Annotated in this window: 94 protein-coding genes and 4 tRNA genes (2 of these 98 cut by a window edge); 59 read left to right on the top strand and 39 right to left on the bottom strand. The window is 35.3% G+C overall.

The window, feature by feature from the left end; genetic code table 11:
- Nucleotides 1-955 carry the 5' portion of a sensor histidine kinase gene (locus CYAN10605_RS04265; RefSeq protein WP_015218713.1) on the bottom strand. It extends 401 nt beyond the left edge of the window, so only the first 955 of its 1,356 coding nucleotides appear in the window; it begins with the start codon at nt 953-955; its stop codon lies off the left edge, out of view.
- 304 nt (nt 956-1,259) lie between these two features.
- Here CYAN10605_RS04265 and CYAN10605_RS04260 point away from each other — a divergent pair, with 304 nt between their 5' ends.
- From CYAN10605_RS04260 to CYAN10605_RS04230, 7 genes are all read left to right on the top strand, one after another.
- Nucleotides 1,260-2,546: an RNA-guided endonuclease InsQ/TnpB family protein gene (locus CYAN10605_RS04260; RefSeq protein ID WP_015218712.1), complete on the top strand. Its 1,287-nt coding sequence runs from the start codon at nt 1,260-1,262 to the stop codon at nt 2,544-2,546.
- 107 nt (nt 2,547-2,653) lie between these two features.
- Nucleotides 2,654-4,354 carry a helicase HerA domain-containing protein gene (locus tag CYAN10605_RS04255; protein WP_015218711.1) on the top strand — a complete coding sequence of 567 codons (1,701 nt, stop codon included), beginning with the start codon at nt 2,654-2,656 and terminating at the stop codon, nt 4,352-4,354.
- A gap of 86 nt (nt 4,355-4,440) precedes the next feature.
- A complete protein-coding gene (gene ispE, locus CYAN10605_RS04250) occupies nt 4,441-5,385 on the top strand; it encodes a 4-(cytidine 5'-diphospho)-2-C-methyl-D-erythritol kinase (protein WP_015218710.1) in 945 nt (314 codons plus the stop codon).
- 135 nt (nt 5,386-5,520) lie between these two features.
- Nucleotides 5,521-5,832, top strand: coding sequence for a nucleotidyltransferase family protein (locus tag CYAN10605_RS04245; protein ID WP_015218709.1), 312 nt, complete (start codon nt 5,521-5,523; stop codon nt 5,830-5,832).
- Nucleotides 5,833-5,925: 93 nt separating this feature from the next.
- Nucleotides 5,926-7,848, top strand: a complete 1,923-nt coding sequence (dnaG, locus tag CYAN10605_RS04240; RefSeq protein WP_015218708.1) for a DNA primase — start codon at nt 5,926-5,928, stop codon at nt 7,846-7,848.
- 194 nt (nt 7,849-8,042) lie between these two features.
- A complete protein-coding gene (locus CYAN10605_RS04235; RefSeq protein ID WP_015218707.1) occupies nt 8,043-8,351 on the top strand; it encodes a DUF6679 family protein in 309 nt (102 codons plus the stop codon).
- A gap of 69 nt (nt 8,352-8,420) precedes the next feature.
- Nucleotides 8,421-9,056: a ribonuclease H-like domain-containing protein gene (locus CYAN10605_RS04230; RefSeq protein WP_015218706.1), complete on the top strand. Its 636-nt coding sequence runs from the start codon at nt 8,421-8,423 to the stop codon at nt 9,054-9,056.
- A 197-nt stretch (nt 9,057-9,253) separates the two neighbouring features.
- Here CYAN10605_RS04230 and CYAN10605_RS04225 read toward each other — a convergent pair whose 3' ends face one another.
- On the bottom strand, nt 9,254-11,659 hold the full coding sequence (locus CYAN10605_RS04225; protein WP_015218705.1) for a phosphoketolase family protein: 2,406 nt from the start codon (nt 11,657-11,659) through the stop codon (nt 9,254-9,256).
- Nucleotides 11,660-12,352: 693 nt separating this feature from the next.
- On the opposite strand from CYAN10605_RS04225, the gene CYAN10605_RS04220 reads away from it, so the two are divergent.
- Nucleotides 12,353-14,122, top strand: a complete 1,770-nt coding sequence (locus CYAN10605_RS04220) for a two-component system response regulator (protein WP_015218704.1) — start codon at nt 12,353-12,355, stop codon at nt 14,120-14,122.
- A 101-nt stretch (nt 14,123-14,223) separates the two neighbouring features.
- On the opposite strand, the gene CYAN10605_RS04215 is transcribed toward CYAN10605_RS04220, so the two are convergent.
- From CYAN10605_RS04215 to CYAN10605_RS04200, 4 genes are all read right to left on the bottom strand, one after another.
- Complete coding sequence (locus CYAN10605_RS04215; protein ID WP_015218703.1) at nt 14,224-16,782, bottom strand: glycosyltransferase family 39 protein; 2,559 nt, start codon at nt 16,780-16,782, stop codon at nt 14,224-14,226.
- Nucleotides 16,783-16,932: 150 nt separating this feature from the next.
- Complete coding sequence (locus CYAN10605_RS04210; protein ID WP_015218702.1) at nt 16,933-18,270, bottom strand: GTP-binding protein; 1,338 nt, start codon at nt 18,268-18,270, stop codon at nt 16,933-16,935.
- Between the two features lie 168 nt (nt 18,271-18,438).
- Entirely contained in the window at nt 18,439-18,651 is a 213-nt protein-coding gene (gene psb35 / locus CYAN10605_RS04205) for a photosystem II assembly protein Psb35 (RefSeq protein WP_015218701.1), read from the bottom strand.
- A 172-nt stretch (nt 18,652-18,823) separates the two neighbouring features.
- Complete coding sequence (locus CYAN10605_RS04200) at nt 18,824-19,825, bottom strand: LysR family transcriptional regulator (RefSeq protein ID WP_015218700.1); 1,002 nt, start codon at nt 19,823-19,825, stop codon at nt 18,824-18,826.
- Nucleotides 19,826-20,081: 256 nt separating this feature from the next.
- Between CYAN10605_RS04200 and CYAN10605_RS04195 the strand changes: the two genes are divergently transcribed.
- The 3 genes from CYAN10605_RS04195 (at nt 20,082) to coaD (ending at nt 22,298) form a co-directional block, all read left to right on the top strand.
- Complete coding sequence (locus CYAN10605_RS04195; protein ID WP_041922418.1) at nt 20,082-20,780, top strand: NnrU family protein; 699 nt, start codon at nt 20,082-20,084, stop codon at nt 20,778-20,780.
- A gap of 157 nt (nt 20,781-20,937) precedes the next feature.
- Entirely contained in the window at nt 20,938-21,276 is a 339-nt protein-coding gene (locus CYAN10605_RS04190) for a thioredoxin family protein (protein WP_015218698.1), read from the top strand.
- A 545-nt stretch (nt 21,277-21,821) separates the two neighbouring features.
- Complete coding sequence (coaD, locus tag CYAN10605_RS04185) at nt 21,822-22,298, top strand: pantetheine-phosphate adenylyltransferase (protein WP_015218697.1); 477 nt, start codon at nt 21,822-21,824, stop codon at nt 22,296-22,298.
- A gap of 29 nt (nt 22,299-22,327) precedes the next feature.
- Here coaD and CYAN10605_RS04180 read toward each other — a convergent pair whose 3' ends face one another.
- From CYAN10605_RS04180 to prfC, 3 genes are all read right to left on the bottom strand, one after another.
- Nucleotides 22,328-28,867, bottom strand: coding sequence for an Hpt domain-containing protein (locus CYAN10605_RS04180; RefSeq protein ID WP_015218696.1), 6,540 nt, complete (start codon nt 28,865-28,867; stop codon nt 22,328-22,330).
- Between the two features lie 312 nt (nt 28,868-29,179).
- Nucleotides 29,180-30,250 carry a photosystem II q(b) protein gene (gene psbA, locus CYAN10605_RS04175; protein ID WP_015218695.1) on the bottom strand — a complete coding sequence of 357 codons (1,071 nt, stop codon included), beginning with the start codon at nt 30,248-30,250 and terminating at the stop codon, nt 29,180-29,182.
- A 144-nt stretch (nt 30,251-30,394) separates the two neighbouring features.
- Nucleotides 30,395-31,999, bottom strand: coding sequence for a peptide chain release factor 3 (gene prfC / locus CYAN10605_RS04170; RefSeq protein ID WP_015218694.1), 1,605 nt, complete (start codon nt 31,997-31,999; stop codon nt 30,395-30,397).
- A gap of 154 nt (nt 32,000-32,153) precedes the next feature.
- Between prfC and CYAN10605_RS04165 the strand changes: the two genes are divergently transcribed.
- Nucleotides 32,154-32,399 (top strand): four helix bundle protein, encoded by a 246-nt coding sequence (locus CYAN10605_RS04165; RefSeq protein ID WP_015218693.1) that lies wholly within the window; start codon nt 32,154-32,156, stop codon nt 32,397-32,399.
- A gap of 206 nt (nt 32,400-32,605) precedes the next feature.
- On the opposite strand, the gene galE is transcribed toward CYAN10605_RS04165, so the two are convergent.
- Nucleotides 32,606-33,586, bottom strand: coding sequence for a UDP-glucose 4-epimerase GalE (gene galE, locus CYAN10605_RS04160; RefSeq protein WP_015218692.1), 981 nt, complete (start codon nt 33,584-33,586; stop codon nt 32,606-32,608).
- Nucleotides 33,587-34,009: 423 nt separating this feature from the next.
- Here galE and CYAN10605_RS04155 point away from each other — a divergent pair, with 423 nt between their 5' ends.
- From CYAN10605_RS04155 to ccmN, 5 genes are all read left to right on the top strand, one after another.
- Nucleotides 34,010-34,321, top strand: a complete 312-nt coding sequence (locus CYAN10605_RS04155; protein WP_015218691.1) for a carbon dioxide-concentrating mechanism protein CcmK — start codon at nt 34,010-34,012, stop codon at nt 34,319-34,321.
- A 119-nt stretch (nt 34,322-34,440) separates the two neighbouring features.
- Complete coding sequence (locus CYAN10605_RS04150; protein ID WP_015218690.1) at nt 34,441-34,779, top strand: carbon dioxide-concentrating mechanism protein CcmK; 339 nt, start codon at nt 34,441-34,443, stop codon at nt 34,777-34,779.
- Between the two features lie 18 nt (nt 34,780-34,797).
- Nucleotides 34,798-35,106: a beta-carboxysome shell vertex protein CcmL gene (ccmL, locus tag CYAN10605_RS04145; protein WP_015218689.1), complete on the top strand. Its 309-nt coding sequence runs from the start codon at nt 34,798-34,800 to the stop codon at nt 35,104-35,106.
- A 136-nt stretch (nt 35,107-35,242) separates the two neighbouring features.
- On the top strand, nt 35,243-37,276 hold the full coding sequence (gene ccmM / locus CYAN10605_RS04140) for a beta-carboxysome scaffolding protein CcmM (protein ID WP_502685839.1): 2,034 nt from the start codon (nt 35,243-35,245) through the stop codon (nt 37,274-37,276).
- A gap of 128 nt (nt 37,277-37,404) precedes the next feature.
- Nucleotides 37,405-38,091, top strand: coding sequence for a beta-carboxysome scaffolding protein CcmN (gene ccmN, locus CYAN10605_RS17745; protein ID WP_015218687.1), 687 nt, complete (start codon nt 37,405-37,407; stop codon nt 38,089-38,091).
- 58 nt (nt 38,092-38,149) lie between these two features.
- Here the strand turns inward: ccmN and CYAN10605_RS04130 are convergent, their stop codons facing one another.
- The 5 genes from CYAN10605_RS04130 to CYAN10605_RS04110 form a co-directional block, all read right to left on the bottom strand.
- On the bottom strand, nt 38,150-38,734 hold the full coding sequence (locus tag CYAN10605_RS04130) for a phycobiliprotein lyase (protein ID WP_015218686.1): 585 nt from the start codon (nt 38,732-38,734) through the stop codon (nt 38,150-38,152).
- Between the two features lie 51 nt (nt 38,735-38,785).
- On the bottom strand, nt 38,786-39,880 hold the full coding sequence (locus CYAN10605_RS04125; protein ID WP_015218685.1) for a tetratricopeptide repeat protein: 1,095 nt from the start codon (nt 39,878-39,880) through the stop codon (nt 38,786-38,788).
- A 1,114-nt stretch (nt 39,881-40,994) separates the two neighbouring features.
- Nucleotides 40,995-43,814 (bottom strand): preprotein translocase subunit SecA, encoded by a 2,820-nt coding sequence (secA, locus tag CYAN10605_RS04120; RefSeq protein ID WP_015218684.1) that lies wholly within the window; start codon nt 43,812-43,814, stop codon nt 40,995-40,997.
- A 166-nt stretch (nt 43,815-43,980) separates the two neighbouring features.
- Nucleotides 43,981-44,322 (bottom strand): type II toxin-antitoxin system PemK/MazF family toxin, encoded by a 342-nt coding sequence (locus CYAN10605_RS04115; protein WP_015218683.1) that lies wholly within the window; start codon nt 44,320-44,322, stop codon nt 43,981-43,983.
- Entirely contained in the window at nt 44,306-44,491 is a 186-nt protein-coding gene (locus CYAN10605_RS04110) for a hypothetical protein (RefSeq protein ID WP_015218682.1), read from the bottom strand. Before CYAN10605_RS04110 ends, CYAN10605_RS04115 begins: the two co-directional genes overlap by 17 nt.
- 132 nt (nt 44,492-44,623) lie before the next feature.
- Between CYAN10605_RS04110 and CYAN10605_RS04105 the strand changes: the two genes are divergently transcribed.
- The 3 genes from CYAN10605_RS04105 to CYAN10605_RS04100 all read left to right on the top strand — a co-directional run bounded on the left by CYAN10605_RS04105 (nt 44,624) and on the right by CYAN10605_RS04100 (nt 46,381).
- A complete protein-coding gene (locus CYAN10605_RS04105; protein WP_041922417.1) occupies nt 44,624-44,842 on the top strand; it encodes a hypothetical protein in 219 nt (72 codons plus the stop codon).
- Between the two features lie 49 nt (nt 44,843-44,891).
- Complete coding sequence (locus CYAN10605_RS18080) at nt 44,892-45,092, top strand: Txe/YoeB family addiction module toxin (RefSeq protein WP_306302778.1); 201 nt, start codon at nt 44,892-44,894, stop codon at nt 45,090-45,092.
- A gap of 152 nt (nt 45,093-45,244) precedes the next feature.
- Nucleotides 45,245-46,381: an esterase-like activity of phytase family protein gene (locus CYAN10605_RS04100; RefSeq protein WP_015218680.1), complete on the top strand. Its 1,137-nt coding sequence runs from the start codon at nt 45,245-45,247 to the stop codon at nt 46,379-46,381.
- A gap of 355 nt (nt 46,382-46,736) precedes the next feature.
- On the opposite strand, the gene CYAN10605_RS04095 is transcribed toward CYAN10605_RS04100, so the two are convergent.
- The 3 genes from CYAN10605_RS04095 to CYAN10605_RS04085 all read right to left on the bottom strand — a co-directional run bounded on the left by CYAN10605_RS04095 (nt 46,737) and on the right by CYAN10605_RS04085 (nt 49,685).
- Nucleotides 46,737-47,294 carry a cobaltochelatase subunit CobN gene (locus CYAN10605_RS04095; protein ID WP_015218679.1) on the bottom strand — a complete coding sequence of 186 codons (558 nt, stop codon included), beginning with the start codon at nt 47,292-47,294 and terminating at the stop codon, nt 46,737-46,739.
- A 205-nt stretch (nt 47,295-47,499) separates the two neighbouring features.
- Nucleotides 47,500-48,783, bottom strand: coding sequence for a serine hydrolase (locus CYAN10605_RS04090; protein WP_015218678.1), 1,284 nt, complete (start codon nt 48,781-48,783; stop codon nt 47,500-47,502).
- A gap of 272 nt (nt 48,784-49,055) precedes the next feature.
- Nucleotides 49,056-49,685, bottom strand: coding sequence for a tetratricopeptide repeat protein (locus tag CYAN10605_RS04085; protein WP_015218677.1), 630 nt, complete (start codon nt 49,683-49,685; stop codon nt 49,056-49,058).
- Between the two features lie 237 nt (nt 49,686-49,922).
- Here CYAN10605_RS04085 and murC point away from each other — a divergent pair, with 237 nt between their 5' ends.
- From murC to CYAN10605_RS04070, 3 genes are all read left to right on the top strand, one after another.
- Entirely contained in the window at nt 49,923-51,350 is a 1,428-nt protein-coding gene (gene murC / locus CYAN10605_RS04080) for a UDP-N-acetylmuramate--L-alanine ligase (RefSeq protein WP_015218676.1), read from the top strand.
- Nucleotides 51,351-51,716: 366 nt separating this feature from the next.
- Nucleotides 51,717-52,649: a UDP-N-acetylmuramate dehydrogenase gene (gene murB, locus CYAN10605_RS04075; RefSeq protein ID WP_015218675.1), complete on the top strand. Its 933-nt coding sequence runs from the start codon at nt 51,717-51,719 to the stop codon at nt 52,647-52,649.
- Nucleotides 52,650-52,982: 333 nt separating this feature from the next.
- Nucleotides 52,983-53,414 (top strand): hypothetical protein, encoded by a 432-nt coding sequence (locus tag CYAN10605_RS04070; RefSeq protein ID WP_015218674.1) that lies wholly within the window; start codon nt 52,983-52,985, stop codon nt 53,412-53,414.
- A 76-nt stretch (nt 53,415-53,490) separates the two neighbouring features.
- Here CYAN10605_RS04070 and CYAN10605_RS04065 read toward each other — a convergent pair whose 3' ends face one another.
- Nucleotides 53,491-54,519: a hypothetical protein gene (locus CYAN10605_RS04065; protein ID WP_015218673.1), complete on the bottom strand. Its 1,029-nt coding sequence runs from the start codon at nt 54,517-54,519 to the stop codon at nt 53,491-53,493.
- 487 nt (nt 54,520-55,006) lie between these two features.
- On the opposite strand from CYAN10605_RS04065, the gene CYAN10605_RS04060 reads away from it, so the two are divergent.
- The 3 genes from CYAN10605_RS04060 to CYAN10605_RS04050 all read left to right on the top strand — a co-directional run bounded on the left by CYAN10605_RS04060 (nt 55,007) and on the right by CYAN10605_RS04050 (nt 61,172).
- Nucleotides 55,007-56,734 carry a M61 family metallopeptidase gene (locus tag CYAN10605_RS04060; RefSeq protein WP_015218672.1) on the top strand — a complete coding sequence of 576 codons (1,728 nt, stop codon included), beginning with the start codon at nt 55,007-55,009 and terminating at the stop codon, nt 56,732-56,734.
- Nucleotides 56,735-57,131: 397 nt separating this feature from the next.
- Nucleotides 57,132-59,690: a DNA gyrase subunit A gene (gene gyrA / locus CYAN10605_RS04055; protein ID WP_015218671.1), complete on the top strand. Its 2,559-nt coding sequence runs from the start codon at nt 57,132-57,134 to the stop codon at nt 59,688-59,690.
- Nucleotides 59,691-59,969: 279 nt separating this feature from the next.
- Entirely contained in the window at nt 59,970-61,172 is a 1,203-nt protein-coding gene (locus tag CYAN10605_RS04050; protein ID WP_015218670.1) for a glutathione S-transferase family protein, read from the top strand.
- A gap of 39 nt (nt 61,173-61,211) precedes the next feature.
- On the opposite strand, the gene CYAN10605_RS04045 is transcribed toward CYAN10605_RS04050, so the two are convergent.
- Nucleotides 61,212-61,877 (bottom strand): histidine phosphatase family protein, encoded by a 666-nt coding sequence (locus CYAN10605_RS04045; RefSeq protein WP_015218669.1) that lies wholly within the window; start codon nt 61,875-61,877, stop codon nt 61,212-61,214.
- A gap of 201 nt (nt 61,878-62,078) precedes the next feature.
- Here CYAN10605_RS04045 and CYAN10605_RS04040 point away from each other — a divergent pair, with 201 nt between their 5' ends.
- Both CYAN10605_RS04040 and CYAN10605_RS04035 read left to right on the top strand, forming a co-directional pair.
- On the top strand, nt 62,079-62,444 hold the full coding sequence (locus CYAN10605_RS04040) for a hypothetical protein (RefSeq protein WP_015218668.1): 366 nt from the start codon (nt 62,079-62,081) through the stop codon (nt 62,442-62,444).
- Between the two features lie 211 nt (nt 62,445-62,655).
- Nucleotides 62,656-62,728: transfer RNA gene (locus CYAN10605_RS04035), tRNA-Thr, on the top strand.
- Nucleotides 62,729-62,757: 29 nt separating this feature from the next.
- Here CYAN10605_RS04035 and CYAN10605_RS04030 read toward each other — a convergent pair.
- From CYAN10605_RS04030 to CYAN10605_RS17740, 3 genes are all read right to left on the bottom strand, one after another.
- Nucleotides 62,758-64,293 (bottom strand): mercuric reductase, encoded by a 1,536-nt coding sequence (locus tag CYAN10605_RS04030; protein WP_015218667.1) that lies wholly within the window; start codon nt 64,291-64,293, stop codon nt 62,758-62,760.
- Nucleotides 64,294-64,472: 179 nt separating this feature from the next.
- The gene (locus tag CYAN10605_RS04025; protein ID WP_150108927.1) at nt 64,473-65,186 is read right to left on the bottom strand and encodes a TVP38/TMEM64 family protein; all 714 of its coding nucleotides are present in this window, start codon (nt 65,184-65,186) and stop codon (nt 64,473-64,475) included.
- 211 nt (nt 65,187-65,397) lie between these two features.
- Nucleotides 65,398-65,865, bottom strand: a complete 468-nt coding sequence (locus CYAN10605_RS17740) for a DEP domain-containing protein (RefSeq protein ID WP_015218665.1) — start codon at nt 65,863-65,865, stop codon at nt 65,398-65,400.
- A gap of 155 nt (nt 65,866-66,020) precedes the next feature.
- Here CYAN10605_RS17740 and hypE point away from each other — a divergent pair, with 155 nt between their 5' ends.
- Nucleotides 66,021-67,067 (top strand): hydrogenase expression/formation protein HypE, encoded by a 1,047-nt coding sequence (gene hypE / locus CYAN10605_RS04015; RefSeq protein WP_015218664.1) that lies wholly within the window; start codon nt 66,021-66,023, stop codon nt 67,065-67,067.
- On the opposite strand, the gene CYAN10605_RS04010 is transcribed toward hypE, so the two are convergent.
- From CYAN10605_RS04010 to acpP, 3 genes are all read right to left on the bottom strand, one after another.
- Nucleotides 67,024-67,470 carry a DUF3750 domain-containing protein gene (locus CYAN10605_RS04010; RefSeq protein ID WP_015218663.1) on the bottom strand — a complete coding sequence of 149 codons (447 nt, stop codon included), beginning with the start codon at nt 67,468-67,470 and terminating at the stop codon, nt 67,024-67,026. The genes hypE and CYAN10605_RS04010 overlap by 44 nt on opposite strands.
- A 166-nt stretch (nt 67,471-67,636) precedes the next feature.
- Entirely contained in the window at nt 67,637-68,887 is a 1,251-nt protein-coding gene (gene fabF / locus CYAN10605_RS04005) for a beta-ketoacyl-ACP synthase II (protein ID WP_015218662.1), read from the bottom strand.
- Between the two features lie 325 nt (nt 68,888-69,212).
- On the bottom strand, nt 69,213-69,461 hold the full coding sequence (gene acpP / locus CYAN10605_RS04000) for an acyl carrier protein (protein WP_015218661.1): 249 nt from the start codon (nt 69,459-69,461) through the stop codon (nt 69,213-69,215).
- A gap of 675 nt (nt 69,462-70,136) precedes the next feature.
- Here acpP and zwf point away from each other — a divergent pair.
- The 3 genes from zwf to CYAN10605_RS03985 all read left to right on the top strand — a co-directional run bounded on the left by zwf (nt 70,137) and on the right by CYAN10605_RS03985 (nt 73,299).
- The gene (zwf, locus tag CYAN10605_RS03995) at nt 70,137-71,666 is read left to right on the top strand and encodes a glucose-6-phosphate dehydrogenase (protein WP_015218660.1); all 1,530 of its coding nucleotides are present in this window, start codon (nt 70,137-70,139) and stop codon (nt 71,664-71,666) included.
- Between the two features lie 106 nt (nt 71,667-71,772).
- Nucleotides 71,773-73,122 (top strand): glucose-6-phosphate dehydrogenase assembly protein OpcA, encoded by a 1,350-nt coding sequence (opcA, locus tag CYAN10605_RS03990; protein WP_015218659.1) that lies wholly within the window; start codon nt 71,773-71,775, stop codon nt 73,120-73,122.
- Between the two features lie 103 nt (nt 73,123-73,225).
- Nucleotides 73,226-73,299, top strand: a tRNA-Met gene (locus CYAN10605_RS03985).
- 40 nt (nt 73,300-73,339) lie between these two features.
- Here the strand turns inward: CYAN10605_RS03985 and psaK are convergent.
- Nucleotides 73,340-73,612 carry a photosystem I reaction center subunit PsaK gene (psaK, locus tag CYAN10605_RS03980; protein WP_015218658.1) on the bottom strand — a complete coding sequence of 91 codons (273 nt, stop codon included), beginning with the start codon at nt 73,610-73,612 and terminating at the stop codon, nt 73,340-73,342.
- A 156-nt stretch (nt 73,613-73,768) separates the two neighbouring features.
- On the opposite strand from psaK, the gene CYAN10605_RS03975 reads away from it, so the two are divergent.
- From CYAN10605_RS03975 to CYAN10605_RS03960, 4 genes are all read left to right on the top strand, one after another.
- Nucleotides 73,769-74,422, top strand: a complete 654-nt coding sequence (locus CYAN10605_RS03975; protein WP_015218657.1) for a phosphoribosylanthranilate isomerase — start codon at nt 73,769-73,771, stop codon at nt 74,420-74,422.
- A 408-nt stretch (nt 74,423-74,830) separates the two neighbouring features.
- The gene (locus tag CYAN10605_RS03970) at nt 74,831-77,395 is read left to right on the top strand and encodes an EAL domain-containing protein (protein WP_015218656.1); all 2,565 of its coding nucleotides are present in this window, start codon (nt 74,831-74,833) and stop codon (nt 77,393-77,395) included.
- Nucleotides 77,396-77,411: 16 nt separating this feature from the next.
- Nucleotides 77,412-80,111 carry a hybrid sensor histidine kinase/response regulator gene (locus tag CYAN10605_RS03965; RefSeq protein WP_015218655.1) on the top strand — a complete coding sequence of 900 codons (2,700 nt, stop codon included), beginning with the start codon at nt 77,412-77,414 and terminating at the stop codon, nt 80,109-80,111.
- Between the two features lie 368 nt (nt 80,112-80,479).
- Complete coding sequence (locus CYAN10605_RS03960) at nt 80,480-81,832, top strand: diguanylate cyclase domain-containing protein (protein ID WP_015218654.1); 1,353 nt, start codon at nt 80,480-80,482, stop codon at nt 81,830-81,832.
- Between the two features lie 137 nt (nt 81,833-81,969).
- Here CYAN10605_RS03960 and lpxC read toward each other — a convergent pair whose 3' ends face one another.
- From lpxC to CYAN10605_RS03945, 3 genes are all read right to left on the bottom strand, one after another.
- The gene (lpxC, locus tag CYAN10605_RS03955) at nt 81,970-82,773 is read right to left on the bottom strand and encodes a UDP-3-O-acyl-N-acetylglucosamine deacetylase (protein WP_015218653.1); all 804 of its coding nucleotides are present in this window, start codon (nt 82,771-82,773) and stop codon (nt 81,970-81,972) included.
- Between the two features lie 80 nt (nt 82,774-82,853).
- Nucleotides 82,854-83,927 carry an ADP-ribosylglycohydrolase family protein gene (locus CYAN10605_RS03950; RefSeq protein ID WP_015218652.1) on the bottom strand — a complete coding sequence of 358 codons (1,074 nt, stop codon included), beginning with the start codon at nt 83,925-83,927 and terminating at the stop codon, nt 82,854-82,856.
- Nucleotides 83,928-83,964: 37 nt separating this feature from the next.
- The gene (locus tag CYAN10605_RS03945) at nt 83,965-84,903 is read right to left on the bottom strand and encodes a hypothetical protein (RefSeq protein WP_015218651.1); all 939 of its coding nucleotides are present in this window, start codon (nt 84,901-84,903) and stop codon (nt 83,965-83,967) included.
- Nucleotides 84,904-85,513: 610 nt separating this feature from the next.
- Between CYAN10605_RS03945 and CYAN10605_RS03940 the strand changes: the two genes are divergently transcribed.
- The 3 genes from CYAN10605_RS03940 (at nt 85,514) to ctpA (ending at nt 89,637) form a co-directional block, all read left to right on the top strand.
- On the top strand, nt 85,514-87,697 hold the full coding sequence (locus CYAN10605_RS03940) for a lytic transglycosylase domain-containing protein (protein ID WP_015218650.1): 2,184 nt from the start codon (nt 85,514-85,516) through the stop codon (nt 87,695-87,697).
- Between the two features lie 108 nt (nt 87,698-87,805).
- Nucleotides 87,806-88,357: a DUF3124 domain-containing protein gene (locus CYAN10605_RS03935; protein WP_015218649.1), complete on the top strand. Its 552-nt coding sequence runs from the start codon at nt 87,806-87,808 to the stop codon at nt 88,355-88,357.
- A gap of 32 nt (nt 88,358-88,389) precedes the next feature.
- The gene (gene ctpA / locus CYAN10605_RS03930; RefSeq protein ID WP_041922662.1) at nt 88,390-89,637 is read left to right on the top strand and encodes a carboxyl-terminal processing protease CtpA; all 1,248 of its coding nucleotides are present in this window, start codon (nt 88,390-88,392) and stop codon (nt 89,635-89,637) included.
- Between the two features lie 172 nt (nt 89,638-89,809).
- On the opposite strand, the gene CYAN10605_RS03925 is transcribed toward ctpA, so the two are convergent.
- The gene (locus CYAN10605_RS03925) at nt 89,810-90,043 is read right to left on the bottom strand and encodes a DUF7219 family protein (RefSeq protein ID WP_015218647.1); all 234 of its coding nucleotides are present in this window, start codon (nt 90,041-90,043) and stop codon (nt 89,810-89,812) included.
- A gap of 148 nt (nt 90,044-90,191) precedes the next feature.
- On the opposite strand from CYAN10605_RS03925, the gene CYAN10605_RS03920 reads away from it, so the two are divergent.
- Nucleotides 90,192-90,392: a hypothetical protein gene (locus CYAN10605_RS03920; protein WP_041922415.1), complete on the top strand. Its 201-nt coding sequence runs from the start codon at nt 90,192-90,194 to the stop codon at nt 90,390-90,392.
- 15 nt (nt 90,393-90,407) lie between these two features.
- Nucleotides 90,408-90,596, top strand: a complete 189-nt coding sequence (locus CYAN10605_RS03915; RefSeq protein ID WP_015218645.1) for an NAD(P)H dehydrogenase subunit NdhS — start codon at nt 90,408-90,410, stop codon at nt 90,594-90,596.
- 203 nt (nt 90,597-90,799) lie between these two features.
- Here the strand turns inward: CYAN10605_RS03915 and CYAN10605_RS03910 are convergent, their stop codons facing one another.
- Nucleotides 90,800-92,467: an RluA family pseudouridine synthase gene (locus tag CYAN10605_RS03910; RefSeq protein WP_015218644.1), complete on the bottom strand. Its 1,668-nt coding sequence runs from the start codon at nt 92,465-92,467 to the stop codon at nt 90,800-90,802.
- Nucleotides 92,468-92,867: 400 nt separating this feature from the next.
- Here CYAN10605_RS03910 and CYAN10605_RS03905 point away from each other — a divergent pair, with 400 nt between their 5' ends.
- Nucleotides 92,868-94,094 carry an RNA-guided endonuclease InsQ/TnpB family protein gene (locus tag CYAN10605_RS03905; protein WP_015218643.1) on the top strand — a complete coding sequence of 409 codons (1,227 nt, stop codon included), beginning with the start codon at nt 92,868-92,870 and terminating at the stop codon, nt 94,092-94,094.
- 83 nt (nt 94,095-94,177) lie between these two features.
- On the opposite strand, the gene CYAN10605_RS03900 is transcribed toward CYAN10605_RS03905, so the two are convergent.
- Nucleotides 94,178-94,534, bottom strand: coding sequence for a hypothetical protein (locus CYAN10605_RS03900; RefSeq protein WP_015218642.1), 357 nt, complete (start codon nt 94,532-94,534; stop codon nt 94,178-94,180).
- Nucleotides 94,531-95,124 carry a sigma-70 family RNA polymerase sigma factor gene (locus CYAN10605_RS03895; RefSeq protein WP_015218641.1) on the bottom strand — a complete coding sequence of 198 codons (594 nt, stop codon included), beginning with the start codon at nt 95,122-95,124 and terminating at the stop codon, nt 94,531-94,533. Before CYAN10605_RS03895 ends, CYAN10605_RS03900 begins: the two co-directional genes overlap by 4 nt.
- A gap of 138 nt (nt 95,125-95,262) precedes the next feature.
- Between CYAN10605_RS03895 and ftsY the strand changes: the two genes are divergently transcribed.
- Complete coding sequence (gene ftsY / locus CYAN10605_RS03890) at nt 95,263-96,642, top strand: signal recognition particle-docking protein FtsY (protein WP_015218640.1); 1,380 nt, start codon at nt 95,263-95,265, stop codon at nt 96,640-96,642.
- A 63-nt stretch (nt 96,643-96,705) separates the two neighbouring features.
- A complete protein-coding gene (locus tag CYAN10605_RS03885) occupies nt 96,706-97,149 on the top strand; it encodes an Rrf2 family transcriptional regulator (protein WP_015218639.1) in 444 nt (147 codons plus the stop codon).
- A gap of 70 nt (nt 97,150-97,219) precedes the next feature.
- Here CYAN10605_RS03885 and CYAN10605_RS03880 read toward each other — a convergent pair whose 3' ends face one another.
- Nucleotides 97,220-97,627, bottom strand: coding sequence for a type II toxin-antitoxin system VapC family toxin (locus tag CYAN10605_RS03880; protein WP_015218638.1), 408 nt, complete (start codon nt 97,625-97,627; stop codon nt 97,220-97,222).
- The gene (locus tag CYAN10605_RS03875; RefSeq protein ID WP_015218637.1) at nt 97,624-97,875 is read right to left on the bottom strand and encodes a hypothetical protein; all 252 of its coding nucleotides are present in this window, start codon (nt 97,873-97,875) and stop codon (nt 97,624-97,626) included. The genes CYAN10605_RS03880 and CYAN10605_RS03875 overlap by 4 nt, the downstream gene beginning before the upstream one ends.
- A 298-nt stretch (nt 97,876-98,173) precedes the next feature.
- Here CYAN10605_RS03875 and CYAN10605_RS03870 point away from each other — a divergent pair, with 298 nt between their 5' ends.
- From CYAN10605_RS03870 to CYAN10605_RS03825, 10 genes are all read left to right on the top strand, one after another.
- A complete protein-coding gene (locus tag CYAN10605_RS03870; RefSeq protein ID WP_015218636.1) occupies nt 98,174-98,605 on the top strand; it encodes an ATP synthase subunit I in 432 nt (143 codons plus the stop codon).
- 50 nt (nt 98,606-98,655) lie between these two features.
- Nucleotides 98,656-99,411, top strand: a complete 756-nt coding sequence (gene atpB / locus CYAN10605_RS03865; RefSeq protein WP_015218635.1) for a F0F1 ATP synthase subunit A — start codon at nt 98,656-98,658, stop codon at nt 99,409-99,411.
- A gap of 232 nt (nt 99,412-99,643) precedes the next feature.
- Entirely contained in the window at nt 99,644-99,889 is a 246-nt protein-coding gene (gene atpE, locus CYAN10605_RS03860) for an ATP synthase F0 subunit C (RefSeq protein ID WP_015218634.1), read from the top strand.
- Nucleotides 99,890-100,088: 199 nt separating this feature from the next.
- Nucleotides 100,089-100,568, top strand: a complete 480-nt coding sequence (locus CYAN10605_RS03855) for a F0F1 ATP synthase subunit B' (RefSeq protein WP_015218633.1) — start codon at nt 100,089-100,091, stop codon at nt 100,566-100,568.
- A gap of 115 nt (nt 100,569-100,683) precedes the next feature.
- Nucleotides 100,684-101,208, top strand: coding sequence for a F0F1 ATP synthase subunit B (locus CYAN10605_RS03850; protein ID WP_015218632.1), 525 nt, complete (start codon nt 100,684-100,686; stop codon nt 101,206-101,208).
- A 6-nt stretch (nt 101,209-101,214) separates the two neighbouring features.
- The gene (gene atpH, locus CYAN10605_RS03845) at nt 101,215-101,769 is read left to right on the top strand and encodes an ATP synthase F1 subunit delta (RefSeq protein ID WP_015218631.1); all 555 of its coding nucleotides are present in this window, start codon (nt 101,215-101,217) and stop codon (nt 101,767-101,769) included.
- A 173-nt stretch (nt 101,770-101,942) separates the two neighbouring features.
- The gene (gene atpA, locus CYAN10605_RS03840) at nt 101,943-103,454 is read left to right on the top strand and encodes a F0F1 ATP synthase subunit alpha (protein WP_015218630.1); all 1,512 of its coding nucleotides are present in this window, start codon (nt 101,943-101,945) and stop codon (nt 103,452-103,454) included.
- Nucleotides 103,455-103,626: 172 nt separating this feature from the next.
- A complete protein-coding gene (locus CYAN10605_RS03835) occupies nt 103,627-104,574 on the top strand; it encodes a F0F1 ATP synthase subunit gamma (RefSeq protein ID WP_015218629.1) in 948 nt (315 codons plus the stop codon).
- 126 nt (nt 104,575-104,700) lie between these two features.
- Nucleotides 104,701-104,771 (top strand) — tRNA-Gly (locus CYAN10605_RS03830).
- A gap of 364 nt (nt 104,772-105,135) precedes the next feature.
- The gene (locus CYAN10605_RS03825) at nt 105,136-106,998 is read left to right on the top strand and encodes a PP2C family protein-serine/threonine phosphatase (protein ID WP_015218628.1); all 1,863 of its coding nucleotides are present in this window, start codon (nt 105,136-105,138) and stop codon (nt 106,996-106,998) included.
- Between the two features lie 172 nt (nt 106,999-107,170).
- Here CYAN10605_RS03825 and CYAN10605_RS03820 read toward each other — a convergent pair whose 3' ends face one another.
- Nucleotides 107,171-108,001: a CPBP family intramembrane glutamic endopeptidase gene (locus CYAN10605_RS03820; RefSeq protein ID WP_015218627.1), complete on the bottom strand. Its 831-nt coding sequence runs from the start codon at nt 107,999-108,001 to the stop codon at nt 107,171-107,173.
- A gap of 99 nt (nt 108,002-108,100) precedes the next feature.
- Nucleotides 108,101-108,478 carry an AbrB family transcriptional regulator gene (locus CYAN10605_RS03815; protein ID WP_015218626.1) on the bottom strand — a complete coding sequence of 126 codons (378 nt, stop codon included), beginning with the start codon at nt 108,476-108,478 and terminating at the stop codon, nt 108,101-108,103.
- A 323-nt stretch (nt 108,479-108,801) separates the two neighbouring features.
- Between CYAN10605_RS03815 and CYAN10605_RS03810 the strand changes: the two genes are divergently transcribed.
- Complete coding sequence (locus tag CYAN10605_RS03810; RefSeq protein WP_041922658.1) at nt 108,802-109,785, top strand: succinate dehydrogenase/fumarate reductase iron-sulfur subunit; 984 nt, start codon at nt 108,802-108,804, stop codon at nt 109,783-109,785.
- Between the two features lie 501 nt (nt 109,786-110,286).
- On the opposite strand, the gene CYAN10605_RS03805 is transcribed toward CYAN10605_RS03810, so the two are convergent.
- Nucleotides 110,287-111,741, bottom strand: coding sequence for a hypothetical protein (locus CYAN10605_RS03805; RefSeq protein WP_015218624.1), 1,455 nt, complete (start codon nt 111,739-111,741; stop codon nt 110,287-110,289).
- A 51-nt stretch (nt 111,742-111,792) separates the two neighbouring features.
- Between CYAN10605_RS03805 and CYAN10605_RS03800 the strand changes: the two genes are divergently transcribed.
- The 4 genes from CYAN10605_RS03800 to glmM all read left to right on the top strand — a co-directional run.
- Nucleotides 111,793-113,745, top strand: coding sequence for a glycogen-branching protein (locus tag CYAN10605_RS03800; protein WP_015218623.1), 1,953 nt, complete (start codon nt 111,793-111,795; stop codon nt 113,743-113,745).
- A 252-nt stretch (nt 113,746-113,997) separates the two neighbouring features.
- Nucleotides 113,998-114,522: a GNAT family N-acetyltransferase gene (locus CYAN10605_RS03795; protein ID WP_015218622.1), complete on the top strand. Its 525-nt coding sequence runs from the start codon at nt 113,998-114,000 to the stop codon at nt 114,520-114,522.
- A 52-nt stretch (nt 114,523-114,574) separates the two neighbouring features.
- Nucleotides 114,575-114,648, top strand: a tRNA-Pro gene (locus CYAN10605_RS03790).
- Nucleotides 114,649-114,786: 138 nt separating this feature from the next.
- Nucleotides 114,787-115,343, top strand: the beginning of a protein-coding gene (gene glmM / locus CYAN10605_RS03785) for a phosphoglucosamine mutase (protein WP_015218621.1). 865 nt of this gene lie beyond the right edge of the window; 557 of the gene's 1,422 nt are visible here — the first part of the coding sequence; the start codon lies at nt 114,787-114,789; its stop codon lies off the right edge, out of view.

The following is a 115,343-nucleotide window of genomic DNA, read 5'->3' as shown; positions in this document are numbered from 1 at the left end:
CTAAATTAATTTGCTTATAATGCAATTCTTGAGAGAAAAAATTGTACAATTCTCCTAATAATGGTTGTAGATAAATTTTTTGTGACTCAACATCAATGTTATTGCTTTCTAATGTTTGTAGTGCTAATAAATTATTAACTAAATTAATTTCCTTTTCACATTCATCAGCTAATATATCTAAATAACGGATACTTTGTTCATTTTTATTAAGCAATTTCAGCATTTTTATCCCCATTTTCATGTTAGCTAAGGGGGTTTTTAAGGCATCACTTAAACTAGCAATAAATTCATCTTTTATCTTATTAACTCTCCTTAGCTCATCCACGTAATTGCGTAATTTTTGACCTAATTTTGCTTGAACTTCCAAACTTACTTGTAACTGAGAAGTCCTTTCATTTACAAGGGACTGAACTTTTAAAAAAGCCTGTTCATTAACAATGGAATTAGTAATTTTTTTTGCCATCCATTTTGCTAATTCTATTTCAGCATTACTCCAGCGTTTTTCTTTATTATTTTGAATAATATATAAACCTAAAATTAGGGGCTTATTAATATTATTACTGATTCTTTTTTTGAACAAAGGAACTATCACTAAAGATTTAGTTAAATCTAGGAAAAAAACTTTTTCAATATCTTCTAAAATCCCTAGTTTTTCTAACTGTTTTTTACTACTTATTTTGATAATTTCAGGTGCTTTTTTCCAAGCGTAAGTAGTTAGAGGGGAATCTAATAAATCATAGATTAACTCACTTTTTTCTTTACCATTATGCCCAGAGGAATTATATTGATATAAAATCTCTACTTTGGTTGAACCCAGAATTTCTGTTATATTTTTTAGAGATACGTGATTATATTTAAACTTCAGAACTAAAATGCGATCGAATTTCAGTATTTCTGCTGTTTCTGCAATATCGGGTTCAAAAATACCATCCATTTTGAGAATAAAAAAATTCACAGCTAGGGTTAATTATACTGGTAACGCCATAGATTAGGTTTTTTCCTGAACAATATTACTTTAACTTAATGTCAATGTCGAAAGAAATCCCACGCTTAGTTTTCCATCGCAAAAAAAATAATCAAACAAGCGATGGGACGGGGCTTTTAAAGAGCGGAAATAGTTCCGCTCACTGCCCCTCATGAATTTCGACCAGTAAATAAAATCGACCGTAGGGAGTCCACACTCTACTCTTTTTTTTGCTCACACTTGCAGTTACCACTTTTTTTTATTATGGTAGATAAAATGAGGTATATAAAAGGCAGTGTTAACTCTAAACTACACCTATAGAATATATCCTGATGGCAAACAGTCTGCTCAATTGGGAAATTGGTTAGAGACTTGTCGTTGTACATACAATTATGCTCTGCAAGAGTTGAAAGATTGGATAAAGTCTCGCAAAACTCCTGTGGATAGATGTAGTTTGGAGTCGGAATATATCATGCCTGCAAACTATCCTTTTCCTTCATATCACCAACAGCAGAATAATTTGCCCAAAGCGAAAAAAATATTTCCACGACTAAAAGAAGTACCTTCCCAAGTATTACAAACAACCATTAGACGTTTACACGATGGATGGGATTTCTTTCAAAAGCGTGGCTACGGTTTTCCACGGTTCAAGAAATACGGGCAAATGAAATCTTTGCTGTTTCCACAGTTCAAAACAAATCCCATCACGGGGTGGCAAATAAAGCTACCAAAATTAGGGGATGTTGTCATAAACTTACATCGTCCTATTCCCGAAGGATTTGTCGTAAAACAGGTACGAGTGATCAAAAAGGCAAAAGGATGGTATGCAGTAATCGTCTTACAATCAGATATATCGATACCCGATCAAGTGCCTCATGGTCATTGTATAGGTGTCGATGTAGGATTATTGAGTTACATGTCAACTTCTGATGGTTTTGTCGAACCTCGTCCAAAATTCTTGAAAGAGCTATACAGACGGCTGAAAGTGCTTCAACATAGGCTTTCAAAGAAACAGAAAAGGTCGAAGAATTACGAAAAACTAAGGAAGCAAATAGAAGCTCTCCATAACCATATTGCATTCAAACGGAAAGATTATCAATTCAAGCTATGTCACAAGTTATGCGATATGGCAGATTCTATCTTCTTAGAAGACTGTGATTTCCGCATTATGGCAAAGGGTATGTTAAGCAAACATACCTTAGACGCTAGTTTTGGGCAATTTCGTTCGATACTAAAGTATGTAGGCAAAAGACGAGGGGTTTTTGTTGATGAAGTAGATCATCGTGGTACATCTCAAACTTGTCCTAATTGTCGTACAGAAGTAAGGAAAGAATTGTCTGAGCGTTGGCATTCTTGCTCTGAATGCAATTATAAATGTGATAGAGATATAGCCTCAGCACAGGAAATTTGCAATAGAGGTATAGAAAAATATAGTACCCAAGGACTTTGGGGGAAAGAAATTGGCTATCAAGTCGGGCTGTCGGGGGCTATGTGCCTAGATAAGTGGCGTAGCGATGGAAGCCTGCGTCGGCGCAAGACGCAAGGGAAAGTCCACCAAGAGAGGATAGCAAATTCTCAGTAGCAATATTGAGAAGCCCACGCTTACACGAAGTGAAGCGATGGGAGTAGTCACATAATACTAAATAACTTGTACAATGGTATTATTTTAATCTTAAGATTGATGTAAACATGACCAATAATCAACCACAAGCATTAGGATCAGTCATTCAAGGTTCATTAAGTGAAGGATTAGAAGTGAGACTCCATCCCGATGTTTCTGTGGAAGATATGCGTGTAGGTAAGTTTTTAGTAGTACAAGGGACTCGATCGCGCTTTTTTTGTTTATTAACCGATGTCTCTTTAGGCACATCTAACCCCCGAATCTTTACCCATCCGCCTGATCATAATGATAGCTTTTGGATGGATATTTTAGCAGGTAGCGACACCTACGGCACGATTGAAATTGCCCCCATGTTAATGTTAACCCTCACTGACACAGAAAAAGAGTTAGTTAACTATGACAATATTCCTCAATTAGAAGGCATAGAAACCAATCTGCAACTATTACCCGTCAAAACCATCCCTAGTCACTTCAGTCAAGTATATGAATCCACGGAAAGAGACTTCCGTTGCGTCTTTGGGTGGGAAAATGACCCCTACAAATGTAACTTTTCCATCGGACAACCTTTAGATATGGATGTACCTGTCTGTATGGATTTATCTCGTTTTGTGGAAAGAAGTAACGGTATTTTCGGAAAATCTGGCACAGGTAAATCATTTCTCACTCGTTTATTGATTTCTGGGGTTATTCGTAAAGAAGCCGCCGTTAACTTGATGTTTGATATGCACTCAGAATATGGTTGGGAAGCCGTCAGCGAAGCGAAACAAGCCGTTACCGTCAAAGGTTTAAAACAACTTTTCCCTAACCGTGTAGAAATCTATACCCTCGATGCAGAATCAACCCGTCGGCGCGGTGTCACCAATGCCCATGAATTGTATTTAAGTTATAGTCAAATTGAGATTGAAGATTTACGACTTATTGCCAGAGAGTTAGGTTTGTCAGAAGCTAGTCTCGACAACGCTAACATTTTAGCATCAGAATTTGGCAAAGATTGGATTTATCAGCTAATAAACATGACAAATGAAGATATTTCCATCTTTTGCAACGAAAAACAAGGGCATCAAGGCTCAATCATGGCATTACAACGAAAATTAAAACGTCTTGAAGATTTAAAATATATGAAGTCGGCTTGTCCCCATAACTATATCAAAGAAATTCTCTCTTTATTGGATGGCGGTAAAAATGTAGTGATAGAGTTTGGCTCTCAAGGAAGTATGCTTTCTTATATGCTAGTTACCAATATGATTACCCGTCGTATCCATACCGAATATGTGAAAAAAGCCGAAAAATTCCTCCAGTCAAAAAATGTTCTCGATCGCCCTCGTCAATTAGTGATTACCATAGAAGAAGCTCACCGTTTTCTCGATTCCAAAATAGTTCATCAAACCATCTTCGGTACGATCGCCCGTGAAATGCGTAAGTATTTTGTCACCTTACTAATTGTGGATCAACGCCCATCAGGGATTGACAACGAAGTAATGTCACAGGTAGGCACAAGAATAACTTGCTTACTTAACGATGAGAAAGATATTGATGCTATTTTTACAGGAGTATCTGGTGCGAGTGGTTTAAGATCAGTATTAGCCAAATTAGATTCAAAACAACAAGCCTTAGTATTAGGTCACGCTGTGCCTATGCCTGTAGTTGTGCGTACCCGTCCCTATGATGGTACTTTTTACGAAGAAATAGGGGATAATGATTGGCAAAATAAGAGTGATGAAGAAGTGTTTAAAGAAGCTAAATCCGCCCTTTCAGACTTAGGTTTTTAAGACAATGTTGCTTATGAACAACTCTCACCATTAAACTAAATGGACAAATTAACTTATTCTTACCCTCTATTTTTGATTAAAACTGTATGCAATCCTATTCTCTTTTTGCCCCTGCTAAAATTAATCTCCATTTGGAAATTATAGGCGATCGCACTGACGGTTATCATGAATTAGTGATGATCATGCAAAGCGTTAATTTAGGAGATATAATTCACTTAAGAGCCAATGGCACCGACGAAATTCGCCTCTTTTGTCAAAATCCTCAAGTGCCTTTAGATGATACTAATTTAGCTTATAAAGCAGTGCGTTTAGTACAAGAAAAATACCCTACCCTCAGTCGTAACTATGGCGGAATAGACATCACCATCGAGAAAAATATCCCCGTTGCGGCAGGATTAGCAGGAGGCTCAAGTAATGCTGCGGCTGTCTTAGTCGGGCTTAACCTTATGTGGAATTTAGGCTTAACTCAACCAGAATTAAAAGATTTAGGGGCTTTATTAGGTTCTGATGTACCCTTTTGTATTTCAGGAGGAACTGCGATCGCTACTGGTAGAGGAGAACAAATTGAGCCATTACCCGATTTAAAAAATTTGTGGGTAATCCTCGCAAAATATAGTAATATCAGCGTTTCCACAGGATGGGCATACAATACTTATCGAGAACTATTTAACCATGAATACATCTCCAATCCCCAAGAAGTAAAACAACGCACCCACGAAATCCATAGCGGTAACTTAGTCAAAGCTATCAGTAAAAATGATTACAAGCAAATTGGAGCTTTACTGTACAATGACCTTGAAAAAGTCGTTTTACCGGAATATAGTGCCGTAAATGAACTTATAGAGGCATTTAAAAGCAAAAACGTATTAGGAGCGATGATGTCTGGTTCAGGACCCACAGTATTTGCATTGTGCGACAAAAAAGAGGAAGCCGAAACAATCATGGAAGAAGTAAAAGAAAGTATAAATGATCCCAACCTAGATTGTTGGTTAACCCAAGTTTGTCCCCATGGTATCATGGTTAATCAATAGTAGTCATGAGTTAAAATAAAGATCAGAATTTCCCCCCTCCCCTCCGTGAAACAGGCATCTTGCCTGTATTTTGCTCAAAATGTATCCCAAGCAGATGTGTAACTAAAGTCATCAAAGAGTTTTATCAACCATCAAATGTCCTTGACATCTTTATTAAAAGAGAAACGAGCAGAAATAATAGCAATCGCCGCAAAGCATGGGGCTTTTAATGTGCGTGTTTTCGGCTCAGTGGCAACGGGTAAAGAGAAAGAAAATAGTGACATAGATTTTTTGATTGACTATGACCCACACAAGGTTACATCTTGGTTTCCGGGAGGATTATTAATGGATTTACAAGATTTATTGGGGTGTAAAGTAGATATTGTTACCGAAGATGGAATTAGTCATTTAATTAGGGAGCGTATTTTAAAAGAAGCAAAACCGTTGGCAAAAATACAATTTTTATAAATTAACAGTTTTTATTTTACCTGACACCTGAAACCTGCAACCTGACACCTTTTCCTAACCAATAATTTATATAATCACAGTAAAATAGCCATTATGGAAATAGGAAATTTTCGCTTACATCCAGATACCATCGCAGAGGTTAAAGAAAGAGTTGATTTAGTGGAAATTGTCTCGGATTATGTAGTGATTCAGAAAAAAGGCAGACAATATACAGGATTATGCCCTTTTCATGATGAGAAAACCCCCAGCTTTACCGTTAATCCCACCAAGCAATTATATTACTGTTTTGGTTGCGGGGCAGGAGGAGGGGCGATTAAATTCTTAATGGAAATTGGGAAACAGTCTTTTAAGGATGTTATTTTAAATTTGGCTCAAAGGTATCAAATACCCGTTAAAACGTTGGGGGCTGAGGAGCAAAAAGAGATTCAAAAACAGATTTCTTTACAAGAGCAATTATATGAAATTTTAGCGGTAGCAAATTATTTTTATCAACATAGTTTACAGCAAGAGGAAGGAAAATTTGCCTTAGACTATTTGCTTAATCAAAGGGGTTTAAGCAAAGAAAATATTGAGGAATATAAACTAGGATATGCCCCCAGTGGCTGGAATACTTTATACAATTATTTAGTAGAAATTAAAAACTATCCTTTATTATTAGTAGAACAGGCAGGATTAATTAGAAAAAAATCCAAAGGAGATGGTTATATTGACTATTTTCGAGATCGTCTTACTATTCCCATTCAAGATAATCAAGGTAGAATCATCGCTTTCGGGGCGAGAAGTTTAGATGGAAGTGAGCCGAAATATTTAAACTCTCCTGAAACAGATTTATTTTCTAAAAGTAAAACTTTATTTGGCATTAATTACGCCCAATCAGAAATTATTAAACAAGATAAAGTAATCGTCGTTGAAGGTTATTTTGATGCCATTGCTTTACAACTAGCAGGAATTAAAAATGTGGTGGCGGTATTGGGGACTGCGTTAACAGAAAAACATATTAAACAATTATCTCGCTATACTCAATCCAAGGAAATCATTGTTAATTTTGATGCAGATAAAGCAGGAGTTAAAGCGACGGAAAGGGCAATAAAAGAAGTAGAAAGTTTAGTTTATGCAGGACAAATTAAGTTAAAAATTCTAACGATTCCTGAAGGTAAAGATGCAGATGAGTTTTTAAAATCTGATGAAAATAGTATTAATAAATATCAGGAATTAATTAGCAAAGCTCCTTTATGGTTAGATTGGCAAATTGAGCAATTAATTGAGGGTTATAATTTAACTAAAAGTGATGATTATGAAATTGTTTTTAGTGCTTTATCTCGACTATTAAATAAAATTAGTAATCAGGCGACTAGGGATCATTATTTATCTTCTTGTGCAGAAATTTTAAGTAGTAAGAGAAGTAATTTAATTGGTCTAAATAGTGAGGATTTTAAAAGAATATATCAGAGTCTTAAGCAATCTTTAAAGCAGTTTAATAATGGATTTAATCGCAAAAAATATTATAAGTCTTTAGGAAAATCTTTTCAAAATCAGCAAACATCTGAGGCTGAATTTTTGTTACTGTTAGTTTATATTCACTGTCCTAGTTATCGAGAGCAAATTCTTGATTTATTAGAGGAAAAAGATTTGGTTTTTAGCTTGGCTCATCATCGTTTTTTATGGCAAAAAATTCACAAAGTGCCTGTTAGTCAAGTTATGGAAAAAAATACTAATTATTTATTACTAACTCTCCAAGAGACTATTATTGACAATAGCGAATTTAATCAATTATTAATTCCTTTATTTCATATTCAAGAAAATAAACAACCTATTTTATCTGATCCTTCTCATTATATCCAAGCAGCGATCGCATCTTTAGAAACTATTAATTTAGAAAAATATAAACAATATTGCCAACAAAAATATAGTGAATTTAGCCAAGAAAATAATTATGAAAAAATGGACTTTTATCAACAAGAAATAATCAACGCAATTAATGAATTAGAAAGATTAAAGTCTTTAAGAAAAGATTAATACTAGAGACAAGAACAATGATTGTTAAATTTACTCTGCCACTTCATCAAAAACTATTGCCTATCAGCTAAAATTAGTTACAATAGAAAGGATCTAAACAAAATATATCTACAAAAAGAATTCACCTTGACAATTTTTAGCCTTACAATTATCCTAAAATCCATTTTCAACTTTAGTAATTTAAGGAGAAGTCTATGTTAGACCGCAAGATCTATCAAATTTACAAAGAAGGTTGTGATGTCTCTATTTTCTTGCGGGATCAACAACGTTGGATTGAAGATGCACGTATCATCGGCATAGAAGGTGACATCGTGACCATCCGTTATGAAATGGACGAAGATTACGAAAATAGCTCGTGGGAAGAATTTGTCCGTTTAGATAGTATTGGTGCAGTCAGTCGTAAACTAGCATCTGTTCCCCGGGGCTATACGGATTTATTAGTTTCTGATGAGTGTCCTGAAGCGGAACAAATTTACCCTCGTCATCAGGATCAAGACCTCTAATTTTTAATTTACCAGTTTTGTGTAGTCTTAATTTTTTCCAGTATTTAGTTGTATTAATCACAATTAAGAATGTCTTTAAATCAATTTCAGGTGTGTGAAGGGGATTTATCTCCCGAAATCTTCCGTCAATATTCAGAATCTGACTGTTTGGCAATGGATACAGAAACCATGGGCTTAATCCCTCAGCGCGATCGCCTCTGTTTAGTACAAGTGTGCGATCGCAATGGTTTAGTTACAGCCATTCGCATTGCCAAAGGACAAACAGAAGCCCCTTTATTACAAAAACTCTTAGAAAATCCTGACATCACGAAAATTTTCCACTATGCCCGTTTCGATGTTGCTCAATTTAAGCACACTTTTGGAGTAGAAACGAATTCTATTTTCTGCACTAAAATCGCCAGTAAAATTGCCCGTACTTATACTCAAAGTCACGGTTTAAAAAGTTTAGTACAAGAATTAGAAGGAGTTGAGTTAGACAAAAAAGCCCAAAGTTCTGATTGGGGTAATGTCAACAGCCTTACATCCGAACAATTGAGCTATGCCGCCAATGACGTGCGTTATCTTATCCCCGTGAAAGATAAATTAATTACAATGTTACAACGGGAAGACCGTTGGTCATTAACTCGAAGATGCTTTGAGGCTATTTCCCTTTTTGTTGACTTGGATTTAATGTATTACAATAATGTTTTTGAACATCAATCCTGAAGAATCTTAATGGGGTAATGAGCAATAAATAGGAGTCAGAAGTTGGTATTGGGGTATTGGGATGGTAGGGGTTGAATATATTCAACCCTTACGGGAGGTTAATTAAACGCTTTTGCCCTCCCCCCTCGAGAGGGGGGATAAAGGGGGGTTTGTTTTAAGGGGAGACACAGAGAGGTTTCCCTATTGCCTTGTCTTAATCAATAAGGCCATTTCCAGTTAGTCATCTCAGGTTTGTCGATACCATGGGTATGAGCATAGTTTAAATGATCGATAATTTCATTTTTCATTCTTTCTTTTAAATATGCCGCCCGAGAACCAAGTTTAGGAACACGATCAATTACATCAATCACTAAATTGAAGCGATCGATCTGGTTTTGGATAGCTAGTTCTAAAGGAGTGTTAATGTTACCTTGTTCTTTATATCCTCTTACATGGAGGCGATCGCTCTCTCTGACATGACGGTAGGCTAATTTATGAATTAACCAAGGATAACCGTGGAAGTTGAAAATAATGGGTTTATCTTCTGTGAACAGAGTTGCAAAGTCAATTTTTGATAAACCGTGAGGATGTTCACTATCGTCTTGAAGTTTGAATAAGTCCACTACGTTGATAAAACGAACTTTGAGTTCAGGACATTCTTTTCTTAAAATAGCCGTTGCCGCTAAAGATTCCATCGTGGGAACATCTCCACAACAAGCCATGATGACATCGGGTTCATCCGCAGAAGTGCCTTGATCATCATTACTAGCCCATTCCCAAATACCGATTCCTTTGGTACAGTGTTTTACGGCTTCTTCAATGTTGAGATACTGCAAATGTTTTTGTTTATCGGCAATAATGACATTGACATAATCTTTACTGCGTAAACAATGATCTGTCACACTGAGTAAACAGTTAGCATCGGGGGGGAAATAAACCCTTACCACGTCTGCACTTTTGTTGGTGACTAAATCCACATACCCGGGGTCTTGGTGAGAGAAACCATTATGGTCTTGGCGCCAAACAGTGGAAGAAAGTAAAATATTAAGGGATGATACAGGGGCTCTCCAAGGTACTTTATTTTTGCATATGTCTAACCATTTAGCGTGTTGGTTAAACATGGAGTCCACCACATGGGCAAAGGCTTCGTAGGTGTGGAATAAGCCATGGCGACCTGTTAAAAGATAGGTTTCTAGCCATCCTTGCAGGGTATGTTCACTTAACATTTCCATAACACGACCATCGGGAGATAATTCGCCGCCGTCTTCATCTTCAGGTAGATAGTCCGCCATCCAAACTTTTTTTGATACCTCATAAATAGGATTTAGGCGGTTAGAAGCGGTTTCATCAGGACCAAATACTCGGAAGGTGGTCATGTTTTTTGCCATCACATCCCGTAAAAAGTTCCCCATCACTTTGGTGTTTTCCACCTCTATTTTGCCCGGTTCAATAACATCGATGACATATTTGGGATCTTTAAAATCAGGTAAGTTTAAATCTTTGCGTAATAAACCACCATTTGCTACAGGATTGGCACTCATACGGCGATCGCCTTTTGGAGCTAATTCTTGCAGTTCGGGGATTAAAGTACCATTTTCATCGAATAATTCTTCTGGTTTATAGCTTTTCATCCATTGTTCTAACATCTGTAAATGTTCAGGATTACTGTGCATACTCCCCATGGGTACTTGGTGCGATCGCCAAAAACCCTCTACCTTGCGACCATCAACAGTTTTAGGACCAGTCCAACCTTTAGGAGAACGAAAAACAATCATCGGCCATCTGGGACGTTTTGGTACTCCCGTGCGTCTAGCTTCCTCTTGAATAAGCCTAATTTTACCAACACATTCTTCTAACACCTCCGCCATTTTTTGGTGCATTATCATGGGATCATCCCCTTCAACAAAATAGGGTTCATAACCATAACCGACAAATAATGCCTTTAACTCCTCATGGGAAATGCGAGAGAGAATAGTGGGGTTAGCAATTTTGTAACCATTAAGATGTAAGATAGGCAACACCGCACCATCACGAATAGGATTAATAAACTTATTAGAGTGCCAAGCCGTTGCTAAAGGACCTGTTTCTGATTCACCATCCCCCACCATCACCACAGAAATTAAGTCAGGATTATCTAAAACCGCACCGTAAGCATGGGAAACCGAATAACCTAATTCTCCTCCTTCATGAATTGACCCCGGAGTCTCTGGGGTGACGTGACTACCGATATGTCCGGGGAAAGAAAACTGTTTAAAAAACTTGTGCATTCCCGCTTCATCTTGGGTTTTGTCCGTGTAAATTTCCGAATAAGTACCCTCAAGATAAACGGGAGCAAGGATACCGGGTGCACCGTGTCCAGGTCCTGCTAAGTAAACCATATTTAGATCATATTTGTTGATTAAACGGTTTAAATGTACATAAACAAAACTTAACCCCGGACTAGAACCCCAGTGACCCAATAAACGATTTTTTACGTGTTCAGGTTTGAGAGTTTCTTTAAGTAAAGGATTATCTTGTAGATAAATCATCCCAACGGCTAAATAATTACAGGCGCGCCAATAAGCATCTATTTTTTTTAACTCTTCTGTACTTAATGTTACAGACTTTTCTATTGATTGAATCATTAATTTCTCTACTTTTTTTTAAATTGCCTTTATTTTATCTAATTTTAATTTTTGTCTATTCATTTTTCCTTAAGAAAATCTTTTATTTTTCTTAAAATAAAGTTAAGATGTAACTATGTTAATACTTGAAGACATTTGCCTTAAAACCGTAGTCAATATTATTGAAGATGATGTTATTTGAGGAGATGATGGTAGCGTAAAATTTTAATAAATAAAAATATATCTAACTTCCTTAAGTTATTATATAATATATTCTTGCTTCCAGTGCTTATTCATAAAGATTATCGTTAAAAATTCTTTGGGTAATAATTTTCACATCAATTAAAATATCTTTTGGTAATAATTAATTATGCAATATTTTTGATGTAAATAAAAATTAAATAATCAAGATTATAAAAAAATTTTATGTTATTTATATTGCTAAATATTAATTTTAAATGTCATTAAATATCTTGTTAAAATATTAGTTAATTGTAAGTTTAAATTTATTTTTGATGTGGTGCTTTTTGATATATGAAAAGTATACAGTAATCAGTTTAGTTAATTATCGGTGACATTATTTATTCATTACAATAATTAATAATTAATTTCATGATAAAATAAAACATAGGTAATATGAAAAAAAAATACATACCTACAAATAAAGTAACTTCAAAAAAGAAGTAAACAGGATTAAAATGGGAGAATTATGTGGTGTCTTTTAATCAGAAAAATAATACCCAAAAGATATTAATAGTAGATGATCAGCCTGAAAACATACATATCTTGATGGAAATATTGGGAAAATTTTACAAAATTATTGCGGCAACTAATGGGCAAAAAGCGATCGAACTTGCACAAAAGCATCCTCAACCAGATTTAATTCTCCTCGATGTAATGATGCCAGATATTGATGGTTATGAGGTTTGCCAACAGCTTAAAAAGAACTTTAGAACAAAGGATATTCCCATTATTTTTGTGACTGCTTTAGGTGAAATTGACGATGAAATGAAAGGTTTAGAAATTGGAGCGGTGGATTATTTAATTAAGCCGATTAATCCCTACATTGTAAAGGCAAGAGTTAAAAATCATTTAACCATTCGTACTCTTTATCAAAAATTACAAAGGGCCAACTCTATTTTAGAAGAAAAGGTGAAAGAGCGTACCGCCCAACTAGAAAAAATGATCATGGTAGATAGTTTGACTGGTTTACCTAGTAAGGTTGCTTTAGTTGAAGAAATTAAAAGCATCATGGGTACTAATTCTCTTTTTGCTCTAATTCAATTAGATTTTAGTCGTTTTAGTCTTATTAATAGTTCTTTAGGTCACGAAATAGGCGATCGCTTCTTACAAACAATCGCATTACACATTCAGAAATGTTTGAGAGAAAAAGATTTTATTGCCAGAATGGGAGCAGATAATTTTTATTTACTCTTAAGAGAAAGGGAGAATAAGGAGGAAATAATTAAATTTACAGAGTCTATTTTAAACAGCTTTAGAAATTCATTTAAGGTGAATGAATATGAGATATTTGTTAATTGTAATTTAGGGATTGTTTTTTCTGATAAAAATTATAAACAAGAATTAGAATTGTTAAGAGACGTTGATACAGCGTTACATAAAGCCAAGCAAAAAGGACAGAATAAATATTATATTTTCGATAATAGCATTAGAGAAATAGCACAAAAAAGACTACAGTTGGAGTTAGATTTAAGAAAGGCGATTAAAGAAGAACAATTTACGGTTTTTTATCAACCGATAATCGATTTATCAAAAGAAAAAACCTATGGTTTTGAAGCCTTAATTCGTTGGCAACATCCTACTAGGGGTATGATTTCTCCTTTTGAATTTATACCTTGTTTAGAAGAATCTGGTTTAATTACTACGGTGGGATTATGGGTATTTGAAAAAGCCTGTCAACAGCAAGTTATTTGGCAGGAAAATTTTTCCCATCCTCTTTATATTAGTATTAATTTATCTCCCTATCAATTTTCTCATCATTCTTTACTCAATGATATAGATAATATTATTGAAAAAACAGGTATAAATCCAGAGTGTATAAAAATAGAAATTACCGAGAGTGCATTAATAGAAAATATAGAAAAAGCTATCTATATTCTCAATGATTTTAAAGCGAGAAAAATAAAAATTAGTTTAGATGATTTCGGTACAGGTTATTCTTCTTTAAGTTATTTACATACCATTCCTGTGGATTATTTAAAAATCGATCGCAGTTTTATTCGTAATAGTAATAATAATCAAAAAAATGCGGATTTAGTAGAAATAATTATTCTCTTAGCCCACAAATTAAAAATGAAAGTAATAGCCGAAGGTTGTGAAACAAAAGAAGATTTAGAAAAACTAAAAAACTTAAATTGCGAATATTCTCAAGGTTATTTTTTCTCCAAACCAATACCCGCCCAAGAAACTATCCCATTTTTAACGAAAACTTATCGGACTCTCGAAGGTTATAACTCAATCTAAGTAAAGATAGGCAATAGGCAACGGGCAACGGGCAAGAGTTTTCAGTAATATCAAATTGTAATCTTTGTCAGTCTAAAAAATAGAAGTGATTTACAAACATATTAAGAAACAATGTTTTGGTAAATTTGCCATGCTTTTAATAGATTGCCCTGCATCAAAGCACTAATTCCTTCTAGGTATTGAAACTCTTTTACCTCTGGTTGCAATTCTAAAGCAGGTTTTAAGGCTTTTTCTCCTTCTTCTCCTCGCCAATCGTAGAGATACAAGAAACTTAAATAAGCATGGTTAAAGGCATTATCCGGATTTATTGTAACTAATTCCTGAGCAGATGCGATCGCACCTTCAACATCTTGTTGTAACACTTGAGCAAGGAGAAGGGTATAAAGATAATTAATATTTTCCTCTTGTTGAAGTCGATATTCCATTGCCTTTTGTGCAACCTTCAGATAATCTTGAGTAGGATCATACTGATTAATTCTACCAACTTGAGCAAAAATAGGATCTAAACCTTCAATACCTTGAGATAAATTGGGGGCAAATATCCTTAATTGACTGATTAAATCTAACTCTCTATCAGTAGTAATAGAAGGAGAATTTTGAGCAACTGTAACTACTATCTTAGGTAAAGAAAGATGATAACTTTCTCCATTTTTTTTGTCTAAATAAGTCGCTTTTAAAATATAGTCTCCGTCAGGCATATTATTAGGCACAAACATTGCCGTATTTTCTGTGATTAAAAAATCTTTACTGCTATCAAAATTATCAATATTTAAAGAGTGTAAATTACCCATTGCTAAAGCATGATCATGAGTCCATTTTTGTTGAGGATTAGTCACCGATTGCCAGTCTAAAATGAGAATTCCTTTAACTAAATTATTCCATGAGCCAGACCATTGATAACTAACGGGAATCTTTACACCTTGTTTAAATATTGGAGGGATATTTATTTCTACTAAATTAAGTTTGCTATTATGCGTATTAAGAGGTTTTACTTCATTGTTTGGTAACTTTTTATAGTATAATTTTAATTGACTATCATCAGGTAAAGACCAATTTTTTACTAAAGTAAATTGACCATTATTTTCTACTTGATTAACAATTATTGTTTGAGAATCTGGAATTGAACCCTGATAACCAGTTTTAGTTAAAAACCAATCCATCGAATTAATATCTTGAGGGATAAATTTTTCATTTGTGCCTACTTGTCTGCCAAATACTTTAAAACGAGGAATTGAACCATAAAAGGAAATATTATGTTGGTTAATTTCAGGGGTAGAAGGTAAAACTCCTATATTTGCCCTTAAATAAGGAGTTGTTTCTATAGCGGTAGGAATAATTTCAGGGGTTGCCCATGGCTCTTCGATATAGGGAAAATTTTGCATTTTAGGACTAAGTTTTGCCGTTAACCAATTACCTCCTAAAGGGAAATAATTAAATATCATTAAGATAACAGAAATAAAAACTAAAACTATTTTTATAATCTTTTTTCCTTTGCCTTGATAGCTATAAATTAGAGCGGAAATAATTAGAGCTAATACTGGTATTAAAGGTAATATATAACGAATATCTTTATTCATATTTAATGAGGATAATAGATAGCCACTAATTAGATATACTCCTAACCATATAGTTACTTTAATAGTTTCTTTTTGATGACGTTGATTCTGATAAAAATTGCTTGCTAAAAATAACCAGATATTTTTATATTTAGAGGATTTTAAGCTAAAATATTTAACAACTAAATAAACTAGACCGAATAAAGCAAATAATGTAACTACCCATGACAGTAAATAAGGTAAAATTTCCCCGTAAAAAGTCCATGCTTTAAGGGTATTTAAAGGAGGATCTCCTTCAATGATAGCAGAGTCTATAGTTGCCCTTTTTCCTGAAGTAAAAATTAATAACCAATTGGTACGATACCAAGGGTAAAAAGTAATAATTGCACAGATAAAACTAATAAGTAATTGAGCGATTTTTTGCCACTGGCGAGGAAAAATAAGATTGAAAAAACTATAGATAATCGGTATAAAAAGAAAGAAAGCAAAAGTTTGTTTTAATAATACCCCCAAGCCGAAAGAAATTCCTGATAAAATACTAAGCCACCAAGAGTATTTACCATGACTAAAATACCAATAACTAAAACAAGTAAAACTAAAAATAATGATGACTGTGAGAGGAAAATCTAAGAGAAATTCAAGACGATAATAGTATAAACTAGGGATTAACTGGATTAAAATACAGGCAAATAGAGCTATTTTGTCGTTAAAAAATAATCTTCCTAATAAAAATAAAGAGATTAATAAAATTAAATTAAACAGTGATAAAACAAGATTTCCATGATCTACACTTCCCCCTAAAATCATAAAAAAAGGAGAAGTAATAATATACATTAAAGGTGGTACTTTATTCGAGAGTAGCCAAAATTCTCGCCACCATGCACCATCAAACCATCGAGGATTTCTTAACGCATCCTGATAAACTGTCACCCCATTTAAGTATTCAGACGGATCCCATGCAGGTATGGTATTATCTAAACTGAACCAAATGCGATCGCATCCAAAACTAAAAAGCCAAATTAACAATAAAGAAATAATAACTTGATTCCGAGTCAGACTACTATTCTTGTTTCCCTTTAGCTTTACTCTTGTGGTTAACGCCATGAAAATCTTGGTGATTATGCTACTTATCAAGCAACTACTATAGCAACAAATCGATGGAGTTAAAAGGGCAAAGGGCAAACCCCCCTTTATCCCTCCTACCTAACCCCTAACTCCTGCAACCTGAAACCTGACACCTCATCCCTCAACTGCCTATCCTCTCAAACGGGATATAATCGCATCAGGGGGAGATTGAGCAATGATTTCTCCAATCACTGTATCTAAACCATAATTTCCCCATGTACATCCGTTCTCTAAATAAACTTGGGTACTCTTTCCTACTATATAAGAACCATAAGCTGCGATCGCGCCTTGAGTCAAGACCGTAGAGGCAACCATTGTAAAACCAGAAGGATTTTCCCATAAACTGCTAATAATTGCCCCAGTTTTAGCCCACCCCAACATCATCATAGAAGCTACCTCCCCCAACAAGAGACTACCGAGACTTTTAATGATAGTTTGCCATAACCTTCCTGCTTCATAACTGGTAATAGGTAAACCATAAAGCCTAGCCAAAGCACGAATCATCATCAAATCAGAGACAAAACCCCCCATTAAATCCAGAAAAGCAATCGGATTTACTGCCACAATTAAAGCCTTATACTTACCATAACGCCAAATAATCTCTTCCGCTTCCTTATCCCTCATTTCAATGGTTTTACGGGCAATATTTTTTTGGGCTACTTTTGCTTGAGTCAGAGAATTAAGTGCTAATAAAGCCTTACCTTCACGGTTAAGAATTTGTAAAATTTTCTCCTGTAAAGGTTGAATCATCGGTGCTGGATATTCCCATTCTTCTCCAACACTACCATCAGGTAATTCAATTCTTATGGGTAATGGTTGCGGTTGGGCAGAAATTAACACGATTTCATCAGGGGTAAATAAAGGCTTATGGGTTTGATTACTTAACTGTTGTAATTGTTGATAGATAGTATCTAAATCCGTTTCGGGAAATAAATCAATTTTATTGAAAACCAAAATTAAAGGTTTTAAAGCCTGTCTTAATTCCAATAAAGCTAAATATTCCGTGCGAGTAATATCCCCTGCAATCACAAATAAAATTAAATCCGCTTGGGCAGAAATTTCCCTTGCCATATTTGCCCTTGTTTCGCCATCAATCTCATCCAACCCCGGAGTATCGATTAACTCTATCTTTATTTTGCCACTGGGGGGATTCCATGAAACCGATTTAGGCCATTTGGTGACACCATTAATAGGCCCCGTATCTAAAACTTTTTCTCCCAATAGAGCATTAATTACGGAAGATTTCCCCCGACTAACTAAACCGAAAGCCGCTATTTTAATGATTTGTTGCTCTAGCTTTTCACTAGCCGCCCTTAACGCCCTTAAATCATCTCTAACCGCCCCTTGTAAGTCTGCATTTGGGGGATAATTCCAATGACGGCGTTGACTAGAATACCATGAGACAGACTGCTGTAAGCTAGTACGGGCTAAGGAATATAAGGAAGTAACAACGGGTTTAGATGCCATGAGGAATTTACAATTTAGAGTTTAGAATTTAAAGCTATAGTAACTAACCTTTGTTCGATATAAAATTTTTGGTGGTTTAAGAAAAGGGCAATGAGTAAATGGTGAATAGTTAATAGTAAAAAAATTCTGACTCCAGATTGGATGACTTCTAGTTATTACTCATTATTTTTATTCTTTGTTTTCTTCGTTTTCCTTGGCTTTGACTTCGGGAATAAACTTTGGTTTTTCTGCATCCTCCCAACCAACAGGACGTTTTGAGCTATACCATGCGATCGAACCTATTACAACTGCCGCAATAAAACCCACCACATAAACAGCAACGAAATATACGGGAAATTCCCCCGCAACAGCTAAAAATTCTAAAGATAAGTGATTAATCATCTGATTTCCTCTCTTTTTTTTGTAATGATGATTGTAACTAAAATTATTAAACTTTGGAAAAACTGACTTAAACAAGGGGCTTAAGCCCCTTGCTAAAAACCCCTACCACCTGCAACCTGCAACCTGACACCTGACACCTAACCTTTTTGGATATTCTTAAACCGAACTGAGGTTAAATTATTCCCTTATCATTTTCTATAACAAGGTATTGCTTATTATTTTTGGAAAGTTTATCTAATTCCGACACATGATTTTCACTGGAAAACTGAGGTAATATTTCTTTAATAAAAGCCTCTGCCGCTTTGGAACGATAACGATTAGAATTAACAATGACAGATAGTGTTCTTTTTATCTCTACATCGTCAATATAGGCTCGGTGAATAATGCCCATTTTTAGCTCTTTCTCAATGGCAGTCACAGATACAAAAGAAGCCCCTAAACCCGATTGTACAGCGTTTTTAATAGCTTCGATCGAATTTAACTCCATTTCAATTTTTAAATCACTGGTATTAATCTCACAACGGGTTAAAACTTGATCTAAAACTTTACGAATAGTCGATTGAGAATCTAAGGTAATATAGTTCAAATTATATAAATCTTCTTTAGCAATGGTCTCTTGTTCCGCTAAAGGATGATTCGGAGGTATAATCAAAGCTAATTCATCTTCCGCATAAGGGATGATTTCTAAAACATCATGTAATTCCGTTGGTACTTCTCCGCCGATGATAGCCAAGTCAACCTGCCCGTTGGCTACTGCCCATGATGTGCGTCTGGTAGAGTGAACCTGTAGCTGAACCGAAACATAAGGATATTTTTGATGAAATAAGCCTATCATACGAGGTAAAAGATATGTACCTGTAGTTTGAGAAGCCCCGACAATCAAAGTCCCACCCTGCAAATTTTGTAAGTCTTCGATCGCACGACAGGTTTCTTGACAAAGGGTAATAATTTTTTCACCATAGGCAAGAAGTAAATTACCTGCTTCTGTCAGTTGGGCTTTCCTTCCTCCCCTATCAAACAAGGGTACGGATAATTGTTTTTCTAAATTTTGGATTTGTAAACTAATGGCAGGTTGGGAAACAAATAAGCTATCAGCCGCTCGTTTAAAGCTACCTTCGTCAGCAATGGCTTTAAGAATCCGTAATTGATCAAGAGAAAAAGGAATATCTGACATAAGTTGATTAAATTAGGTAATAGTGGCAATTATAGTCTTAATTCTGAGATGACTAATTTTCAATAGAAAGGGGGCTAATTTTAACTTTTCTTATTACTAAGATACCATTTACCAATAGAATAAGTATTAATTATATATCTGTTCCCTAAGTATAAACTCTATGTTGCACTTTTTCTCAGAAAAGATGTTTTTTTTTGCGTATGAATCTATTTATCGATGTTTTTTTGCTCAATTCAACCTCAAATTGCCTCTATGGATGAACGATAGCCATTTTATCATGATTGCCCTACTATTCACATTTGCGATCGCACATAGTGGATTAGCCGCCCTAAGAATGTGGGCAGAGAGAAAAATAGGAGCTAGACTGTACAGAGTTTTTTTCGCCCTTGTTAGCATACCTTTAGCCACTGTATTGATTATTTATTTTTTCAATCATCGCTACGATGGTCTTGTATTATGGCAATTACAAGATATTTCGGGAATTAAAGAAACAGTCTGGATTCTCTCTTTCATTTCTTTTATCTTCCTCTATCCCGCCACTTTTAACCTCTTAGAAATAGCCGCCGTTGCCAAACCAGAAGTCCATCTCTACGAAACAGGTATCATTCGTATTTCCCGTCATCCGCAAATGGTAGGACAGGTAATTTGGTGTATTGCCCACACTATTTGGTTAGGTACTACTTTTACCCTCGTTACATCCTTCGGTTTAATTGCTCATCATCTTTTTGCCGTTTGGCATGGAGATTATCGCTTAACAAAACGTTACGGAGAAGCCTTTATAAAAGTTAAAGAAAGAACATCTATAATTCCCTTTCTGGCGATAATAGATGGGAGACAAAAGCTAGAAATAAAAGAGTTTCTCCGCCCTGCCTATGTGGGAGTGACGGGTTTTGTTTTCTTATTTTGGTGGCTTCACCCTTGGTTAATGACAGCAACCAGTAGAATAAATCTTTAATTTAACTAGATGAAACCTTCTGTTTCCTGCAAAATATAGTAAAGGGATCAACTAGAGTGATAGTGATATTTATTTTTCAACCAGCCATTAATTACTATCAACTCTTATCACTTTCATAATAAAATACAAACAATTGCAATAATAATTATATATAAATATGATTTCCGTCAACCAAGATACTTTTAATCAACAAGTTTTAGAATCATCTCAAACTGTGTTAGTTAATTTTTGGGCGCCTTGGTGTGGTTTATGTATGATGCTTAATCCGATTTTGAGTCAGCTAGAATCTCAGTGGGAAGGAGAATTAAAAATTGCCAGTATAAATGCTGATGACAATTTACAATTAGCCAATACTCACCGTCTTAAAAATTTGCCTACTCTTATTCTTTACAATAAAGGGAGAATAATTCATCGTTTTGAGGGTTTTCACAGTCGGGAGGATTTATATAGTACCGTTAATAATATTATGCTGAGTTTTGTTCCTGAATCAGCTTGAAACTACAATTTTATTCTAAATCATGTTACAATCAACTTAGACTACGCATTTATTTTAGTATGTTACGTTAAAGTTATAGTAATTTCAAATTAAGAAAGTTACATTTAATTTGTGCAATAATCACGGATAATTTCATCTAAAGATGTTCCTGAAGAGGCATATAGTTTAACGTTGTTAGAGAAATCAATATTTATGGTTCTTCAGAGTGTGGTTATGATAAATTAATAAAAAATAACTCCCATAACCTTTATTGAATAGTGTTTATTGAATAGTGTTTATAGTAAAATAAAAACTAAAAGTTTATAAATTATTATTTAACAATCCCCTATTGCCTATTGCCTCTTGCCTTTCAGCCTACCCTAACTAATAATTTACATACTCAAAATGATAGAGCCATATTTATTTAATTATATTATTGTTACAGTCTTAATTAAAACTACTATAACTTCACGTGTAAGATTTCAAATTTCAGGCTTTAATTAATTACTAAGTAAAAATTGTTTTTGCCCTTTGTTAAGTATAGTTTATTAATTTAAAATTTGATAATGATAGCTATTTACCCCGGCAGTTTTGACCCTATCACCTTGGGACATTTAGACTTAATAAAAAGAAGTAGTATTTTATTTGAAAAAGTCATTGTTGCAGTTTTAAAAAATCCGAATAAAAAACCCTTATTTTCCATCGAAAAAAGAGTTCAACAAATAACAGAATGTGTAAATAATATCTCTAACGTGGAAGTTGATAGTTTTACTGGCTTAACTGTGGAATACGCCAAGAAAAAACAGGCAGGAGTTTTACTCAGAGGCTTAAGAGTGATGTCTGATTTTGAACAAGAATTGCAGATGGCACACATTAACAAAACTCTTGAAAATAGTTTAGAAACCGTTTTTCTAGCCACCAATACTGAACTTAGTTTTATTAGTAGTAGTGTAGTCAAAGAAATTGCCAAATTTGGAGGAGAAATAGAACATCTTGTCCCCCCCAATATAGCAGAAGATTTAAGAATTTATTTGAAAAAATAAAACACCTTTGGGCAATCTCAAAATCAAAACTATGCTGTTACCGCAGACTTTTGTCCTTCTATTAAATTACGAATTGACTCTAAGAATTTTTGTTCAATATAAGGTTTAGTGAAGTAAGCATTTGCTCCTAAATGAGTCGCTAATTTGCGGTGTTTGTCATTACTACGAGAGGTTAACATTGCAACTGGTACTTTCTTAAATTCAGGATGACGTCTTCTTTGTCCTAAGAATTCAAAGCCATTCATGTTGGGCATTTCAATGTCACAGATAATCAAGTTTACATTTAAACCCTGTTGTAATTGTTCGATCGCATCTTTACCATCCTTTGCCTGTACCACTCGATAACCTGCCTTTTCTAAAGAAAGAGCTAAAGTTCGTCTCATAGCCGCACTATCATCAATTACTAACACTGAAGATACTTGGAAAGATTGAGAATGTACCATATTATCAGCAGAAGAAGCAACTCGGCGAGGTGCAACATTACCCCCAGAACTAACCTGTAAATAATTAGCTAATAGGATAGTCGTATTGATAACAGGAATTAATGTACCATCCCCTAAAATTGTACAACCATAGGTGTAACTAGGTGCTGTCAAAGCCTTGCCAAAAGGTTTAATAACCAATTCTTGCTCACTCACTAAGTGATCAACTTCCATGGCAAATAACTCTTGCCCTAAATTAATTAAGAGTAATGGTTTTCCCCATTCTTCGGGAGTAGGCAAAATATCCAAACTCTGACTTGTACTAGCAGTGTTAGGCAAATAACAACGATATTCTAGTAAATCCATTAAAGGATATATCGGTACAACTTTACTTTCATAATGTAAAAAGCGTTTATTTCCAGAAACTTTGATTTGTCTATCTTCAGGTACGATAATTTCTACAATATTATCTGAAGGTAAAGCATAGAAATGAACTCCCGCCGACAACACCAAAAGTTTATCAATAGTTAAAGTTAGAGGTAGTCTTAGAATAAAAGTCGTACCAACATTAGGTTCAGAGTCCACGCTGATAGTCCCTTTGAGCGATCGCAATTGAGAACGAACAATATCTAAACCAACCCCTCTGCCCGAAATTTCCGTGACTGCCGAAGCGGTGGAAAATCCGGGTTCAAAAATTAAGTCCAGTAAATTTTCCTTCGTAATTACCGCTAATTGCTCAGAAGTTATTAGCTGTTTCTCAACGGCTTTTTGACCTATTTTTTGTAAATTTAAACCTCCCCCGTCATCTCGAATTTCAATAACAGTCTGATTACCTTGATGATACGCTTTAACCTCGATAGTACCTACGTCAGGCTTATTTCTCTGCTTTCTTAATTCTGGGGTTTCAATTCCATGATCAAAAGCATTACGAATTAAATGCACCAAAGGATCATACAATTTTTCTAATGCCGCCTTATCAACCAATACACTTGTACCACTCAACTTAAGATTAACTTTTTTATTGTACTTAACAGATAAATCTCTGAGAACACGAGGGAAACGATTGAGAATTTCACCTAAAGGAAGCATTCTTGCCCACATTAATTCGTCTCTGAGGCGATTAAGCATCTGTCTTTGATTTTCTACAGTCTGCCCCGATTGAGAAGCAAATAAACCAATATCATCCACTGCTTCTTCTAATTGAATCATTTGTTCAATTAAACCTTGAGTAATATTATAAAGGTTGTCATAACGATCCATTTCTAAAGCGTCAAAAGCAGAATGGAGACTTAGATCATCATCTTCGCTAGTTAATGAAGCAAGAGAGAAATTATTATTAACTTGTCCTCTTGGGGCAAACTTTTCGGGAGAAACGAGCATCTTATCCGATAAATCTCTCAAATTATTTGCCAGTTGTCGGAAATTAGCAAATCTTTCAATTAACTCTTTAACCGCATTTTGCAATTTGTTGTTTTGCAGAGATAAACCATTACGATTGATAGACAACTCACCCATTAAGTTATTCATTCTCTCCAAGCGGTCTAAATCTACTCGAATAGTTAAATTACTTTTGGGAGAAGGAGTACCAGATTTTGCCGTTGATGTAGGAGTAATAGGTGTTTTTTTGGAGGAAGATTTTTCTTTTTTGGATGTTCCTTTTATTTGTTCTTGGGATTTTAGTCCTGGTAATTTGTCATATATGTCATTAATTGATTGAATTGTTTGCTCTATGTTTTCTCCTTTGGCACTTAAGAGAACCTCTCTTTCTTCAGGAGAGAGATTGATAATAGTTTGTTTATGAGTTTCTTTAGGAGTTTTAGCTTCAATAGGATGTTTTTCCTCCTCATCAGCAGAATCTTGATCTGTCGTTGAGATATGAGAGGATTCTTCATCTTCAGGGGGAAGGGCAAAAATGTCTTCTGATTGATTATTGACGGCATTTTGGTCTTGGGAAATAATTTCTTCAGAGGGTGTCGCTTCCTCTATTGGCTCAACTGCAACGGGAGTATTTTCGAGGGGTAATTCAACATTAGAAAAAATTTCACTCAAAGATAATATATCCTCTTCCTCTGCTTCTTCATCAGCTTCAATTAGACTAAAATCGGGATTGGCAAACACATCATCAAGGGGAAGGGGGCTATCTTCTGATTCTTCGGGAGTGTTAACTAAGCCACTATCATCTGCAACAAAAACATCATCCAGACTAGGAATAGTGTTATTTTTATCATTTTCAAGGGCTAATTCAGAAGCGTTGGCAAGGAGGTTAATTTCTTCCTCACTAAATTCCGAGGCAAAAATTTCCTCTAGGTTGGGAGTTTCTTCTTCTTCATTATCGGCAATTCCTTGATCTAAGGCTTCCAACTGACTAGGATCAAAATCTAGCTGGAAAACATCTTCTAAAGGAGGAGTTGTGGTTTGAGTATCTTTATCAATGGCGGGGAAAATTTCTTCAGGGGTAGATAAGACTTCTCCAAAAACTTCATTTAAAGAAGGTTCATCTTCGGTGGCATCTTCAGAGTTATCAAGAAAGAAAATATTATCTTCCGCCTCTAGGTTACTTTCTCCTTGAGCTAGGCGTTTTAATTCTTCGCTAGGCTCTCCCCCACGAATGCGATCGCCTCCTAGGACTTCATCTCTTGCTTTTTCTGCATCTCGAATAATAACATTGATGATTGTTAAAATATGATCAGGATTAGTCTCAGCGGCTTGTAAACCCAATTGGGCAATTTCTGCAAATCCGGGTAAATTTAACATTTCACCAAATCCACAAAAGACTTCTAGGGTAGCCCGTAACTCTCCACCTAAAGGTTGACTAGAGGGGTTTTCCAGCACATTTTTCAAGCGTTGCAATTCCTGTTCAACATCCACCTCAAACATTGATTGAACAATATCGACTCCTAAATCCGAAGACGAGGGAATATAATCATCCGCACGATCTAAATATACTCCCAGTTTAGTGCGAATTTTTGCCCAAATTTGCGATGCTTCCTCTAGGCTTTCTTGAGGTTGATAAGTACCTGTTTCCATTTGAGTTGTCAGGGCATTTTGCAGACAGTCAAACCCTTCCAATAACCAGCTTTCTAAGTCAGTGTCGATGTCAATATCCGGGTTATATAAAACTTTGAAAATATCTTCCAATTCGTGAGCTATGGTTTTTATGGCTTCTAAACCAACACTGGCCGCTCCTCCTTTGATAGAGTGAGCCGCTCTCATCATTTCGTGAATTTTTGCGGTAGTACGCTCCTCTCGTAAGTTTAGCAATCCTGTTTCAATAGTCTGTAATAACTCTGGGGCTTCTTCAATAAAGAATCCATAGGCTTGATCACTTGTGTCAACAGGTTTTTCTTTGGATTCGTTCCCAGAGGTGGATATTTCCTCTGATGAGGTAATGGGGGCTTCTCCTGCTAAAAATAATAAATCTATACTTGGTTCTCCTCCAGAGATGCGATCGCCCTCTATCACTAAATGATGAGCTTCCCGTAAGTTATCAATAAAGGCTTGAGTAATAGAGATGATTTGATTAGGGTTATTATTTAGAGCTTTATTTGCCGTTTCACAAATAGCCGTAAAACCGGGTAAACCTAACATTTCGCCAAAACCAGAAAACACCTCTATCTGCATTAAAAGAGTATCTTGTAGGTCTGTGGGATTCCCAGAATCTAAGGCTTGTTGTAAATTGGCAATACCTTCAGGCACATCCACCTCAAAAATAGAAGTAGCAATATCAATGCCCAAGTCACTAGAAGAAGGTAAAAATTCCTCTGATTTAGCGATTTCTTCTCCGTATTCAGCTTCAAACACCTCCCATTGAGCGTTTACCCTATCCATGGCGGATTTTTCGTCAAATTCTTGATTTTCCATTCTGGCAACAATGGCTTGACGGAGAGTTTGATAAATGTCTCTCAAATAAATTTTTCTTTCTTCATCAAGGGGTATATTTTCGTTAAACAAGGCTTTAAGGCTTTTTTCGACCCTTAAGGCAATCATGCCAATTTCCTCTAAACCAGCACTGCGAGAACCACCTTTAAGAGAATGTGCCGCCCTTGCTACCTCGTTAATATCATTAATATCTCTTGTCTGGAAAACAGTTTCCAAATTATTATCAATTAAGGCGATTAATTCTACAGCCTCCTCCATAAAAAATTTATAGGATTGTGCCTGTAATTCTTTCTGCTGTGAAGACACAGAATCCTCTTCTTGGTTTTCTTCCCCAAAAATATTATCCATAAATATATCTAAATCTGGGTAATTTTCTTCTTGGTTACTACTCTCATCGCTAAAGTTTGCAAAAATATCTTCTGTCTCGCTTTCTTCGATTAAACCGCTTAAATCTGTTGATTCCTCTTTATCATCACTTTCAGGAGTAAAATTAAACTCTTGACTATCAAGAGAAACATCAAAAATATTTTCTTCCCCTTCTTGGTCAAAATTACTATTAATTTCTGAAGCTAAATCAGCAAAATCTAAAAGGCTACTATCTTCACCATTTTCTGAGTCTGGGTGAAAAAGGTTATCTCCTTCCACTAATTCTCCTACTCCTTCTCGGGCATTGTGAGCTAATTTTTCTAACTCTGGGGAAGGTTTACCTCCCTGAGTTGAGCTACCTGATAAAACATCATCTCTAGCTTGAACTAAATCGTTAATCAGATATTTGACTATTTGTTGAGTTTGGTGGGGATTTCCAGCAAGAGCGGCAAAAGTTGTATCAACAATGCTTTTTAAACCTTTCATGTTGCCGATTTCACTGAAACCAATCAGCACCTCAAGCACAGGGGTAACACTTATTTTTAATTCTTCGTTGGTGCAAGTTTCAATATTTTCTTGTAATTGTTCAATAATTCTAGCAATATCAATTTCAAATAGTGACTCTACTATATCAACCCCTAAATCAGCAGAGGAAGGTAAATAATCCCTATTGTCAATATCTCCTAACTTGTTTTCCAACTGTTGCCATACTGCTTCAGCTTCATCTTGCCACTGTAAAGAATAATTACCATCTTTTTTTTGCTCATCAAGGGCATTTTTAAGACAATCAAATCCTGAGAGAAAAAGGGTTTCTAATTCATCATCAACAATTACGCTCTCATCAAATAGGGCTTTAATATAGTCTTCTAATTTATGTGCCATATCTTTGATGTCATCTAAGCCCACACTAGCCGCTCCTCCTTTAAGAGAGTGAGCATAACGCATTATATTATTGATATTATTAATACTTTTATCTTCTTTAAGAGATAATAAACCTGTTTCTATTTCATGAAGCAAATCTGGCACTTCTGCCATGAAAAATTGATAAACGGGATCTTCTACACTGACGGTATTTTGTTGAGTTTGAGCTATTTTGTGCAGAACTTTTGCTTCTACTTGTGCTTGATTATCTTCGGCTAAAGCTAGTAAGTTAGAACAGGGGTTTCCTCCAGAAATGCGATCGCCTCCTAAGACAATTTCTCTACTTTCTTCTAAGTCTTGTACTAATAAACCTGCAATAATAATAGTTTTATCGGGATGTTTTTCTAAAGCCTGTTGTGCCATGGAAACGATTAAAGAAAAACCAGGTAAGTTAACCACTTCCCCCAATCCTTGCAAAATTTCTAAGGATTCTCTCAACTCTTGGGAGGGATTAAAACTTTCAGGGGAAGCAACCAATCCTTTTAAGCGACGAATTTCTTGAGCAATATCCACTTCAAACATGGAAGCCACTATATCAATTCCTAAATCTTCGGAGGAAGGAAGATAATCTTCTACTTGTTGTATCACATTACCTAATTTCGCATCTAACTTTTGCCACACTTCTTCTGCTTTATTTTGGGCTGAAGTGCGATCGAAATCTCCCGTTTCCAGTTGTTGTTTGAGAGGTACAGCTAAACTATCAAATGCTTCTAAAAATAAGTTTTCTAATTCAGTATCGATAATTAAATCTTCATTATATAAAGCCTTCAGATAATCTTCTAATCTGTGGGCAATATTTTTTATCCCTTGCAAGCCAACACTTGCCGCCCCCCCTTTCAGAGAGTGAGCCGCTCTCATCATCCCATGAATGACTGGTACGCTTCTATCATGGTTCAAATTAAGTAAACCGTTTTCTATTTCTTGTAATAGTTCTGGGACTTCATCAATGAATAACTGATAGGCTTGATTAAGTGAATTCATGACAACTGGTAGGGATAGTTTTGCTTTTACTTTAATATTAGTTTAACAATGAAACTTCTTTGATCGTAAATTTAACAAAAGAAAAACACTAATAAATCTTCGAGGGGGTGCTTAATTGTGAAATGAAAGATTGTTAAATTACTTTGCATATCTAAAACTTGAAATATTATTCCCGTTGCCTATGCTCCATTCCCTATCTAAACTAATGACATCTCCTAAACCAAATTAGACAACAAAAAACACCCCCTAACTTAATAGAGAGTGCCTTTCGTTTATTTATTTAATTGTCTTTGATTTTTCAACCTATACAACCTATCCGTTGATTACAGGAGCAGATACAGGCTCTGCACTTGCTAAGTCTAAGGGGAAGTTGTGAGCATTACGCTCGTGCATTACTTCGATACCGATGTTTGCACGGTTTAATACGTCTGCCCAAGTTCCAATTACATGACCTTGGCTATCTAAGATAGACTGGTTGAAGTTGAAACCATTTAAGTTGAATGCCATGGTAGAGATTCCCATTGCGGTGAACCAAATACCGATTACAGGCCATGCACCTAAGAAAAAGTGTAACGCACGGCTGTTGTTGAAAGAAGCATATTGGAAGATCAAACGACCGAAATAGCCGTGAGCTGCTACGATGTTGTAGGTTTCTTCTTCTTGACCGAATTTGTAACCGTAGTTTTGAGATTCGGTTTCAGTGGTTTCACGCACTAAGGAAGAAGTTACTAAAGAACCGTGCATCGCAGAGAATAAAGATCCACCAAATACACCAGCTACACCAAGCATATGGAAGGGGTGCATTAAGATGTTATGCTCAGCTTGGAACACAAACATGAAGTTGAAAGTTCCAGAGATACCTAAAGGCATACCATCAGAGAAAGAACCTTGTCCAATGGGGTAGATTAAGAATACAGCAGTAGCCGCAGATACAGGTGCAGAGTAAGCAACACAGATCCAAGGACGCATACCTAAACGGTAAGATAATTCCCACTGACGACCCATGTAGCAAAATACACCGATCAAGAAGTGGAATACTACCAATTGGTAAGGACCACCGTTGTATAACCACTCATCTAAGGAAGCTGCTTCCCAGATAGGATAGAAGTGTAAACCAATAGCGTTGGAAGAAGGAACAACCGCACCAGAGATGATGTTGTTACCGTATAATAAAGAACCAGCTACAGGCTCGCGAATACCGTCAATATCAACGGGAGGAGCTGCGATGAAAGCGATGATGAAACAAGTGGTTGCAGTTAATAAACAAGGGATCATTAATACACCAAACCAACCTACATATAAACGGTTGTTGGTAGAAGTGATCCACTGACAGAACTGCTCCCATGCGGAAAGCTGTTGTTGTTGCTGTAAAGTGGTAGTCATGTTCTTATGATTTCAGTTATGAATTTTTCGAGGTACTTATATATTTTGGGTGATTTGCTCACCTCACTTACTAATATAACAAAATTGTAAAGTTTTGTCAAATATTTTCAGAATAGTTATAGTTATTTCTCAGATAACTTTTGTTTATAGTAAGGCTATCGAACTTAATTTTAAATCAGGATGATCTGCTTGTAATTGTCCCACGTTCCATTCATTACGAAATAATAACACAGGGCGATCGCGTCCATCTTTTACTGTCATGGTATTAAATATTCGACCAACTTTATCTAAGGCTTCCCAACCGTCAACAACCCAACGAGCAACAGAAAAAGGTAGAGGCTCAAGATTTGTTTCTACATTGTATTCGCTTAACATCCTAAATTGCACTACCTCAAACTGCAATTGCCCCACTGCCGCCAAAATGGGTTCACGGACAAAATCATCAACGGAATACATAATTTGAATTGCTCCCTCTTCTTGTAGTTGAGTAATACCTTTTTGGAATTGCTTAAATTTAGAAGGATTGGGATTTTTGAGATAACAGAATAATTCGGGAGAAAAAGAAGGAATACCATCATATTCCAGTTTTTGCCCTAAATAAATGGTATCTCCAATGGCAAATACCCCCGGGTTATTCAATCCTATTACATCCCCCGGATAAGCCTCCTCAATAGATTCTCGCCCCTGAGCAAATAATTTTTGAGGATGTGACAATCTTACGGATTTTCCTGAACGGGCATGATTAACCGTCATATCCTTCTCAAACTTTCCTGTGCAAACCCGAACAAAAGCAACTCTGTCTCGGTGTTTAGGATCCATATTTGCCTGTAGTTTGAAGACAAAACCACTAAAATCGGGATGAGTAGGCTCTAATTGCCCTAAACTGGAATTTCTAGGGGTGGGCTGTAAAGCATATTCAAGGAATGATTCAAGAAATAGACGTACCCCAAAGTTAGTCATTGCACTACCGAAGAAAACAGGAGTCATTTTTCCTGTGTGAATTTCTTCAAGATTAAACTCTGCACCTATCTCGTCAAGTATTTCTAATTCTTCTTGAGTTTGTGCCAATAAATCATTATCCCCGATATATTTTTCTAAGTTGGGGTCATCAGGAGATAAAATAACTTCAGGGGCTTCCTTACTACCATGAGCCACTCTCTCAAATAAATGATACTTTTTCAGACGGCGATCAAACACCCCTTTAAAATAATCACCATTACCGATGGGATAGTTGACAGGATAAGTTTTTAAGCCTAACTCTTTCTCAATTTCATCCAATAATTCTAAAGCCTCTCTACCGGGGCGATCCATTTTATTAACAAAAGTAAAGATAGGAAGCGATCGCAACTTACATACTTCAAAGAGTTTACGAGTTTGAGGTTCTAACCCCTTAGCCGCATCAATTAACATCACCGCATTATCTGCCGCCGCTAAAGTGCGATAAGTATCTTCACTAAAGTCTTGGTGTCCGGGGGTATCCAAAAGATTAAGATGATAGTTGTTATAGGTAAATTGCAAGACGGTAGAAGTAATAGAAATTCCTCTTTGTTTTTCCAACTCCATCCAGTCAGAAGTCACCCGTCTTTGCTCTCCTCTGGCTTTAACCGCCCCCGCTTCGTGAATTGCACCCCCGTAAAGTAATAATTTTTCCGTCAAAGTTGTCTTACCTGCGTCAGGGTGAGAAATAATTGCAAAGTTACGTCGCTTACTTACTGCTTTTAATAATTCTTGTTCAATAGTTACTGCCATTTTTATATCTTTGAAATAACGTTCTTTTATTTTTTTGAAGGGTACTTTTTTATTAGATGAATAACTTACATTGGTTTATGATCAAACTCCGAAATACATTTTTTCTTTTAAATCGTAAAAGCAATAATACTCTATTTTAGCAGTTCATTTTTTATTGTTAGTAAAAAAATACTTATTAAAAATATCGGATAAGGGAGGGAGAAATCATTTGGGTGATTATATTCGTCATCTTTCTATGGCAAATGGCTCACTCAAAGAATTAGAAACTCATTTGATGATTGTAGGACGATTAGGCTATCTTAAAGAGCAAGAATTAAAAGTTACTTTAAACAAATGTGAGGAAATTGGCAGAATGTTACATAGTTTAATCGAAAAACTAAGTCAAAATAAAAAAGGGTGAATTTTTCTGACTTTAAACCTGACACCTGATACCTGACACCTGATACCTCAAAACAACAACTAATTATCTTTTTGCGTAACATCAGTTATTAATTATTCATCTTTGCCCTTTTCGCCATAATTCATAGATGAAAGTTTATCCCAAACTCAGGTTAAATATCTCAAATATTAAAGAAAACTATTCTTTAAAATACTTTTTGAACCCCCCTACTTATGCCGAGACTGGTGCCATTGCCAAGCATGACTAATAATAGTTTCAATATCTGGGTATTGAGGTTGCCAATTTAAGATTTTCTTTGCTTTTTCACTACTTCCCACTAATATGGGTGGGTCTCCGGGGCGACGAGGTGCATTTTTAACGGTGAAATCTTTACCCGTAACTTTCTTGGCGGCTTTGATTACCTCTTTAACGGAAAAACCATTCCCATTACCGAGGTTAAATACTTCACTTTTTCCCCCATCTAATAAATATTCTAAGCCTAAAAGATGGGCTTGGGCTAAATCTTCCACATGAATATAATCTCGGATACAAGTACCGTCAGGAGTTGGGTAGTCATCTCCCAGAATGGAAATAGAATCTCTTTTTCCTAGAGCCGCATACAAAATCAAGGGTATTAAATGGGGTTCAGGATTGTGATCTTCTCCGATTAAACCGTCACTAGATGCACCTGCTGCATTAAAATAGCGAAAAGCTACATATTCCCAATTATAAGCCCTCTGGAAATCGGATAACATCTTTTCTACCACTAATTTGGTATAACCGTAAGGATTAATTGGATTTTGAGGGTGTGTTTCTTTAATGGGAACTTCTTCGGGAATGCCATAAGTGGCACAAGTAGAGGAAAAGACTATTTTTCTGATCCCCGCTTTTTCCATTGCTTCGAGTAGATTGAGAGTATAAGTAACATTATTGCGGTAATATTTAGCTGGATTTTCTACCGACTCTCCTACATAAGCATAAGCGGCAAAATGAATCACTGCTTCTATATTATGCTCTTGAAATAAGTCATCTAATAAGGTGCGATCGCACAAATCACCTTCGATAAAACTAACTCCCAGTTTCTCAACAATATCCCGATGTCCATAGACCAAATTATCGAAAACAAGAATGTCATAATCCCTATTTTGTAAAAGTTTAACAGTGTGAGAACCAATATAACCAGCACCACCAGTAATTAAAATAGCCATAGAAAAAATACTAAGAGTTAAAAATGAAGAATAAAGAAAAGAATAGTCACCGAGTCAGAAGAATTATAACTCTTAACCGTTGTTTGTTCCCGATCCTCATCAGCCAACTAAAATACAAACTAACTCACAGAGAACCATTGACTATTAATTATTATTAAGGAACAGATTAATAAATATCATGATCATTTATCTTGTCAAACGTACCATGCTTGTTTATGCTTATTTTAGATAGATTAAAAAAATATCTTGAGTTAAGGTAAAAAACTTCTTTAGGGGAGTCCGTGTCTATTGCGTAATCATCAAACAAAACATTTTTGTTTCAAAGATGAAAATTAAATAAACCTAACAATCCGCGCAATAAGATTATACAAAACCTTACAAGTAAATTTAAGCAAATTTTTAGTATATCAAGGAAAAAACAAAATGCCAATTGCAGTAGGAATGATTGAAACCTTAGGTTTCCCCGCCGTAGTAGAAGCCGCTGATGCTATGGTAAAAGCAGCTCGTGTAACCCTTGTTGGTTATGAGAAAATTGGTAGCGGTCGTGTAACCGTTATTATTCGTGGAGATGTGTCTGAAGTACAGGCTTCCATTGCTGCAGGTATTGATTCGGCTAACCGAGTAAGTGGAGGGGAAGTATTATCTACTCACATCATTGCTCGTCCTCACGAAAACCTCGAATACGTCTTACCTATTCGTTACACAGAAGAAGTAGAACAATTCCGTAACTATTAGCAGTAAAAGAGTCTTTAAATAACTCTCAAACTATCAAAAACCGTCAGGATTAGAGGTATCACACCCTAATTTATTGACCTTTTCTTACATCCTAAAGATAAAAATATAGGGAAAAAAATATGTCGATCGCAGTAGGAATGGTTGAAACCTTAGGTTTCCCCGCCGTAGTAGAAGCCGCAGACGCTATGGTAAAAGCAGCTCGTGTAACCCTTGTTGGTTACGAAAAAATTGGTACTGGTCGTGTAACCGTCATCGTTAGAGGAGACGTGTCTGAAGTACAGGCTTCTGTTGCCGCAGGTATTGAAAACGTGAAAAGAGTAAAAGGTGGTCAGGTTTTATCTCACCATATCATCGCTCGTCCTCACGAAAACCTCGAATACGTCTTACCTATTCGTTATACAGAAGAAGTAGAACAGTTCAGAGAAAGCGTCAATCCTCGTCCTTTAGGCAGACCATAAAATAGTAACTAAATATTAATGCAAATTGCTAAAGTATGTGGGACGGTGGTAAGTACCCACAAATCAAGAACTCTTACAGGGGTCAAATTACTTCTGGTACAATTTTTAGATGTCAGTGGTAATCCTCTACCACAATATGAAGTTGCAGGAGACACTGTAGGAGCTGGAATCAATGAATGGGTACTTGTTACTCGTGGAAGTTCTGCCCGTAAGGAAACTGGTAATGAGGAGCGTCCCATCGATGCAATGGTAGTGGGCATTATAGATACGGTTACGGTTGCGTCAGAGCTTTTGTATAGCAAAAAAGATGCAGAAAGACTATATTAAATACTTTTTCTACTATTGTAACTTGTAGCAATTCATAACTCAAGTAATAAAAAGTTAATGGACAGGGGTAAAAGAGACTAATATTCTCAACGCCCCCATAGTTTAAGTTAAATAAAATTATTAATGGAGGTAACAAGTGAGCGTCCCTATAATGGCTGCTCCCCCAACTCCTTGGTCAAAAAACTTAGCCGAGCCGACAGTAGATGATACTGCCTACATTCACTCTTTCTCTAATCTAATTGGAGATGTGAAAGTAGGGGCTAATGTTTTAGTTGCTCCTGGTACTTCTATTCGTGCTGATGAAGGAACGCCTTTCTATATCGGTGATGGTAGTAACATCCAAGATGGGGTGGTAGTTCACGGTTTAGAACAAGGTAGAGTACAGGGAGACGACGGGAAGGAATATTCCGTCTGGATTGGTGCAGATAGCTGTATTACTCACCTAGCTTTGATTCATGGTCCTGCTTATGTGGGTAATAATTGCTTTATTGGTTTTCGCTCTACGGTATTTAATGCCCGTGTGGGAGATGGTTGTATTGTGATGATGCACGCTCTGATTCAAGATGTAGAAATTCCTCCTGGAAAATATATTCCTTCAGGTGCAGTTATTACCAATCAACAACAAGCAGACCGCCTTCCAGACGTTCAACCAGAGGATAGGGAGTTTGCCGCCCATGTAGTTCATGTTAATGAAGCCTTAGCCGCAGGTTATCACTGTTCTCAGAATTCTGCCTGTATCAACCCTATCAGAGAGCAAAATCAAGCCTCAGGGCGGGTAGCTACTTCTAATCATAGTAATGGTTATCAATCGGAAAATAATATGACTTTAAATACAGATATTACTAATCAAGTCAGATCCTTGCTCAGACAAGGCTATACTGTCAGCATTGAACACGCCAATGCTCGCCGTTTTAAAACCAAGTCTTGGTTAACTGGTTCTTTGCAAGGTAATAATGAAAATACTATTTTAAAAGAATTAGATGGTTTACTCCATGAGTATCAGGGAGAATATGTGCGTTTGATTGGGGTTGATCCTCAAGCTAAACGTAGAGTTGCGGAAATTATTATTCAACGTCCTGAAGATACTCCTGGGCAACCTGCTTCTGTAACTACTGTTTCTGCCAAAGTTGATCTTGGTAGTGTTAATGGTAATGGTAAAGCAAATGGAGCTAGTGGTTATTCTCAAGGTAATGGTGATTGGACTGGCGAAATTCGCTCGTTAATTCAAGCGGGATACAATATTGGAGTTGAACACGCTGATAAGCGTCGCTTCCGTACTAAGTCTTGGTTGACTGCTCCCAGTGTGACCACTAATTCTATTAATCAGGCTTTGAATCAAATTCAAGGTTATTTGCACGAGTTTGACGGTGAATACGTGCAGATTGTTGGAGTTGACCCTCAAGCAAAACGTCGTATTGCCGAAATTATTATTCAGCGCCCCGGAGAAAATGGGGTGGTAGTAAATAGCAGTAATAATGGAGCTTCTAGCAGTTATTCTTCCTACAGTAATGGTAATGGAAGTGCTATTTCATCTAGTAGTTTAAGTGCTGAAGCAATTCAGCAGGTACGTTCTTTATTAGCTCAAGGCTATCAAATTGGTACTGAACACGCTGATAAACGTCGTTTCCGTACAAAATCTTGGAAGTCTTGTTCTCCCATTACTAGCACTAATGAGAGACAAGTTATTCGTGCCTTAGAGGGCTGTATGCAAGATCATGCTGGAGAATATGTACGTTTGATCGGTATTGATACCAATGCAAAACGTCGTGTTTTGGAAATGATTATTCAGCGCCCGGGGGATAATAATAGCTCTACTACTCGGAGTGTCGGCAATAATAATGGCAGTTCTAACTCCATCAGTAGCAGTGTTTCTAGTAATTATGGAACAAGCACCTATGGTGGCTCAAGCTCTTTAGATTCTGAGACTATTAGCCAAGTTCGTTCTTTATTAGCTCAGGGCTATCAAATTGGCACTGAACACGCTAACAAGCGTCGTTTCCGTACGAAGTCTTGGAAGTCTTGCTCTCCTATTGAAAGCACTAATGAAAGTCAAGTTTTGAATGCCCTTGAAGGTTGCTTAAAGGATCACGCAGGGGAATATGTACGTTTAATCGGTATTGATACCAATGCAAAACGTCGTGTTTTAGAAACTATCATTCAAAGACCATAGATTTTTTAAGTAATAAGTAAAAAGTAATAAGTAAAAGGCAACAGGCAGAAAGCAACGGTTTTTATTCATTCTCTTGATACCTGATACCTCTTTTAATATTCTTCATTCTCAATTCTTCATTCTTCAGGATGTCTTTACCCATTCTTCAAGCTAGTACAAATCAAACCACCCATGTGCGGGGGGATGTCATGATTGACTCCTCTGTGATGATTGCTGTGGGAGTTATTTTAAATGCAACTCCGGGTAATAAAATTATTATTCATAGTGGTGTTTGTTTGGGTATGGGTACTGTGATTACTGCTCATGATGGTGATGTGGAAATAAAGCCTAATGCGATTTTGGGGGCAGGTTGTCTGATTTTTGGTCATTGTATAATCGGTTCTCAGGCTTCTTTAGGTTCTTCTGTTACTGTATATAATGTTAATGTTGATGCAGGAGATGTAATTCCCGCCGGTTCAATAAGAGGCGATCGCACCCGTAAAATTGAACTAAACTCTCAGGAAAATAGTAATAGTGTCGCTGAAAATAAAGTTCAGGAAAATAAATGGTCGAATAAATCAGCCAAATCTGAAGAAAACAAGCAAAATATCACAAATAATCAAGAAGAAAGGGAGTCTAAGGCAGAGTCTATTTCAGAAAAGCCAGAACAGATAAAGCAAGAAAACCAAGATATTAGTCACGAAAATTTAGAACAAGAAGAAGAGATTAAAACTGATAGTTGGCAAGAAGATACTCCTCCTAACAGTGAGCAAGTTGTGGGGAAAGTATATATAAATAAGTTATTATTTACTCTTTTCCCAGAAAGGAATATGTAGGGCTATTTCCTAATTCCTAATAAAATGCCCTTTTTAATTGCCACAAATGGTACAGAAATTACCATCCTGTAATAGATGGTGTATTTAAAAGTGGCTTGATTTCTTCTGCGATTACTTGGTTATCTGCTTCTCTTACTTCAATACAAAAAGTAGCAGTATTAAAACCGCCAAAACGTTGTACAGTGCTTGTTCTCATACGAATATTATCGTTGACAAACCAGAATTTTTCATGGATAGTCATGGTTTCGTATTCTGTGCTTAAAATTAAAGCATCTTCATGATCTAAATAATACTCTCCAGCAACGGGAACTATCTCGGCGTAGCCTCTTTCTCTAAGTAGTTTTCCCTGTCTGGGATTTTCTTGGTTAGGTATTAAAGCAAATACTGTTTCCCCCTGATGATTTTCATTTTCTTTATCCCATTGCATTGCACCATCCCAAGTAACATAAGAACCTCCTACCGATAAGCTGGGGTCAAAAGAGTGCATTTCACAGATTTCTTTTATTTTGGGGTCATTCTGCTCTAAATGTTCTACTTTTATCTCTGATCCTCCTGTTTCAGCTCTTCTAAAAGGTAAATGGTGGGTGGTACGCTGCGATCGCCACTTTCCTGCACTATTCTGAAAAAAAGTCAATCCATCCATAACAAAAATAAATAAAAATTAATATTTGACTAAAAACAAATGATTTTATGACTATATATTATCATCTTCTTGTTGAGATAAAGTTTGTAAAAAAATTAAACCACTATAAAGTTGAAACGCCTCATCCCAAACAGATTCTTCTCGACGAAAAAGATTAATATGGGCGGTAATTTGTTTTAACATTTCTGGAAAATGAATAACACCTTCAGCAAATAAATTAAAATTAGATAACAAATTAATATCAGATGTTTTTCTTTGTAAATAATTAACTAACTTTTTCCACTTTTCTTGAGTTGTTTTGCTATTTTCTCCAATAGTTAACCCAGCTTCAAACTGATAAAAATGGTCACTAAAACGTAATATTAAATTATCACTAACAACGTGTAAATCAAAAAAATTAGCATAGTCTAAAGTTGATTGTTTTTTCTGGACTTTATTTCTAGCATCCAGATGGGTTGTCATTTCAAAAATAGGAATTAATCCCTGTACTTTACTTTTAACTTTTGCCCAATTCAACGTGTACCTTTTTTCTTCTTCCAAATCATTTTCTATAGTTAAATCGCATATGTTACCATCGTTTTCAATAAACTTAACTTGATAAACATCCATTTTATTTATATTTTTTATTGGGTGACAAAAACAAGGAATTCCCCCTTGAGATAATTCAAATTGATAATATTTTAATTCTCCTAAACTACCTGTTTTGTAAAGTCTCAAACTACGAGTTGGTATTTGTAAAGTGGCAGTATAATTATCTATTTCCATTAATTTCGCTAACTGGGGAGCGAGATTTTTTTTATCTTCTGGCTTAACAGGTTCTAAGATTAAAACGGCTAAATCTTGACTATTTTCTATCGTGCGAAACTCTTGTTTTTTTTCTTCTTTTTTAGATTGATAAAACTTAACAATTCTTTCAATGCCATCCCTGATCAATTTTATCAAAGTTGGATCTGGATATATACTATCCTTTATTATTTCTCTATAAGCATTTTCTGCTAAACTTAAATCCCCTTCTTTTTCAGCAATTAAAGCAGAGTAATATCGATACCACAAACGATCTTTTTCTTCAATAATAAGTTGAGATAATTTTTCCCTCGCTTCCTGATAATTTCCTAATTCAATCGTTTTATCAATATCTTTAAACACTGATTTGCCCCTGCTCAAATATTCTTTTATTGAATGAATACTGACTTACCTAAGTTTAGAGTTCAGAGTTCGGGTTTCGGCGTTAAAATAAACAGATTTTGATAAAAACAGTTAATAAATTGATTTTCTTGTTTTCAATATGAGTGAATTATCAGTCAATATTCAAAAAATAAAACCTGTCCTTACCCGATATTCTTGCATCAAACCTAGGTTGACTTTATTTTACCCATTTGTATAATAATTTTATCTCTTTTTCTCTCTCTAGTTTGTGCTTACTTATTACTTAACCTGAGTTCGGAATAATTATCGATGAGTGATGTCAAAAAGGGCAATGGGCAAAAGGCAAATCCCCCCTTTATCTCCTCTAAATAGGCAGGGCTATTTCATTTTCGAGAAAGAAAAAAGAGCGGGAGATAGGGGGAGAGGGAGACGAGGGGATTTTTGTTCATAAAGTTTTAACTAATAGAAAAAAATCCTTGTATATCTTACTCTTACTTAATCTCAGTTAACCTAATTTTTTATTTTGAAACAGCCCTGCTCTAAATACGGGGTTTTTTCAAAGTCAGGGCAAAATTATCTTGCCCTCACCCCCACCCCCTCTCCCACAGTAGAGGGGAGCGTTTTTTCTTAATAATTGATTAATTAATACTTAAAAACTCCTGTATCTGTTACTATTTGTTAACCTGAGTTTTGGATAAGCTGAAAGCAGACCAACTCGTAGTCAAAAAACCTTATAGCTTCTTAGAAATAACTTAGAAATAACGATAAAATTGCCTTAATCCGAACTGACTTAAACAAGGGGCTTAAGCCCCTTGCTAAAAACCCCTACCACCTGCTGTTCCTGCAACCTGACACCTAACACCTAACCTTATCAGATATTCTTAAACCGAACTGAGGTTATTTGTTAGTTTCAAAAATTGACATTTTTGAGAACGAAAAAACCCTGCTCTAAATAGGGGGAGGGCAAAGGTAGATAGTGTTGAGGTGAATAATAACTCATTACTTATTATTCATTACTTGTTTTCCCCTCTCCCCTCATCCCCTAACACCGTAAGGGTTGAATATATTCAACCCCTACCACCTGAAACCTGACACCTACTTTTATTCGATATTATTAGACGGCTTGAGGTTGTACTTGGGGTTGGAATTGGAATAGGGAGTAAACCACGTTACGGCGAATGTCTATCATCATCTCTAAGAACATTTCATAGCCTTCTTGTTTATACTCAATTAAGGGATCTTTTTGTCCATAACCCCTTAAACCAACGGATTCTCGTAAACCATCCATTTTTTGTAAGTGTTCACGCCAAAGGGTATCTATTTGTTGCAGAATAAAAAATCTTTCTGCTTGACGCATTAACCCTGTTTGGATTTGTTCAATTTGATTTTCTTTTAAGTCATAAGCTTTGTGGACTTCTTCATGGAGAAATGTTTTCATCTCTGCAACAGTCATATCCTCTAAATCTTTGACGGTGATGTCTTGGAGAAGATAAATAAATTCTTTGGCTTTTTCTACCAATGCTTCTAAATTCCACTCATCAGGGGGTAAATCGGGGTTGACGTAAGCATCAACAATTTCGTCCATTGTTTGGGTTGCGTATTGCAATACTTGACCTTTCAAGTCTCTTCCTTCTAAGACTCGACGACGTTCAGCATATATAGCACGACGTTGGTTATTCATAACTTCATCGTACTCAAAGACGTTTTTCCGTGCATCGTAGTAGAATGTTTCTACTTTTTTCTGTGCCCCTTCTAAGCTACGGGTGAGCATTCCTGATTCAATGGGCATATCCTCTTCAACTCGAAAGGCATTCATTAATCCAGCAACTCTGTCCCCGCCGAAAATCCGTAATAAATTATCTTCTAAGCTCAAAAAGAAACGAGTTGAACCGGGATCTCCTTGTCTTCCTGCTCTACCTCTTAATTGGTTATCAATTCTTCTCGATTCGTGTCTTTCCGTTCCAATGACGTGTAAACCGCCTTTTTCAACTACTAAATCATGTTCTTTATCTGTTACTTCATCATATTCTCTGCGAATGGCTTGATAGACTTCTCTTAATTTTTGTATGACGGGATCTTCTGTAGGCGCTTTTTCGGCTGCGATCGCAATTTTTTCTTCTGCTTCCAATTCTGATAAACTCTGTTGCCCATATTTTTCCACCGCAAATTTAACCGCTTCTTTCAAAAGAGCTTCAGTATCTGCGGATAACTGACAGGGAAATAAATCCGAGGAAGGCTTCCAATTTTTCTGTTTTTTACCATCACCATTACCACTAAACCCTTGTCCCTTGGCACGTTTAGCCATATCAACACCCGGAACATTTACCATTAATTGATCATCTTCAGGGGTCACAATTTGGGGCATAAAATACTCTCTTAACTTTAACCTTGCCATATAGTCAGAGTTACCACCGAGAATAATATCTGTACCACGCCCCGCCATGTTAGTTGCAATGGTTACAGCCCCTTTTCTACCTGCCTGAGCAACAATTTCTGATTCCCTTTCCACGTTTTCTGGTCTAGCATTAAGGATATTATGGGGAATTTCTCTTTCTTGTAATAAACGAGATAAAACCTCAGATTTTTCTACACTGGTAGTACCAACAAGTACAGGTCTGCCTGTTTCATACATTTCCTTGCATTCTTCCGCCACGGCTTTCCATTTTGCGATTTCATTTTTATAAACCACATCAGGTAAATCATTTCTATCGGAGGGGCGATTAGTGGGAATAATAGTTACTTCGAGGTTATATACTTTTTCAAATTCCGTTTCTTCAGTTTTGGCAGTACCAGTCATACCCGATAGTTTAGGATAGAGTAAGAAAAAGTTTTGATAGGTGATACTAGCTAAGGTTTGAGTTTCTTTTTGGATTTCAACCCCTTCTTTTGCCTCAATAGCCTGATGTAAACCATCACTCCATCTTCTTCCAGCTAAAACCCTCCCCGTAAACTCATCCACGATTACCACTTCATTATTACGGACGATATAGTTAACGTCACGAGTAAATAATTCTTTAGCTTTAATGGCATTAAAAATATAATGAGCCCAAGGATTATCTTGATCATATAAATCTGTAACTCCCAATAACTCCTCCGCATGGGCAAAACCTTCATCTGTCAATAAAACATTTCTGGCTTTTTCGTCCACCTCATAATCACCACCGTCACCCTCTTCATTTTGACGGGTAAGCATTTGAGCAATTTTTGCCGCCTCCATATATTTTTCCATGGGGCGCTCGACTTGTCCTGATATAATCAAAGGAGTACGAGCTTCATCAATTAAAATAGAGTCAACTTCGTCAATAATGCAATAGTTGGGGGGACGTTGTACCACATCAGCCATATCCGTTGCCATATTATCCCGAAGATAATCAAAGCCTAATTCGCTGTTAGTAGCATAGGTAATATCAGCACTATAATTTTTCTGTCTTTCAACAGATGTCATCCCACTTTGAATTAAGCCCACACTTAAGCCTAAAAAACGATGAATTTGCCCCATCCATTCAGCATCACGACGGGCAAGGTAATCGTTGACGGTGACAACGTGTACACCTTCTCCCGTTAAACCATTAAGATAGGCTGGTAAAGTAGCTACAAGGGTTTTACCCTCTCCTGTTTTCATCTCGGCAATTTGCCCTGTATGTAAAACAATACCTCCTAGTAACTGCACATCATAATGACGCATTCCCAAAACTCTTACCCCTGCTTCTCTTACTAGGGCAAATGCTTCAGGTAAAATTTCATCTAAGATAGTATCTTTTTCTTCTTTAGTGGTGGCTTTTGCTAACATCTCTTTAAAAGATGCGGTTTTTGCCCTCATTTCATCGTCAGTTAACTTCTTTATGTCTTCTTCTAAAAGATTGATTTCTGCAATGTAAGGTTGTAATTTTTTTAATTTACGAGTGTTAGGATCTCCAAATAGCTTTTTAAACATAGCCAGTTTTTATAGTTTCTTTAAATATATCTATTAGTTTTTAATCATATCATTTATGGCTATGGCTAATTTGATTCAATCTATTTTCAATTTGATATTGAACTCAGGAAAGGTGCGATCGAACTCTTTACACCTATACTAGAAAGATGAGATCGGTATATATCCTCTATAAATTAAGAGATTTCTTCAAAGCTAAATTAACTTTTTCCATCAAATCAACGGATAAAACACCTAATTTTTTTTTGAAAACAAATTGACTAAGAGTCGCTATTTTATCAGCCCTAATTAAAGAAGTTTTTTTCAATCCTGTTTCTTGAAATTGTGGATTATTTTCGGAAACTAAAACCCAAGTTTCTTTTAAAGTTTCATGGGGTATTTTTGAGAATATTCCGATAATAATTATTTCTTCTCTATGATTAGCAATGACTAAAGCTGGACGAAGTTTTGTGGCTGTTAAATCACTAAAAGAAAAAGAAACTAACCAGATTTCTCTAATTTTCGGTATCATTGTTATAAATATCCTCCTCTGGATCATTCCATTCCTGAAATCCTGTTTCGGCTAATTTCATAAAATCTTTTGTTGATATTGTCTCATTAACTTCTCTGATTAATTGATTTATTTCTTCTGGAGGAAGTTGAAAAATCATTTCTTTAATTTCAGCTAATTTTGTTGTCATATTTAAAACCTCATTACTATAATTTTTATTTATTCTAATTTATCTTAGATCATAAGTGCGATCGCTTTTCAATTTTATAAATTATTGGGATATAATGAATGGGCGAACAGTCAGGGAATAATATTAAGTGAGATGAAAACTATTACTCTGAGAATAGACGATCGCATCAAGGAACAATTTATAAGTCTTCTTAAGAATTTTTCAGAGAATGAATTAAGGATTTTAGAAGAATCTGAATATATTAGTGATGATGAATATTTGAGGTCTCTATCAGGAATGGTTGAAAGTATCAAAGAAGCTAGAAAAGAACCGATTGAAAATGGTGTTACCTTAGAGGAACTAGATTGGTAGTGTATAAGATAATTTTTATGACACAAGCGCAGAAAGAGGCGAAAAAGTTATCTTCAAACGGATTGAAACAAAAAACATTGAAATCATAACCCATAACCCTTATCAATATCCACCTGAATATGAGCTACTCAAAGGGGATATGAAAGGATTAATTAGTAGAAGAATCAATAAGCAACATAGGTTAGTTTATGAAGTGATCGAAGAAGAAAAATTGATTAAGATATATCGAATGTGGACTCATTATGAGTGATGCGATCGAGTTTTATAGAGTCTGTTTCTACAATAACTGAACTTTGAAGGTAACGACAAAATGATCGCACTTTAATATTTAACAATCCCCATTTAATTCACATTACACATATTAAGATTAAAATTGTTATAAACTTGCCCTTTATTTTTTTTATGTCTATTTCTCGAACCAGATTTATCGGTTTTATTTTAGTTTTATTCTTTTTCCTTTTCCCTTTTTATGATTTAAAGTCTTTAGCAGAAGTCGATCGCACTTTCTTAGATTTAAAGATAGAATTTTTAGGGGAATATACTCTCAAAGAAAGTAATTATAAAGATACTGTGATTGGCGGTTTATCAGGAATAACTTATAACCCGAAAGAAGATGTTTATTATTTAATTTCTGATGATAGAGCTAATATTTCTCCTGCTCGTTTTTACACAGTTAAAATAAATATCGAAGGAGAAAAAATAGAGAATATAAAAATCGAAAATGTTACCTTTTTAAGAGATAAAAAAGGAGAACTTTATCAAGAAAATACCACTGATACAGAGGGGATAGCATTCAGTCCTCACAACAGTTTATTTATTAGTAGTGAAGGGGTTACAAATAAAAATATTCCTGCTTTTATTAATGAATATGATTTAGAAGGAAATTTATTAAATTCTGTAAGAATACCCGAAAGATACATTCCTAAAACAGGTGAAAAAAAAGGTATTGAAAATAATTTAGGATTAGAATCTTTAACCATTAAAGCCAATGGATTTATGCCAAATGACCCTTTTCGCTTATTCACCGTTACAGAATCAGCGTTAGTTCAAGATGTGGATTTGAAAAATCCTTTAACCGTTTTAAGATCTCGTTTTTTACATTATGTGATCAATCCTTTTGGCGATCCTGTATTGATTGGAGAACATTTATACACCATTGATGAACCTTCTTTTAGCACCTTGTATAATGGTGTTGCCGATTTATTATCACTGCCAGATGAAGGTTATTTATTAAGTTTAGAAAGAACTTTTGGCTTAAGGGGATATGGTGCAAAAATTTTTCAATTGGTAATAGGAAATGCTAATGATATTTCTGGTCAAAAATCAATTTCTGGAAATGTCGAAAATATTATTCCTATTAAGAAAAAATTACTATTAGATTTAAAACAATTAGGGATAAAATTAGATAATTTAGAAGGAATGACTCTTGGTGGTCGTTTCCCTGATGGTAGTCAAAGTTTGATTCTTGTTAGTGATAATAATTTTTCTGGGAATAGTAAACAAAAAAATCAGTTTTTATTATTTAAAATTAGTAATTAATTCAAACTGAGTTCGGAGTTCAAAGTTTAGGATTGGGAGTAAAAATTACTTCAGTTGTTCAGCAAAAATATCAGGTTTAGATAAGTTCTCAGTTTCAGTCAAATCTTTTATAAACATTTATTAGTCTTAACGAAATTTATGGCTCTATCAATTTGAGTATGTAAATTATTCGTTAGGGTAGGCAAGAGGCAAGAGGCAAGAGGCAATAGGCAATAGGGGATTATTAAATAATAATTTATAAACTTTTAGTTTTTATTTTACTCTAAACACTATTCAATAAAGGTTATGGAAGTTATTTTTTATTAATTTATCATAACCACTGTAGAAGAACCAAATTTATCAATTTATCTTAAACTTAATTGAAACAACTATAAATACCTAAGCGGGGAATTTCTAAAGGAAGTTGATAAGAATAATTAGTGTTTAAGCAAGTATTAGCAATAAATTTAAAACCATTAGCGAAGTTTTCTACCCCTCCCTCTGTCAAGTAACGCCATAATAAATTAACCTGAGAAATGGACATATTCGACTGACTAAATAATTCTGCATCGGGGCGATCGTCTCCCGGTAGAATAAATAAAGATGCGTTAGTTTGAGAAACTGTATCTTTACAAACTTCTAAGCCATAACTCCAATAACTTCTCCCTCCTAATAGTCGCAGAATAATTACTTTGGCATGGGATAAAACTTCTTCTGCATAGGTATCAATGGTTAATTCTTGTTGCAATTGTAATAAATTTACTACTCTCATGGACGGAAAATCCTCTGGTAGTTTTTCTAAACAGGCGGCTGTAGTTTGAATATCTGTATCAGCACTGGTAATGAAAATAATTGGGGCGGGATTTTGTTCGATAAAAATTACCCCTTCTGTATCAGGATTCCATCCCCCGGGTGTAGCTGGTATGCGGTGCATATTTCAATTAAAAAGTTATGTAATAAAAGGCAAAGTAAATAGTGAATAGTGAATAGTGAATAGTGAATAATTAATAACTCCGAACACTCGTTACTCGTTACTCATTACTCATTACTCGTTACTCATTACTCGTTACTCGTTACTCATTACTCCCCTAAACCTGAAACCTCACCTCTTTCATAACTCCGAAACCCAAACCCCTTATTTATTGGCTAGTTTCATTGCTACTTATGGGAGGACGGGCAAGATACCATTTAAAATGTTGGTAGGCAGTGCGGGAAATTTCTTGAATTAAGGTTCTAGCTGAGTAATCATTGTGAGGACGTTTGACTAAAACCGCCCCAATATAGCGTTTTCCTGTGGGCATATCGATTATACCTGCGTCTCCTAAAACTGTGCCTATATCTCCTGTTTTATGGGCAATGATGGCGTTATTCTCTAATCCCTGAGGTAGTAAGGTTTGAGTTTTTGTCCGTCGCATTATTTCTAAGAGGCGATCGCGCGATCGCACAGACAACAAATCACCTTGATTAACTTTAGCTAAGAGAATACCTAAATCTCTGGGGCTAGTGGTATTTGTACCTTCTAAATCAGGCAAAAGATTACGAATAACAGTATTTTCTAAACCCCATTCTTGAAAACGTTTATTTAACTCATCTTTACCACCCAATCGCTCAATAATCATTTCTGTGGCGGTATTATCACTATTAATGATCATTTCTGTGGCAGTATAAAGAGCAGTAAACTGTGTTCCTAAGGGTTGATATTGCATATTACCAGAATGAGGAACTCTGTTGGCTTCTGTCATTGTTAGTTTTTCATCAAGATAAATTTTCCCCTCATCAATATCTTGGAGAAAAGCCACTAAAACGGGTATTTTAATAGTACTAGCGGCGGGAAAAGGAGCAATGCCATTATAGTTAACATAAGCACCATTATCTAAATCAACAAAAAACGCTCCGGGTTCTAATTGAGGATATTTTGCCCTAAGAGTATCAAATTTGCTTCTTAAAGCCGTTAATTCTTCTGAAAACTTTAATTCTTCTGGATTGCTACTTACTTCAGGAGTATAAGCAAGGGGTTTACTCTCTTGACTGGAATTAGTTTCTTGATTTACAGATGTATTTTGGGCAACTCTATCAACAAAGGGAATATCAATTTTCGGAAATAGAGGTTTAGTTAAATCAGTATTAGCCAAGACACTACCAAAAATAGTCCCAATACCGACACCAAAAATGGTTAAACGAAAAACATTATTAAGGATAATATTGACTAAATTTTGTTGCTCTTTTGCTTGAGTAACGATATTTTCCTGAGTAATGGATGTGTATGGGGCGTTTGTTTTCCTAATTAGCCTTTTATTAGTTTGTGTTTGGGCTACTTTTGATTTTATATTTCTTCTATTTGCTCTCGTGCCTGAAGCCTTACGTCTATAATTATTTTCCCCATGAGTTCGAGATAAAAAAATAGCCAAAATATTCCCCCCCATTAATTATTATCTACGGTCAAAGTTTATTTAATTATCTAGTTATAACTCAACTTTGTACAGTTGTGAGTAATCAATTTTTATGGTTCTTCAGAGTGTGGTTATGATAAATTAATAAAGAATAACTCCCATAACCTTTATTGAATAGTGTTTATAGTAAAATAAAAAATAAAAGTTTATAAATTATTATTTAATAATCCCCTATTGCCTATTGCCTATTGCCTCTTGCCTACCCTAACTAATAATTTACACGACGAGAAGTGATAGAACCATTTTTATCTGTTAAATACGTTTAAGTGAACACAGGCTAGATACCACATATAATCATCGATTTTTACTTCTATTGCTTTTTGAATATATAAATTAGCCTGAAAATTATCTTCGTGAGCAAAATAATATAGTCCTGCATAAAGAAAGTAAAAAAATACCTCTCTTAGACTACTGTTAGTATTAATGTTCGTCAAAGTCGAAATATCAGATTTTCCTGCGAATACTTGATAAATTTGTCTCATAAATCCCCTTGTATCATATTTTACTGGTAGTAAACATTCCTGGGCATTTTGAGGGTTTTCTAATTTAGCAATAGCTAGATATAACCATAAAGTTTCTTCTATATCTTGAGAATTGACGCTTAAATCTAACTCAAACTGTCTTCCTGCTTTGGCGTATTTTCCTAGGTAATAGTAAGTTAGTCCTCTCTGCCATAAATAAGGAGTTAATTGGGGGTTTAATTCTTCTGCTTTGTTAAAATCCTTAAGGGATTCATTTAGTTGGGCTAATTTGAAAAAAATCATCCCCCTTTTGATATACAATCTGGGATCAAAGGGAAATATCTTTAATTTTTTATTACACTTACTTAAGTCTAATTCTAATGTGTTCGCATCGATTATGGTCAAATCCAACACCTCGCAAATAATTTATTGGTGAAGTTATTAAGTTTTTAGGGAGGGGATAAAGCTATAGCAAAATTAGATAGGCTAGTTTTTATTTGCTTTTTTTTGCAGTAGCCTAAAGACATTTCACCATAGAATGAAATAATTAAAAAATATCGGGAAAATCTTGGTATTATTTACCAAAATCAGTATATCATTAAAGCAAATTTATCATAACGACAATATTTTGGTGTGATAGGAGCAAAGAAAATGTCAGGAATAGATCTACAAGGTAAGCCTTTCCACTTCATTGGTATCGGTGGAATTGGTATGTCGGCTTTGGCTTATATTTTGGCAAAAAGAGAGTTGCCTGTTTCTGGGTCAGATATTCGTGCTAGTCATATTACTAATCGTTTAGAGGCAGTTGGTGCAACTATTTTTACTAGTCAGAATGCAGAAAATTTTGAGCGTATTTCATGGGGAAATCATGGACATTACCATAAGCAAGAGGTTCAGGTAGTTTGTTCTACTGCTATTAATCAGGATAACCCAGAATACAAAGAAGCGATCGCACAAGGTTATCCTATTTATCATCGCTCAGATTTATTAGCCGCTCTTATTAAAGATTACAAAAGTGTTGCGGTAGCGGGAACTCATGGTAAAACCACCACTAGCAGTTTAATTGCTTATTTATTATTAGAGTCTGGTTTAGATCCTACCGTTATTATTGGTGGCGAAGTAAGTGCATGGGAAGGAAATGCTCGTTTAGGGGAAAGTAATTATTTGGTGGCGGAGGCGGATGAGTCTGATGGTTCTTTAGTGCAGCATCACCCTGAATTTGGTATTATTACTAATATAGAATTAGATCATCCTGATCATTATGAATCTTTAGATCAGTTAGTTGGTATTTTTCGACAATTTGCTCATCAGTCTAAAAATGTCATTGCTTGTGTTGACTGTCCTATCACCCGTAAGTATATTCAAGCAGATATTACCTACAGTTTAAACCCTCAATCTGGGGCTAATTATATTGCTACAAATATCGTTCATAGTCCTTATGGTAGTGAAGCAGAAGTTTGGGAAAATGGTATCTGGTTGGGTAATATTTCCTTAGAACTCTCTGGAGATCATAATATCAGTAATGCTTTAGCTGCGATCGCAGTTGGCAGAAAATTAGGTTTAAATTTTGCTACTATTGCCGATGCCCTCAGCACTTTTGAAGGAGCAAAAAGACGTTTTGAATATAAAGGCACTTATCAGGGTGCAACTTTAATTGATGATTATGCCCATCACCCCAGTGAAATACGATGTACTTTGCAGGCGGGTCGTGCTAGACTGAAACAGTATGATGCTCAAAGATTAATTGCTATTTTCCAACCCCACCGCTACAGTCGCACTTCAGCATTTTTGGAAGATTTTGCTCAGTGTTTTGCTCAAGCTGATGTCGTTATTGTTACAGACATTTACAGTGCGGGGGAGAAAAATACAGAGGGTATTAATGGAGAAATAGTGGCGGATTATATTAGTAAATATCATCAGGAAGTTTATTTCCAACCCAATCTGCATAGTTTAAGGGATTTTCTTGCGGATTTTCTCGAACCCGAAGACTTAACTTTATTTTTAGGGGCGGGAAATCTCAATCAAATTATTCCTCAATTAATAGCTTTAGAAGAGAAATCTTATGCACAAGTCGCTTAATTTAAACTGAGACGAAACCTTACACCAATACATAAAACTGACTAAAAGGTAATAGGTGATAGGGATTGAACAAAATTTGACCTTTGCGGTGTTGGGTTTGATGATTTTTGACTATTTTTAAGGTTTAGGCAAAACGAACATTTTGGGTTGGAATAGCCTTGAATTTAATGCCTGTTTCTTAACAAAGAAAAGATTTTAACCTTCAACCTCAACCTAACCGTCAAACCTTTTCATATCCCACATTATTACCTCGAATTGGGGCATAAGTTGAATAATTTTTCTCCCTTAGTTATCACTTATTAACTATCAACTAATTATCACTCCGAAACCACTATAAAAGCCCAATGAATTTAAGAGAAGATTATCATGACTATTACTATCAAAACTGACTCAGAAACAAAAGTCGTTACCCTCACAAACACTGAGTGCAATATTTATCAATCCGTGTCTCTTTCTCCTTTCACATCCTATCGAGTCGGTGGCAAGGCTCAGTGGTATGCTGAACCTAAATCATGGAATGATATACAAGCAATATTTACATGGTTACAAAAAGAGCAAATGCCTTTTACTTGTTTAGGGGGGGGTTCTAATTTACTAATTAGCGATCGCGGTATAGAAGGATTAGTTTTGAACACTCGTCATCTTAAACAATATCTGATTGATGAGGATAATCTTACTATCACTGTGGGTGCTGGTTATCCCCTTCCTAAATTGGCATGGAAAGCCGCCAAGAAAGGTTGGCAAGGGCTAGATTGGGCTGTTGGCATACCCGGGACTGTGGGGGGTGCTGTCGTGATGAATGCGGGGGCTCACAAGGGCTGTATGGCTGATATTTTCAAAAGTGCGATCGTGGCTTATAGTGATGGAAGAATAGAAACTCTGTCAAAAGAAGATTTAGAATACTCTTATCGCTCCTCTCGATTACAAAAAGAAAATGCTTTAGTTTTACAAGCTACCCTAAATTTAGAATCAGGGCAAAGTAAAGAAGAAATGATGGCATTAACCACCAGTAATTTCAAAATGCGTAAACAAACACAACCCTACGATAAACCAAGTTGTGGCAGTGTTTTTCGTAATCCAAAACCTCAAGCGGCTGGGTGGCTAATTGAGCAAATCGGTTTAAAAGGTCATCAAATAGGTGGTGCTCAAGTTGCCCATCGTCATGCTAATTTCATCCTTAATGCAGGTAATGCAACTGCTAGAGATATTTTTAACTTGATACAGTATGTGCAAGAAAAAGTAGAAGAAAATTGGTCTATTTTGCTCCATCCAGAAGTAAAATTTTTAGGTCAATTTTAAGATTGGCGTTGGTGAGTGAATTAAGCTATTACTTTTGGTTTAGAAGACACTTTTGCAATGGTAATAATATTTTGAGTGTTAAATATTTGGAGTGGGTTATACCTGAGTTCAGAGTTCGGAGTTAAAATTTGGGTGTATTGATAAAAATAATAGACAAATTGATTTTATATCTTTTTCCTAAGTTTAATAGTTTTTATCTGTATAAAGAGAGCTAATGATCGCTCTGAATATTTTACTCCACAATGTTTTTATCATTGAACTCATGTGGTTATAGCCCACCATTATTAACAATAATAAAAAGCTATATTAATAAAAAAACAGTCTAAAAATTTAATGAATATCATTTTATTTCTTATTACTAATAGCCTCAAAATTTTTGGATTATTCTGGATTGCAGGAGGCTTATTTGTCTGTCTTGAGGTGCTAAAATCTTCTCGTATGGATAAATATATAAAAGCGATCGATTTTAACCATAAACCTGATTATAAAGAATATCTTTTTAGTTTAGCCATCGGATTGTTAACCTTATTAAGTGGCGTTACTTTAATTGTTTCTCAAAATATTGCAATTCTATTCTTGGGGTTATTAATAATTACTCAATTAATGTTTTTCGACTTTCGAGAAAAGAAATTTAAAGCAAGTCAAACCGACTCTGATAAAGAAAATTATTCTATCAGTCCTCAAACCTATAACGCTTATTTAACCTCTATTTATGTTACTATCTTTGCCCTTATTAGATATTGCTTAAATATTTTTGTTAACTAATATATTGTCAGTTAATAATCGAATATTCTTCATAACACCTAAAACCTAAACCTTGTACAATTAACACAATTTTGGACTAGAAAATATTAATATATTGCTGATAATTTTCATAGATAGATAACCCGGGTATTTCTTGAGTAAATTCTTCTGGTAAATTATATTGATTAGCAGAATATTGCTCTCTAATATCTGTAATGGTACGATAAAAACCCTGCCAAGGTTTTAAAACTTGTATTAATTTAATAAATTGCTCTCTAGTTTGTTCATGTTTTTTACTCAGCGCCAAATATTGCAACAGTCTGGCATAAGTGTCTGGTGTTTCTTTCGTTTTGGGCACACCAATTATTCTTCCTAATTTTATAAAAACATCTTCATTTTTAACAACTAAATCCTGCATTGCTTTCATATTCTGCATATTTTTATCTTGAAGATAAGTAACCATGTCAGAGATAACTCTTAACACAGAAAAATCAGTTAAATTAAATTTTTTAAATAAATATAGAAGTTTTAAACCAATATCTTTCTCTTCTGCTAATCCTTCTAAAGACTCGGTATAATCTTCTAAAGCCTCTCTACCTTGTTCTGTTTTAATGGTTGGTTTAATTTCTTCTAATTTAGTTCTTATTTGTTGTTTAAATTCCTCTGGAGAGTATTTATTTTCTTGTCTTTTTTTAGCAACAATTTGATTATTTTCTAAATCATTATTATTGTCATCATCTCCAAATTTTTCCCCCAAGAAGTTTAACACAAATTCATAATATTCTTGTTGTTTCGTACTTCGATAACGTAACTCTGTCTGTTCAATCTTCAAAAAATTACTTTGGGCTTTTACTGCTAAACGTAATAATTCTGCACTTGTTTCTAATCCCTGATAAGATTCTTTATTACGAGCAAAAAGAGATTTTATTTGTAGATAAAACTTAAAATCAGACTGTTGAAAATTAGGATTATCGATGGTTTTGGCAATGGATGCTAATATCTTCGCTTCTGATAGGGCTTGATTATGTATATTAATACTATTTTCCGAAATATCTTCTTTTTGAGAATTATTTTGAGTCAAGGTGCTTATATCTTGATTTAAGAAAGAAACAATTTTTTTTAACATCTTTTGTATCCTTATCTTTATTTTATTACCCCTAATCATATTATATCTAAAAAAACTTTATTTCTTTTTTTTATAAATTTATGTAAATAAAACATCTAATATTACCAATTTTTATGTAGTCAATAATACTAAAATATAATTGTAGAAATAAGTAATTGAACAAAATAATCTTGGTTCAATTTGATTTCAAAAAACACTTAAGTAAGAATGAAAAATTATTATTAAGAATATCTTGATCAAAAAGTAAGGTTATGTTAAATGAACTCAGCAAAGGTTAATAAATAAAATTAAAAAGTATGAGTAAGAAATTTGATATAGGAAAAACTGAAATTATTTTTACTAAATTTTATTCGATTCAACTCATATAATTACTTTGTTTTACCATGCTTTTACATCTATTAATTATTTGTTGACTTGTTGTTTTAACAAAGAAGTTATAATTATTCATAAATACTTAGTGTATCGATTACTTTCAATTATAAAAATAATGACAAATATCACATATACAGTATCAATTACAAATCCTCAGCTACATTTATTTGACGTGGAATTAAAAATAGATAAATGGGAGAAAAAACAATTAAATTTAAAAATGCCAGTATGGACTCCGGGATCTTATTTAGTGAGGGAGTATGCTAGGCATTTACAAAATTTTCAGGTTAAGGGAAACAAACAAAATAATTTAAGTTATCAGAAAAAAACTAAAAATCATTGGTTAATAGAAACTGACAATGAAACAACTATTAACGTAAAATATCAAATATATGCTAATGAGTTAACAGTGAGAACAAATCATCTGGATGAAACTCATGGTTTTTTTACCGGTGCGGCTTTATTTCTTTATGTTCCTAATTTCGAAAATAATCCTTTTAAAGTTGTCATAAATTCTCCTGAAAAAGATTGGAAAATTACTACCTCTTTACCCAAAATAACAGAGGAGAATAATAGTTTTTTTGCAGAAAATTTTGACTGTTTAGTAGATAGCCCCTTTGAAATTGGCTTACAAAAGCAATATGATTTTACCGTGGAAAATAAGCCCCATCAATGGATTATATGGGGTAATGGAAATATTGATGCAAAGAGAGTTATAGAAGACACAAAGAAAATAATAGAAACTGAGTCAAAAATTTTTTCAGGTTTACCTTACGAAGATTATAAATTTATTTTACATTTATCAGCTTCAGGTTTTGGCGGTTTGGAACATAAAAATTGTTGCGTTTTAAACTACCCTCGCTTTGCTTTTAAAAAAGAAGAAAAATATTATCGCTTTATGCAGTTAGTAGCTCATGAATTTTTTCATTTATGGAATGTTAAAAGAATAAGACCTAAAGCCTTAGAAAAGTTTGATTATGATCAAGAAAATTATACAACTTCTCTTTGGTTTTCCGAGGGAACAACTAGCTATTATGATATACTTATCCCTTTGAGGGCAGGTATTTATAATCGTTCAACATTTTTAGATTTATTGAGTAAAGACATAAGTAATTACTTGAATATTTCGGGAAGAAAAATACAGCCTTTAGCGGAATCTAGCTTTGATGCTTGGATTAAGTTATATCGTAGAGATGCTTATAGTAATAATAACCAAATTTCTTACTATTTAAAAGGTGAGTTAGTAACATTATTATTAGATTTAATGATTAGAAAAAATAGTGGCAATCAGAAATCTTTTGATGATGTAATGGCAATAATGTGGGACAAATTTGGTAAGAAAGAAATTGGTTTTACTCCTGAAGAATTAAAGACAGAAATAGAAAAGGTTGCTAATACTAATTTAAAAGAATTTTTCCATCTATATTTAGAAACCACTGAAGAAATCCCTTTCAACCAATATTTTGAGCCTTTTGGTTTAGTTTTAAGAGGGAAAAAAGAAGACAATGATTGTCCTTATCTAGGATTGACAGTACAAAAAGAAGGATGTATTGAAAAAATAACTTTTGTAGAAGCTAATTCCCCGGCGGGTAAAGCTGGTGTTGATGCTGGAGATGAGTTATTAGCCATAGATGGTTTTCGAGTTACCAGTGAGACGTTATCAGAAAGACTACAAGATTATCGAGCAGGAGATGCGATCGCACTTACTATTTTTCATCAAGAGGAATTAAAAACCGTAAAAATTAAATTAGCACCCCCCCAAGCTAGTAGCTATCAAGTTACAGTCATGAAAAATTTGACTAAAGCCCAGAAAGAAAATTTACATAGTTGGCTAGGGAGATAAAGAGTTAGAGGCTTAGGGTGTTGGGGGGATAAGGTGATAAGGGGATGAGGTGATGAGGGGAAAGGGAGATAAGGTGTCAGGTTGCAGGTATCAGGGAAGACGAGTTAGGGGCGAATGGCCATTCGCCCGTACAGGAGTTAGAAGTTATTAATTATTCACTATTCACTATTCGCTATTTACTTTTTCCTCTTGCCCATTGCCCTTTTGCTAATTACTCTATTATTCTCTTACTGAGTATATGTTAAAATAAAGCAATGATTTTGACATTCTTAGGAGTTTAAAACCTAAAAACTGGCGATTTCGACTATTTTTCAGTTTAAATATCTTTTAAACAGGTCAAATCACTTATTTTCATCCTCAAATCAGTTATTACTGTAAATAACTCATCTTAACACTTATGACATCTAGCCAAGAACGCATAGTACCTACTAACTTAACCAATGAAATGTCTCGGTCTTACTTAGAATACGCCATGAGCGTTATCGTAGGAAGAGCATTGCCCGATGCCAGAGATGGACTCAAACCGGTTCATAGACGCATTCTCTACGCTATGTATGAATTAGGTTTGACTGCTGATCGCCCCTTTCGTAAATGTGCGAGGGTAGTAGGGGAAGTTTTAGGTAAATATCACCCTCATGGTGACACGGCGGTATATGATGCTTTAGTGAGAATGGCGCAGGATTTTTCCATGCGTAACCCGTTGATTAATGGTCATGGAAACTTCGGTAGTATTGATAATGACCCTCCGGCGGCGATGCGTTATACCGAATGTCGTTTACAGGCTTTGGCGGTGGAAGGTTTACTGCGAGATATTGAATCAGAAACCGTTGATTTTATTGATAACTTTGATGGTTCACAACAAGAACCTGTTGTATTACCTGCCCGTGTCCCTCAACTGCTTCTTAATGGTGCGACGGGGATTGCAGTGGGTATGGCGACTAATATTCCTCCCCATAATCTTGGTGAATTGATTAACGGTGCGATCGCAATGATTCACAATCCAGATATTACGGATTTGGAGTTAATGGAATATATCCCAGGTCCTGATTTTCCCACAGGAGGACAAATTTTAGGTCGTCAGGGTATTAAAGATGCTTATACCACTGGTAGAGGCTCAATTACTATGCGTGGGGTTGCCAACATTGAAACTGTGAGGGCGGCGGGAAGACAGGAAAAAGAAGCAATCATCGTCACAGAATTACCCTATCAAACCAATAAAGCAGGTTTAATTGAAAAAATCGCCGAATTAGTTAACGATAAAAGGATTGACGGTATTTCGGATATACGGGATGAGAGCGATCGCACTGGAATGCGTATTGTTATAGAATTAAAAAGAGATGCTTATCCCAGAGTTGTTCTTAATAACTTATATAAACAAACAGCTATTCAAAGTAATTTTGGGGCAAATATGTTGGCATTAGTCAATAACGAGCCTCAATTACTTACAATAAGTCAATTTTTACGGGTATTCTTAGATTTTCGTGTGGAAGCTATCACCCGACGCACCCGCTATCAACTGAGAAAGGCAGAAGAAAGAGATCATTTATTACAAGGATTATTAATTGCCCTAGATAACCTCGATGCAGTCATTAGACTAATCAGAGGGGCGGCGGATAGTGCCACTGCTAAACAAGAATTAGTTAACGATTTCAGCCTCTCAGAAACCCAAGCCGATGCTATTTTACAAATGCAATTGCGTCGTTTAACTGCCCTAGAAGCAGAAAAAATTGAAGCGGAACATCAAGACTTATTAACCCAAATTACCGATTTTCAAGATATTTTAGCTCGTAAAGAAAGAATTTATAACATTATCGAATCAGAATTAGAAGACATCAAAAAAGTTCATGCTACTCCCAGACGCACGGAAATAGTCCAAGCGGACGGAGATTTAGGAGATATTGATTTAATTGCTAATGAACAAGTTGCCATTATCCTGACTAACCAAGGCTATTTGAAAAAAATGTTGGTAAATACCTTTGAGGCACAAAATAGAGCCACCAGAGGTAAGTCTGGAGCGAAAATCAAGGAGGATGATGTAGTTGAACATTTTCTCACGGGTTGTGATCACGATCGCATCTTATTCTTTAGTGACAAGGGTGTTGTCTATGGCTTAAATGCTTATCAACTACCTGCCCTGTCGAGAAATGCTAGAGGTGTACCCATTGTACAGATGTTACCCATTGCCAGTGATGAAAAAATTACCTCAATGATAGCAGTAAGTGAATTTACTGATCATGAATATTTAGTCATGTTAACCCAAAAAGGTTTAATCAAAAAAACTGCTCTCTCCGCCTTTGCCAATATTCGCAGTAATGGTTTAATTGCCATTTCTTTGGGAGAAGGAGACGAACTACGGTGGGTAAGACTAGCCACAGAAGATGATAGTATTTTAATTGGCTCTCGTCAGGGTATGGCGATTCATTTCCACGCCGACAATGAACAATTACGCCCTCTTTCCCGTACTGCTAAAGGGGTAAAATCCATGAAACTCCGAAAAGGAGACGAAATTATCAGCATGGACATATTACCATCTCAAGTAACTGCCACCATTGCTGAAGCAGATGATCAAGAAGATGATACCCTCGAATTGGAGGAGGAAGAATTAACCAGCGACACTGGAAAAGAAGCCCCTTGGGCATTAGCTGTAACTACTAGCGGTTTTGGTAAAAGAGTACCTGTATCTCAATTCCGTTTACAAAGAAGAGCAGGAATGGGTTTAAAAGCGATTCGTTTCCGCAAAAAAAGCGATGCTTTAGCGGCTCTACGCATTGTTAACCCTGAAGATGAATTTATGATTATCACCACCAGAGGTATTATTATCCGTTGTGATGTCAATGCGGTTTCTCTCCAATCTCGTCAGGCTAGTGGGGTAAGAGTGCAAAAATTAGATAGTGAAGATGCGATCGCAGCTATTGCTTTAGTTCCTCCCTCCGCCGAAGAAGAGGAAAACGAGTAAAGTGTTAGGAGTTAGGAGTTCAGGGGAGAGGGAGATGAGGTGATGAGGGGAGGAGGGAAAATTAGTTAGGAGTTAGTTAGGGGCGAATAGCCATTCACCCGTACAAGAGTTAGAAGTTATCAACTATCAACTATTTACCGTTGCCCTCCCCTCTCGAAAGGGGGGATAAAGGGGGGTTTGCCTTTTGCCCTTTTAACTTAGCCCCTTGTCCCCTACCCTACCACCACCAGACAATTTTATATCGAACTCAAGTAAATTAGCAAAACACAGTGAAAATAAATGTTAAATCCTCTCTCTTGGCAAGAATTAGAAGCTCTCACAGATTTTCAGATTGATAAGGTCAATGGTGTTACTAACTCTCAATCTACGTTGAGGTTGTTTAATAAACCAGAAGAAAAAGTAAGAGTAACCCTTTATAGAGATCATCATGCTTGGTGTCCTTATTGTCAAAAAATTTGGTTATGGTTGGAGGAAAAACAAATTCCTTACCGTATTCGTAAAGTAACCATGTTTTGCTATGGGCAGAAAGAAAGTTGGTACAAAGAAAAAGTGCCTTCGGGAATGTTACCCGCAGTAGAATTAGACGGGCATATTATTACCGAAAGTGACGATATTCTCAAGGCTTTAGAACAAGATTTTGGAGTTTTGGGTTATGGTATGGAAGATGAAAAAGTGATTCCTTTACGCCGATTAGAAAGATTGTTATTTAGAGCGTGGTGTACATGGTTATGCTATCCCACAATGTTTCCTTTACAAGAGATGAATAATCGTCGTGGTTTTTTACAGGTGGTGAAAGAGGTTGAGGGGGCTTTATCTGTTACTGATAGCCCTTTTTTCTTAGATGATTTTAGTGTGGCTGATGTTGTTTTTGTTCCTTATGTGGAAAGGATGAATGCTAGTCTTTATTACTATAAAGGTTATTCTTTAAGAGAAGAGAATCCTCTTTTGTCTCGTTGGTTTTCTGCTTTGGAAGAGCGTTCAACCTATAGGGGTACACAAAGCGATTTTCATACCCATGCCCATGATTTACCGCCACAAATGGGCGGATGCTATTCTAACAATGAGAAGCAAACTTTGATTAATCAAAAAAGAGTCGATCGCGGTGATTGGTTTAGTTTACCCGATGTAAAATACAATGAACCAGAAAATTCCCGTCAAGAAGCCTTATATCGTGTCCTCAAACATCGTCATAACATTATCAAAGTCAATCCAACCGATAATGAAATGTTTGATTTAGCTTTGCGTTGTGCTTTAACTTATATGATGACAGACAAAGAATGCTCTCCTCCTCCTGAAACGGATTTAGCCTTAAGATATTTGCGCGATCGCATCTGTGTACCCCGTGATATGTCAATTTATGCCGCCAAACGACTCCGCACCGCCTTGGAATATACCGCTAGTTTAGCAGGAGATAGACAACCTGAAGCCCTGCCTTTACGTCATCGTCGGGATCAAAATCCCATGAATTTTCAAACACCATAGATTCTTGAGGTATAAAAACTATTGCCTATTCCCTATTCCCTATTCCCCACCACCATCAGATAATTTTATATCGAACTCAGATAAAAAAGAAGTTTCAGTTTCTAATTCTAATTGCCAATGACCTTCTCGATTAACTATCTTCGTTAAAGAACAAACAGAGGCTTTAATTGCCCTATTTTCCCTCAGTAAACCATTAGTAATTCCCAAAATAGTCATGCTGTGACCAATTAATAATAAATTACCTTGAAAATTATTGACCAATAATTCCCCTGTTTTTTTCATTCTTGTTAACATCTCTATTTCGCTTTCAGGATAGATTGGGGTTAATAAACTAGAATAATTCCAATCAATTCGAGGATAAATTTCTTCTAATTCTTCACGGGGGTGGATTTCTGGAGGATAACTCATCCAATCCTGATTATGCCATTCTCCTAACCCGGCTTCTAGTTTGATGGTTAAATCAAGATTTTCAGCAACAATATGTGCAGTTTGAATCGCTCGTAAAAAAGGAGAACTAACTATATAGTCTATTTTCTCTTTGATTAATCTTTGTGCTAATTGTTGAGCCTGTATCTTACCATCTTCTGATAAGGGAGGATCATATTTTCTTGGGGCAGTGTTAAACCATTCTGGATAAACAAAGTCTAATCTATTTCCGTGTCTGGCAAGGTAAAGAGTTGAGGACATTAATTCTTTTTTATTCATACAAATCAATTTTTCTTTACACTATTTTCTGATTTATGTCAATTTATTTAATCTTTTTTTAAGATTCTTGACATATTGGTGACAATTAGAGGTTTTAGCATTACTCTGAATATAGAAAAAGCTAGTTACCGTAAGCAAAAAAGTATTATGATAGGTGGCTCAATTTCTTCTCTTTAGAGTATCTGTTTGGGAGTCAAAACAATGAATATCTGGTTATCTTTACTTTTGTCTTTATTACTAACTTCTTTAGTTAGTTTTGCTTTGCCTATTGTTCTATTTACGGTAGTTTTAGCTATTTTGGGTGTTATGGGGCATTTCCCGCTCATTTCTCCTTTTATTAACTACGCTTATGCACAAATCTGGCATTTTCTGGCTACTTTTGGCGAAGGTTCTGGTATATTTGGTATTTTAATTATAGCTGTTACTTGTGCGATCGCAGGTTTATTATTTGAGTCTTTGAATTTTTATCGCTATCGTTTGTTAATTAATAAACCCTTAAAACCATTATGGCAAAAGCCGAAAACCGCCGAAATTATCTCTAAAATTATTTGTAGTAATGATAAATAATTCATGAATTTGTAAAGCTCATGAAAAGTGAAAATTGAGAATAATTAAATCTTTGGACTATTCTCTAAGCATTATCGGCTATGGTTTTTTACCTTTTAAATATCCAACTCAAGGAAATTGTAAACTGTCAGAAAAGCAAAATCATATTTTCTTGACAATAGAATCAAATTTCGTTACGATATATAACTCAGTGGAAAATATTTCCCACTCCGCCATCTTAGCTCAATTGGTAGAGCACTCGACTTGTAATCGAAAGGTTACCGGTTCAAGTCCGGTAGATGGCTTATTTTTTTGCTCTCTAAATCTCTAACTTTTAAGTCAACTTGCTCAGTAATTTGAGTATTCGACGAGACTGAGGGGTTAATAATGTGCGACGGTAGGCATCGGCGGCTTTTTTGATTGCTTCTGCCTGAGTGGGATATGAGTGAATAACTTTGGATATACCGTTTAAACCGATATTGTTTACCATTGCTAGGGTAATTTCAGAAATCATTTCTCCTGCATGACTTGCGACAATGGTTGCACCTAAAATTTTATCTGAATTTTTTTGATGATATATTTTGACAAATCCCTCTGTTTCTTCATCGGTAATGGCGCGATCGACTTTATCCATTAAAACTGTTATGGTATTAAAATCTAATCCTTCTGTTACTAATTGATGAGGGGATTTTCCCACGTGAGCTACTTCAGGATCAGTATATGTTACTCTGGGGATAATCAAATCACTAAATTTTGCTTTACCCAAACCAAAGGGAGAAAAGAGAGTATTTTTGATGACAATTCGGGCGGCGGCATCGGCAGTATGAGTAAATTTTTCTCCTAAACAGACATCCCCTGCGGCGAAAATTCTCGGATTTGTTGTTTGTAAATAATCATTTATTTTAACTCCTTTTTTGAGATCATATTCTACTCCTACTTTTTCTAAATTTAGCTCTTTTATATTTGGTTCTCTACCAATACAAACTAAAATATCAGATACGGTAATTGAATTTTTTTGACCATTGGAAATATAGTCAATTTTTTTCCCATTTTCTGTTAACTCTACTTTTAATATTTGGGAATTTAAAATTAAATTAATTCCTTCTTGCAGAAATGTATTTTGGATAATTTCTCTTGCTTGTTTATCTTCTTTATTGAGAATATAGTCATGTTTATGTAACAGTGTTACTTGTGAACCAAGACGATTAAAGACTTGGGCTAGTTCAGAACCGATCGCACCTCCTCCCATAACTGCTAAACTAGGAGGTAATTTAGTTAGAGAAAAAATAGTTTCATTAGTATAGAAATTAACATCGTTGATACCTTCAATATTAGGAATAATTGGTTTAGCACCAGTGGCAATAACAGCTTTTTTATAATGAAGTTTTAACCCTTCTACTTCGATAGTATTTTGATCAAAAAAATGAGCTGAACCAAAAAAGACATCTATTCCTAAATTTTTAAATCTTTGTGCTGAATCATGATGACTGATACCCGCTCTTATTTTTCTCATTCTTTCCATAATATAAGCAAAATCAATCTCATTTTCTTGGGTTTTTATACCTAGTTTTTCTGCTTTTAAAATCTCCCCAATTATTTTTCCAGATCTGATAATTGCTTTAGAAGGTACACAACCAAAATTTAAACAATCTCCTCCCATTAAATGCTTTTCAATTAAAGCTATTTTTAAGCCTAAATCTAAACCTGCCGCTCCTGCGGCCACTACTAATCCTGCTGTACCAGCACCTATAACAACTAAATCATATTGTTTTTGGGGGTTAGGGTTAATCCAATCGTGGGGATGCACAAGGGAAATTAGTTGTTGATTATACTGGTCAGAAGGCAATATTTCTGTTATTTTACTGTTCATTATTTTATCTTTTGTTAAATTTAAAATAGAGATAAATTAGTTTTTTAATAGAATGCTATTTTTCTAAATCTGAAGCTACAATTATAATTAATTTTCACCTGTTAAGAATTGCTTTTTTTACCCTTACCTAATTTCTGTAAACATGTCTCATGACAAAAAATAAGAGAGCGATGATTTTTCTAAACTTCATCTAAAATTGATTTATCGAGGGCTTTTTTGGCAATCTTGGTTATATACACAGTAACAGCAACAGTAGCAAGAAAACCAATAATTCTAATGCTCCATTGGGCGACAGGATTCACGGATGTGCTTTGTGTGCCGATAGTTGCCAAATTACCGGCTAGTGAGCCGATATAAACATACATAATCGTACCGGGAAACATTCCCACTGAGGCAATCACATAATCTTTGAGAGTAACTCTTGTGACTCCATAGGCATAATTAAGTAAATTAAAGGGAAAAACTGGAGAAAGACGGGTTAACAAAACTATTTTTAAACCCTCTCTACCCACTGCTTCATCTATAGCTTGAAATTTTTTATTTCCTTCAATTTTACTAGCAACCCATCCCCGTGCAATATATCTTCCGACTAAAAATGCTAAAGTTGCCCCAATGGTGGCACCAATAAAAACGTAAATTGAACCCCAAAAAATGCCAAAAACCACTCCCGCACCGAGAGTTAAAATTGAACCGGGTAAAAAAGCAACTGTGGCAATTACATAAATAAGCATAAATGCGATCGCACCCATTACCCCAAGACTGTCAATCCATTGTAGGGCGTTAAGTAACCATTGTTGAGGGTTGAAACCGCTATTAATCGAAGTCTGAGCGAGGCTAGGATTAGCACTTAAAATTATACTACCAGAAAAAAGAAAAACTGCGATCGAATTCATCAGAATATTGATAAGAATTGTCAAACTAAAAGTTGAGAAAAATAAAGTTTTAAAGGTTTGATTTCGTCTTGATTTGATATTAAAAATAAACGGGAAAATTTTTCGGATATTTTGAAAAAACATAAATTTAACTTTTTTCAATATTTGTAATTAAGTTCATACAGAGACATACATTTTTATCATGATAGAAAAATCCAAATAAAATACTCAATTATTCATCAAGATAAAATCTATAGAATAAATAATCATTTTTAAAATCATGATCATCAGTTACATGGTGAATAATCTTTTCATTAATTAAAGTTTGACCTAATTTTAGAGCTTCTGCCTTAGAAATATCATACTTTTTTTCCATCCAATTGACTGCTTCTGAACCTATAAAACAAAGAGGATAAGTTTTTAAGCGATAATTTCTGTTCTTAATTTCAATCCCCCCTAAACCTCTCATATCATTAACTAATTGGCAAATTTTTTGTTCATACAAATTAATCAAATTATTATTTTCTACTCTTACCAATGCGTTTTGAATTAAATTATATAAAGTTTCCCAATCTGCCCAAGAATTTTCCGTAAACCATTTTTCAATGATTGTTAGAGAATAGGTAGGAGATATTTTAAACTTCATAAAAAACAATGCTAATACCTTACTTTTAATTTGTTCATTAACTTCTTCAAACATAATAATTCTTTATATAAAAACTAAATCGATAACATTTACGTTTTATTCTATATGAGGAATTCATAATTAGATCAGAAAAAATATATAGCAGTTTTAAAGAATATGCACTACTATACTTGAAGTAAGAATTATCTTGTTTTGAGCTATAAAAAATAGTGAGTAATCAAACAAATTTTTCCTTAAACTGTCCTTTACCGATAACAAAGTATCCCCATATTTTAATGGCTCATGGAGGGGGAGGAAAGTTAATGAAACAGTTAATTGATAATATGTTATTACCTGTTTTTTCTAATGGTAATTTCGTTGAACATGATTCAGCTATTTTAAATTTAACCAGTAATAAGATAGCTTTTACAACAGACTCTTACGTAGTAAATCCTCTGTTTTTCCCGGGGGGAAATATAGGCTCAATGGCAGTTTATGGCACGGTAAATGATTTAGCAATGGCAGGGGCAAAACCTCTTTATTTGAGTCTTAGTTTTATCTTGGAAGAGGGATTATCTTTTGCTACTTTTTGGGAGGTGATAAAGTCTATCAAACAAGCCTCTGAAATTAGTCAGGTAAAGATTGTTACAGGAGATACCAAAGTAGTTGAAAAGGGTAAGGGAGATGGGATATTTATTAATACCAGTGGAGTTGGTATTATTGAGCATAATTTAACGATTAACCCTCAACAGATTCAAGAAGAAGACGTAATTATTCTGAGTGGTGATATTGGCAGACATGGCATTGCGATTATGGCATTAAGAGAGGAATTAGAGTTTGAAACAACTATTGAAAGTGATTGCGCCCCCTTGAATCATTTAGTTTTACAATTAATCAACTCAGGAATTAATATTCACTGTTTAAGGGATATAACCAGAGGGGGATTAGCTAGTATTTTGAATGAAATCGCCATAGATAGTGACTCAGAAATGATTATTCAAGAAAAGTTTATTCCCGTTCAAGAAGAAGTAAAAGGAGCTTGTGAAATTTTAGGTTTTGATCCTTTATACATTGCGAATGAAGGAAGATTTATCGCTTTTATTCCCAAAAATGAAGCAGAAAAAGCACTTTCTATTTTTAAGCAAGAAAATCCCTTAGCTACTATTATTGGAAAAGTAGAAAAAAAAGAAAAAGGAAGGGTAATTTTAGAAAATAAACTGGGATCAAAAAGAATTATTGAAATGTTGACAGGAGAGCAATTGCCTCGTATTTGCTAAAGAAACGATGATAGTTTTTCCCTAAGCCTTTACGACCTAAAGAATACCTAATTTGACTTTTATCTAAAATCCATTGAATATAAGTATTGCTATTAGGACCAGGATAGTAGCGATATAGATAATTATAGGGATAAATTTGGGGAGTTTTTCGGATGATTGTTTGCAAATTATCGGCTTCTTCTCCTTGCCAAACATATTCTTGCCAGCTTCCTCCGTTACCTACCCCACGAGTAGGATTCATCAAATTTTTATGCAAATGTCCCCAACTACTGCTCACAAGGCTTTTAGTTTGCCAAATTTCCCATCTTTCCGATACTTGTTCATGAATTACAAACCAATAATGAACTGCGATCGCACCTATATAGGGAATTTTTGCCGCCCTTAATTCTACTTGATAACTCATGGATTGGGGGATTAGGGTGTTGAGGTGTTGGGGTGTTAGGGGGAAATTTCTTTTTATCTTAACTCTGTTCACGACTGAAAGGAGTGTAAGAGCCGAAGGCGAACTCTCTGAACTCCGTTCACGACTGAAAGGAGTGTACGAGCGCTCGAGCGTTCTCTCCGAACTCCTAATTGTGTTTTTTAAAAGCGAGGGTGACATTATGTCCACCAAAACCAAAAGAATTAGACAAAGCCACATCAACGGTTAATTTACGGCTTTCATGAGGCACATAATCTAAATCACAATCTGGGTCAGGATTTTGTAAGTTAATTGTCGGAGGTACAATGTCAGATGCGATCGCCATTACAGTGGCTACAGCTTCAATACCCCCAGAACCACCCAATAAATGCCCTGTCATTGATTTAGTAGAACTGATGGCTATTTTGTAAGCATGATCCCCCAATGCTCTTTTTATTGCCTTTGTCTCCGTTGTATCATTGGCAGGAGTACTTGTACCATGAGCATTAATATAAGATACCTGATCAGGAGCTAAACCACCATCTTTTAAAGCTAACTCAATGGCTCTGGTTGCACCTAAACCTTCAGGCACAGGGGCAGTCATATGGTAAGCATCGCAAGTCATACCATAACCCACCATTTCCGCATAAATTCTTGCTCCACGTGCGATCGCACTTTCCCTTTCTTCCAGAATCAGAATACCACAACCTTCCCCCATCACAAAACCATCCCTATCGGCATCAAAAGGACGACTAGCAGATTCAGGGCTATCATTACGGGTAGAAAGAGCTTTTGCCGAAGCAAAACCAGCCATCGCAAGGCGAGTAATTGCCGCCTCCGTGCCACCACAAATCATCGCTTTAGCATAGCCAGATTGGACTAAACGAAAAGCATCCCCAATGGAATTTGAACCCGCCGCACAAGCAGTTACAGAGCAAGAATTAGGACCTTTCGCCCCTGTATGAATAGCCGTCAAACCCGCCGCCATATTAGAAATCATCGTCGGTACGAGGAAAGGAGTAACACGCCCAGGTCCTTTAGTTAACAAAACCTCATTTTGTTCTTCCATAACACTCAAGCCACCAACTCCAGTACCAATGACAATACCAACATCATTAGCATTATCATCATTAATGGTTAACTGGGCATCTTCTAAAGCCATTTTACTCGCCGCAACCGCAAACTGAGAAAAACGAGCCATACGTTTCGCTTCTTTTTTTTCCATGTAAGCTAAAGGATCAAAACCTTTAACCTCACCAGCTATCTTACAAGCATAATCAGAAGTATCAAAACAAGTAATTTTACCGATACCATTTTTAGCTGTAATTAATCCCTGCCAGTATTCATCCAAATTATTACCAATAGGAGTAATAGCACCTAAACCAGTTACTACCACTCTTTTCAATTGTAGATTAGTCATAATTTTCTAATATATATAAAAACTTAAAATTTACCTATTTCAGGTAAAAATAATACTTAATAATTCTTATAGAAAAATATAGTTACACCTATCGATTTTGCTCTTAAATAGGAAACAATCGATGGCATGCTGAAAATATAAATTTAACAATTAATGGTTAATTAGCCCTCAAATTGAGTAACTAAATTGATCAGGAAAGTTATCAGGTAACAGGTTAGAGGCAACAGTGTAAATTCAGAAAACCAACACTACTATTCCCCATCTCCTATCCCTGAAAATGTCTTTAACTAACTCAGTGTAAGTTTTAGTTAATTAAATGCAGTAACTAAGCCGCCGCAGTGGTTTTGCTTTCAATATGCTCAACAGCCGCACCAACGGTTGCAATTTTTTCCGCTTCTTCATCAGAAATCTCAATTTCAAATGCTTCTTCTAAAGCCATAACTAACTCCACTACATCAAGGGAATCAGCATCTAAATCATTAACAAAATTTGCCTCAGGAGTTACCTTATCAGCATCAACATCAAGTTGTTCAACAACGATTTCTTTTACTTTTTCTAATATTTCTTGATTCATATTCCTTATCTATATAGGTTTTATATTCTGCTTACTTAGTTTGCATGAATAATCAAAGCTAAAAGCAGATCATTAGACTGTTTCTTAGTTTACATTTTTTTGGTAAGCAATTAACAATAATATCTAAAATTTACTTTTTCGTCACAGTGAAGAGATAATGTAAAAAAAGACAAAGTTAAAAGGGCAAAGGTGAATAGTGAATAATGAATAATGAATAATGAATAGTGAATAGTGAATAGTGAATAGTTGATAATTACTCGTTACTGGTTACTCATTACTCCCTTAAACCTGACACCTGCCACCTGATACCTGCCACCTCTCCCCCCATCACCTCATCTCCCCATTCCCCTATCCCTGACACCTGCAACCTGCAACCTGACACCTAACCTTATCGGATATTCTTAACCAGAACTGAGGTTAATTACCAGTGATTGGGAAACTCTATTTGCTCAAATAACTCAAACTTAACAAACTCACAATTTTAGTTTTCCAAAAATTATTTTGCTCTTTACTTGTTGTCAGATGCCTGTTGTCTATGCTCGGCAACACTACTTTTTCATCAATTTTCAAGTAAAAGGTTAATGAAATTTACAAAACTTTAACCATCAGAAGAAAATAAATCATATCTGATGAGAATAACTAGAATGAAAGTGGTTGTTCACAATTAGAAATGGAATGCTGACATTACAAGAAAATCCTTTAAGGGTGGGGTTGAAACAGGCAAAAACCCCAGAACCTTTAATATTAGTCATATTTGGAGCATCTGGGGATCTCACCCAACGGAAACTTGTTCCAGCCTTGTATCAACTGAAAAAAGAGGGCAGACTACCAGCCGAAATGACCATAGTAGGGGTAGCAAGAAGGGAATGGAGTCACGACTATTTCCGTCAACAAATGCGTCAAGGTATAGAAGAATTTTCCGATGGCATAGGTAAAGAAGAGTTATGGGAAGATTTTGCCCAAGGGCTTTACTACTGTGCCGGGAATATGGATGAGGGAGAAAGTTACCAAAAATTAAAAACTTTTCTTGGTGAATTAGACGGCAAAAGAGGCACAAGAGGAAACCGTGTTTTTTATTTAGCAGTGTCTCCTAAATTTTTCCCCGCCGCTATCAAGCAATTAGGGGCGGCTAAAATGTTAACTGAGCCTTTAAAGCATCGTCTAGTAATAGAAAAACCCTTTGGAAAAGATTTAAGCAGTGCGCAGGTACTTAATCGCATTGTCCAAAATGTTTGCAAGGAAGAGCAGGTATATCGTATTGACCATTATTTAGGTAAAGAAACGGTACAGAATTTATTAGTTTTTCGCTTTGCTAATGCTATTTTTGAACCTTTATGGAATCGTAACTATATTGACAATATTCAAATTACCGTAGCTGAAACAGTAGGGGTAGAAGAAAGGGCAGGATACTATGAAACTGCCGGGGCATTAAGAGATATGGTGCAAAATCATCTGTTACAGTTATTTTGTCTAACAGCAATGGAAGCACCTAGTGGCATTAGTGCCGACAGTATTAGGGGCGAAAAAGTCAAAGTATTACAAGGCACTCACTTAGCCGATATTAAAAACCTAGAAAAAAGTGCCATTAGGGGACAATATACTGGGGGATGGATGAAAGGAAAACCTATACCCGGTTATAGGGAAGAAAAAGACGTTAATCCTTTATCAACAACCCCGACTTTTGTCGCTTTAAAACTAATGGTGGATAATTGGCGTTGGCAGGGTGTGCCATTTTATCTACGCACTGGTAAGAGATTGCCAAAAAAAGTTTCTGAAATTGCCATTCAATTTAAAAATGTGCCTTTAACTATTTTCCAATCGGCGGCACAACAAACTAATCCCAATATCCTAGCTTTGAGAATCCAACCCAATGAGGGTATTTCTTTAAGGTTTGAGGCAAAAATGTTAGGGGCCGAGTTACGCACCCGCACGGTGGATATGGATTTTAGTTATGGTTCGTCTTTTGGTATGGCAACTGCTGACGCTTATCACCGTTTACTGCTTGATTGTATGTTGGGAGACCAAACCTTATTTACCCGTGCTGATGAAGTGGAGGAAGCATGGCGAGTGGTGACACCGGCTTTAACTGCTTGGGATGCCCCTGCTGATCCTAATTCTATACCTTTTTATGAGGCAGGTACATGGCAACCAGCAGAGGCTGAGTTTCTACTAAATCGTGATGGTAGAAGGTGGCGAAGACTTTAAAGAAGAGAAAGATGTCAGGTTTCGGGTGTCAGGTGTTAGGTTTTGTTTAATTTTCCCACTCTCCCCACTCCCTACTCATTTAATCAATAATTATTACTGTAAAACTATGACGACTCCTTTAGTTTCTTTACAAGCACCGAAAGATGTTAGTTTAGACTACATCGATAATGAATTAAGACAAATTTGGCAAATGTATAGTGGTAGCGGTGATGGTTTAGCTGCTACTAGGGCTTCTACTTTTAGTATTTTGGTTTATGAACCAGATGCTATTCAACCATTACTTTCTGCTTTGGGATTTTATACAGGTCCGATTGATGGCATTGCAGGACCTCGCACCACTTCGGCAATTAAAGCGGCTCAAAAAGCCTATAATTTCGAGGTTACGGGGGTTTCTTCTCCTGAGCTCATGAATAAATTACAAGAGGAATTTAAAGCAAAGTCTGCTCAAGGAAAAGTTAATATCACTGAGGCTACTGCGGTGAAGCAATACTCTCCTGATATGGAGGGAGCTGGTATTGCAGATGCGATCGCATCTACTAATCCTTGTCGTATCATAGCTCTTGTTTCCACTACAGAAGAAGATGAAGGGGTAAAAGCTCAGGTTTCTGCTTATTGTCCTGTGAACAAAAGATCGGAAAATAGTTTAATTTGCTGTGAATATATCACTATCACGGGAGTATCATCCGCCTTTGAACGTATTAGCGGTATTATTTCTGAATTAATGATTCCCGATTTACCGAAGTTTATCTGGTGGAAGGCAGGGATTGACGAGGAATACTCCTTATTTCAAAGATTGACAAAAGAGTGCGATCGAATTATAGTTGATTCCAGTATATTTGCCCAACCAGAAATTGAATTACTCAAAATAGGACAATTATTAGAAAAAGATATTCCTTTAAGTGACATCAATTGGGCGAGATTATCATCATGGCAAGAGTTGACAGCAGAAGCCTTTGATCCTCCTGAAAGGCGTAGCTCTATATGGGAAGTCGATCAGGTTACGATTGATTATGAAAAAGGTAATCCCAATCAAGCCCTAATGTTTTTGGGTTGGTTAGCTAGTCGTTTAAATTGGCAACCAAAAAGTTGTGAAAGGGAAACAGGAGATTATGACATTCATAAAGTCACCTTAACTAATCCTGAAGGAAAAATTATCAAAGCTGAATTAGCCGGTATTCCCGTCGGGGATTGGGGAGAAATTTTGGGAGATTTAATCAGTCTCAAATTAACATCCACTAATCTTAATGCTGATTGTTGTACTGTCTTATGCTCTGAAACTACTGGATGTATGCGTATGGAGGCCGGAGGAGGCGCTCAATCTTGTCGTGTACAACAGGTGACATCTCTAGCCGATCAAGAAACAGAAAATCTTTTAAGTAAAGAGTTACAACGTTGGGGAAAAGATGCTCTTTATCGAGAAAGTATGGCTTTCACCAAGCAGATTTTAGAATTGTAGAGTGATGAAGGGGAGTTTGTTTTTGACACTCCCTAAAAAAATTTAGATTTAGATCTTGAAAAATTACAATGAGGAAGTTATAATATATAAACGTGAGTTTTAAGGCTTGGTAGCTCAGTTGGTTAGAGCAGGGGACTCATAAGCCCAAGGTCGGCGGTTCAAATCCGCCCCGAGCCATTTTAAAAAATACTATTTACTACTCATTACTTACTGTCTATTATAGTAATCCAGCGTTGGATAATCCGAGGATAAATCCAGCACCGAGAATATGACCAAAGCTAAGAGTAGCTAGTAATTCAGGTAAACCAAAATTTTTCCATAAAGCAGGTTTGCCAACGGGTAAATCTGGTCCTACCCCCGCATTTTGAATGGCAAAACGTCCAATGAAAACCACCACCAAATTAGCGGCAATCATCACTATTGCTACATTGTAGTTCCACTCTACAGTTTGAGGAATATTTGCTAAAAAACTTAATTCTATTAGTGTCATGGTCTTTTTTTGTTTGATTTATGTTAACTATTTTTGCTATGTTAATAGCTATATTTACTTTTCCTTTTAAGATCTTAAATAAGATTAATCATTTTTATTGCTTTTTATTATTAATTTTTATTACATTCTTATTACTAAAAATTGCCCCTAAATATTATGCGTCTGAAAATATGTGGTATTACTAACTTAAAACAAGCGGATGCGATCGCCTCTTTAGGTGTGGACACATTAGGATTTATCTGTGTAAAAAACTCTCCTCGATACATAAACCCTGAACAAATAAAAACAATTACAAGCAAAATTCCCTCAGAAGTCAGTAAAGTAGGGGTATTTGTCAATCAAAGTGTTGATGATATTCTCGATATTGTCAAAACAGGAGGCTTAACGGCGATTCAACTTCATGGAGATGAAACCCCCAGTATGTGTAGCACATTAAGAGAATCTCTACCCGATTTAGAAATTATTAAAGTGTTTCGTTATGAAAATTCCGATTCTTTAGCTAAATTAGATGATTATTTATCTGTGATTGATACTATACTCTTAGACACCTATCAAAAAGATATGTATGGTGGCACAGGTAAAACCTTTAATTGGTCTGAATTAGCAGATTTTAGACCTCCTCGCCCTTGGCTGTTGGCAGGGGGATTGACTCCTGATAATGTGTTACTAGCCTTAAACACTTTAAAATGTGATGGAATTGATGTTTCTAGTGGAGTGGAAACTAATCCGGGGGAAAAAGACTTAAACAAGATTAAACTTTTGCTAGAGCACCTTAACTCTTTTAAAGTTCCCTTACATTCGTCGAATTAGCAGGGTTAAGAAATTAATTCGGGGAGTTCGCTACGCTCGTACACTCCTTTCAGTCGTGAACGGAGTTATAAAATAGGTTTCAGGTTTCAGGTTGCAGGTTTCAGGTTGCGGGAGTCAGGTGTTAGGGTGATGAGGGGATGAGGGGGAAATTAATTAAACACTGTTGCCCTCCCCCCTCAAGAGGGGGGATAAAGGGGGGTTTGCCTCTTGCCCATTGCCTTTTCACTATAATTTTTCCTATCTATTTTAAGTTAGTTTTTCTCATAAATTAATAGTAATCAATATAGAATTGCAGTGTAAAATTGAGGAATAATTGTAATTTTCTAATTTTCCTATAAATTTTGATTACAATTTTCAATTGAGTGAGACTTCTGTAAAGAGTTAAATATCATCCCTTGAAATCCTGCCATGAATAGCGACTACATAAAAACTACCTCCCATAGTGACTTACAACCAATAACTCATGTTTTAGTATTAGAAGACGATTCTTCTCGTCGTACAATTATTTTAGAAGAAGCAAACTATTCGATTGGTAGAGATCCACGTAACAAAATTATTCTATCATCAAAGAAAGTATCTCGTTTTCATGCCACATTATTAAGACGTACAGATACTAAAAATCGTAGTTTTTCCTATTGGTTGCTTGATGGAGATTTACAGGGTAATCGTAGTACTAATGGTATTTTTATCAACGAAAAAAGATGTTTAGTACAAGAGTTGAAGCACGAAGATACTATTCGTTTTGGTTTTGAGGTTCAAGCTAGTTATTATGTTCTTAATAGTGTTGATGATTTAGCTTTATTGCAGTCAGGGGATTTTGAAAAAGCATCAGAGTCTGATAGCACCGGCACAGAAAAATTACCAGCAAAGAAAAAGGCGGAAAAAGAAAAAGTTAGTAAGCAGACTTTAGTTATTTCTGAGGCTAATTTAGAGTCAGAAAGAGGAAATCTTCAGGATTCAGAGATTGCTAAGTTGGCTTCTTTTCCGGAGTTAAGCCCTAATCCGATTATTGAGCTAGATTGGAATGGTAATATTACTTATCTTAATCCTTCGGCAACCAATAAGTTTCCTGAGTTGAAAAATAATACTATTATCAACACCCATCCTTTACTGTTAGGTTTGATTGATAATATTACTACTCACGGTAAGAATAATAAATTATTTGTCAGAGAAATTCAGATTAAAGACCAAATTTTTGAGCAATATCTTCACTATTTGCCCGATAAAAAACTAATTAGGAGTTATATTTTTGATTTTACTAAGCGTAAAGCCTTAGAAAGTCAGTTACAAGATAGTGAGCAGAGATATAGAGCTTTTATTAGTCAAACCAAGGAGGGGGTTTTTCTGGTTGATGCCAATAGCAAAAAAATCTTAGAGGCAAATAATGCGTTGGCTGATTTGTTGGGTTATAGTCTCGACGAGATTTATTCTCTTAAGTTGTATGATTTGATTGATTTGTCAACGGCGGTTTTAGATGAGCAGGTAGATTTTATCTTAAAGTCGAAAAAGGATAAGGCTGTTGTGAGGGAGTTTGTTTATAAGAGTAAGAATAAGTTACCTCTTGAGCTAGAGTCTAATATTATTTGGATTAGTTATGGAGATCAAGTTATACTTTCTTTTACGGTTCGTCCTGTTACTAGAAATATCAATCAACAAACTTATATTCAAGAAGAGGGGTTGTATGATTTAGAAACGGGTTTGCCTAATCGTCAGTTATTTTTAGAACAGTTAAAAACTGCGATCGCAAATATTCGTAGGCAAAAAGGATTATTATGTATTGTTTTTCTGGAGTTAGAAATATTAGAAGAAGGAAAAGACACTCTCGGTTATAGTTTAAGATCAGGAATTTTAGATGGTTTTGCTAAACGTTTGAGGACTTCTTTAAGGGGAGGTGATACCGTTGCCCATTGGGAATCTTCTCAGTTTGTTTGTTTGTTGCCCCATGTGAGAAGTATTCAGGATGTAGGTAGAATTTGCTCCAGAATGTTAGAAGCCTTAAAACCCCCTTTCTTTTTGGAAAATCATAAGATACATACAAAAATTAGCATTGGAGTCTCTTTAAAGGAATTAGAAGAAAAAAGTGCAGAAACTCTTTTAAATCAAGCACAAACAGCACTTTTCAAAAGTAAGGAATCAGGGAAAAATAACTTTAAGTTTTTTGATGCTCAAAGACAAGAGAAAATAGAGCGTTTTTTACGTATTGAGAAGCTATTGGCACACGCTTTGGATAGAAATGAGTTTACTTTACAATATCATCCCCAAGTTGCTATTGATTTAGAAAAAATTACGGGTATTGAAGCCCTAATTCGTTGGGAGCATCCTGATTTAGGTCGTATTACACCTGATCAATTTATTCCTATGGCGGAGGAAACAGGGTTAATTGTGCCAATGGGAGAATGGGTATTAGAAACAGCTTGTCGTCAGAGGGTAGCTTGGCAGGGAAGTTATCTTGATGATCAACCGATTTGTGTTAACATCTCTATTCAACAGTTTCAACAGCCTAATTTTGTAGCGATGGTGAAAGGTGTTTTGGAAAAAACCAGTCTTAATCCTTTTTTCTTGGAACTGGAAATTAAGGAAACTACCCTTGCTGAAGATAATCCCACTATGGTGAAAATTTTACATGAGTTGGCGGATTTGGGAGTTAGAGTTGCCTTAGATGATTTTGGTACGGGGATTTCTAGTATTGGTTATCTTCGACAGTTTTCTTTCTCTACTTTAAAGCTCGATCGCCCTGTAATCAAGAAGATGCGATCGAATCCTCAAGATAAAGCCCTAGTCCATGCTATTATCACTCTTAGTAAAAGTTTTGACAACCTGAGAATTGTTGCCGAAGGAGTAGAAGAAAAATCACAAATAGAAGATTTAATTAAATTGGGTTGTCAGGAAATACAAGGTAATTGGTTAACTCCTCCTTTAGTAGAACAAGACATGACAGAATTTTTAGCTAATTACGGTTATATTAGTAAATAAAATTCCAGACTTTTTTATGTCTTTACGCTCACGTATTATTTTATTATTTATAATGCCCATGATTAGTGCCATGGGTTTGTTTGGCTATATTTCCTTTCAAAATAGTAATAGAGCAATAGAAAAATTAGCACAAAAATTACAGGGAGAAATTAACGAAAAAGTTAGTGAGCAATTAACTGAATATTTATCAACCCCTTTATCAATTAATCAAATTAATTTAGATAATCGTGAACTAGGGATTATTGATTTTAATAATTTTTCTTTAATGGAAAAATACCTTTGGTATCAAATTAATCAATTTCCTCATATTGGGTTTATAGGTTATGCTACAGAGACAGGAAATTTAATAGGAGTAGAGAGATTAGATGATAAAGAAATAGAAATTAATATAATGGATAATTCTTCTCCTTATAATTTAAGAATTTATAATCTGGATCAAAAAGGGAATAAAATAGCCCAAAAAACTGTTATTCCTAATTTTATTAATCAACAAAGACCTTGGTATCAAAAAGCTGTTGAAGCCAGAGAAGCAACATGGAGTGATGTTTTCATTTATCAAGGCACTCCTCGTCTCGCAATTTCTGCTGTTGTGCCTATTTATAACCAAGAAAATCAATTAGAAGGGGTTTTATTTAGTGATTTATTATTATCTTTAATTAGCAATTTTTTAAAAGATTTATCAGTTAGTAAAACAGGAGAAATTATTATTGTAGATGATAATAACTATTTAGTAGCCAGTTCTTTAGAAAAACCATTTATTATCACTAATCCTGATGCCAAAAAAATTGAGCAACAACCAGAAAGAATTAGTTTAGAAAATAGTCAGCATGAAAAAATTAGACAATTATCTACTAATATAAATAAAAAATTTAGCTCTTTAAATAACTTAAAAGAATCACAATTTTGGCAAGTAAAACTAGATAATCAATACTATTTTATTCAGGCTTTTCCCTACAACAATTATCTAACAAAACCTTGGTATATTTTGATTTTAATTCCAAAACAAGACTTAGTAGGAGACATCGAAGCCAATACAAAATTAACTATTATAATTTGGTTTTTTATCCTTTTAATCGCTCTTTTTCTTGCTTTATGGACGACTAACTACATTACAAAACCTATTTTACTACTCGATCGCGCCTTGAGCAATTTTCAAAAAGGAAATCATCAATCTCCGATTATTTTAAAACGTCGAGATGAATTAGGACATTTAGCGATCGCTTTTAACGAAATGACAAATGAGATACAGGAATTGGTGCAAAACTTAGAAGAAAAAGTCAAAGATAGAACAAAAGAACTGTCAGAGGCAAAAGATAAAGCAGAAGTAGCGAATCAAGCCAAGAGTGAATTTTTAGCGAATATGAGCCATGAATTGCGCACTCCCCTCAATGCGATTCTTGGATTTGCCCAAATTATGCGTAAATCTCCCACATTACCAGAAGAACATCAAGAAAGTATAGAAATAATTAATCGTAGTGGAGAACACCTATTAACTTTAATTAATAATATTTTAGACTTATCAAAAATTGAAGCAGGGAAGATTACCCTAAATAAAGAGAATATTGATTTATATAAACTATTAGATGAAATCGAAGATATTTTTAAATATAAAGCAGAAAAAAAAGGCATACATTTAATTTTTGAAAAATTAGATAACTTACCCCAATTTATTAAAACTGATGCACCTAAATTACGGCAAATAATTATTAATTTAGTGAGTAATGCCATTAAATTTACAGAAGAAGGAGGAGTTTCCCTTCAGGGGACAATAAATAAACTTAATAACAATGAAAAAAAAGTAGAATTATTATTTATAATTAGAGATACAGGAAAAGGAATTAAGCACCAAGAATTAGCTACTTTATTTCAACCTTTTACTCAAACAAAATCAGGAAAAGAAGTGAATGAAGGCACAGGTTTAGGGTTATCTATTAGCAAAAAATTTGTTGAATTAATGGGGGGTAATATAAAAGTTAGTAGCGAGGAAAATGTGGGTACTATTTTTTCTTTTACCGTTCAAACAGAAATAATACCAGACTATGAAGTTAAATCAAATCAGATAATGCCCCAAGTAGTTGGTATTGAAGCCAATGAAAAAACATATAAAATATTGATAGTGGATGATAAAGAAATTAACTGTCAACTATTAGTTAAATTATTAAAACCTTTTGGCTTTGAATTAAAAGAGGCGAATAACGGAAAACAGGCAGTAAAAATTTGGGAAAAATGGCAACCTCATCTAATTTTTATGGATATGAGAATGCCCGTTATGGATGGTTATGAAGCTACAAAAATTATTAAAGGTACAACTAAAGGTAATGCTACAGCTATTATTGCCGTTACTGCCAGTGTTTTAGAAGAGGAAAAAGCAATTATTTTATCAGCCGGTTGTGATGATTTTGTGCGTAAGCCCTTTCGACAAGAAACTATATTTTCGATGTTGAGCAAACATTTAGGAGTTAACTTTATTTATGAACAAATAGAAGAAAATCAATCTACAGAAATAATCTCAGAATTAACAGCAAAGGATTTTGTCGCTATGCCTCAAGAGTGGTTAAAAAAATTATATAAAGCTAGTATTGATTTAGATGAGCAATTAATATTAGACTTAATTCAAGAAATACCAGACTCTCATAAGTCTTTAATTCAAGGATTAAAAAATATTGTTGACTCTTTAGAGTTCGATCGAATCACTACTCTAATTGACGAAATTTAATTTATCATTTTTAATAAGTATATTTTTCTCTATTTCTTAAGATTAATCTCCTAAAAAATCATCAATGACAGAGAAAATATATCCCAGTCCTAAATCATTGATAAAAAGTCCATTATTGATTGTTTTTTATCCACTATAAATTTAATATATAGCGTTTATTAAAAGTATGAGGTACAGTTTTTTTATACCATTTACCACTGCCCATTCCCTATTCCCTAATACCAATCATTTTTGTACCTTATCATGGCGATAATTGCTACATAACACCTTATCATTATCAATAATTTTTATCCTGAATTGAGGTAAAATCGTATTCTTTTCATCAAAATAAATTTAATATAATTAAAATATAATTGCTACATATAGATATGTTCGAGAAAGAAACCTATGATTTATTAATAGTAGATGATATTGCTGAAAATATTAAAGTATTAGCTAATATTTTAACTCATAGTAATTATAATGTGAGAAAAGCACTAAGCGGAAAGGTTGCTTTAAGATCCATTAAATCTAGCCCTCCAGACTTAATTTTATTAGATATAAAAATGCCTGAAATGGACGGTTATCAAGTATGTCAAATTCTCAAAGAAGATCCAGAAACAAAGTCAATTCCTATTATTTTTATTAGTGCCTTAAATGAAGTTTTTGACAAGGTGAGAGCGTTTCAAATGGGAGCAGTAGATTATATAACTAAACCATTTCAAATTGAAGAAGTTATCGCCAGAATTAATAATCAATTAACTATTCAAAAACAGAAAAAATTACTACAACAAGAAATAGAAAAAAGAAAAGAAACAGAGGAGATACTATATCAATCACGGGCATTATTAGCCAGTATTTTAAATACCTCTTTAGATGGAATTGTTGCCTTACAAGCCGTGAGAAAACCTTTAAGCACCCATATTGATGATTTTCGCTGTTTGGTGGTTAATCCCGTGTTTGCCAAAATTATTAATCGTCATCGAGATGACTTAGTAGGTAAATTGGTGGGCAAAAAAATAATGTCAAAAATTGACCCCAATTTATTTAGTAAACTTGTAGATGTTGTTGATAATGGAGGAGTTTTAGCGGAGGATATTTGCTTTAAACAGAATAATCAGAGTCGTTGGTATCATTTCATCGCCACTAAATTGGGAGATGGTTTCTCCGTTACCATTAGAGATATTACCCGCAGAAAAAAAATGGAGTTGCAATTAGAATCTCTTGCTAAAATAGACGCATTAACTGCGATCGCAAATAGAAGACAGTTTGACGAAATTATAGCCCATGAATGGCAAAGACACCAAAGACAACAACAGCCACTAACCCTAATTATTGCGGATGTGGATAATTTCAAAGCCTATAACGATAACTATGGGCATCCCCAAGGAGATGAATGTTTATATCAAATTGCCCAAGGAATTAGTAGAAGCGTCAAAAGGGCGGGAGAATTAGTCGCCCGATATGGAGGGGAGGAATTTGCGATAATTTTACCTAATACTTCCCCTCAAAAAGCCATCAATTTAGCAAAGTTAATTCAGAAGAATATTAAAGAGTTACAAATTATTCATGAATATTCCCCTACAAATGAAGTTATCACCCTTAGTTTAGGAATAGTAACCATGATTCCTTCATTAAATAGCGGCTACGAAAGAATGATAAACATAGCCGATAAAGCCTTATATCAAGCAAAAAATAGCGGTAAGAATAAAATTGTAATAGCAAAACCAGAACTTATGTGACCAAGGAATTGCCGAGGAGTGATGAATAATGATGGGTAGGTGAGAGGAGGAAGTAGGGGCTAATGGCCATTATCCTGTACAGGAGTTCAGGATTTTTAATTCTTAATTTTTAATTATCAATTATTTACTTTTGCCCCTTACCCTTTTACTATTTTCTTTGCTAATTCCGTATGTAGTTGATGACTAGCTTTGTAAGCTAAATAATGTCCTCTAGGGATATTTCCCAATAAACTTAAATCGCCAATAAAGTCTAATAGTTTATGTCTAACGGCTTCATTTTCAAACCTAAGTGGTGGATTTAACCAACCATTATAATCACATACAAGGGCATTTTCTAAACTACCTCCCTTGATTAACCCTTGTGATTTTAACATCTCAATTTGATCTGCGAACCCAAATGTTCTTGCAGGTGCGATCGCATCTTGAAAAGTTTCTCTTTGAGGATACCAACTATACCATAAATTTTGCAATACTGGATAAGGATAGTCAACCCCACAACTAAATTTCATCTCAGGGGAGGGAAAAGCCACACAAAACCCATCATCTTTTCTCACCCAAATTGCTTCATTAATTTCCCCCTCAGAAGAATAAGATATTTTATCATCATCTTTTAATTCAATGTGTTTTACCCATTCTTGTGCTGAACCATCTAACAAAGGAACTTCACTACCATCAATTTCAATTCTTGCCCCTTCAATACCGCATCCCCATAACGCCGCTAATAAATGCTCAACCGTGCGAATTTTAACATCTCCATTAGTTAACTCTGTAGATAACATCGTAGGAGAAACCGATTCTATTGAGGCTTTAATAACTGGTTGGTTTGGTAAATCTACCCTCACAAAAAAACGCCCTTCTTCTCTATTCGCAGGGGATATTTTGACTGTGGTAACGTCTCCAGAATGAAGCCCAACACCAGATAAAGTAAATGGTTTAAACATAGTTAATAATGAATAATGAATAATAAATAAATTTTAGTTGATAGTTAATTTCTCTTATCTCCCTTTCTCTTAGCTGCTATTTAATAGGGGGGAAAAAGACGACGAAAACCATGACATAAAACAATCAAGAGAAAAATAATATTTCGAGGTAATACCCACCACCAACCATAAAAAATGGGCTGACTGGGTTGATAATTATTATGAATCGTATTTGATAATTTTTGAGCAATTTTGTGTAAAAGTTCGATGTTTCTGGGATAATCTCGTAAATTATTGATCCAATCTTCTGGAATTCCTTTCAAGCCCACCGTTGCTCCCATTAATGCCCCTAAAATTGCACCAGTGGTATCCGTATCTCCTCCACAGTCATAAATAGCTGATAATGCTTGAGGAAAATTGCCAAAATGGCGATACCAAGTAAAGATAACGACAGGCACAGTATGATATACATAACCTGAAACACCTTTTTTTTGCCCGATTTTCTCAGCAAATTGCAATACTGATAAATCTTCTTTTAAACTTTCTATAATTGCGTCAACTAATAGTATCCATTCTCTATTTTTATCCCCTATTTGTTTCAAAAAAGTTGACAATGTTTCTATCTGAGGAGGCTGAGTGAATTTATCCCGAATTATCCATGCTGTCAAAGATGCGATCGCTTCTGCTCCAATTAAAGCACGAGGATCAGAATGGGTTATTCTAGTAGATAAACAAACATATTCTCTTAATTTATCTTGGTTGTAAGCAAAAAAAGCCCCTATAATTGCACTTTTCATCACCGCCCCATTACCTGCTGAATCAACGCCACTATAACGGGGGTTAAATCCTAACCAAAGTTTAATAATGGATTTGAGGGTAGCTAATCCAACCCCTGCGGGTAAAGATAGTAACCACCATCTTAAACACCATGCTAATCGCCCAACGTATTTTTCTGAAGAATTAGGATGAGCAATTAAGCATTGAGCGACAAATATAGTATGTTCTGTGTCATCACTAATCATGCCATAACGCCATAATAGTCTCTGATGCCATTGATGCCTAAAGATTTTGTGATTACGTTGTCGAGAAATACCTTCTGCGGGTAAACCTACTGAATCACCTATTGCTGTACCAATTAATATACCTAATAAAGATGATATGTCGTTATTACTCACTACTTATTACTCCTCAACAACTTGAATTCAGTAAAACCTAATTTTCTAACATACAAGGAGATAAAAAAGATTTCATAAAGCATTTTTTGATTACTTGCTTTAAATCTAACACCGTATTTTTCAATTCTTCGGCTAATTCTTCTGTGAAATCATCCAATCTATTTCTTTCTTGAAATGCTAATTGATTTAGATCTTTTTCCCATCTTTTAATACTTTCTGGACTAGGATTTTCCACTATTTCATCTTTTTCTTTAATCATTTTTTCCATAGTACCATCACTATTAATTGTCAACTCCCCTTGAATAATTTTAGTAATTAATTCCCCTGTGGACATTCCACTTTCTAAGGCTTTATTTTCTATTTCTTGAATAACTTTTACGGGCAATCTTAAAGTACCTTTTGTTCTTTTATTTATGCCAAAAACAATAGCCTCAATACGATTTGCTGTAATTTTATGAGGGGCATAGGTATCTAAAACTTCTTGCCATTTTGCTAATAATTCCTCCTCTTTTAGCTTAATTAGTAAACGAGCTTGAGTTTCATTTTGTGGAATAATATTGAATCCTGCTTTTATTAATTTAATGGCAACACCTGCGGAGGCAATTACTTGATTTGCTCTCCAAACAGGATAATAAACTCCTTGCTCACAGTAGTCTTTAAACGATTTATACTTATTTTTATATAAACGATAATATTTTACCTGATAGAGTTGCACTCCTAATTTTATATAGCTAATACGATTATATTTAATACTATTAGTAATTTGCTCTAATTGATTATATTTTCCTTCCTCACTGATGCAATAGCATTCTTCTAAAATTGATCTAAAAGGCTCTTTTATTTCTTCCCAAAACAACTCATCTTGATTTTCTTCTGCACTATTATAAAGAAGAGCTATCGCTTCTATGTTGCTACTGTAATAACTTCTTAATTTTACACTATTATTCATTACATTATTGCCTCTCAATTTACTCATAATTCTTCTTTAGCTAAGTTTTTTTAGTACTTTGTTAGTACCTTATTGCCAATGGGTCTATCATTATACATCGTTTGTCCAAGAGATAAATAATATTTTTTTAAGAAGAATAAATAATCATAAATATATTCAATTTTTGTGCGTTTTTTATTAACAAAAAAAAGGTGTTAAATTTAAGAAAAATATTAATAAGTATATATGTCCATTGCACTACTCAATCTTCAAAGCGAGAATCAATCACATAAGAACTAACAAGATTAAGACAAGGTTAACTTTTGCTTAGTATAAAGAAAATACACAAATATTTCTATCTAAATTTTTCGTAACATTTTTTACATTTTGAAATAGAATTAAGACACGATGGAAGAAAATAAGTACAATTCGCATTTCTAGCATCCGAATCAAAATAATTGATAAAAAAAGAGGAATTTCTGAAAAACCCTTATTATGCTATATTCTTTGATTTATAAGTATTCTGGGCTGTTGCCTATCTTTCCAACACCACTTTTTCATTAACCCCCCATTAATATTACTCACCCACTTAAACCTCATTAATTTTTGTTTAACTGATATGATCACAAAGACGGGTAAATTAGTAGAAGAGTAGTTAATGAAGACCGATAAAAGCAAAAAAAATCAAGTCATTATCCAAATAGTGGTGATTTTGGCTGTGTGTGTGGCAGGTGCAACTTTTTTTACACCTAAATTACTGGAAATTTTAAATAGTGTTTTGATTTCTCCCTTTGAGAAAAAACCAGAGTATCGATTAGATGCCCCTTCTGAAGTCTTGCCTCTTGCTAATTTAACTCCATCGGAAAGAAAAGCTAGTTTAGAGGTAATTGCTAATAAGGATACTTCTTCTCTGGATGTTAATCGGGCAAAATATTTATTAGCGGTGGATGCTTTGAGAAATGATTTTGATGGAGCAAAAGCCTTACAATATTTGGAAAATCTCGATCGCACCTATCCTATTTTAGCCCCTTATGTTCTTTTGTTACAGGGTAGAGCCTACGAACTAAATAACAATACAGAAAAAGCACAGAAAATCTGGCAGGATGTGATTAATAAATATCCTGATGAGTTAGTGAGTGCCCAAGCCTATTATAAACTAGGTAATTATGACCCTAAATTTTTCCAAGAAGCTATTAATAGATTCCCTCAACATCCCCGCACCCATGATATTGCAATTAAACTACTAGAAGAAAATCCTCAACAAAAAGAATTATTACTACTCCTTGCCGAATATGATATTGTACCCGAAAACAAAGCAAGAGTCGATCGCCTCGTCAAAGAATATAGTCAAGAATTAGAGCCTCAACAGTGGGATATTGTTGGTAACTACTATTGGGAAACAGGCAATTATAACCTTGTGTCTTCTGCTTATGAAAAAGGCACATCCACCCCACAAAATTTATATAGAATTGCCCGAAGTTATCAAGTATCTGACAAAGAAAAAGAAGCCAAAACCGCTTATTTCAAGTTAGTAGAAACCTATCCAGATGCCCCAGAAACAGGGTTGGCATGGCGCCGATTAGCGACCATTTCTGGTGGAGAAGAAGCCCTTTCTTTCCTTAATAGAGTAGATGAAAAATATCCTGATGAAGTTGTCATCGCATTAAGAGAAAAAGCAACCCTTTTAACTCAATTAGGTAGGTATCAAGAAGCCACCAACGTTAGAGATACAATTTTACAAAAATATCCCCAAAGTGAGGAGGCGGCCGACTATCGTTGGCAAATAGCGAAAGATTTTGCCGATAGCGGTGATTATGTTTCTGCATGGCAGTGGGCGCAACAAATTAGTGTTAATAACCCCGATAGTGGAGTTGCACCAAAAGCAGGATTTTGGATTGGGAAATGGGCAGAAAAACTGGGGCAAAATCAAGAAGCAACTAAAGCCTATGAATATGTTTTACAAAATCATCCCCATTCTTATTATGCTTGGCGTTCTGCAGTTCGCCTAGGGAAAGATGTGGGAGATTTTAATAATTTACGTAGTTTGCCTTTACAAGTAGAAATCCCACAACAGCGCCCTATTCCTCCTGCTGGATCAAATCAGTTTAAAGAGTTATTCTTATTAGGAGAAGATCAAGATGCGATCGACCTTTTTACCGCAGAAATAGGGAAGAAAAGCAGTAGCACAGACACCTTGCCTGTAGTCACAGTATCTGAACAATTTGTCCAAGGATTATTAAAACAAAATCAAGGAAAATATTTAGAAAGTATCAATTTAATTTGGAATTTAAAAAACAGAGATAATCCAGAAGATATAGGAGAATGGCAAATCTTACGTAGAAGTCCTGAATATTGGTATGCTTTATTCCCATTTCCCTATGAAGAATTAATCGTAAAATGGTCAAAAAAAAGAAACTTAAATCCCTTTTTAGTTGTCTCTTTAATGCGCCAAGAATCCCGTTTTGAGAAGGATATAAAATCCCCTGTTGGTGCTACAGGTTTAATGCAAATTATGCCAGAAACAGGTGCTTGGATTGCCCCTCAAATTAACATTAAAGAATACTCTCTCACTGATCCAGAAGATAACATTAAAATGGGTACATGGTACTTAAATTATACTCATGATACTTACAATGATAATTCCATGTTAGCGATCGCAAGTTATAATGCGGGGCCAGGCAATGTAAGTAATTGGATTAGTCGTTACAGTCTTGCAGATATAGATGAATTTGTGGAGAATATACCCTTTCCAGAAACCAAAAATTATGTGGAAACAGTATTTGGAAATTATTGGAATTATGTAGAATTATACGATCCTAAAATTGAGGAAAAATTAAATTAGTGAATAGTGAATAGTGAATAGTGAATAGTTGATAATTAATAGCTCTCAACTCCTAAATCCTTACCCAAAACTAATCTTTCTCTCTAACAATCTAAAATAACTACTATTATGGTATGGAAAATTAAGCATTTAATATTATTGTTTATTTCTTTTTTTATTATCAGTTGTCAAGCAGAAGAAACAGATAATTTAGAGTTAACAAAAGAACCGTTTATTAATACAGAAATCGTTACCATAGATGATAATTTTAAACCCATAATGGGTGAAATTATCTATGTTCCTGCCTATTCTTATATTTATTATTCCAATCGTCAAAGAAGTCATAGTTTAGCCATTACCTTAAGTCTTCATAATACTGATGTAGAGTTGCCTATTATGATTAAATCTGTTAAATATTATGATAGTAAAGGACAATTATTAGAAGATTATTTATCCCATCCAATACAACTAAATGCTTTAAGTTCAACTAATTTTTATATAGAAGATGATGACACTAGGGGAGGAGTTGGGGGTAATTTTTTAATTGAATGGGTTGCACAAAAAGAAGTTTCTTCTCCTATTGCAGAATCTGTTATGGTTAGTACAGCTAGTACTCAGGGGATTTCTTTTGTCAGTACAGGAAGAATAATTAAAAAGTTAAAATTTGACGATGTAAAATAAATAAACCAATATTATTTATGTCCAGAGAAAGTATGAAAAAAATCCCTTATCTTTTATTCGCTATTATTCTATTCCTTTCAACTTTATTCTTAAATCCAGCTAATGCTAACGCTTACACGGAAGAGGAAAAACTATTGCTTCAGTCTTGGCGTTTAGTCAATGAGGCTTATGTGGATGATTCTTTTAATAATCAAAATTGGTGGTTTATTCGGCAACAATTTTTAAAAAAGCCTTTACATAGTAAGGATGAAGCCTATGAAGCTATTAGTGAAATGTTGGCTACTTTAGATGATCCTTATACAAGGTTTTTGCCCCCCAGACAATATCAAAATCTTCAAATTACCACTTCAGGAGAATTATCTGGTATTGGTTTACAAATAAGTATCAATCCCGAAGATAAACATTTAGAGGTAGTTTCTCCGTTACCGAATTCCCCTGCTGAAGCGGCTGGTATTCAACCAAGAGATCAAATTTTGACCATTGATGGTATCGATACTGAAACTTTAACTTTGGATGAAGCGGCTAATAAAATTAGAGGGAAAATTGGTACTTTAGTTACCCTAGAGATCAAAAGTAAAAAAGAGGGTATTATTAAAGAATATCAGTTAAAACGCGATCGCCTCTCTCTTAGTTCAGTAACAGCCCGTTTAGATACAAGTAATCCTGACTATCCCATTGGTTATTTACGTTTGAATCAGTTTAGTGGTAATGCGAGTAAAGATTTAGCCCATGAATTAGCTAAATTAGATCAAAAAGGAGCAAAAGCCTATATTTTAGACCTAAGAAACAACCCCGGTGGATTATTACAGGCAGGAATTGAAATCGCCCGTCTTTGGCTTCCACCTAGTACCATTGTATATACAGTCAATCGTCAGGGAATTTTTGGCAGTTACGACGCAACGGGTAATCAGCTAACAGATGCGCCTTTAGTTGTTTTAGTCAATCAAGGTTCAGCTAGTGCTAGTGAAATTTTAGCAGGGGCTTTGCAAGATAATCAACGGGCAACTTTAATCGGAGAAACAACTTTTGGTAAAGGCTTAATTCAGTCTTTATTTGAATTACCTGATGGTGCAGGAATTGCTATTACTGTGGCTAAGTATGAAACCCCTAATCATAAAGATATTAACAAAAAGGGTATCACTCCTAATGTAGAAGTTACTCAAGATCCTATCAGTTATTTTGAAATTGGTACAGAAAAAGACCTTCAATATCAAGCTGCGATCGCATTTTTGACGGAAAATGATAGTTTACCCACTATGATTAGTCAGAATGACAATTAGGAATTAGTAATTAAGACAAGGCAATTAGTGTTGGGGTGAATAGTGAATAGTTGATAATTACTCGTTACTCATTACTTTCTTCTAAAACCTGAAACCTGCAACCTGCAACCTGCAACCTGACACCTGACACCTGACACCTAACCTTATCGGATATTTTTAAACCTAACTGAGATTAATTATTCACAGAATTCAAACTTTGCCATAAATGATCTAACTTAAAGTATGCTACAGAAGTGGAAATCTTACCGTTGGTATGTAGTGCAGATAAATAACTAACCTGTTGAGAAAAACTTTGTAAATCTCGATGGAGAGAAGGAGAATTAAATTTTTCTGGGGATGGATAATGATAGTCTTTGAAATCTTGAGAGGATAAATTAATGTAATTTCCGTTGTTGTTCTTTTTCATAGAACCAATCCTCCTCTTAAATACACTTTATGGTTTATACTTAATTTTATGTTAACCTTTTCTTAACCTGATAATAGTGTATATTACGAAAAGTCGACATAGTAAATATTAGAGGGGTTTTATTTTCCCCAAGGAAAATGAGGATGGGATGCTAAAAGCGGGTATGGCGGTAAGAATTATCAATCCTGAATATGTAAGGGGTTTTGTTGGCTATTTATTAATGCAGGAATCTTCATCTCGTTGGTTAGTAAAGGTAATTATTAAGGAAACTCATTTACCCAAAAACTCTGAAATGTTAGTATTATCTTTAGAAGAATCAGATTTTGAAATATTACATCACAGTCTTTAAACAAATTATTTAATCATGATTATATTACCCGGCACTACTGTTACTGTTACCAATCCCGATGATATTTATTATCGTTATCAAGGATTAGTCCAAAGAGTTACTGATGGTAAAGCGGCGGTTTTATTCGAGGGCGGTAATTGGGATAAGTTAATTACTTTCAATCTATCTGAATTGGAGATTTTTGATCCTAAAGCCAAAAAATAATTTTTTTACGTATTTTGAGAATTAGAAAGTTCAAAGTTCGGGTATTGGGGAAGCGTGTTCATTCAACACTCTTGCCTTTTGCCTCTTGCCTCTTGCCTCTTGCCTCCCTCGAAGGGTGTTAATTCTTAATTCTTAATTCTTAATTATCAAATGTTTACCTTTGCTCTTTGCCCTTTACCCCTTGCCCTTTGGATATTCAGAAGTTAAAAAGGTGTTTTTGTTGTTAGATGTATGATGGTTTGAGTATGGGGATGAGTAAAGATAATTTCTCTAGCATGAAGATACAATCTATCCTCATTTTGTTCTAATTTACCATAGATGCGATCGCCTCTTATAGCCATACCTAATCCTTGTAAACAATGTACTCTTAACTGATGAGTCCTACCAGTAATGGGTATCAACTCTAAACGGGTTTGCTCTTGTCTTCTTTCTATGACACGAAAATGAGTAACACTAGGTTTTCCATATTGATAATTAACTTCCTGACAGGGGCGCGATCGAGGATTTCCCCATAACGGTAAATCAATTATTCCCCTATCTTCTTTCACCATGCCCTCTACAACCGCTTCATAGATTTTTTTCACCTCTCTGGCCGCAAATAGTTGTGACATTTTAAGATGAGTATCTTCATCCTTCACCAAAATTAATATACCTGAAGTATCTTGATCTAATCGATGAACTGTTTTAAGATGATTATAAGATTTAGCCGTGGGAATCTGCCTAAAACGAGCTTCTACACAGTCAAATTTATCAATACCTCTACCAGAAACGGATAACAACCCACTGGGCTTATTTACCACTAATAAATAATCATCCTCATAAATAATCGGTAAATTTGCTGAAGATTTACGAACCTCAAAACTCGGCAATCCAGATAAGAGAAACCCCATCAAAGGCTGACATCTTGACTCACACGCAGGATAAAAATGACCATTGACCTTTTCACCGTTAGGAGAAGTATCACCCCACCAAACTTCAGCCATTGCAATAGGTATTAAATTATTGGTAGCCGCATAATGAAGCAATTTTGGAGCGCAACAATACCCTGTACCCGTAGGAATAAAATCCTTGCCGAGCAAACTTCCCACACTTAAACTTTCCCCCGCAAAGTTGGTCATAGAATAAGCCGTTTGCATTTGTGCTTGTAATTGTCGGGATAATTCTTTTCTTTGCCTTTTTAAATTTCTAATTTCCTGATCGGCTAAACTAACTTTATCTTTTAAAGGCTGTAAAATTTCCTGCCATTTATGCTTTAAATTTCTTCTTTGCCAATCATCTTTTCGACTTTCTTGCTCTAAAATTTTAAATTTTTCTTCAATATTACTATTATTAATAATTGTTTCTTTTAACTCATTTCTTAATTCATGTCTGACTTGTTTTCTTACTTGATGAATCTTTTTTAAGGATTGCCATTCTTGCTGAAATTTTTGTTCTAAATTGTTATATTCTTCTCTAACAGAAATATTTTCAAGAGCAATAATTTGATACTTTATTTGATCTAATTTTTGTAAAGTCAACTTTTCCGCCATTGTAATAACTGAATTCGCAGGTATTTGATTAACCCATCCCCGAATTTCTTTTTTGCCTCCCCAAAATCCTGAAAAAGCCTTAATCACTTTCAAATCACCCAAGTTATCTTTAACGATTAACACTCCTAACATTTTCCCTTTAGGCATTTTTATCTCATTTTTATCCAACTCAGCACATAATTTTAATGCTATTTTTTCTGATAAAATTGTGCGAGGTAAGGTTAATTTTTGCTTAGTTTTAGGGCAAAATCCTTCATAATGATAAGTAACTATTTCTTCTTGAAAAATATCTTCTTTTTTGACAAAATCATCTACAGAATGCAGTATTGTCTGTAAATTCATGTTTTATTAATTAGGCTGGTTTGAATAACTTTTAAATTTGCATTTTTTCCACAATTTAGTAGTTGCTTTTAATATTTATTTAGCTTGTTTTTAGACTTAATTGTTTTAATAGCCGAAGCCTTAACTACAAACCATGGAATTAAGCAGGAATAGTTATATTATCCCTTGAAGTTGATTAATTTTTTTATAGGGTAATCACATTTTTCTACAAGTTAGTAGTAAGCCTTTTAAGGCTTATTTAGCTTAATTGGCGAGAAGCCTCACGCCTAATTTTCGACTAAAAAAATACATCAAATAGGCGTGGGATGAATCGCCCAACAAAAAAAATATCCGAAGGATTCCACATTTCCTCGAATTTGTGTTAACATAAATTATATCAAACCTCGTTTGCTCTAACTTAATGTTAAAAGTCATTAAAATCAGAATTTATCCAGATTCATCTCAAAAACTAGCACTGGCAAAAGCCTTTGGTAGTTGTAGATGGCTTTGGAATCATTTTTTGAATTTAATGAATGAGACTTATAAACAGACAGGTAAAGGTTTATCAGGTTACGATGTTAAGAAGTTAATCCCTGAGCTAAAAAAACAGGAGGAAACTTCTTGGTTGTCTGAAACTTACTCTCAGTGCTTACAACAGGTTTGTCTAAATCTTGGAGTAGCCTTTAATAATTTCTTTGAAAAAAGAGCAAAGTATCCTAATTTTAAAAGCAAACATGGTAAGCAGTCTTTACAATACCCTAGTAATGTCAGTATTAAAGGCGACTGTTTTAATGTTCCTAAAATTGGTTTGGTTTATGCAAAAATTCACCGTCCTATTGATGGAAAAATTAAAACCGTAACTATTACCAAGAATTGTTGTAATCAATATTATGCCTCTGTCTTGGTTGATGATGGTAAAGATAAACCAAAAGTAAGCTCTGAAGGTAAAGCTATAGGAATTGATTTGGGATTAAATCATTTTGCTATTACCAGTGATGGGAGTAAGTTTGATAACCCAAAAATATTAAAAAAACATGAAGTTAACTTAAAGAGAAAACAGCAACAATTATCCCGTAAACAAAAAGGGTCAAATAATCGAAATAAAGCTAGATTAAAAGTTGCTAAAGTACATAAAAAAATTACTAATTGCCGTGAGGATTTTCTACACAAACTATCTCGTAGGATAGTAAACGAAAACCAAGTTATAGTGCTAGAAGACCTCAATGTTAAAGGTATGATAAAAAATCATTGCCTAGCCAAAGCTATTCAACAGGTAGGTTGGGGGCAATTTTGTACCATGCTTAAATATAAAGCGGAACAAGAAGGAAAAACATATATGGAAGTAGATAGATTTTTCCCCAGTTCTAAAACTTGTCATGTATGCCTTAAGAGAGTAGATAGTTTGCCTTTGGACATAAGACATTGGGAATGTCCAAAATGTAAGACAAAGCATGACAGGGATATAAATGCGGCAATTAACATCCGAGATGAAGGACTACGAATATTAAAGACGGGGCTTACAAGGAGCGGAAATAAATTCCGCACACAGCCCCTCACCTCTGGAACGGGGGATAAAGCCTATTGCCCAGATGTAAGACGTGGTAGAGGAGGACGTAAGAAATCCACTACACCGCTATCTGTTGGGTAGGAAGCCCACACCGTAATCTTCGATTCGGTGTTGGGTAGTTCACCATAGTTGCTAAAGCCATAACTACGAACAAATCTATGATGTCATTCAGATAATGCCATTGAGCCTTGCCAACCGTTAATCATAAACGCTTCGATTTCCTCATCATGATCAGAAGCCATTTGAGGGGAAAAATTAGGTTTAAAGATATAGGCAGATACTAAGAGTATTGCTGTCAATATGGCAGAGGGGAGGATGAACCAACGCCATTGTTTATTTTTTTGAGGTTGTTGTTTTTCTGTGAGAATTGACATCATGATTAAGTCTTCACAGGGCTTTAACTCCTCTGGTGGGGGAGGGCAGTGGGTTTGTAAAAAACTAACTAATTGCTCATCTTGTGAGGATAAATAGATGTCTTCTACATCGCAAATTCCATCGGAATTACCACTTTCGTGTTTCATAAGCTAATACCTTCAAGTTCTAAAAATTGACGCAAATTTTTTCTGGCTTTGAATAAACGAGATTTGACCGTACCAAGGGGAATAGATAATATTTCCGCTATTTCCTGTTGTGGTAAATCTTCCAAATCATGAAGAACAATAACTGCTCGATGATCTAAACTCAGATGTTGTAATCCTCTTGCTACCAATTCTTGATAGTGAAGTTTTAACAACTCTTGATGATTATTACTAGATTTTGCCAGACTGTATTCCAAAGATTGTTTTGTCTGGTTAATATTTGCCTGATGACGTTGTAATTCTCGCTTTTTGCTAGAACCTTGATCATAAGCAACATTCCAACAAATACGATAAAGCCAAGTAGAAAAATATTTAGGATTACGTAATTGGGGTAAAGATTTCCAAACTTTTAAAAACACCTCCTGTTGTAAATCATCTAATACTTCGCTACCGCATAACTTATATAAAGTTGCTCTGACTTTATGATGATAACGTTGATATAGTAAACGAAATGAAGTTTTATTTCCTTGTTGACAATTCCTAACTAAATCAGAATCGGCAACTTCAGGGTAATCATCAGCTAACACGCTCATCTCAATTTCTGTGATTTATTGTTGCTACGATTTTAGACTTTTTACTTTCTGTAAAGGTTCACATTCTCTGGGGATAAACCTGAAACCGATTCCTTTCTAGGGTTACAATATATTAACGAATATTTATGCACAATCATTATGTTTAATTGGTTTCGCCGTAAAAAAGAGAATAAGGAAAATATTGAACAAAAACCTCCTGTTGTTGAAGATAAACAATCTAATGCTCCTTCTGAAACCTCAGAAATTCAGTCTCAACCTTCTTTAGAGTGGGCAAAAGCCGCCTATGCTAATATTCAGAAACAAAAGCAGGAAATTCCTGAAAATTCGGAAGATGAAAGGGTTGCTTCTGTAGAAAATAATCTTTCTGCTGAGGAGAAAAATGTTGATTCGTCTTCAATGGTGGAGGAAAAAACGGAGGAAGTCAAGGAAAATGCTCCGGCGTGGATGCAAAAAAGCGATCGCCTCTCTGCTTTAAAAGAAACAGCTATAGAAACGGAAAAAGAAGAAGAAACTACATTAGATGAAGATTTTGTTTGGTCTGCACAGGTGCTTGAGTCTCAGGGCAGAACACCTGATGATGTGTCGGAGGAGGAGTTTACATGGCTGAGAAAATTACGTCAAGGATTAGGCAAAACCCGTCGTAACTTTGTTAATCAGTTAAAGTCAGTTATCGGACAAGGACCTCTCAATCAAAATGCCATTGAGCAAATTGAGGCAATGTTATATAGTGCCGATGTGGGTTATGAAGCAACAGAATATATTGTCAATACTTTACAGAATAAGTTAAAAGAAGAATCTATAGCTTCTGAAGATGCGATCGCATCCTTAAAGGAAATATTACAACAAGTTTTAGATGAACCGTTACAAAAATTAACAAAAACCGAATTTGAACCAGAAGCAGGAAAACTCAATATTTGGTTATTAACAGGGGTGAATGGTGTAGGTAAAACCACCACTATCGGGAAATTAGCTCATCTAGCGAAAACATCTGGTTATAATTGCGTCATAGCCGCCGCCGATACTTTTAGAGCCGCCGCCGTAGAACAAGTTAAAGTGTGGGGAGAAAGGACAAATACTCCTGTAATTGCCAATGAAGGTAAAAATACAGACCCCGCGGCCGTCGTATTTGATGGTATCAATGCTGCGATCGCCCGTAATGCAGACATATTGTTAGTTGATACAGCAGGAAGATTGCAAAATAAGAAAAACTTAATGGAAGAACTAGCCAAAATTCGCCGTATCATCGATAAAAAAGCCGTAGATGCCAATATCGAATCACTATTGGTATTAGATGCCACCCTCGGACAAAATGGCTTAAAACAAGCCCAAGTATTCTCAGAAGCCGCTCAACTAACAGGAGTAGTTTTAACAAAACTTGATGGCACAGCTAAAGGAGGAGTAGCATTGGGAGTATCTCGAGATTTAGGTTTACCAATTCGTTTTATTGGTGCAGGAGAGGGTATTGAGGATTTGCGCCCCTTCTCCAGTTATGAATTTGTGGAAGCCCTTTTAAGTTAATCATCGGGGGGGTGTTAGGTGATTGGGGAGAGTAATGAGTAATAAATATATGAAATTAACCTCATGAAATTAACAACAAAGGCACACTATGCAGTAAAAGCACTATTAGATTTAAGCCTGAGTCCTCTCAATCAACCAATATCTGTCAATAAAATTGCTGACCGTCAACATATACCAGCACCGTACCTAGAGAAAATATTAATCCAAATACGTCGTGCGGGTTTGATAAAATCTGTGAGAGGTTCACAAGGAGGTTATCAATTAGCAATGTCTCCTGAAAAGATTTCTTTGGGGGAAATTTTGACAGCAGTAGGTGATAAAATCGAGCCTTTGCCAGATCTAGATAATACAGCTAATTCACCAGAAGATTGGGTAACAATTACTTTATGGAAGCGTTTAAATCGCAAATTAAAAGAGGCTATTTTTGAGATTTCCTTAGCAGATTTATATTATGATGCCCGTAGTCGTCAAGCTGATTTAGGAGAGGGAAATAATTTTATTGTTTAATTATATTTGACGATTATTATTTAAAGATTGGGATATAACAGTGGAGGATGGTTGAAATGAAGCAATAATTTTAACTATCTCGCCAGATGGGAATTGACATTAAATCAAAGTGATAGTCATAAGTCCAAACTGGATAATTTAAACGTTGGGAAATTGTTGCTGTCACCGCATCAAATAAAGTAATTTTTTGATCAGAATATTGTTTGATTTTTTGCCAAGCTAGATGATAGTCTTCATTTGTAGGTTGTATTAGTTGAGCTGAGTCTTTTATTTGTTGTGCAAATCTATGGGCATTTTGATTCCCTAAACGATATAAAACTAAGCTATAACATTCTAAAGCAATGGGATAAGGAATAATAACTTGTATTTTTAATTGCTGAATTTTCAATAACTCAGATCTAGCCTTCCCATAATATTGATCACTAGAATCAACTAAGGCATAAAGAGGAATTGTATCTGCAATAATAGCTTTAATCATGAATCAGTGAATATACTATTTGCGAATACTTGATCATGATTAATTACAGTATCATTAAAACCACTTCCTGACGATGCAGGAGTTATATTAAAAGTCTTATTTATTTGCCCGAAATTATTTTCTTCAGTGGAATTAGAGTCTCGAAAAGCATTAATTTCTCCCTGCAATTTTTCCAATAACCATTGTTTATCTTCTAAAGAAAATTGATTAAGTTTTTCCGCAAAGTTTTGTACTTCAATAGACAACATAATTTAATTATATTATCACTTCTGTTGAGAATCTTATTTTATCATAGACCGTTTTACAATAAATTGGCGAAGCTAACAAGGAAAATCGGCTAAAGCGATTTAGTAAATATTAGGAGTTAGTCGCTTATCTAAAAAGTCAACGCTTTGAGATTCTTCGCTATCGCTCAGAATGACATTTTGAAAATATGAAGAAAAGTTACATTGATCGCCCCTTACCATGATAAAATTAGCTTTGATTTAGCTTGACGTTTGAACGTAGAGAAAAATCAATTTCCTTTCAAATATCCCTGAGCTTACTATGAATACCGTTGAAACATCACCTGAGCAAGAAAAGGAGCAACAACTGATAGATAATTCTATGGAAGAATACTATCAACTCCGAAATAATCTGCTTATTGGTACGGTTGTAATCGCCGTTGTCAGCTTTATTTTAGTTTGGGTGTTTTACAGCTTACAAACAAGCCTTAGTTATTTATTGGGTGCTTGTGTCAGTTTGGTGTATCTAAATATGTTAGCGAGGGAAGTAGAAAGAGTCGGGGTATATAAAAAGAAAATTGGTTCAACTCGTCTAGCGATTTTTGTCGGTTTAATGGTGGTGGCTACTCAATGGCAACAATTACAGGTATTACCCGTTTTTTTAGGTTTTTTAACTTATAAAGCGGCGATTTTATTGTATGTAATTCCTACTAGCTTGTTGGGTAATCTTCAAAAAACCGAGCAAAAGAGCTAAATCTATGGTACATTGTCATCGATTCTTCTAATCAGGACAAATCTTGTTCAATGGATTTCGCAAACACTTTAAATTTGTTTCATCAGTTTAATTTAGCGGCGATCGAAGTTGGAGAACATTTTTACTGGGAAATCGGTAAATACAAAGTTCACGGACAAGTATTTATGGTTTCTTGGTTCGTTATCGGTGTTCTACTCATCGCATCTATTGCCGCTACCCGCAACATTCAAAGAATTCCCAGTGGCTTCCAAAACTTTATGGAATACGTCTTGGATTTTTTGCGCGGTTTAGCCAAAGATCAAATTGGCGAAAAAGAATATCGTCCTTGGGTGCCTTTTATTGGTACATTATTCTTGTTTATTTTTGTTTCTAACTGGTCTGGTGCTTTAATTCCTTGGAAATTAATTGAAATTCCCGAAGGTGAATTAAGTGCTCCTACGGTTGATATTAATACTACTGTAGCTTTCGCTCTATTAACCTCTCTTGCTTACTTTTATGCAGGGATTAGTAAAAAAGGCTTAGGTTACTTTGCTGATTATGCTCAACCTTCCCCCATTATGGTACCATTTAGGGCGATCGAAGACTTCACCCGTCCTTTATCCCTAAGTTTCCGTTTATTTGGTAACATTTTAGCGGATGAGTTAGCAGTGGGAGTATTAGTCTTATTAGTACCTTTGATTATTCCCTTACCTTTGATGATCTTAGGTCTATTTACCAGTGCTATCCAAGCTCTTATTTTCGCCACCTTAGCCGCATCTTATATTGGTGAGGCCATGGAAGGTCATGGAGAAGAACATCACGAATAGGTTAAAATACCTAGATAGCTAATCGAAAGAAAATTAGTTCTAAGAAAAAAGTCAGAATTTAATCAAACTGACTATCATAAAAACCCAAAATATAGTTAAATACATTGTGGGATTAAATTAATCGCCATTGTGTGGTTAACTAAACAGAAGGGAAAGACACTTAAGCTCTTCCCCGACGTAAAAACAAAATTGTATTATTGTAGTAAATTAATTAAAAAGGAAAAAAAGAATTATGAATCCAACAATTGCTGCTGCTTCCGTAATCGCTGCTGCTTTAGCTGTAGGTTTAGGTGCGATCGGACCTGGTATTGGTCAAGGTAACGCTGCTGGTCAAGCAGTAGAAGGTATTGCTCGTCAGCCTGAAGCTGAAGGAAAAATCCGTGCAACCTTACTTCTTAGTTTGGCGTTCATGGAAGCGTTAACCATTTACGGTTTAGTTGTAGCATTAGTATTATTGTTCGCTAACCCCTTTTCCTAATTAAATAACTTAGATCTAGGATAACTAATAGCAATAAATTCAGGTTTTAGGTTTTAGGTTCAATAGGCTCATCGTGTAACGAAACCTAGTGCCTAAAGCCTAAGCACTGAACAAAATACACAATTGCAGTAATACTTCTAAGCATAGTTCGAGTTTAGAAAAACGGCACAAGTAAATTCTGACTTCAAGTCAAATTATGATGACACAATGGATTTTATTAGCGGCTGAAACCGCAGAATCAGGGGGCTTGTTTGATATTGACGCTACTTTGCCTTTAATGGCGATTCAATTTTTGATTTTAGCGACAATTCTCAACGCTCTGTTTTACAAACCACTGGGTAAAGCCATCGATGAAAGAGCTGGTTATGTGCAAGGGCAGTTAGATCAAGCCAAAAAACAAAAGCAAGATGCGATCGCCTTAGCACAACAGTATGAGCAAGAATTAAGAGAAGTACGCAAAGAATCTCAAAACGTTATTGCTCAAGCCCAAGCCGAAGCTCAAAAAATTGTTTCCGAACAGGTACAACAAGCTCAACAAGAGGTAATTGCTGAACGTCAGAAAGCATCAGAACAAATCGAAGCTGAAAGAAAAGAAGCATTATCTGCCTTAGAAAAACAGGTCAAGGCTTTGAGTCATCAAATTGTTGAGAAAGTAATCGGTGCAGAATTTGCCAAATAGTTAAGATAGTTGATTCTTAAATTTCAAGAATTGACAACTTAACCATTAACCGACTTTTGGGTCTAGTTTTCTCGGAAAAAAGATAATCTACCCCTAGTTTAAATAGAGATTAATTATGATTAATTTATTCTACTTAGCAGTTGAAGAAGCAGGTGGTGGATTTGGTATTAGTTCAGATATTCTTGGTTCTAACCTAATCAACTTAGTAATTGTGATTGGGTTATTGGTGGTGTATGGCGGTAAATTTGTGGGTAACATCCTCACAGAAAGACGTAATCGCATTACCGAGGAAATCAAAGAAGCTGAAGAACGTGCTAAAACTGCCGCTAAAGCATTAGCTGAGGCTAAGGAAAACTTAAGTCAAGCTCAAGCAAAGGCTAAACAAATTAAAGCTACTGCTCAAGAGACTGCTAAAACTACCAGAGAGCAAATTTTAGCTCAAGGACAAAAAGAAATTGAAAGAATGAAAGCTACTGCGGTTCAGGAGTTAGATTCTGAAAGAGCAAAAGTAGTAACCGAATTAAAACGTACTATTGCTGTTTTGGCTTTACAAAAAGCGGAACAAGATTTACAAGATCGCTTAAACGATGACATTCAGGGTAAGTTGATCAGTCGTGCTGTTGAGCAATTAGGAGGTTAAAAACAGATGCAAAGTGCTATTACAGCCGAAGTGGTTGAACCTTATGCAGAAGCCTTAATGTCTCTAACTAAGTCTGAGGATATTACCGACGAGGTTGCCTATAGTGTTCGTGAATTGAAGAACTTATTTGAAGATTCTGATGATTTACGGATTTTTTTCGCTAGTCCCTTAGTTAGCGTCGAAGATAAAAAAGAGGTTATAAGAAAAATTGCAGAGGGACAAGTTCATCCTTTCTTGCTTAACTTTTTATTACTGTTAGTCGATCGCAAGCGTATTCGCTTTGTTGAAGGCATTTTCAGTAAGTATTTAGAAATTGTACGCCAATTAAATAATGTTGTTTTAGCGGAAGTCACTTCTGCGGTGCGTCTCTACGAAGGAGAAGCCGAAAAATTAGTGGAAAAAATCAAACAACTAACTGGAGCCAGTGACGTGGAAATCCAAACGAAAATAGATCCCGACATTATTGGCGGTGTTATTATCAAAGTTGGTTCTCAAGTTTATGATGCAAGTTTGAAAGGACAATTGCGTCGCATTAGTTTTTCTATGCTTGGTAAGGCATAAGATAAAACAAAACAAAGTTTATTTACGCTTTGATAAGGGTAGGCAAAAAGCAACAGGCAACAGGCAATAATTTTTGTCACGATGTCAATGCGGGTTGTTTTCCCGAATATCATTTCTTGATCAAAATTGATAAGCAAATTGTTATTTTAGTAACTAAAAAAAAATAAGGAAAAATGGTAGCAATCAGACCAGACGAAATTAGTAGCATTATTCGCCAACAGATTGAATCCTATGACCAACAGGTTCAAGTTTCCAATGTTGGTACTGTTTTACAAGTTGGTGACGGTACTGCCCGTATCTATGGTTTAGACCAAGCTATGGCAGGTGAATTATTAGAATTTGAAGATGGTACTGTTGGTATCGCTCTTAACCTCGAACAGGATAATGTTGGTGCGGTGTTAATGGGTGATGGTTTAGACATTCAAGAAGGTAGCAGTGTTAAAGCGACTGGTAAAATTGCTCAAATCCCCGTAGGTGATGCTTTAGTGGGTAGAGTTTTAGATGCTTTAGCTCGTCCTCTTGATGGTAAAGGTGACATCGAAACTTCTGAAACTCGCTTAATTGAATCTCCTGCCCCCGGTATCGTTGCTCGTAAGTCCGTTTGTGAGCCTATGCAAACTGGTATTACTGCGATCGACGCTATGATTCCCGTCGGTAGAGGACAGCGTGAGTTAATCATTGGGGACAGACAAACTGGTAAAACTGCGATCGCTGTTGACACCATCATTAACCAAAAATCTGAAGACGTAATTTGTGTTTACGTTGCTATTGGACAAAAGGCTTCCACCGTTGCTAACGTGGTTGATACCTTAAGAGAAAAAGGTGCATTGGATTACACCATCGTTGTTGCCGCTAATGCCAACGATCCTGCTACCTTACAATATTTAGCACCTTACACAGGAGCTGCGATCGCTGAGTACTTCATGTACAAAGGAAAAGCAACCCTCGTAATTTACGATGACTTATCCAAACAAGCTCAGGCTTACCGTCAGATGTCCTTGTTATTACGTCGTCCTCCCGGTCGTGAAGCGTATCCCGGTGACGTATTCTACTTACACTCTCGCTTATTAGAAAGAGCGGCTAAACTCAATGACGAGTTAGGCGGTGGAAGTATGACTGCATTACCTATTATCGAAACCCAAGCAGGAGACGTATCCGCTTACATTCCTACCAACGTAATTTCTATTACTGACGGACAAATTTTCTTATCTTCTGACCTATTCAACGCTGGTTTCCGCCCTGCAATTAATGCAGGTATCTCCGTATCCCGTGTAGGTTCTGCGGCTCAAACCAAAGCAATGAAACAGGTTGCAGGTAAATTAAAATTAGAATTAGCACAGTTTGCTGAATTAGAGGCATTCTCTCAATTCGCTTCTGACTTAGACGCCGCTACCCAAGCGCAACTCGCTCGTGGTCAGCGTTTACGCCAGTTACTCAAACAGCCTCAAAACTCTCCTTTAGCGGTTTGGGAACAAGTAGCTCAGGTTTACACTGGTATTAACGGCTTATTAGATGATATTGCTGTGGAGCAAATACAAGATTTTGTTACCAGCTTACGCAACTACATCAAAAACAGTAAGCCTAAGTTTATCGAAATCGTTTCTACCGAGAAGAAATTAACCGAAGAAGCGGAAGCATTATTAAAAGAAGCTGTTGCTGAAGCTAAACAAGCATTTAACGCTTAATTAATTTCTTTTTTACAGGCAAGATGCTTATTACAGGCAAGATGCCTGTATTACGGGTTTTGATTGGTGGGCATTGCCCACCCCACTTTATTAACTCTGAACCCCCAATTCCGAAACCCGAACTCTAACAAATAGTTGTCAATTATCAACTGTTAACCTCAATATTAAGATTATGTCTAACTTAAAAGCAATTCGAGATCGGATTGATTCAGTAAAAAACACCAAGAAAATTACTGAGGCGATGCGATTGGTAGCGGCAGCAAAGGTAAGACGGGCGCAAGAACAAGTTACTGCTACTCGTCCTTTTGCTGATACCCTCGCTCAAGTTTTATACGGTTTACAAAATCGTCTCCGTTTTGAGGATGTGGATTTACCCTTACTTAAAGAAAGAGAGGTTAATACCGTTGCCCTCTTAGTCGTAACAGGCGATCGCGGCTTATGTGGTAGCTATAATGCTAGCATAATTAAAAGAGCGGAACAAAGAGCGGCGGAACTAAAAAGCCAAGGTATCAACTATACTTATATTACTGTGGGTAGAAAAGCGGAACAGTATTTCAAACGTCGTGAAGAACCCATTAGTAGCACCTTTTATGGTTTAGAGCAAATTCCTACTGCTCAAGACTCTCAGGCGATCGCAGATGAGTTAATTTCTTTATTCTTCTCCAATGTGGTAGATAGAGTGGAATTAATTTATACTCGCTTTGTCTCTTTAATTAGTTCCAAGCCAGTGATTCAAACTCTTTTACCTTTAACTCCTCAAGGATTAGAGGTTCATGACGATGAAATCTTCCGTTTAACAGTGCGTGGCGGTAATTTTCAGGTAGAAAGAGAATCTGTTACTACTCCCGTTGCAGATTTCCCCAGAGACATGATTTTTGAACAAGACCCCGTTCAAATTTTAGATTCTCTGTTACCCTTATACATAAATAACCAGTTATTAAGAGCTTTACAAGAATCTGCCGCTAGTGAATTAGCCGCAAGAATGACAGCTATGAATAATGCTAGTGATAACGCTAGTGATTTAATGAAAACTTTAACATTATCTTATAACAAAGCTCGTCAGGCTTCTATTACTCAGCAAATACTTGAGGTTGTAGCTGGTGCTAACTCTTTAGAGTAAGTCACGGTATTAATTTCATTAGCAATTAGGCAAGGGGTTTGAACCCCTTGTTGAGTTTTTTGTTATTAATATCTTGTCAAATAAAGAAAATATTGTTATAATTGTAAATGTCTTGAATAAAAGCCTGCGGGTGTAGTTTAGTGGTAAAACCTTAGCCTTCCAAGCTAATGATAGGGGTTCGATTCCCCTCACCCGCTTTATCAATCTTTTATCCTCTCATCTGATTTATTATTTTTAACTACGTTGGATGTTAGTTAAAAGAGAATACTTTAAGTCGTGGAAGATTCTTGATGCCTAGAGATTTTCATGTAACAGTTAAATAAGATCATACATATTATATTAATCAGAGTTTACAAGATTACTGCTCTTTCTAGCCTATCTTGTAAGAATTGACTATTTATGATGAAGAATTGATTTATTTTCTATACTTTTAGCAATTAGAGTTATGATCATTAAATAAGATTATTACACAAGAGTGAATATTATAAATTTGCCTGAAAAGACAAATTATTTATTCCGAAGTGTCAACGGTAAAAATACCCTAATTTTCTGAATGAAATAATGACTAATAGGATTACACAAATTCGATGCGTTAACAAAAGATGTAAGAATCTAAATTCTCTTGAAGATGCTTTTTGTCATAAGTGTGAAACTCCATTAGTTAAACGTTACTTAAAAATTGGGGGAAAGTTAAGTCGAGAATATAAGATAGGAGATTCGATCAGCGATCGCTTCTTAGTGTGTTATTCTGATATAGTCTTAGATACAAAACCCTATTTACTACCTTATTCTCCTGAAAACCTTCCCCCAGAAGTTATACCTTATCTCAAATTATTTTCTCATCGTCTTCATCTGCCACAGATTTACGGCTTTATCAATCAAGAGAATCAGGGATGGTTATTAGAGTACAATAATATACCCTTAGATAGTCGGGGTAAATTGATTTATCCTCAATTATTTCCCCTGCTAGAAAAAAGTATTTGTCATGCTTCTCCTTTGCGACAAATTAACTGGTTATGGCAAATGATACAGTTATGGAAACCTTTAGCGAAACAAAAAGTTTTATCTAGTTTTTTTGATAGTAATAACCTTCGAGTTAATGGGGGAATTATTAAGTTTATTGACTTAAAATTTGATGAGGAATCAACACCTAATCTAAAAAACTTAGCAGATTTATGGCAAAATTGGTTAAATGATTTTGATCCTTTAATTAAAAACTTAATAGAGAAAATTATTTTATCTATTCAACAAAATCTAATTACAGATATAGATAAACTATTAGCAATAGTAGATCAAATTGTTTATCTATTAGGAAATAACTATTATTGTCGCAAATTTAGCTTAATTACGGCAACTGATGCAGGAAAAAAACGAGGTAATAACGAAGATTCCTGTTATCCCAATGTAAATGAATTTAAAGAAACTAAAGGGGGAATTGACACTTTAATCATGGTTTGTGATGGCTTGGGAGGGCAAAAATCAGGAGAAGTAGCATCGAATTTAGCTATCAATATTATCAAAGAAGAATTAAATAATAGCTATCAAAAAACTCTAAGAGAAACCTTAAATAATAAAAACTGGATTCCCTTAATTGATGCAGTAAAAATTCACAATGCAATTGCTAAAGCTAATGACAGAATTACTCACATTAATAATCAGGAAAAACGACAAGATCGTGACAGAATGGGTACAACCGTAGTTACATCAATGGCGATCGCCCATGAAATATATTTTGCGAATGTAGGAGATTCCCGTATTTATTGGATTACAAAAGACGGTTGCCATCAAGTTACTGTAGATGACGACTTAGCCACCAAAGAAGTAAGGATGGGAAGTGGTTTATATCGTCTAGTGTCAGCAAATCCTCGCACTGGTGCATTATTACAAGCGTTGGGTATGGAATCATCAAAAAAACTTAAAGTACATATTAGACGATTTATTACCGATGAAGACAGTATTTTTTTACTATGTTCCGATGGTTTATCCGATTATGATCGAGTGGAGCAGTATTGGCAATCAGAAATTTTACCTATTCTCACTGAGGATATTAACCTTAAAACTGCTTGTGAAAAATTACTTCATATCGGTTTAAAGAAGAATGGACATGACAATATTACTGTTGCCTTACTTCAGTGTCAAATAGAGTTAAAACAACCAGACAAAAAAGAAGGGGAATTGTCTTGGCAATATTTAGGGGAAATTATCCCTGATTTACCTCAGCCAAAAATAAATAATTTCCTTGTCAAAAAAATTATAAATAAGCCTTTATTCTCTGCGAAGAATATCATTATAACTGCCCTAATTATATTTTGTTTTGGTGCAGTAACTTGGTTTATTTTTCAAAATAAATCCTCCCAAAATAAATCGATAGAAATATTACCCGTTAAAACTTTTAGTTTAATCCTATTCAACCTATTTGATTAAAAATTTGAGTTCAGTCTTAGTAGTATGAAAAATACCTAAATATATCGTAGAACAAACGGCATTACTTAATTAACCTGAGTTTTGGATAAGCTGAAAGCATTATTTTCTCTTAGTCGGAAAACCTTATAGCTTCTTAGAAATAACAATAAAATTGCCTTAACCCGAACTAACGTTAGACAATATGATTCAAATATATTAACAATAAAGCAAATAACACAAGCAACAAACCAGCAATGCTACCTAAGGGCTGATTCTTATTTCCGATAATCCAACTGGGTAGTTTGCTATTATAGTCGATTAAATTAAAAGAATCGATCGCAGCTAAACATAAAACCCAACCACCATGTAAACCAATCGCTAAACCCAATAAATTATCATCCACAATCCGAGCATAAAAAAGCACCAAACCTAAAATAAACAAACCGGGTAATTGAGGAATAGTATTTTTTTGTTCCCAAACTAAATGTAATAAAGCAAAAATCAAACTAGAAATAATTGCTGTTAACCACAGAGAAAAATCTTCTTTCAAGAAATTAACAAATATACCCCTAAAAACTAATTCCTCGATACTGGCAATAAAAATACTAACAAACCCCAGTAAAGGCAATGTCGTCAATAAACTAGGTCTTTGAGGTTGATTTATAATACTCTTCCATGTAATCCAATTTAAACCCCATTCCCAAAAATAGATTAAGAATAAAGTAAAAATACTCAAAGCATATCCGAATAAGATAGACTTAAATAGTCTAACTTGAAAAATTATCCCTATTTGTTCTAGAGTAATACCCTCTATCTTAGTTAATCCTAGAATTAGAAAGGGTATTAGCAGATAAAGGGAAAAAATAAGAGTTAGTTTCTTGCTTGTATTTTCATTTGGAGCGGTATTTGGCCATTTGATTAGCTTAATTAAAGGTAATGCGATGGGAACCCAGATAACCGCCCAAACTGTCAAAAAAATAGTTATTTTGCCCAAAGAATTAAAAATAGACCAATAATCAGTCATAAGAGCCACTCGCAATATTTAATCATTTAATAAGATAAATTTTAGATTAAATTCAAGTGTTAACAACTTACTGATTATTAATAAAAATACCCTTCACTTTTAGGCTTCATCTTCATCTAACTGTCTTAAGTGGATATGTTTGTAACCCAGCTTAATTTCAAATTCATCCCCCGGTTTTAAACCCATTTTCTCGGTATAACTAGAACCGATGACAATTTGACCATTTTTATGAACGCTAACTCGGAAAGTTGCTTCTCTGCCACGACCATCTTTCGTTCTTTCCGGGTCTAAAGGCACGCCTTTTGCGGCTAACACAGCATCATAAAAAGCAGTTAAATTTACTCTTTCTTTACCATTTTTTCCTATGGTATAATAACCACATTCTTTTGCTCTTTGACGACGGGGAATATCGGATAACTCTTTAACTTTTTGTAATAATTCTTTTCCCTCCAAAGGAGTAGGATTTGATTCACCCATAATTGTTTTCTTCCTGTTTTCTTATTTTTATTTATCTCGATATTTTATCATAACAAAAAATTTTCATTAAATCATCGTTGAAAACAACTTTTTTCTAAAATTATTAATAATTTACCTGATAAAGTTATAGATTTATGAAAATAGCTCATTAGTCAAAGTAATAATTATTCTTTGTTAATGACAATTATAGATAAAGAAAAACATAAAAATAAAATTATTACCTTCACAAAACAGTTTTACAAAAATTAAGCAGTAGAACCTTGTCACTAACAAAAGAAAACAACACAATATAAATAAGTTTACAAATAATGGCATTACTTGAAATGAAAGTTACCTTCAAAATTCTGCGTCAAAAGCCTGATTTTTCCCCTAAATTTCAAAGCTACACCATAGAAGTAAATAAGGGCAATACCATTTTAGAATGTTTAGATAAAATTAAGTGGGAGTTAGATGGTAGCTTAACTTTTCGCAAGAATTGTCGTAATACTATTTGCGGTAGTTGTGCTGTAAAAATAAATGGAAGATCTGCTTTAGCTTGTAAGGAAAATGTTGGTGGGGAAATCGAGAAAAATCCTCTTAGTAAATCGCAAAATATTCCCGAAATTGTTATTTCTCCTCTCAATAATTTACCTGTCTTGAAAGATTTAGTTGTGGACATGAGCAATTTTTGGCAAGACTTAGAAAAAATAGAACCTTATGTTTGTACTTCTTCTCGAAATACTCCAGAAAAAGAGTTTTTACAAACTCCAGAAGAAAGAAAATTATTAGAAGAAACGGGCAATTGCATTATGTGTGGGGCTTGTTATTCTGAATGTAATGCGAAAGAGGTTAATTCGCTTTTTGTAGGTCCTCATGCCTTAGCAAAAAGTTATCGTCTTGTGGATGATTCCCGTGATGAAAATAGAGAAAATAGAATTGAAAAATATAACAATACTGAGAAGGGTGTTTGGGGTTGTACTCGTTGTTATTTGTGTAATGAAGTTTGCCCTATGGGAGTTGCTCCTTTAGATCAAATTAGTAAAATCAAAGGCATAATTTTAGAGAAAAAAGACGTTAATTCTAGTCGTGCAATTCGTCATCGTAAGGTTTTAGTTAGTTTGGTGAAAGATGGGGGCTGGATTGATGAGCGAAAGTTTGGCTTGATGGTTGTGGGTAATTATTTTCGTGATTTAAGAGGATTATTCAGTATTGCACCCCTAGGTTTAAGATTATTAACTTCGGGGAAATTTCCTCTTACTTTTAAGTCTTCTGAAGGAACTAGAGAAGTTCGAGCTTTGATAGAATTAGTCCAAAATGATAACCATTAGCTTAGTGATGAAGAAAAGTATTGAAAAATATATACAATAACCTTATTTCAAGGTAGATAACCTCAGTTTGGTTTAAGAATATCGGATAAGGTTAGGTGTCAGGTATCAGGTATCAGGTTGCAGGTTTCAGGGAAGACGAATTCGGAGTTAGTTAGGGGCGAATGGCCATTTGCCCGTACAAAGGTTCGAGGTTTTTTATTCTTAATTTTTAATTATCAACTATTTACCTTTGCCCTCCCCCCTCAAGAGGGGGGATAAAGGGGGGGGTTGCCTCTTGCCCTTTTCGCCATCACTCATAGATAAAAATTTATCCCAAACTTCAGGTTAGATAGTGAGTAAAATCAGAGCGAGACCATATCATAGCTTTGGTAATCAGAAATGGAGGTTTAGAATTAGTGGCAATTGGGCAGTGCGTCCAATAAAAAGCTAGTGAAGATAGTCGAGATGGGGCGAGTGAACTCACCTAGTTACGAATGTATGAAGCTAGAATATCCTAGAGTGTCAATAATTTAGCATATTTTTAATTCCTGCCATAAAAGCATTCCCAACTATTTGACATCGCTGGAGATAAACTTCTTCAGTTATACAAGATACATCCTCAAATTCCGATAACTGCACCAATAAACGATTAATTTCTACTGTTAAAATATTCTTTTCATAAAAAGTCTTTATGGACTCAAAATCAGTATTAGCATAATAAGAAGCCTGTTCTATTACTTGTGTTAGTCTAGTTAAAATTCCTCCCCCATAACCATAAACATCATTCATGGATTCGGGGATACCTTCGATAAAAGGTAATTCGTGCCAATGGGATTTTAACTCTTGCAAAAATCCTTGATAAAATCTTTCTGCTTCTTCTTGGGTAGTTGTCCAATATCCATTCTGACCTAATTTTTGCACATCTAGCACCGAAACTAAAGGTCTTAAAGCATTTTCTTTTTTCGCCAACGGTAGCCAATCTTGAGGCAATAAAGATTTACCCACATATTGATTAAGAAATTCATGGGAAAAACCTGAGTAGCTATGGGGTTCTATAATTAAGGGTTTAATAGGGTTCAGGTGATATAACGAGGCTCTCAATGCCCCTGCCACTTTGATACTGAAACAATGTCCGTCTTGTATTTCCTTCCTAATTTCTTTACTGGGTAATAAATTATCTTCGTAGATGCGTGCTGCGTGGCAGTTCCCTTCGGGATCGCATCTATAGGTATAAGTAGGAAACCAACAATCAGTTTTCCTTTGCAGTAGATAATCAACAGTAGTTTCTTCAGGGGTTGGAATAGGGCGATTACCATTACAGATAATCAAATTCCACAAAAAAGCTGTACCCATCACGGGCATAATATAATTTTTATCCCGTGAAACAGATATCTTGTTCATATCCATACCTATGATATTTCCCCGCCATAATTGCCCAACAATTTCCTTAACTCCAACATCAGCTTGTCTAATCGCCGTATGGGCAGAGGCTTGATAAATAGGCTTATCCGTTAGGATTTTTGGATTAATTAAACTCCCTACAGGATGAGGAATACTTGTACCTACATGAACCCCGTCAATAGCCAACAATGGTAAACCTTGCTGAAGATAATTAACTAACCTCTCAATATTGACAAAAGAAACAGCTATCCCCTGAGAATCATAGCCATAAAGAGTATCACCAACTATGCTTAAATTAACCTGATTTTCTCTCTCTAAATAGGGTAAAGTAATGATGCTGATATACTCAATAAGTTCATCAACTGAATTTTTTAAAAATCCCTCTTGCCTCTCTCCATCTACATCTTTTATTCCCCTCACCATGTGCAAGTGACTCAAAATAAACTGTCTAACTTCATCAATATCACCGCAGAGGTAAACATCGCTAACTCCAAAGCCTTCCGATAGGTGTTTGATAAAATCATTAACCGTTGCAGGAATATTTACAGAAGTATCTACAGAAAAATGAGTCACCATCTTGTTATCTTTAAGAAGAAGTTATCCCTCTAATATAATTCAGAAATACCCGTGAAAAAAGAAAATCAACAACTCTCCCTCGAGGTTATCAAACGTGATTATCCCTATCAATATTTCGGTGCTCATACTAACGAAAAAGAAACGGTTTTCCGTGTTTATGCACCCCATGCCACTTATGTTTCTCTGATACGAGACGGTAATGGATGGAATAACAAAGCCGAACCCATGACTCTTAACGCTGAAGGAATCTGGGAAATTACGATTCCTGAAAACTTAACATGGACTGAATACAAATATTATATAGAAAATACGAACAATTACCTCGAAACACCCTATAAAATGGCGAGAATTGACCCATTTTCCCCTCAATTAGCAGTTACTTGGGGTGTTGGTGGCAGTCGCAATTTTAACAGCATTGTAGGCAATCCTAGCCACTTCCAGTGGACTCATAAACATCTTAATAAGGGTCATGAACCCATGAGTATTTATGAAATGCACTTGTCAACTTTTCATGATGGAAACTATCGGGAAATTGCCCATAAAATAGTTGATCATGTGGGTTATATGGGATTTACCCATGTGCAAATTATGCCTCCTTTTCAAACACCGATTCATTCTTCTTGGGGTTATTTGGTGGGTTGCCCCTATGCTATCTATGAGCGACACGGCACTGTTGATGATTTCAAATACTTGGTAAATTATTGTCATCAACACGGTATCGGGGTGATTGTGGATATTCCCCTCGGTTTTGGGGTGCAGGATTGGGATTGTGGTTTAGCAAGTTATGACGGTACTGATATTTATCATCATCATGGTGCAAAGGGTTGGAATAATCAATGGCAAAGCCGTGTTTATAATATTGGTGATGAATATGTGAAAAACTATTTAGCGGGACTTTGTACTTATCTTCACCATGAATTAGGCATTGATGGGGCGAGAATTGATGCGGTTTCAGCACAAATATTCTATGATTACGATCGCGGCTTCTGGGATTGGCCTAAAAATGATAAAGAGGCTATACCCCTTGAAAATTGGGACTTATTTAATAGTATAGGAGGCGATCGCTTCTTTGAAGATCGAGGCTATTGGCTATCGGAAGCCGTTGACTTTGCAGGGTTGTTATTTTTAAGAGACTTACACGCCCGTTTAAACCACACCGCCCCTAACTTTATCACCATAGCAGAAGAATCGAGACGAGTATTCCCCCGTTTAGCTTGTCCAGTTTCAGAGGGAGGATTAGGATTTACCTATGCTCAAAATATGGGAGAAATGCACCGCATCCGCAAGTATTTACAAATCCCCGTTGCTGATAGAAAAATCGAACATATTGAAATATTAATTCACAATAACAGTGCAGAAAAAATGGTTAACGCCATGAATACCCATGACGAATGTGCCAACGGTAAAACCCGTTTAATTACTGAATTAGGTAGTCATATACCTCTCATTGGATTAGCCGCTTTATGCTGGTTTCGCCCCGGTGCGCCAATGATATTTCAAGGAGATGAATTTGGGGAAGAGGGTTGGTTTGATGTCTTCCACGGCTTAAATTGGAGTAAAACTGGGGTAAACGCCGCCCTCCATGAGCAACAAATCGCCAATAACTTTTATGACTTGAATAAGCTATTAAATACCGAACCTGCTTTAGCCCGTCATGATATAAAATCAATGGTGCGTAATGGTTCAAATAATGAGCGTAAATGGTTTAGCTTTATTCGTTGGGGTTCAGATGTGGGCTTTGAGTCTAATAATCCAGAAGATCACAAAGATGATATAATTTTTGTTCGTAACGAAACTCCTCACCCAGTGGAATGTAAAGCAGAAATTTATCTTCCTTGTTCAGGAGAGTATAAAGTAATCTATAATTCCATTGATCAACGTTACATAGGTGTTCATTCTTATAATCAACATGATCCTTATTGGACTATTAAAATTGATGGTCAATTTATGTATATAGATTTACACCCTTATCAAAATATAGCATTTAAACAAGTTCAGGGTTAGTTAGGGGCGAATAGCCATTCGCCCGTACAGGAGTTCGGAGTTTTGGGGAGAGCATGAGGGGAGAAAGGAGGAAAATAGCTTTCAATTCTCAATTTTTGATGACTTTAAAAAAGCGAAAGACTCATCAATTCTCGTTCAATCTTTTATAGCAAACTAACTTATCGAAAAAGAGTAAATTATGCTATTATCATCTAATTCAAGGATAAAAACTTATTGTATCTATAAAAAATAAATCATTAGCTCTCTCCAAACATGGTTTGGTTACAAAAACTGTTCACAAAAACCGATAATGATAATATTCTCTCCGATAAAACCGATGAGAGAGACTGGTTAAATCTTGACCCACAAGTATTTGGTCGTAGTAAAATTTTTTTTAGCACTAATCAATCCATTGATTTATATGAACTAGAGGAATTGTGCGACTCTGTAGGCTGGGCCAGAAGACCATTGAGAAAAGTAAAGAAAGCCCTAGATCACAGCTATTTAGTTGCTTCTGCATGGGAAGTAAGGGGGGCGAAAACTTCTTTAATTGGGTTTGCTCGTGCTACCTCAGATCATGCTTTTAATGCGACTATTTGGGATGTGGTTATTCATCCTCGTTTTCAAAGCAAAGGATTGGGCAAAGCCTTCATGAAATACGTGATTAGGAAGCTACGCAAAGATGATATTAGCAATGTGACTCTTTTCGCCGATGCCCATGTAGTGGAGTTTTATCAAAGATTAGGCTTTATTCCTGACCCTGAAGGCATTAGGGGAATGTTTTACTACCCAGAATAATAAATCCTTGCCGAAGTCAAGATTTTTAAGTTATCATGGTAAAGGTTCATCACGGGATGTAGCGCAGCTTGGTAGCGCGCCTGCTTTGGGAGCAGGATGCCGCAGGTTCAAATCCTGTCATCCCGATAAATTATCTTCTACATAAGCTGTCCTTATCTTTCTGAGATTTACGAAGAATAAAGAACAACGAAAAAATTATCTATTATGTCGAACTGAGTTAATATAACCTAATAAAAGAAAATATTTGTGTGAGGATGTTTTATAATGGTTGTCTCTTTCTCTCGACCTCAAGGGGAGGTCAAAAACTCTCATTTTCAGGCTTTACCAGTGAAATTATTTGGCACTGATGGTATTAGAGGCAAAGTAGGGGATTTATTAACAGCTAACTTAGCTTTAGAGGTAGGTTTGGCGGCGGGAAAAGTTTTACAGGATTATCATTCCACTTCTGGAGTGGTCATTATTGGACAAGATTCTCGTAATTCTAGTGATATGTTAAGTATGGCGATCGCATCTGGCTTAACTTCAATGGGTTTAGAAGTCTGGAATGTGGGTTTGTGTCCTACTCCCTGTGTGGCTTATTTAGCAAAAACAACGGAAGCCATTGGTGGTGTAATGATTTCTGCTAGTCACAATCCTCCTCAAGATAATGGTATTAAATTTTTTGGCGAGAAGGGAACTAAGTTGGATACGATTTTAACAGGTGCGATCGAAAAGACCATTCGTCAACACGTTTCAGGAGACATTAACCTACAAGGAGGAAAATGTGGTCATATTCGTCAATATCATGATTTAACTAAAAATTATGCTTCTTTTTTGGAAAA

Source organism: Cyanobacterium aponinum PCC 10605 (assembly GCF_000317675.1).
GTDB lineage: Bacteria > Cyanobacteriota > Cyanobacteriia > Cyanobacteriales > Cyanobacteriaceae > PCC-10605.
This window is presented reverse-complemented; position numbering and strand designations above follow the sequence as displayed.

What these genes read in the sequence shown, in the direction of transcription:
- CYAN10605_RS04095 (WP_015218679.1), bottom strand. Translation starts at nt 47,294, where the DNA reads ATGCACCGCATACCAGCTACACCCGGGGGATGGAATCCTGATACAGAA.
- CYAN10605_RS04150 (WP_015218690.1), top strand. Translation starts at nt 34,441, where the DNA reads ATGTCGATCGCAGTAGGAATGGTTGAAACCTTAGGTTTCCCCGCCGTA.
- CYAN10605_RS04245 (WP_015218709.1), top strand. Translation starts at nt 5,521, where the DNA reads ATGTCCTTGACATCTTTATTAAAAGAGAAACGAGCAGAAATAATAGCA.
- gyrA (WP_015218671.1), top strand. Translation starts at nt 57,132, where the DNA reads ATGACATCTAGCCAAGAACGCATAGTACCTACTAACTTAACCAATGAA.
- CYAN10605_RS04010 (WP_015218663.1), bottom strand. Translation starts at nt 67,470, where the DNA reads ATGAGTTATCAAGTAGAATTAAGGGCGGCAAAAATTCCCTATATAGGT.
- prfC (WP_015218694.1), bottom strand. Translation starts at nt 31,999, where the DNA reads ATGGCAGTAACTATTGAACAAGAATTATTAAAAGCAGTAAGTAAGCGA.
- CYAN10605_RS04195 (WP_041922418.1), top strand. Translation starts at nt 20,082, where the DNA reads ATGAACGATAGCCATTTTATCATGATTGCCCTACTATTCACATTTGCG.
- CYAN10605_RS03965 (WP_015218655.1), top strand. Translation starts at nt 77,412, where the DNA reads ATGTCTTTACGCTCACGTATTATTTTATTATTTATAATGCCCATGATT.
- CYAN10605_RS04100 (WP_015218680.1), top strand. Translation starts at nt 45,245, where the DNA reads ATGTCTATTTCTCGAACCAGATTTATCGGTTTTATTTTAGTTTTATTC.
- CYAN10605_RS03960 (WP_015218654.1), top strand. Translation starts at nt 80,480, where the DNA reads ATGTTCGAGAAAGAAACCTATGATTTATTAATAGTAGATGATATTGCT.
- CYAN10605_RS03935 (WP_015218649.1), top strand. Translation starts at nt 87,806, where the DNA reads ATGGTATGGAAAATTAAGCATTTAATATTATTGTTTATTTCTTTTTTT.
- CYAN10605_RS03875 (WP_015218637.1), bottom strand. Translation starts at nt 97,875, where the DNA reads ATGTTGTCTATTGAAGTACAAAACTTTGCGGAAAAACTTAATCAATTT.
- fabF (WP_015218662.1), bottom strand. Translation starts at nt 68,887, where the DNA reads ATGACTAATCTACAATTGAAAAGAGTGGTAGTAACTGGTTTAGGTGCT.
- CYAN10605_RS03795 (WP_015218622.1), top strand. Translation starts at nt 113,998, where the DNA reads ATGGTTTGGTTACAAAAACTGTTCACAAAAACCGATAATGATAATATT.
- CYAN10605_RS04025 (WP_150108927.1), bottom strand. Translation starts at nt 65,186, where the DNA reads ATGAATTCGATCGCAGTTTTTCTTTTTTCTGGTAGTATAATTTTAAGT.
- CYAN10605_RS04230 (WP_015218706.1), top strand. Translation starts at nt 8,421, where the DNA reads ATGTCTTTAAATCAATTTCAGGTGTGTGAAGGGGATTTATCTCCCGAA.
- opcA (WP_015218659.1), top strand. Translation starts at nt 71,773, where the DNA reads ATGACGACTCCTTTAGTTTCTTTACAAGCACCGAAAGATGTTAGTTTA.
- CYAN10605_RS03805 (WP_015218624.1), bottom strand. Translation starts at nt 111,741, where the DNA reads ATGGTGACTCATTTTTCTGTAGATACTTCTGTAAATATTCCTGCAACG.
- CYAN10605_RS17740 (WP_015218665.1), bottom strand. Translation starts at nt 65,865, where the DNA reads ATGTTTGAAGAAGTTAATGAACAAATTAAAAGTAAGGTATTAGCATTG.
- CYAN10605_RS03820 (WP_015218627.1), bottom strand. Translation starts at nt 108,001, where the DNA reads ATGACTGATTATTGGTCTATTTTTAATTCTTTGGGCAAAATAACTATT.
- CYAN10605_RS04155 (WP_015218691.1), top strand. Translation starts at nt 34,010, where the DNA reads ATGCCAATTGCAGTAGGAATGATTGAAACCTTAGGTTTCCCCGCCGTA.
- CYAN10605_RS04045 (WP_015218669.1), bottom strand. Translation starts at nt 61,877, where the DNA reads ATGAATAAAAAAGAATTAATGTCCTCAACTCTTTACCTTGCCAGACAC.
- CYAN10605_RS03970 (WP_015218656.1), top strand. Translation starts at nt 74,831, where the DNA reads ATGAATAGCGACTACATAAAAACTACCTCCCATAGTGACTTACAACCA.
- ccmN (WP_015218687.1), top strand. Translation starts at nt 37,405, where the DNA reads ATGTCTTTACCCATTCTTCAAGCTAGTACAAATCAAACCACCCATGTG.
- CYAN10605_RS04065 (WP_015218673.1), bottom strand. Translation starts at nt 54,519, where the DNA reads ATGTTAAAAAAAATTGTTTCTTTCTTAAATCAAGATATAAGCACCTTG.
- CYAN10605_RS03835 (WP_015218629.1), top strand. Translation starts at nt 103,627, where the DNA reads ATGTCTAACTTAAAAGCAATTCGAGATCGGATTGATTCAGTAAAAAAC.
- CYAN10605_RS03895 (WP_015218641.1), bottom strand. Translation starts at nt 95,124, where the DNA reads ATGAGCGTGTTAGCTGATGATTACCCTGAAGTTGCCGATTCTGATTTA.
- CYAN10605_RS03900 (WP_015218642.1), bottom strand. Translation starts at nt 94,534, where the DNA reads ATGAAACACGAAAGTGGTAATTCCGATGGAATTTGCGATGTAGAAGAC.
- psb35 (WP_015218701.1), bottom strand. Translation starts at nt 18,651, where the DNA reads ATGATTAATCACTTATCTTTAGAATTTTTAGCTGTTGCGGGGGAATTT.
- CYAN10605_RS04130 (WP_015218686.1), bottom strand. Translation starts at nt 38,734, where the DNA reads ATGGATGGATTGACTTTTTTTCAGAATAGTGCAGGAAAGTGGCGATCG.
- CYAN10605_RS03905 (WP_015218643.1), top strand. Translation starts at nt 92,868, where the DNA reads ATGTTAAAAGTCATTAAAATCAGAATTTATCCAGATTCATCTCAAAAA.
- zwf (WP_015218660.1), top strand. Translation starts at nt 70,137, where the DNA reads ATGCTGACATTACAAGAAAATCCTTTAAGGGTGGGGTTGAAACAGGCA.
- CYAN10605_RS04090 (WP_015218678.1), bottom strand. Translation starts at nt 48,783, where the DNA reads ATGGGGGGGAATATTTTGGCTATTTTTTTATCTCGAACTCATGGGGAA.
- CYAN10605_RS03855 (WP_015218633.1), top strand. Translation starts at nt 100,089, where the DNA reads ATGACACAATGGATTTTATTAGCGGCTGAAACCGCAGAATCAGGGGGC.
- CYAN10605_RS04070 (WP_015218674.1), top strand. Translation starts at nt 52,983, where the DNA reads ATGAATATCATTTTATTTCTTATTACTAATAGCCTCAAAATTTTTGGA.
- coaD (WP_015218697.1), top strand. Translation starts at nt 21,822, where the DNA reads ATGATAGCTATTTACCCCGGCAGTTTTGACCCTATCACCTTGGGACAT.
- atpA (WP_015218630.1), top strand. Translation starts at nt 101,943, where the DNA reads ATGGTAGCAATCAGACCAGACGAAATTAGTAGCATTATTCGCCAACAG.
- CYAN10605_RS03910 (WP_015218644.1), bottom strand. Translation starts at nt 92,467, where the DNA reads ATGAATTTACAGACAATACTGCATTCTGTAGATGATTTTGTCAAAAAA.
- CYAN10605_RS04190 (WP_015218698.1), top strand. Translation starts at nt 20,938, where the DNA reads ATGATTTCCGTCAACCAAGATACTTTTAATCAACAAGTTTTAGAATCA.
- CYAN10605_RS04255 (WP_015218711.1), top strand. Translation starts at nt 2,654, where the DNA reads ATGACCAATAATCAACCACAAGCATTAGGATCAGTCATTCAAGGTTCA.
- CYAN10605_RS04180 (WP_015218696.1), bottom strand. Translation starts at nt 28,867, where the DNA reads ATGAATTCACTTAATCAAGCCTATCAGTTATTCATTGATGAAGTCCCA.
- CYAN10605_RS03815 (WP_015218626.1), bottom strand. Translation starts at nt 108,478, where the DNA reads ATGGGTGAATCAAATCCTACTCCTTTGGAGGGAAAAGAATTATTACAA.
- atpE (WP_015218634.1), top strand. Translation starts at nt 99,644, where the DNA reads ATGAATCCAACAATTGCTGCTGCTTCCGTAATCGCTGCTGCTTTAGCT.
- ftsY (WP_015218640.1), top strand. Translation starts at nt 95,263, where the DNA reads ATGTTTAATTGGTTTCGCCGTAAAAAAGAGAATAAGGAAAATATTGAA.
- CYAN10605_RS03850 (WP_015218632.1), top strand. Translation starts at nt 100,684, where the DNA reads ATGATTAATTTATTCTACTTAGCAGTTGAAGAAGCAGGTGGTGGATTT.
- lpxC (WP_015218653.1), bottom strand. Translation starts at nt 82,773, where the DNA reads ATGTTTAAACCATTTACTTTATCTGGTGTTGGGCTTCATTCTGGAGAC.
- CYAN10605_RS04215 (WP_015218703.1), bottom strand. Translation starts at nt 16,782, where the DNA reads ATGGCGTTAACCACAAGAGTAAAGCTAAAGGGAAACAAGAATAGTAGT.
- CYAN10605_RS04030 (WP_015218667.1), bottom strand. Translation starts at nt 64,293, where the DNA reads ATGAACAGTAAAATAACAGAAATATTGCCTTCTGACCAGTATAATCAA.
- CYAN10605_RS04115 (WP_015218683.1), bottom strand. Translation starts at nt 44,322, where the DNA reads ATGATACCGAAAATTAGAGAAATCTGGTTAGTTTCTTTTTCTTTTAGT.
- CYAN10605_RS03885 (WP_015218639.1), top strand. Translation starts at nt 96,706, where the DNA reads ATGAAATTAACAACAAAGGCACACTATGCAGTAAAAGCACTATTAGAT.
- CYAN10605_RS04200 (WP_015218700.1), bottom strand. Translation starts at nt 19,825, where the DNA reads ATGTCAGATATTCCTTTTTCTCTTGATCAATTACGGATTCTTAAAGCC.
- CYAN10605_RS04040 (WP_015218668.1), top strand. Translation starts at nt 62,079, where the DNA reads ATGAATATCTGGTTATCTTTACTTTTGTCTTTATTACTAACTTCTTTA.
- CYAN10605_RS04110 (WP_015218682.1), bottom strand. Translation starts at nt 44,491, where the DNA reads ATGACAACAAAATTAGCTGAAATTAAAGAAATGATTTTTCAACTTCCT.
- CYAN10605_RS04060 (WP_015218672.1), top strand. Translation starts at nt 55,007, where the DNA reads ATGACAAATATCACATATACAGTATCAATTACAAATCCTCAGCTACAT.
- ctpA (WP_041922662.1), top strand. Translation starts at nt 88,390, where the DNA reads ATGAAAAAAATCCCTTATCTTTTATTCGCTATTATTCTATTCCTTTCA.
- CYAN10605_RS03975 (WP_015218657.1), top strand. Translation starts at nt 73,769, where the DNA reads ATGCGTCTGAAAATATGTGGTATTACTAACTTAAAACAAGCGGATGCG.
- CYAN10605_RS03925 (WP_015218647.1), bottom strand. Translation starts at nt 90,043, where the DNA reads ATGAAAAAGAACAACAACGGAAATTACATTAATTTATCCTCTCAAGAT.
- ccmL (WP_015218689.1), top strand. Translation starts at nt 34,798, where the DNA reads ATGCAAATTGCTAAAGTATGTGGGACGGTGGTAAGTACCCACAAATCA.
- CYAN10605_RS03915 (WP_015218645.1), top strand. Translation starts at nt 90,408, where the DNA reads ATGATTATATTACCCGGCACTACTGTTACTGTTACCAATCCCGATGAT.
- dnaG (WP_015218708.1), top strand. Translation starts at nt 5,926, where the DNA reads ATGGAAATAGGAAATTTTCGCTTACATCCAGATACCATCGCAGAGGTT.
- murB (WP_015218675.1), top strand. Translation starts at nt 51,717, where the DNA reads ATGACTATTACTATCAAAACTGACTCAGAAACAAAAGTCGTTACCCTC.
- atpH (WP_015218631.1), top strand. Translation starts at nt 101,215, where the DNA reads ATGCAAAGTGCTATTACAGCCGAAGTGGTTGAACCTTATGCAGAAGCC.
- CYAN10605_RS03870 (WP_015218636.1), top strand. Translation starts at nt 98,174, where the DNA reads ATGAATACCGTTGAAACATCACCTGAGCAAGAAAAGGAGCAACAACTG.
- atpB (WP_015218635.1), top strand. Translation starts at nt 98,656, where the DNA reads ATGGATTTCGCAAACACTTTAAATTTGTTTCATCAGTTTAATTTAGCG.
- galE (WP_015218692.1), bottom strand. Translation starts at nt 33,586, where the DNA reads ATGGCTATTTTAATTACTGGTGGTGCTGGTTATATTGGTTCTCACACT.
- acpP (WP_015218661.1), bottom strand. Translation starts at nt 69,461, where the DNA reads ATGAATCAAGAAATATTAGAAAAAGTAAAAGAAATCGTTGTTGAACAA.
- CYAN10605_RS04210 (WP_015218702.1), bottom strand. Translation starts at nt 18,270, where the DNA reads ATGGCATCTAAACCCGTTGTTACTTCCTTATATTCCTTAGCCCGTACT.
- ispE (WP_015218710.1), top strand. Translation starts at nt 4,441, where the DNA reads ATGCAATCCTATTCTCTTTTTGCCCCTGCTAAAATTAATCTCCATTTG.
- CYAN10605_RS04050 (WP_015218670.1), top strand. Translation starts at nt 59,970, where the DNA reads ATGTTAAATCCTCTCTCTTGGCAAGAATTAGAAGCTCTCACAGATTTT.
- CYAN10605_RS03810 (WP_041922658.1), top strand. Translation starts at nt 108,802, where the DNA reads ATGAAAGTTACCTTCAAAATTCTGCGTCAAAAGCCTGATTTTTCCCCT.
- CYAN10605_RS03945 (WP_015218651.1), bottom strand. Translation starts at nt 84,903, where the DNA reads ATGAGTAAATTGAGAGGCAATAATGTAATGAATAATAGTGTAAAATTA.
- CYAN10605_RS03940 (WP_015218650.1), top strand. Translation starts at nt 85,514, where the DNA reads ATGAAGACCGATAAAAGCAAAAAAAATCAAGTCATTATCCAAATAGTG.
- psaK (WP_015218658.1), bottom strand. Translation starts at nt 73,612, where the DNA reads ATGACACTAATAGAATTAAGTTTTTTAGCAAATATTCCTCAAACTGTA.
- CYAN10605_RS04235 (WP_015218707.1), top strand. Translation starts at nt 8,043, where the DNA reads ATGTTAGACCGCAAGATCTATCAAATTTACAAAGAAGGTTGTGATGTC.
- CYAN10605_RS04105 (WP_041922417.1), top strand. Translation starts at nt 44,624, where the DNA reads ATGAAAACTATTACTCTGAGAATAGACGATCGCATCAAGGAACAATTT.
- CYAN10605_RS04225 (WP_015218705.1), bottom strand. Translation starts at nt 11,659, where the DNA reads ATGATTCAATCAATAGAAAAGTCTGTAACATTAAGTACAGAAGAGTTA.
- secA (WP_015218684.1), bottom strand. Translation starts at nt 43,814, where the DNA reads ATGTTTAAAAAGCTATTTGGAGATCCTAACACTCGTAAATTAAAAAAA.
- CYAN10605_RS03880 (WP_015218638.1), bottom strand. Translation starts at nt 97,627, where the DNA reads ATGATTAAAGCTATTATTGCAGATACAATTCCTCTTTATGCCTTAGTT.
- murC (WP_015218676.1), top strand. Translation starts at nt 49,923, where the DNA reads ATGTCAGGAATAGATCTACAAGGTAAGCCTTTCCACTTCATTGGTATC.
- CYAN10605_RS03920 (WP_041922415.1), top strand. Translation starts at nt 90,192, where the DNA reads ATGCTAAAAGCGGGTATGGCGGTAAGAATTATCAATCCTGAATATGTA.
- CYAN10605_RS03825 (WP_015218628.1), top strand. Translation starts at nt 105,136, where the DNA reads ATGACTAATAGGATTACACAAATTCGATGCGTTAACAAAAGATGTAAG.
- psbA (WP_015218695.1), bottom strand. Translation starts at nt 30,250, where the DNA reads ATGACTACCACTTTACAGCAACAACAACAGCTTTCCGCATGGGAGCAG.